The sequence below is a fragment of the Rouxiella silvae genome (assembly GCF_002093625.1).
Classification (GTDB): domain Bacteria; phylum Pseudomonadota; class Gammaproteobacteria; order Enterobacterales; family Enterobacteriaceae; genus Rouxiella; species Rouxiella silvae.
This window is the reverse complement of the sequence record NZ_MRWD01000012.1, coordinates 1-98,374: the sequence shown is the minus strand read 5'-3', so window position 1 is coordinate 98,374 and position 98,374 is coordinate 1. Positions and strand designations below refer to the sequence as shown.

The following is a 98,374-nucleotide window of genomic DNA, read 5'->3' as shown; positions in this document are numbered from 1 at the left end:
TTTAATTCTTCCCGACTCGTTCACACCGCGTTGCTGCTGCGTTGTTCCCTGTCGTTGGAGCGGCATTATAGGGAGTTTCTGAGGAGCCGCAAGTCTTTATTTGAAATAAATTATCAACCGCTCATTAATTCAGCAAACCTTCCTATTTTGGATGATAAATCAACAAAAAAGGGGCCGAATTGTGATTCAGCCCCTTTTTATCATGACTTACTCAGGTAATTTTAACTGAGTTCGCCTGACCATTGCGTTACTGTTTAGCCACTATATGGTCGTTCTCTACATCTATAGTAATAGGTTTACCTGGTATCAGCTTGCCTGAAAGGATTTGCTGAGCCAGCGGATTTTCGATTTCCTGCTGAATGGCGCGTTTAAGAGGACGCGCACCGTATACGGGATCAAATCCGGTATTACCAAGCAGCTCCAATGCAGCGTCAGTAAGATGCGCACTGTAGCCCCGCTCTTCCAAACGTTTATACAAACGCTGTAGCTGGATTTCAGCAATATGCTTGATATGCGCATGACCCAGCGGATGGAAGACCACCACCTCATCTATACGGTTGATGAATTCAGGACGGAAGTTCTGGGTAACCACTTCCATTACTGATTCCTTCATCTGCGCATAGGTCGCTTCACCGAAATGCTGCTGGATAACGTCAGACCCCAAGTTAGAAGTCATGATCACCACAGTGTTGCGGAAATCAACGGTACGGCCCTGCCCATCGGTTAAACGTCCGTCGTCCAAAACCTGAAGAAGAATGTTAAACACATCAGGATGTGCCTTCTCAACTTCATCAAGCAGAATGACAGAGTAAGGACGACGACGAACTGCCTCAGTCAAATAGCCGCCCTCTTCATAACCCACATAGCCAGGAGGTGCACCCACCAGCCGAGATACAGAGTGTTTCTCCATAAACTCCGACATGTCGATTCTCACCATCGCGTCGTCGCTGTTAAACAGGAACGTCGCCAGCGCTTTACACAATTCCGTTTTACCGACGCCCGTTGGCCCAAGGAACAGGAATGAACCAATCGGACGGTTAGGATCGGATAATCCTGCACGACTGCGGCGGATTGCATTCGATACAGCTTCAACCGCTTCATTCTGGCCAATGACACGCTTATGGAGATCGTCTTCCATGCGTAGCAGCTTTTCACGCTCACTTTCCAGCATTCTCGCCACTGGAATACCGGTCCAGCGCGCGAGTACGTCGGCAATTTCAACGTCGGTGACGCGGTTGCGCAGCAGCTTGATCGATTTACCTTCAGCCTGCGTTGCCGCAGCGAGCTGTTTCTCAAGCTCCGGTATCTTGCCGTACTGCAGCTCAGACATACGTCCAAGGTCACCGACGCGACGTGCCTGCTCAAGCGTAATTTTAGCCTGCTCAAGCTCGGCTTTAATGTTCTGCGTGCCGGTCAAAGAGGCTTTTTCAGCTTTCCACTCTTCATCAAGCCCGGAATATTCCCGCTCTTTCTGATCGAGTTCGGTAGTGATCATTTCAAGACGCTTGATGCTGGCGTCATCCGACTCTTTCTTTAATGCCTGCTGCTCAAGCTTCAACTGAATGATACGACGGTCCAGGCGATCCAGAGATTCTGGCTTGGAATCCATCTGCATACGAATGCTCGATGCCGCTTCATCTATAAGGTCGATAGCCTTGTCAGGCAATTGACGATCGGATATGTACCGGTGCGAGAGCGTCGCCGCCGCCACAATAGCCGGGTCAGTTATTTGAACGTGGTGATGTAGCTCATAGCGCTCTTTCAAGCCGCGCAGAATCGCAATGGTGTCTTCAACAGAAGGCTCGGCCACAAATACTTTCTGGAAACGACGTTCTAACGCAGCATCCTTTTCAATAAACTGGCGATACTCGTTCAGCGTCGTTGCGCCGACGCAGTGCAGTTCACCGCGAGCAAGCGCAGGCTTGAGCATGTTGCCCGCATCCATTGCGCCGTCGGCTTTACCGGCACCCACCATGGTATGCAGTTCATCGATAAACAGAATGACGTTACCTTCCTGCTTGGCGAGGTCGTTGAGCACGCCTTTCAGACGCTCTTCAAACTCACCACGGTATTTGGCACCCGCCACCAGCGCACCCATGTCTAAGGACAGCACGCGCTTGTTTTTCAGACCTTCAGGCACTTCACCATTAATAATGCGCTGAGCCAAACCTTCGGCAATGGCCGTTTTACCCACGCCGGGTTCACCGATTAATACCGGATTGTTTTTAGTACGGCGCTGCAGAACCTGAATGGTGCGACGAATTTCTTCATCACGCCCAATTACCGGATCAAGCTTGCCCTGCTCGGCACGCTCGGTCAGATCAATAGTGAATTTTTTCAAAGCCTGACGTGAATCTTCGGCTCCCTGGTCATCCACTTTGTCACCACCTCGCATTTGATCGATAGCCGCGTTGATTTTATCGACGGTCGCGCCGCTGGCCTTCAACAGGTCAGTCAATACGCCCCGGTCTTTTAATGCCGCCAGAATAAAGAGCTCTGACGAGATAAATTTATCAGCGCGCTGCTGGGATAATTTGTCACAGAGATTTAAAACACGAACCAGTTCACTTGATGGTTGAACATCACCCCCGGTTCCTTCAACTTGCGGTAAACGCCCCAAAGCCTGTTCGACATCCGTACGAACTCGCTGAGCGTCAACGCCCGCAGAGGTCAATAAAGGACGAACAGTTCCCCCTTCCTGCGTGAGCAAAGCGCTCATCAGGTGGACAGGTTCGATAAATTGGTTGTCGCGCCCGAGTGCGAGTGACTGGGCATCGGCGAGGGCAAGCTGGAATTTGCTGGTAAGACGATCCAGACGCATAACACCTCCAATACTGAACAAAATTGCTACTGGAGATTAAATGAGGTCATCCCTCACGATTTCAAGGTTACTTTGTCAGTATATTATGAGTACAACGTTATGCGTTGTTGGATCGTCTTGATTTAGTAGGTTATCTCAGCCAAATCAAAGTTGCCAGCCGTCCGGTGATTCCATCGCGTCGATAGGAGAAAAAAAGTTCGGGGCAACTCACCGTGCAGCAGTCACCGCCATATATTTGTGTGACGCCAGCGGCCTGTAGTCGAAGCCGGGCCAATTGATAAATATCGGCGAGGAATTTTTCATTTAAAGGGGTAAAAGCTGAGGCGGCCTGAGGATCGCTGGCCACAAAAGCCTCTTTCACTTCGCCGCCGACCTCAAACTGCCGTGGTCCAATCGCCGGGCCGAACCACGCCATAATCTCCTGCGGTTTGGCACGAAACGCCGAAAGCGTATTTTCGAGCACGCCTGCATTCAATCCACGCCATCCGGCATGCGCCGCCGCCACTTCGTCCCCTGCTTTACTGCAAAACAGCACAGGCAGACAGTCTGCGCTCATGGCGGCGCAAACCACGCCAGGTTGGTCGGTATAGGCCGCATCAGCACGGATTGTATGATGGGAAGTTTCGCGGGTCAGACGAGCCACGTCGGTGCCGTGTACCTGATCCAGCCAATGTGGCGCAGCAGGCAGTGAGGCAAGTTCAATTAAACGTTGGCGATTGGTTTCTACGTGCTGTGGGAAATCTGAAACGTGGGTTCCAAGATTCAACGACGCGTAGGGTGGCAAACTCACCCCGCCCAAACGCGTTGTTGAACAGGACCGCACCGATTCAGGCTGCGGCCACTGTGGAAGGATTAATGCCGGCATTACCAATGCATCTGATCCTTGAACTCTTCGGTATCGGCTTTCAGCGCGTTGATCAGATCAACCATATCCTGCGGCAATGGCGCATGCCATTCCATCTGAATACCCGTCACCGGATGGAACAGACGCAGCATGGTGGCGTGCAGTGCCTGACGGTCGAAGGTACGCAGCTGCTGGATAAATGCATCGGAAGCGCCTTTTGGCGGACGGGGACGGCCCCCATAAAGCTGATCGCCTACCAGAGGATGATCAATGTGCGCCATATGCACACGGATCTGGTGAGTACGACCCGTTTCCAGGCGCAGACGCAGACGCGTATGGGCGCGGAAATGCTCCATGATGCGGTAGTGTGTGGTCGCCGGTTTACCCATTGGGTGAACCGCCATGTGAGTACGCTTGGTGCTGTGACGAGAGATCGGCTGATTTACCGTTCCGCCGGCAGTCATCGTGCCGATAGCTACAGCTTCATACTCACGGGTGATTTCGCGACGCTGAAGGGCATCAACCAAATGGGTCTGCGCGGGAACGGTTTTGGCGACCACCATCAGACCGGTTGTGTCTTTGTCCAAACGATGAACAATACCGCAACGGGGTACGTCAATTATCTCAGGATAGTAGTGCAGTAAGGCATTAAGCACGGTACCATCTGGATTACCGGCACCGGGATGCACGACCAGATCACGCGGCTTGTTAATGACTAAAATATCGCTATCTTCGTAAACGATTTCAAGCGCAATGTCCTGAGGGAGCCAACGCGCTTCTTCTTCAATTTGTGCATTGATTGCGATAGCTTCGCCACCCAACACTTTTTCTTTAGGTTTGGTGGATTTTTTGCCATTAACCGTGACCCTTTCATCAAGAATCCAATCTTTTATGCGAGATCTTGAATAATCAGGGAACAATTCGGCCAAAGCCTGATCTAATCGTTGACCGAGTTGTGTTTCGGCAACCGTCGCCGTGAGTTCTACTTGTTGTGCCATATGGTGCTCTTGGGTAACCTTGGGTTTTCACGGCGATGCCGTTTAAAATAATGTGCTATTGTAGCTGGTCTTTGTCGGGAGCTTCACGGACAGTCTCCCAGAATAACACCTGAGGATAATCAAAACGTCATGACGCGTGTGAAATATCTGGTGGCAGCAGCCACGTTGAGTCTGGCGCTGGTGGGTTGCTCCAGTTCCAAAGAAGTGGTGCCCGATAACCCGCCAAACGTACTTTATGCGACCGCCCAGCAAAAACTGCAGGACGGGAACTTTAAAGGTGCGATTGCGCAACTGGAAGCGTTAGATAACCGCTATCCGTTTGGGCCGTACTCACAGCAAGTGCAGTTGGATCTGATTTATGCCTATTACAAGTCGGCAGATTTGCCACTTGCCCAGGCATCTATCGATCGCTTCATGCGTTTGAATCCAACTCATCCAAACATCGACTACGTCATGTACATGCGTGGTCTGACCGATATGGCGTTGGATGATAGTGCACTGCAAGGATTCTTTGGTGTCGACCGCTCAGACCGTGATCCACAGCATGCACGCGCTGCGTTTCGCGATTTCAGCCAGCTGATTCATTCTTATCCAAACAGTCAGTATGCGGCCGATGCCAACAAGCGTCTGGTCTTCCTGAAAGACCGTTTGTCTAAATATGAACTGTCAGTGGTGCAATACTACACTAAACGCGGGGCTTACGTCGCCGTTGTTAATCGTGTTGAGCAAATGATGAAGGATTATCCTGATACTAAAGCAACGCGTGACGCGCTGCCGATGATGGAAAATGCTTACAAAGAACTGCAATTGAATAACGAAGCAGACAAGGTTGCTAAAATTATTGCGCAGAATCCTGCCTGATAATACAACATCTGTGTGTTTAAAACGGTGGCCTTGGCTGCCGTTTTTTTTGCGTTAAAAATGAGCTAATTAGCTGATGGTCGCTCAAAATATCTCTCTGATAATGCGGCATTCGTCAGCAAGACTCAACCCCCTTTGGTCACTAAATCCACCCAAATCACAAATTACGTTTACTTGACAAAAAGTGACAAAAAAATGTGATTTTGATCACACATTTTGTCTCAAAGGGAGGTATGCTGGACCTACCTAGACGGAAAGAGAGAGAGGTAAGTTAATATGATCGTAAACATTACCAGCAAGCACATGGACATCACCACCGCGATTCGGGACCACGTCGAAGACCGTCTAAAAAAACTGGAAAAATGGCAGACTCAGTTAATTACTCCACACATTGTTCTTTCTAAGGAGCCTCAAGGATTCGTCGCCGATGCCACAATTGGCACCGCCAATGGCCCGCTAGTTGCCAGCGCTTCACACGACGACATGTACGCCGCAGTGAATGAGTTGATCGCAAAACTTGAACGCCAGTTGAACAAAGCTCAACATAAAGGCGAAGCGCGAAGGGCTGAAAGTTGCGTTAAAGATATAAATCTACAGCCGCTTGAAGAGGAGTAATCGTCTCCCGCACGGCTCGGTCAGGGTTCAAATGAACTAAAATGACCTTAACAAACGCGCTCATTGGGGCGCGTTTGTTTTTTGTGAGCTCCCGCTTTTTGATCAATCGCGGTGCGAAAGGCAAATCTTATTGACAGGGGGAAAAGCCAAAGGTTACCTTAAAGGCTGGAAACCCAATGAGCAAAAAAATACGCATGAGTATCAAACCGTTTTTCTTCGCATTCTTTTTTACCTTCCCCTGACTGGGAGGCGTTTCGTCGTATAAGAAAGAATGCGAAGACGAACAGAAAGCCTCCCACCGGGAGGCTTTTTTTTTGGATGTTTTGAGACAGGAATACCTGAAGCGCCATCCGCCTTCAGGACAGACAATTAAAAAGGCATAACCGATGAGTGAAAACCCGTTACTGGACCTGCGTGAGCGAATTAGCGCATTAGACATTAAATTATTAGCCTTGCTGTCCGAAAGACGCGGCCTGGCCATTGAAGTCGCCCAAGCTAAAATGCATACCCACCGCCCCATCCGTGATATCGAACGCGAGCGCGAACTCCTCAATCGCCTTATTGTTGAAGGTAAGAAGCATAACCTCGACGGCCATTACATCACCCGCGTATATCAACTGATTATTGAAGATTCTGTTTTAACGCAGCAGGCGCTGTTGCAACAGCATTTGAATAAAACAGCTTCCGGCTCGGCACGTGTGGCTTTCCTCGGTCCAAAAGGGTCTTACTCGCACCTTGCTGCCCGCCAGTACGCAGCGCGTCATTTTGACCAGTTTATTGAGTGTGGATGCCTAAAATTCCAAGATATCTTATCGCAGGTTGAAACCGGTCAGGCAGACTATGCAGTGTTACCGATTGAAAATACCAGCTCAGGTTCAATAAACGACGTTTATGACCTGCTTCAGCACACCAGTCTGTCTATCGTGAGTGAACTGACCAATGTTATCGATCACTGCGTGCTGGTTGCGACTGATACCGATCTGTCAAAAATCGAAACGGTTTACAGCCATCCGCAGCCATTCCAGCAGTGCAGCCAATTTATCAACCGTTTCCCGCACTGGAAAATTGAATACTGTGAAAGCACAGCCGCCGCGATGGAAAAAGTTGCCGCATCAAAATCACCTAACGTTGCCGCATTAGGCAGCGAGGCCGGCGGTGCACTTTATGGACTTCAGGTGCTTGAACACAATCTCGCAAACCAGAAGCAGAACATCACCCGCTTTATCGTGCTGGCTAGAAAGGCTATCGACGTAACCGAGCAGGTTCCGGCAAAAACGACGCTAATTATGGCCACCGGTCAGCAGGCCGGTGCGCTGGTTGATGCACTGATGGTCTTCCGTGAACAGGGCGTGATTATGACTAAGCTGGAATCTCGCCCTATCAACGGTAATCCGTGGGAGGAAATGTTCTACGTGGACGTACAGGCTAACCTGCGCTCTGAGGCAATGCAGAATGCGCTGCTTAATTTGAGTCCAATAACCCGCTCACTCAAGGTTCTGGGTTGTTACCCGAGTGAAAACGTGGTCGCCGTTAACCCCGAATAACCCCCGCTCGTCGACATTAAAAAAGGCCAGCTCGGGTAACCGGCTGGCCTTTGTCTTTTTAGGACGCTTTACATTAATCTGAACTAGCGACGGTTGTCGTTCGCCTGACGCAGCAATGAACCGCTTTCTTTAAGGAAACGAGGTGCATAATCGCCGAACCAGTCTTCAACCTGTCTGAACTTGGTGATGAATGCCTGCTTATCACCGGTTTCGAGCAGCGCCAGCGCGTCACCGAATCGCTGATAGTAGCGTTTTATCAGAGAGAGATTGTTCTCTGACGACATAATAATGTCAGCATAAAGCTGTGGATCCTGCGCAAACAGGCGGCCCACCATGGCCAATTCAAGTCGATATATCGGCGAAGACAGCGCCAAAAGCTGTTCAATTTCAACGTTTTCTTCCGACAAATGCATTCCATAGGCAAAGGTTGCAAAGTGGCGCAGTGCCTGTACGAAAGCCATATTCTGGTCATGTTCAACGGCGCTGATTTTATGTAAACGTGCGCCCCACACCTGCAGTTGCTCAAGCAACCATTGATAGGCTTCCGGCTCACGGCCGTCGCAGTAAACCACGACCTGTTTAGCCAAGCTGGCAACGTCAGGACCAAACATTGGATGTAATCCAACAACGGGACCGTCGTGCGCGGCAAGCATTGCCTGCAGCGGTTTGTTTTTAACCGACGCCAGGTCAACCAAAATGCAGTCATCTGGCAGCTTCGGCAGGCGAGCAATCACTTCTTCTGTTAAGTGGATTGGCACGCTGACAATTACCATGCCCGCATCGGCAAGCAAAGTCTCGGCTTCAAGCCAATCTTCCTGCTCCAACGATTTTACCTGATAACCGGAGAGCTCCAGCATGCGGGTAAAGAGACGCCCCATTTGGCCTTTGCCACCCACAATCACTACCGGACGCAGCGCAGGATGAAGCGTTTTAAAACCTTTATCGTTTTCGCTGGAGTAAGACTCACGCATCACACGACGCAGCACGTCTTCAATCAAATCGGCAGGCACGCCCAGATTTTCGGCTTCCTGACGGCGCGAAGCCAGCATCGCAGCTTCGCGCTCGGGCACATAAATCGGCAAGCCATAGCGGCTTTTGACTTCGCCCACTTCTGCCACCAAATGCAATCGCCTGGCGAGAAGGTCTAATAATGCCTTATCAACTTCATCAATCTGATCGCGCAGTGCATTAAGTTCAGCCACCATAAAACGTTTACTCTCCTGAAATTCTTGCTGCCAGCGAGTCACCCAGTTCTTGATGCATATTACGCAGCAGAGCCTCAGTGGTTTCCCAATTAATGCAGGCATCGGTCACGGAAACGCCATAACGCATCTCTGAACGCGGTTGCTCTGACGATTGGTTGCCTTCTTGCAGATGGCTCTCAAGCATCAAACCGGTAATTGAGCGATTTCCGGCTTTAATCTGGCTGATGGCCGATTCGGCAACCAATGGCTGGCGGCGATAGTCTTTGTTTGAATTGCCATGGCTGCAATCTATCATCAAGGAAGGACGGAGTCCCGCGTCCTGCATCTGTTTTTCACAGTCGCGAACGTCTTCTGCGCTGTAGTTCGGGGTTTTTCCGCCGCGAAGGATAACGTGCCCGTCTGGATTACCCTGAGTTTGCAACAAACAAACTTGACCCGCCTGATTAATGCCGACAAATCGGTGCGGCATTGCGGCAGCGCGCATGGCGTTAATGGCGGTGCTCAGGCTGCCATCGGTGCCGTTTTTAAAGCCAACTGGCATAGAGAGGCCGGAGGCCATTTCGCGGTGAGTTTGTGATTCGGTAGTACGCGCACCAATCGCCGACCAGCTGAACAGGTCGCCAAGGTACTGCGGGCTATTTGGATCCAACGCTTCGGTGGCAATGGGCAAGCCCATGCTGACCAGTTGCAGCAAAAGATTACGCGCGATGTGCAAACCGCCTTCTACGTCAAAGGTGCCGTCCATGTGCGGATCGTTAATAAGCCCTTTCCAACCCACGGTGGTGCGCGGTTTTTCAAAGTAAACGCGCATCACGATGTAAAGACGATCGCTCAGCTCTTCAGACAGGGTTTTCAAGTGACGTGCATAATCTATTGCGGCATCAAGGTCGTGAACAGAACATGGACCACACACAATCAGCAAACGCGGGTCGCGACCGTGAATGATATCGGCGATGGTCTGACGTGACTGTTCGATGCTAGTTTGATTATCTGCGCTTAAAGGGAACTTGTTTTTCAATTCCTCAGGCGTAATGAGGATTTCTTCGGCACTGATGTGCACGTTGTTCAGAGCGTCTTTTTGCATAATGGTTATCCACAATAAATTTGAATTTTTTGCTGTTATAGCAGCACTGCGGACAACGATAACACAGGCTGTAAACTTTTCAAACAACATGTGTAAACTTTAAATTACCAAAGGCGCATTAAAGGCCATTAAGTGTAAATATAAAATTACACCTTGAAGTTAGCACACGGGAGGACCCGGTTTCTCCAGGCAAAAAAAAACGGCCCGCAAGCGGGCCGTTTATATAACACTTGAGAATGTTATCGTGCGTTAACGCGGTTAAGACGCTCTTTGATACGAGCAGACTTACCGGTACGTTCACGCAGGTAGTACAGTTTCGCTTGACGAACGGCACCACGACGTTTAACAGCGATGCTGTCAATTACAGGTGAGTGAGTCTGGAATACACGCTCAACACCTTCGCCGTTAGAAATTTTACGAACAGTGAATGCAGAGTGCAGACCGCGGTTACGGATAGCGATAACCACGCCCTCGAATGCCTGCAGACGTTTCTTGCTTCCTTCAACGACCCATACTTTCACTTCGACCGAGTCACCCGGACGGAATGAAGGTACGTCTTGCTTCATCTGCTCTTGTTCGATTTGCTTAATGATATTGCTCATAATATATCTCTTACCCTAGGTAAACTGATAGTTCGGAAAAGCTTGGCGTTATGCTCAAACATTCCCTTCATAGTCATTGTTGACTGATTCGATGTTCCCGTTGGAACTCTTTCAGCAACACCTCTTGCTCGTCAGTCAGAGCTAGGTTTTCCAGAAGTTCAGGTCTTCTAAGCCAGGTACGACCCAGCGACTGCTTCAAACGCCAGCGACGTATTTCTGCATGGTTTCCCGACAGTAGAACCGGGGGAACTTCCATGCCTTCCAACACTTCAGGGCGGGTATAATGAGGACAATCCAGTAGACCATCGGCAAAAGAATCTTCCTCTGCCGAAGCATGATGACCCAGAACGCCCGGTATAAAGCGGGATACTGAATCAATCAACGTCATAGCGGGTAACTCCCCACCGCTGAGTACGTAATCGCCTATTGACCATTCTTCGTCAATTTCGGTTTTGATCACGCGCTCGTCGATCCCCTCGTAGCGACCACACACCAGTATAATTTTCTGGTAAGCCGCCAGTTCGCAAACGCCTTGCTGGTCAAGTTTGCGCCCCTGTGGTGAAAGATAAATCACTTTCACGCCTTCGCCTGCCGCTGCTTTAGCTGTATGAATCGCTTCCCGTAAGGGTTGCACCATCATCAGCATTCCCGGGCCGCCGCCGTAAGGGCGTTCGTCCACGGTACGATGCCGATCGTAGGCGAAGTCACGAGGACTCCAGCACGCTACGCTCAGCAGGCCATTCTTTACTGCCCGGCCAGTTACCCCGTAATCGGTGATTGCGCGGAACATTTCAGGGAAAAGGCTAACTATACCAATCCACATAGCCTAATCCTTATAACCACGTTCCGCTCAGCCTACAGTTATCTACACGAGTAGACATTACGGAGGTCAAAAACCAGGATCCCAATCTATCTCGATGACTCGAGTAGTGAGATCGACTTTCTTGATAACCTGCCCATCGAGGAACGGAATTAACCGCTCCTTGATGCCAAATGCATCTTTCAGGTTTGCTTTAACTACCATGACATCGTTCGAACCGGTTTCCATCATATCGATGACTTTACCGAATTCGTAACCAGTGGTTGATACTACCTGGCAACCGAAAAGGTCTTTCCAGTAGTAATCGCCGTCGGTCAGGTCTGGCAGTTGGCGCGAATCCACAACAATCTCGCGATTTGTCAGCAGATTGGCCGCGTCCCGATCGTCAACGCCTTTGACTTTGATGATCAGGTCCTGATTGTGGCGCTTCCAGCTTTCCAGCTCTACAGCTTGCCACTTACCTGCCTGCTGGATGAACCACGGCTGGTATTCGAAAATGCTTTCAGCGTCTTCGGTGGATGAAAACACTCTGAGCCAACCGCGAATACCGTAAGTTGAGCCCATTTTACCGAGAACAATCGGTTCTTCAGGCGCCACTGGATTGAGTTGCTTGCTCATTGTCACCACCGCGACGGATTAAGCTGCTTTCTTAGCGTCTTTGATCAGCGAAGCTACGCGATCAGAAACGGTTGCACCCAGATCTTGCCAATGAGCAATACGATCCAGGTCCAGACGCAGTGCTTCAGCCTGGCCAGAAGCCAATGGGTTGAAGAAGCCTACGCGCTCGATGAAGCGACCATCACGAGCATTGCGGCTGTCGGTCACTACTACTTGATAGAACGGACGCTTTTTTGCGCCGCCACGTGCCAAACGAATTGTTACCATAACATCCTCTTTAGTGAATAAAACAACCAGACCCCATCGGGGAACGGGGTCTGGTTGCAATATAAAAAGCCCGAAAATTTTACTCATTTTGGAGCAAAAAGCAATCGAAAGCGTCTATAACCCAAAACTACTTTTGACCAATGGCTAATTTTCGGTACTTATTATCATGTTGAACAGCGTCTTAACGGCCTGGGAAACCAGGTGGCATCATACCTTTCATGCCACGCATCATCTTGGCCATGCCGCCGTTCTTCATTTTCTTCATCATGCGCTGCATGTCGTCAAACTGCTTGAGCAGTCTGTTAACGTCCTGCACCTGCATACCGGCACCCAGCGCGATACGGCGCTTGCGGGAACCTTTGATGATTTCTGGCTTAGCGCGCTCTTTCAGCGTCATCGAGTTGATGATAGCTTCCATGCGCACCAACACTTTATCGTCCATCTGCGACTTGACGTTGTCTGGCAATTGACCCACACCCGGCAGTTTGCTCATCATGCTGGCCATGCCACCCATGTTGCGCATTTGCTTCAGCTGGTCGAGGAAATCGGTCAGGTCGAAACCATTGCCCTTTTTCATCTTGTTGGCCAGCTTCTCGGCCTGTGCACGGTCTACCTTGCTTTCGATATCTTCGATAAGGGAAAGCACGTCACCCATGCCCAGAATACGTGATGCCACGCGGTCTGGGTGGAAGGGTTCAAGGGCTTCAATTTTCTCGCCCATACCCAAGAATTTAATCGGTTTGCCCGTAATATGACGAATAGAGAGCGCCGCACCGCCGCGGGCATCACCGTCTACTTTCGTCAGAATTACACCGGTAAGCGGCAGTGCTTCGTTGAAGGCTTTAGCCGTGTTGGCGGCATCCTGACCGGTCATAGCATCGACCACAAACAGCGTTTCTACCGGCTTGATAGCGGCGTGAACCTGTTTGATTTCGTCCATCATCGCTTCATCAACGTGCAAACGACCGGCGGTATCCACCAGCAATACGTCGAAGAATTTCAATTTTGCATGTTGCAAAGCGGCGTTAACGATGTCGATAGGCTTCTGGCTGGCATCAGAGGAGAAGAAATCTACCCCTACCTGCTCCGCCAGAGTTTCTAGCTGTTTAATCGCCGCAGGGCGATAAACGTCGGCAGAAACCACTAACACTTTTTTCTTACGCTTTTCTTTCAAGAATTTAGCAAGTTTCGCGACGCTGGTGGTTTTACCCGCCCCCTGCAGACCCGCCATCAGCACAACGGCCGGTGGCTGAGCAGCGAGGTTTAGCTCGGAATTTGCTTCGCCCATTGCTGTAACCAGCTCTTTCTGGACGATTTTTATAAACTCTTGACCCGGTGTCAGGCTTTTGTTGACTTCGGTGCCAACGGCCGCCTCTTTCACGCGGTTAATGAAGTCGCGCACTACCGGTAGCGCAACGTCCGCCTCCAGCAATGCCATGCGTACTTCACGCAGAGTTTCCTTAACATTTTCTTCGGTCAGCCGCCCACGGCCGCTGATATTGCGCAGTGTGCGCGACAATCGATCGGTTAAATTATCAAACATCGTCTCTTGCTCAACGTAATGACAGGCCGCCTTTGCGACACAATTGCGGGATTATAACACGAGATGTCCGCACAATCTCTGCCCGATATATAAAGGTAAAAACTGGAGAGTAGTTGGAGCACGACGCCGGTAACGTTATACTGGCTTTCTCATTCATTTTAAGACGCAAATGACACAATATGCCCGTTTTCGCTCTTGTCGCCATGATCGCCTATTTGCTAAGCCTTTCTCTGATCATTCCCAGCCTGATCCGCAAGAATGGCACCTATCGGCGCATCGCGTTACTTTCGGCCGTTGTCGCTCTGATTTGTCACGCCGTTACGCTTGAACAGCGCGTGTTTGACGTCAGCACCGGTCAAAATCTGAGCCTGGTCAACATCGGCTCGATAGTCAGCCTGATCATCTGTACGGTGATGACTATCGTGGCGTCGAGAAGCCGCGGCTGGTTTATATTACCCATTGTTTACTGCTTTGCGTTGATAAACCTCGCGCTGGTTGCGTTCCTGCCCGGCGAATTTATAACGCACCTTGAGGCAAGCAAAGGTTTATTAGTCCATATAGGATTAGCGCTCTTTTCTTACGCAACGCTGATTATTGCTGCACTGTATGCTCTGCAACTGGCCTGGCTCGATTATCAGTTGAAAAATAAAAAACTGACTTTTTCTTCCGACATGCCGCCTTTAATGAGCATTGAGCGCAAGCTTTTCCACATCACACAGGGTGGCGTGATTCTGTTAACGCTGACGCTTTGCACCGGCCTGCTGTATATGGAAAATCTGTTCAGCCGTGAGAACATTGATAAAGCGGTACTGTCTATTCTGGCGTGGCTGGTTTATATCGTACTGCTTTGGGGTCACTATCATGAAGGCTGGCGCGGCCGCCGCGTGGTATGGTTCAGCATGGCGGGCGCCATTTTACTGACGCTGGCCTATTTTGGCAGTCGCCTCATTCAGCAAGTGATGGTTCACTGAGCATTGCGTAAACGTTGTTCATAGTTTTTAGTTTTTAACTCAATAAGGAATTACCCGTTGGAGCACGTCTCTACAACTACCCTCATTATCATATTGGCTATCATGGTGGTAGTTTCCGGCTATTTTTCAGCTTCCGAAACAGGAATGATGACGCTGAACCGCTATCGGTTACGTCATCTTGCCAAGCAAGGAAACCGCGCCGCACGACGTGTTGAAAAGCTGCTTAAACGTCCAGATCAGTTGATCAGCTTGGTGTTGATCGGCAATAACCTGGTCAATATTCTCGCCTCAGCGCTGGCAACTATTGTCGGCATGCGCCTTTATGGCGATGCGGGCGTGGCCGTTGCGACTGGCGTTCTGACCTTTGTGGTTCTGCTGTTTGCAGAAGTGCTGCCAAAAACCTATGCGGCGCTGCATCCCGAGCGTGTCGCCTTCCCGAGCAGTATTTTGCTGCGTCCCCTGCAAACTATTATGATGCCGCTGGTGTGGTTGCTCAACAGCCTCTCCAAGATATTGATGCGCATGTTTGGTATTAACACTAGCGTGGGAATAAGCGACGCGGTGAGTAAAGAAGAGCTGCGCACCATCGTGAACGAGTCACGTTCGCAGATTTCACGCCGCAATCAGGACATGCTGCTCTCTGTACTGGATTTGGAAAAGGTCTCTGTGGATGACATCATGGTGCCGCGAAATGAAATCGTGGGTATTGATATCAACGACGACTGGAAGTCTATAATTCGTCAGCTAACGCATTCGCCGCACGGCCGCATTGTGCTCTACCGCGATTCTCTGGACGACGCTATCGGCATGCTGCGGCTGCGCGAAGCCTATCGCCTGATGACCGAGAAGAAAGAGTTTACCAAAGAGAATCTGCTGCGTGCTGCTGATGAAATCTACTACATCCCTGAAGGCACGCCGCTGAATATTCAGCTGGTAAAATTTCAGCGGAACAAGAAGAAAGTCGGCATCGTAGTCGATGAATACGGTGATATTCAGGGACTGGTCACGGTTGAAGACATTTTAGAAGAGATTGTCGGTGACTTTACGACCTCAATGTCGCCTACGCTGGCGGAGGAAGTCACTCCGCAAAGCGATGGCACAGTGTTGATTGAAGGCAGCGCCAACGTGCGCGAGCTGAACAAGGCCTTTAACTGGAATCTGCCGACCGACGGTCCGCGAACGATCAACGGCATGCTGCTGGAAGTGCTGGAAGATATTCCCAAGGCCGGTGCTAGCCTGCGTATTGAAAGCTATGAGGTCGAGATCCTCGACGTGCAAGACAACATGATTAAACAGGTAAAAGTTCGCCCGTTGAAAACGTTGCGCAGCGCCAACGACCATCATTAAACTTTCGCCGCTGCGCCGCAGCCAATAAAAAAGACGCGATTATCGCGTCTTTTTTTATGCCCAAATCAGTCGATCCGGAGCCACTGCAATCACCGACTAGATGTGCAGTTCGGTCAGTTTTTCTGGCGGCAGTGCCAGTTCATCGTTGTGATTAACACCAATTTCACTATCAACGATGTGCTGAGCGATTTCCTGTGCTTCTTTCAAGGAGTGCATGTTGCACGTACCACATTGATAGATATTCAGCTCAGGGATCTGATTCTGATCTTTAACTTTCAGAATGTCGGCCATGGCCGCTTTCCAGGAAGCAGCAACAAACTTCTCGTCTGGCACACCAATCAGGCTCATGTAGAAACCTGTACGGCAACCCATCGGAGAAATATCGATAATTTCAACGCCGTTACCATTAAGGTGATTACGCATAAAACCAGCGAACAAGTGCTCAAGAGTGTGAGTACCGCGCTCAGTCATCACTTCAATATTCGGGCGGCAGAAGCGCAGATCGAATACGGTGATGGTGTCCCCGTTTGGGGTTTTCATGGTTTTAGCGACACGAACGGCCGGTGCTGCCATTCGGGTGTGGTCTACGGTAAAGCTATCCAACAGTGGCATGTCGTCACCTCTCCTAAAAATAAATAATTTTTTTTTCGAACTCAGGAAACCTTTTCCCATAACGTGAGTCTGAATATATGAAAGACGCGCATTTGTTATCATCATCCCTGTAAACAGAGATGTTTGTTTTGGCCACATTGATTGTGGCCATTTTCTTTTCTGGCTCCCTGCCCTACTTCGCGGCGAGAGCAGCCAGGTACTCTTCAAAGCTTAGCTTATCATTAGCTTCCAGGTTGCGCTGACGCAGCCGGGATTCTTCGTACTCATTAGCCAACTGCTGCTCGGTAAGGATTTCCAGCGGCTCATCAATCAGCATTTGACGATACTTCTCTGCCAACTTCAGGCCCAGATTACCCTCACCCTCGGCTTTCATCGCCTTGAGGATGCGCGCGGAATAGGTCAGTTCAGGATTATCGAAGGCGGCAACCAGTTCACTGCAAACGTCCTGATACTCGCTGTTGCCATTTTGGCTATCCAATACTTGAGCTACGCGACTCAAATCGGCAAACAGTGACTTGCCGACTTTATTTAACGGCTGTCTGGCGTCTTCACATCCGATGCCAATGGTCTGCCCCGGTTTACGTCCTTCCAAAATCACGCGATTCCAGTTCTGGCGCGTACACAGGATTTCGTCGCTGTTCATTTCCGGCGCGTCGGCCAATGCACACCATATCAAAAATAAATCGAGGAAACGTGCCTGAGAAGCATCAACGCCAATCGGCGAGAAAGGATTGACGTCGAGAGAACGCACCTCGATGTATTCAATTCCACTGCGCATCAACGCTTCCGAAGGCGTTTCACCCGGTTTGGTGACGCGCTTAGGACGGATAGGAGCATAAAGCTCGTTCTCAATCTGTAACACATTGGTGTTTAACTGGACGTATTTACCGTCTTTCTTGACGCCCATGTCGGCATATTCAGCCGAAGGAGTGCGAATAGCGCGTTTCACGCCAGTCACATAAGTCTCAAGATCGTTAAAGGTAATGCCCAGATTAGTTTGCGATTTACTGGTATATCCCAGATCACTCAGGCGCAACGCAGTGGCGTAAGGCAGATAGCAAAGTCCGTTATCAGTATGTTCAAACGGCAGATTCGTTTCGCGCCCTTTAAGGAACGAGGAGCAAATTGCAGGAGATGCGCCAAACAGGTAAGGAATAACCCAGCCAAAGCGGTAATAGTTGCGGATCAGCTTAAAATAGCCAGCAGAGATCTCGTCTTTACCGCTCTGCGCATCCTCGATGCCCAGACGCGCCTGCCAAAATTCTATCGGGAGGGAGAAGTTATAGTGGATCCCCGAAATTATCTGCATCAATGCGCCGTAGCGGCTTTTAAGCCCCTGACGATACAGTGTTTTCAGCTGACCAATATTGGAGCTGCCGTACTGAGCCAGAACGATGTCATCTTCGGAGTCGATAAAGCACGGCATACTCAGTGGCCACATCATGTCGTCGCCCAGCTCTTTCGCTACGTGACGATGAATATCGCGCAAAAAACTCAGAGTATGCTCAATACTTTTTTCGGCAGGCGTAATGAACTCGAGCAGCTGTTCGGCAAAATCGGTTGTTATCCAATGATGCGTCAACGCCGCGCCCAGAGCCTCAGGGTGGCCCGTCTTTGCCAATGAGCCGTTGGCGTTAACGCGCAGCGTTTCACGCTCAATACCCCGACGAATACCCTTTAATGACTGCGGGTGAGCTTCTAGCCAGGAAAGCGCCTGTGATACATCCGGGATCAAATTGACCTCCCGCTTTTTGAATAAGTTAACGCGTACGTTTTCTGAATCTGCATAGATGTGACCATCATAGATAATCGATACCAATCTAACCCCACCATGAGCCCACCTTCAATGTAATAACGGCCAATGCCGTATAACGCAGCGTTTTTCCAATACACAGAAATAACACTACCAAGGCCCAAGGCATGCGTAACCAACCAGCCAAAACGCATAACAAATCACCCACTACCGGCAACCAACTGAGCAACAGCGCAGCGGGTCCAAATCGTTTTAACCCTCCGAGGGCTAATTTGAGCCCGCGCTGTGGTGTTAACTCAGGTAGAAAGCGCCCGATAATGACGTTTGTTACACCACCGAGGGTATTCCCCAATGATGCCGTAATGACCAACGCTGCGGGCGTGGCGCTGCCCGCAGATAATAAAGCAACTAATACAACTTCGGAATTTCCCGGCAACAGCGTTGCGCTGAGAAAACTGCTACCCAATAATGATGCTAATGCTACGCTCGCACTCACAGCGTGCGCACATCAACATAGGCCATATTTGCACGTTTGGCCGCTTCAATACCAAAATCAGCGTCCTCAAACACCACGCACTTTTCAGGTGGAACCCCAATAAGCTCGGCACAGCGGAGAAAAGTATCCGGTGCTGGCTTGTGATTTTCAACATCATTGGCACCCACAATGGCATCAAAGCAATCGCGTAGCCCCAAATGACGCAGTAAAGCATCCGCCATGCCGTGTTCGCTGCCGGTGCCTACCGCCATGGGGCGGCGACCGTGGAAAGCTTTCACCACGTCTATAAGCGGCAAAGGTTTAACTGTATCAAATAACATCACCTGCAACGCTGACGTCTTTTCGGCGGCCAGCAGATGGGGATCGAGATCCGCCTTGTTACTTTCAATAATAAATTTTGCAATTCGCCAGGTCGGCGAGCCGTTAAGAGCAACCATCGCAGCGACGTCAAATTGCAAACTGTATTTAGACAGCACCTGGTCCCAGGCTTTACGGTGCGTTGGCTCAGTGTCCAATATGGTGCCGTCCATATCAAAGATCAATCCTTCGAAGCCCTCGTACAGCTTGTACTCCATAACCACCGCCTGCTCTTAACAAATCTGGGGAAAACTACTTTATCGTAAAGATGTAGGATTGTCGCTTTTTGTCAGGTCAGACAGCACATTGGGAATAGGAGAAAAGAGTTAAATATCAAACGAGGACATTTTAGATGAAGAGATTTCAGGAAGACCGAAAGCAAAAAACCCGCCAAAGCGGGTTTTTCTAAATAGAGTGCACAGGAGGATTATTCGCTTTACGCCTTACCCTTGCTGGCCGTTGCTGAGGCAACGTTATCGTCCTTCGTGTTTCCATTTAACATTGCATCACCCTTCAAGATCCCTTTGATGGTGGCAAGTCGTTAAATGGTGCACCCAGGAAGATTATTTGGCTTACGCCTCACCCTTACGGGCCGCTGCTAAAGCAACGTTATCATCCTTCGTGCTTCCACTTTGCATTGCATGTCCATTTCAAGTTTCCTTGAAGGGTAGCAATTCGTTAAGTGGTGCACCCAGGAAGATTCGAACTTCCGACCGCTCGGTTCGTAGCCGAGTACTCTATCCAGCTGAGCTATGGGTGCATTTTGAACTATTTTACTAACGATTGTTGCGAAGAAAAAGCAGAGACTAGAATGGTGCATTTAGGAAGATTATTCGGCTTACGCCTTACCCTTATGGGTCGTTGCTAAAGCAACATTATCATCCTTTATGCTCCCATTTAACATTGCATCACCATTTCAAGTTTCCTTTGATGGCGGCGAGTCGTTAAATGGTGCACCCAGGAAGATTCGAACTTCCGACCGCTCGGTTCGTAGCCGAGTACTCTATCCAGCTGAGCTATGGGTGCATATCAATTCTTTAACGCAGTTCTTTACAGCAGAGTTACTTCACCACTTTCACATTCTACCGTTACGGCCTCGGATGCTCACTTGATTGCAAATCAATATACATCAAAGAAAGAATGGTGCACCCAGGAAGATTATTTGGCTTACGCCTCACCCTTACGGGCCGCTGCTAAAGCAACGTTATCATCCTTCGTGCTTCCACTTTGCATTGCATGTCCATTTCAAGTTTCCTTGAAGGGTAGCAATTCGTTAAGTGGTGCACCCAGGAAGATTCGAACTTCCGACCGCTCGGTTCGTAGCCGAGTACTCTATCCAGCTGAGCTATGGGTGCATCTTAAATGGCGGTGAGGCGGGGATTCGAACCCCGGATGCAGCTTTTGACCGCATACTCCCTTAGCAGGGGAGCGCCTTCAGCCTCTCGGCCACCTCACCATACGCTTCTTTCGAATTGTGCTGACTTACTTTGTTTAAGCTCATCGGCACTGCGTGGCGCACATATTACTTTCCCGCACTTATAAGTCAAACCCTTTTTTCCCAAGAATCGTTTGTTTGCACAATTCGCATCCAACCTGCGCAGTTTAACGGCAAAATAATGGCTTTGATTGGTAAAAACCAATGTTTAATCAGTAAAAAGTCATGAGGGGGGGTGCAATTGCAGGAAAAGAAATTTGGAGAAATTGAGATAAAACGGGAGGTAAACACCAAAAACAGTGCTGAGGATTCATCAGCGCCTCGCCATCGACGAGACGCCTGACAAATTAATAACTCGTCTGTTGAGATTTTTCAGCCTGAATGCGCTGGTAGATCTCTTCGCGGTGCACTGAGACCTCTTTGGGCGCATTCACACCAATACGCACCTGATTACCTTTAACACCTAACACGGTAACCGTAACCTCATCGCCAATCATGAGGGTTTCACCAACTCGGCGAGTCAGAATAAGCATTCTTTGCTCCTTGGATAATTAAAAGAGTCGGGTCTCTCAGTTTCACAGGCATTATCTATCATAAGCTGTAAAAACGTAAGCCATGACCCTCACATAAAATGTACGTCAGCCTTATACATTAGCTGTGAGTGATTTTAAGTTTAGCCGAAATCGGCGAAGTCGTGACTTATTAAATGAGAGTTAACCGGTCGTTAAGACTAAAAACGCCATAATGAACAAGAGATTATGGCGTTGACACTTTTACTGATTTTATGACTACAGCTTGTTAGCAACCCAAGCTTCGACGCCCGCTAGCGCCGCTGGCAAGGCCTGTACATCAGTACCGCCCGCCTGAGCCATATCAGGACGACCGCCGCCTTTTCCGCCTACCTGAGAGGCGATCGCGCCGATTAACTCCCCGGCTTTAATACGATCGGTCAGGTCTTTTGTCACGCCCGCAATCAAGCTCACCTTATCATCTGCGACCGTGGCCAGCACAATTATCACCGAGCCGAGCTGATTTTTAAGGTCATCGACCATAGTGCGCAACATCTTAGGTTCAACGTTATCAAGCTGTTTAACCAGCAGTTTAACGCCGTTTACTTCTTTCGTTTGACCCGACAGTGACGCACTTTCCTGCGCTGCCTGCTGGTCTTTCACCTGCTGAAGCTCTTTTTCCAACAGACGTGAACGCTCAATCAGCGTACGAATTTTGTCGGTGACGCTGTTAACATCGCCTTTGACCAAGTGCGCAACGTCCTGTAGCAGATCGTTTTGCTGGTGCAACGCAGCAATCGCGTTCTCGCCCGTGATAGCCTCAATACGGCGTACACCTGCGGCGGTACCGGATTCACTTTGAATACGGAACAGGCCGATATCACCCGTGCGGCTTGCGTGAATCCCCCCACACAGCTCGGTGGAGAAGTCGCCCATCGAGAGTACACGAACGTGGTCATCGTACTTCTCACCGAACAGCGCCATAGCGCCTTGCTCTTTCGCGTCGTCCAATGCCATGATTTTGGTTTCAATTGGCAGATTACGACGAATTTGCGCATTAACCAAATCTTCAACCCGACGGATCTCTTCCGCCTTCATCGCTTCAAAATGCGAGAAGTCAAAACGCAGGTAGTTGTCATTAACCAAAGAGCCTTTCTGTGCCACGTGCTTGCCTAGAACCTGACGCAGCGCCGCATGAAGCAAATGGGTAGCCGAGTGGTTAAGACGAATACGATCACGACGAGCGGCATCTACATCGGCTTCTACGCCGTCGTTAATGCTCAGCTTGCCTGCGCTCAGCACGCCCTGATGTCCAATAGCCTTACCGTATTTTTGCGTATCGCTTACGACAAACTCACCGTTAGTCGTTTTCAGTACGCCTTTATCGCCAACCTGTCCGCCAGATTCGCCATAGAAAGGCGTATCGTCCAGAACAACAATTGCGCTCTCGCCGGCCTGAATTTCTTCAACCGGTTGGCCATTAACAAACAGGGCAACGACTTTAGACTGTCGCTGCACGTGTTCATAGCCTGAGAACTGGGTGACGCCGTCAACGCGAACCATGCTGTTATAGTCAGCGCTGAAACCGCTGGACTCACGCGCGCGGTTACGCTGGATCTCCATCGCCTTTTCGAATCCTTCCTCGTCCACCTTGAGATTGCGCTCACGGCAAACGTCCGCAGTTAAATCAACGGGGAAACCAAAGGTATCGTACAGACGGAAAACAATATCGCCAGGCAGGGTATCGCCTTTAAGCGCAGCCAGCTCTTCGTCGAGCAGCGTCAGTCCACGCTCTAGAGTACGAGCAAACTGCTCTTCTTCAGTTTTCAGCAACTGCTCAACGGTAGACTGCTGTTTAGCCAGCTCCAGACCCGCAGAACCCATGACCTCAACCAAAGGCGCGACCAGCTTATAAAAGAAGGTCTCTTTCGCGCCCAGCATGTTGCCATGACGAACTGCACGACGAATGATACGACGCAGCACGTAGCCACGTCCCTCATTGGAAGGAATAACGCCGTCGGAAATCAGGAAAGCACAAGAACGAATGTGGTCAGCAATAACGCGCAGCGACTTGTTGTTCAGGTCCGTAGCACCCGTTAGCGCAGCGACGGCAGCAATCAGCTTCTGGAACAAGTCGATATCGTAGTTCGAGTTCACGTGCTGCAGCACCGCTGTAATACGCTCCAGTCCCATACCGGTATCTACGGAAGGTTTCGGCAGCGCAAGCATAGTGCCGTCGGCCTGACGGTTGAACTGCATGAAGACCAGGTTCCAGATTTCGATATAACGGTCGCCGTCTTCTTCTGCGCTGCCAGGAGGGCCGCCCCAGATATGCTCACCGTGATCGTAGAAAATCTCAGAACATGGACCGCAAGGGCCGGTATCGCCCATCTGCCAGAAGTTGTCTGACGCGTACTGGCCCCCTTTGTTGTCACCGATACGGATAATGCGCTCAGCCGGGACGCCAATCTTGTTTTCCCAAATGCCGTAAGCTTCGTCATCGGTGGCGTAGACGGTAACCCACAGTTTTTCTTTTGGTAGATTAAACCAGTTCTCACCGGTCAACAGTTCCCAGGCAAATTTGATGGCATCTTCTTTGAAGTAATCACCAAAGCTGAAGTTGCCCAGCATTTCGAAGAAGGTGTGGTGACGTGCGGTGTAACCCACGTTTTCTAAATCGTTGTGTTTACCACCGGCGCGTACACAGCGCTGAGACGTGGTCGCGCGATGGTAGTCACGGTTGTCCAGGCCTAGAAAAACGTCTTTGAATTGGTTCATACCGGCATTGGTAAACATCAATGTCGGATCATTAGTAGGGATCAGCGAGCTGCTGTCGACAACAGTGTGTCCCTTACTATGGAAGAAATCGAGAAACGCTTGACGGATCTCAGCGGTGCTCTTGCTCATAAATGTCCCGGAATAAGGCTAAAAAAGGTCGGCCCGTGAGCAAGATTAGCGAGAAAACGTTCAGCTTACATTTTCGCTCACGAACAAAAAGTGGGGATAAGATAAAATTTCTTCGCAGGGAAGTAAAATACCGTATGCGTTCAATCTTCAAAATCGCGATAAATAGACTGAATTTCTTCCTGTAAAAAGCCGCGATAGAGCAAATAACGCAAAACTTTGGACTTCTCTTTCCAATCCGTTGGCAAAGGCTGGCCAAATTTGTGCGTTGCTAAATCGTACGCCTTGCTGCACCAATCTACCTCACAATTTTCCAACGCCTCGTTTATCGTCTCTTTATCGACGCCCTTTTGCATCAGCTCCGAGCGTATGCGCTGTGCCCCCAGCCCTCTGTTGCTCCGCCCAGAAATATAGCGATTGGCAAACTTGGCATCGTCGAGCCAACCATGTTGGTAGCAATAGGCAATAACCTGCTCAACCTGTTCAGGGCAGATTTCCTCCACCTCTTTGGGTTTAGGTGTGCTTTCAGCCTCTTTGTTTTGGCGAGCTTTATAGGAGGACGGTCGTGTGAAAGGCTGCGGCGGTGTCATTAATTTACGACGAAGCTCGGCTTCACCGTGGTCACGCTGGCCCAACAGGCGCATTGCACGCGCAATAAGCGTATTCAGCTTTTTCGTTTGGTCATCCTGCGTGGTTGAAAACAGTGATGACGGCTCTTGGTTCGTTTCCATTTCCTGAGTCATACATTGTTCCTTATAAAGCAAAAAAACAGCCTGTTTTGCAGGCTGTTTTTTGTAGGGAGACAATCTTTAACCTGCCAATAGCGTTCCGACAGGCTCAGCGCAGAGGATTAAAACTCTTCGCTAGTTTCAACATTGTCATCCAGGCTTTCGGCAGTGGCTGCTGCGCTCAGCTCACCGTTGCCACCCAGCAGCATCTCTCTGAGTTTTTTATCAATCTCGGAAGCGATTTTCGGGTTTTCTTTCAGGAAGTTGCTGGCGTTTGCTTTACCCTGACCGATTTTGTCACCATTGTAGCTGTACCATGCACCGGCTTTCTCAATCAGCTTGTGCTTAACGCCCAAATCGACCAGCTCGCCGTTGATGTTGATACCTTCGCCGTACATGATCTGGAACTCGGCCTGCTTGAACGGTGCAGCAATTTTGTTTTTAACCACTTTAACGCGCGTTTCGCTACCCACCACGACGTCACCATCTTTGATGGCACCGATACGACGAATATCAAGACGTACAGAAGCGTAGAACTTCAGTGCGTTACCCCCGGTAGTGGTTTCCGGGTTACCGAACATCACACCGATTTTCATACGGATCTGGTTGATGAAGATCAGCAGAGTGTTGGCATTTTTCAGGTTACCGGCCAACTTACGCATCGCTTGGCTCATCATACGTGCCGCAAGGCCCATATGAGAATCACCGATTTCGCCTTCGATTTCAGCTTTTGGCGTCAGTGCTGCAACGGAGTCAACGATAATAACGTCAACGGCACCCGAACGGGTCAGAGCATCACAGATTTCTAAAGCCTGCTCACCGGTGTCCGGCTGGGAACACAGCAGATTGTCGATGTCTACGCCCAATTTCTTAGCATAGATTGGGTCAAGCGCATGCTCGGCATCGATAAACGCACAGGTTTTACCTTCGCGCTGTGCCGAGGCAATAACCTGAAGGGTAAGGGTCGTTTTACCTGAAGACTCTGGTCCGTAAATCTCAACGATACGACCCATTGGCAAACCACCTGCGCCCAGAGCGATATCCAGAGACAGAGAGCCGGTAGAGATCGTTTCAACATCCATGGAGCGATCTTCGCCAAGACGCATGATGGAGCCTTTACCGAATTGCTTTTCAATCTGGCCCAGTGCCGCAGCTAACGCCTTTTGCTTGTTCTCATCAATAGCCATTTTCACTCCTTCGCGTGACGAGTTGTGTGAAGCCACACGCCGTTGTCACTGAATGTTGTTGTTTGGATGCAAAGTACACATGCAGGTAATTAACGCTAATTATACTGTATGCTCATACAGTATCAAGCCTATTTTTTCAAAAACTCGTTATAGAGAGTTTGTAGCGAAAAAACAGCAGCTTGCAAACGCACTGCATCGCGGTCACCGGCAAAAACCTCTTTACAGGCATAAATTCGGCCATTTTCATCAGCAAATCCGAACCATACGGTACCCACTGGTTTTTCTTCACTGCCACCGTCAGGACCGGCAATTCCGCTGATCGACAGCGCCAAATCAGCGCCGGCCGCATAGCGTGCCCCTCTGGCCATTTCGCGCACCACCTGTTCGCTAACCGCGCCATGTTGGCTCAGGGTAGATTCTGCAACGTCGAGCAATTCACGCTTGGCGGTGTTGCTGTAAGTGACAAATCCGCGGTCAAACCAGGCCGAACTCCCGGCAATATCGGTAATCGCTTTGGCGACCCAGCCGCCAGTGCAGGATTCTGCACAAGTTAGCCACAGGCCTTTGGATTTCAAGGCTGCACCGACGTCGATACTCAGTTGACGTAAATCATTTTCAGTCATAACACGTCCTGCCAAATGGGGTTAACTCAAGCAATGTTAGCACTTTCGTGCAGAGAAGATCTGCCAAAACCCACCGATTACGGGCAGTTGTCGACAGCGTGCGGGATGTATTCAGAATGCGCTGAACTTGATTCATCCGCTAAGCATAATTTCTCGATACCCGTCTCAAATGGTGGCTAACACCGCCAATTTCAATAGCTCGCCGCCGCTTGCACCACGCCTCAATGCATTATGCACTTTCGCAGTGAAATGTGATTTTGAAAAAGCACTGCTGGTCAAGGGGCATTGACGCGTTCAGCGCGCCGCTAACTGGAATACCAAGCTGTATACAAGATGTTAGCCAAGCAGCGGCGATTATTTATTAAACGCGCGGAAATATGGCCCGAAACGTGCATTGCTAGCAATATTGCCATCACTGCGCCGTTTATCGGCTATCTGAGGAACGCGTTTGAAAATGCAGGAAATCCTTGAACTAGATGCCGTCACCCTGGCAGCCCGCATCCGCGATAAAAGCCTTTCGCCGGTAGAAGTCATTTCTGCTTCAATAGAAAGGATGGACACGCTCGAACCCAAGTTGCATGCGTTTTGCACCCCCACCACCGACGCGGCTTTGACGCAGGCCAAAATAATTGAACGCCGTATTTTGCGTGGAGAGGAAGTGGGCGCCTTGGCGGGAGTACCGGTAGCCATTAAAGATTTGATAAGCACGCAGGGCATCAAAACCGTTTCCGGATCATATATATATGAAAACTTTATTCCGGATGAAGACGACATCACCGTAGAGCGCCTGAAGAATGCGGGCGCCATTATTCTCGGTAAAACCAACGCACCCGAGTTTGGCTACAGCGGTACTGGGCATAATCCGGTATTTCCAACCACCCGCAATCCGTGGAACACCGACCTGACGCCAGGCGGCTCAAGCGCAGGTTCGGCTGCTGCCTTGGCGGCTCGCATGTGCCCACTGGCGCTGGGCAGCGACGGCGGCGGGTCAGTGCGTATTCCGGCGGCCCACAGCGGCGTCTTTGGCATGAAAGCCTCAATGGGCCGCGTGCCGCTGTATCCCGGCTGCCGTGATGAGCGCTATCCAGGAATTTCCAGTTGGGAATCTCTGGAACACATCGGTCCGATGACCCGCAGCGTAGCCGATGCCGCGCTGATGCTCTCGGTGATTGCCGGTCCGGACGCGCGCGACAGACATTCGATTCCCACCAGCGACATCGACTGGATGGGTTCCCTGCGCGGCAGCCTTAAAGGATTACGTGTAGCTTACAGCCCCGATTGGGGATACGCCGCGGTTGACCCCCGCGTCAGAGAAATTGTGGGCAACGCCGTCAAGGTTTTCGCGCGCGACTTAGGCTGTATTGTTGAAGAAGCGCACCCAGGGTTTGCGGACCCCAAGCAGACGTTTGCCGCATTAGTGGCGCAGGAAACAGATTTAACCGGCATGCGCAGGCTGATGGAAACCTTTGGTGACCGCATGTCGCCACATCTGGTCGAAATGCTCAACACTCATTGGACCGCCGAAATGTTTACCGACGCCAACATGAAGCGCAAGGAAGTGGTCAATAAAATGTGGCGCTTTATGCAGAACTACGACCTGTTGCTAACACCTACGCTCGCCACACCGCCCTTCCCTATCAATATAGAAAGCCCAGAGACCATCGACGGGCGCAGCGTTACGCCAAGCGAATGGCTGGCTTTTGTTTTCCCAATCAACCTGACGGGTCAGCCAGCGGCTTCGGTACCGGCAGGGTTTACTGACGATGGATTGCCCGTTGGATTGCAAATTATTGGCCGCCATCTCGACGACGCTCTGGTGTTACGCGCCAGCGCTGCCTTTGAAAAAGTCTGCGGATGGAACCATCGGTTACCGCCGATCCTCAACCGCTAAAAACGTTGTTTACGCCTTGTCGCCACACTTTTGAGGAACAACACCATGAGCAAAAAAATAACACCTAAGCACGACGCCACGCTGGGTCTTGAAGAAGAATTTGAGAACGAAGCCGTGCCGCTTTCCCACCGCCACTCGACCCGCTCCGTGTCGGCAGTGTGGTTCGGTTTTCCGATGATCCTCACCAATGCCGTATTTGGCGGCATCATGGCCTATAACCTCGGTTTTTGGCGCGCGATCCTGGCTATTCTGCTCGGCAATCTGGTGCTGTTTGCTTATGTCGGTACACTAAGCTATCTGGCTGGCAAAACTGGCCTTAATTTTGCGATGCAGGCACGTAAAACCTTTGGTCATCGTGGCTACATTATTACCTCGGCTTTCCTGTCTACGGTGGTCATTGGCTGGTACGCTTTTCAAACCGGTCTGACCGGCACCATCGTCAGCTCGACCTTTGGCTGGAACACCTCATGGGTCATTGTGCTCGCTACGGTGCTTTATACCGGCGTAACGTTTCTTGGCGTACGCGCGCTGTCGATTATCGGCATGATTGCTGCACCGATGTTCGTCATTATGGGCATCGCCGCGCTGTTTTTTGTTTCTCAACACACCGATCTCAGCCAGATTACCGCCTATAAAGGTACCGCGGGCGGCATTACCATGGGGATTGCCATGACCATGGTTATTGCCGGTTTCGCCGATTCGGGCACCATGACCGCCGACTTTACCCGCTGGTCTCAAACCGGCAAATCAGCGGTGGTAGCAACGTTCTCGGCGTTTCCGGTGGCTAACTTCGTTTCGCTGCTTTCGGGCGTCGTGATTGTTTCTGCCGGTGCAGGCATCGACCCCGCCCACAACGGCGGTGATTTCCTGCATCTGCTGGTAGGTCACAATGCGCTGCTCAACCTGCTCGCCCTGCTGTTTGTATTTATCAATCTCGGATCTGTCTGCACCCACTGCCTTTATAATGGCGCAGTCGGCTATAGCCACCTGCTGAAAAGCAAAATGCGCATTTGGACCATTATTCTCGGCGTGATCGGCGGCGTGTTGGCAATTATTGGCGTGTGGAGCTACTTCCTTAACTGGCTGAGCCTGCTGGGCGTGGCCGTCCCGCCTATCGGCGCCGTCATGATTGTTGACCTGCTGTTTTTGGGTCACATCAGCAGCAGCCGTGCTGAAAGCGCCTATCGCGGCAGCGCATTTTTATCTTGGGCCATCGGCACGCTGTGTGCCACCGCCGCACACCTGTGGTTCCCTGATTTTGGCGAAGCGCTGATCGGCATGATTATCGGCGGTGCTGCTTACGCCGTTATCCAGTCAATGACCGCCAAAAAATGGGTAACGGCCTAACAGGAGGAGCCTGAGCATGAACACACGTTATATTGAGGCCGCACCTTACCGCTGGCCCTACAACGGACAGCTCACGCCGGCGAATACCGCGCTGGTTATCATTGATATGCAGACAGATTTTTGTGGCGTAGGCGGCTATGTAGACACAATGGGGTATGACATCACCCTCACGCGTGCACCGATAGCGCCTATTCGCGACCTGTTGGGCGTGATGCGTGGCGCGGGTTTCACCATTATCCACACCCGAGAAGGCCACCGACCCGACCTAGCCGATTTGCCAGCCAATAAACGTTGGCGTTCACAACAGATTGGTGCGGGCATTGGCGATGAAGGGCCGTGCGGCAAGATCCTCATCCGTGGCGAGCCGGGCTGGCAGCTCATTCCCGAACTTCAGCCGATCGAAGGCGAAGTGATCATTGATAAACCCGGTAAAGGCTCGTTTTATGCCACCGATCTTGAGCTGATATTGCACACGCGCGGCATCACCAATCTGTTGCTGACCGGGATCACCACCGACGTGTGCGTGCATACTACGATGCGAGAAGCCAATGACCGGGGATTTGAGTGTTTACTGGTCGCAGACTGCTGTGCTGCAACCGATCCGGCGAACCATTTGGCAGCACTATCAATGGTAAAAATGCAGGGCGGAGTGTTTGGCGCAGTCGCCGATTCTTCAGCGGTGTTGAAAACGTTGACCTATTGCAACCATAAAGCATAGAGAGGACATAGACAGAAACAGACAGCAGCGGTACACGATGACCGCTGCTGTTTAATACCTGACTATTCGTTGCCCAATCAGTTGCCCATTCTGGCCTGTGCTACGGCTTGGCCCAACTGCCAGACTGCCATGGCGTACTGGGTGCTGTGGTTGTAGCGCGTAATAGCATAGAAGTTTGGCAAACCGTACCAGTACTGATAGCTGTTGCCCATATCCAGACGCAGTAAACTGGCCTGCTGGTAGCCACCGAGCGATCCCAGTGGGGTGAGTCCCGCTGATGCCAGTGTCGAAACCGAGTATTTGGTTTGATAGCCGTTTTCAAGTCCCGGCGCCTGCCCGCTTGCCTGCACAGCGACCGGCTGTCCACTCACCCAGCCGTTGCCTTTGAAGTAGTTAGCTACGCTGCCGATAGCATCAATGGGATCCCAGAGATTGACGTGACCGTCGCCATCAAAATCAATGGCGTACTGCTTATAAGCAGACGGCATAAACTGACCGTAGCCCATGGCACCGGCAAAGGATCCGCGCAGCGCCAGCGGATCGTCACTTTCAGAACGCGACATCAGCAGGAAGGTTTCCAGCTCACCGGCGAAATAGTCCGCACGACGCGGATAGTCGAACGCCAGCGTTGAGAGAGCATCGATAATGCGTGTTTTGCCCATCACTCTGCCCCAGCGGGTTTCTACACCGATGATGCCGACGATAATTTCAGGCGGCACGCCGTACTGCTGATAGGCGCGCTGCAGCGCATCCTGATACTGGTTCCAGAAAGCCACGCCGTTCTGCACGTTATCTGGAGTAATGAACTTGGCGCGATAACGTATCCACGCGCCGTAAGGGCCTGAAGGCGGTTGCGTCGTTGGCGCTTGACGCTCCATTAAATTCAATACCCAGTCTAGGCGCTTTGCCTGCCCGAGAGTGTCATGCAGCTGCTGACGGTCAAATCCGTGCTCACGAACCATTTTGTCAATGAATGCGTTCGCCGCAGCATTGTTAGCAAAATCCCCGCTCGGCAAGAAACCGCTCTGAGGAGGAGGAAGCAAAAATCCACCGCTCGGGGCTGCGCCCTGCTGGGTTGACGTATTTTTAGGTGTACTGCTACAGGCAGAGAGCAGCACGACCATTGGAAGAAGGGTGGCCAGATAACGCATCAGATATCCGTATGGCGATACAAGAAAAGTAGAACATCATGTTAATGCATTGTTTAACGCGAACAAACAGGAAAGTTTAAAGGAATTTATCCAAATAGCAGAGAAACACTCCGCCAGCCGCCCGCGTAGAGAAAAAAGGGACCACGACCTGACAGAGTATTTGGCAGGAAAAGACTAGTTTTTCTTAACAAACTCCGATTTCAGCTTCATCGGGCCAAAACCGTCAATTTTGCAGTCGATGTTATGGTCACCTTCAACTAAGCGAATACTTTTCACTTTAGTACCAATTTTGAGAGGCGTTGAGCTGCCTTTTACCTTCAGGTCTTTCACCACCGTGACGGAATCCCCGTCAGCAAGCAGATTCCCATTGGCGTCGCGCACTACCAGCCCCTCCTCCTCTGCGGTAGCGTTAGCACTCGCTGGCCATTCGTGTCCGCACTCGGGGCAGTTCAGCTGCTCGCCTTCCTGCCAGGTAAATTCGGAACTGCATTTTGGACAATGTGGTAATGGTTGCACGCTAACCTCTTAAAAAGATGTGTGAAAATAATGAAAACACTGATAAATAAAAGACCTTAATCTTTGTCAGTGTACATTTTAGCTTTTTATGAGGTTTAAAAACACCCCGCCACATCATGTCGGGGTGCATTGTGTTTACTCTCCTACCAGCAATGTTTTCGGCTCCAGATAGGCCATTAGCCCCCATTTGCCCATTTCACGCCCCAGCCCAGACTGTTTAACGCCACCAAACGGGGCATGAGGTTCGTGGGCCAAGGTATTGACCAACACACGGCCTGTTTCAATCTGTTGCGCGACGTCAATACCGCGCTGTAGGTCGCCGCTGAGCACCATCGCGTTCAGGCCATAGTCCGTATCATTAGCAATACTCACTGCCTCGGCTTCATCGCGATAAGGAATAATAACCAGCACCGGACCAAAAATTTCTTCGCGGGCAATGCGCATCTGGTTGTTAACTTGAGTAAATACCGTCGGCTTTACGCACCAGCCTTTTTCCATTCCCTGTGGACGCCCTTCCCCCCCAACCACCAGCCTGGCACCTTCTTCCAGTCCAAGACGAATGTAGCCCTGAACCCGCTCCCACTGCCTACGGCTGACCATAGGGCCAATTTCGGTCTTCTGATCACGTGGGTCACCCGATTGTACGTTGGCCACTGCTTGTCCAATAGCCTGCTCAAACTCCGCCAGACGGCTTTGCGGCACGAGAATGCGCGTGCCAGCGATGCACGCCTGTCCGCTGTTCATGAATCCAGCCATCAGCGCCATCGGTATCACTTTCGCGGCATCGGCATCATCGAGGATAATCGTCGGTGATTTGCCACCCAGCTCCAGCGTCACTCTCTTAAGCGTGGCCGCGCTGCTTTCGACGATGCCTTTGCCCACCGCCGTCGAGCCGGTGAATGAAATCTTGGCAATGTCAGGGTGACGGCTTATCTCAGCACCCACGACGTCGCCACGACCGGTAACAATGTTAAACACGCCAGCAGGGATCTCAGCTTTATGCAGGGCTTCTGTGATGATTTGAGTCTGGATGGCGCTCATCTCGCTCGGCTTGATCACCGCCGTACAGCCTGCCGCCAGCGCAGTCGCTAACTTGTTGCAGATGAATCCCGCATCGCTGTTCCACGGTGTAATCAGGCCTGTAACCCCAACAGGAGAAAGGATCACCCTGGCAATTCCCACCTGCTCTTCAAACTCGAAGGACTCGAGCGTCTGCATGGCCTGTAGAATAACGTCCGCAGGATAGCTCGCCATCCATCGTGAACGCGCAGCCGGAGCGCCGTACTCAGTGATAATGGCCTCCAGCAGCTCATCTTCACACGCCACCACGGCAGCATGCATACGTTTAAGCACCGTAATGCGCTGCGCTTTAGTGGTACGCGACCAGGTGGGGAAAGCCGCTTTAGCCGCGGCGATCGCCCGCTGCGTATCTTCAACGTCAGCAAGCCGAACAGTGCCAATCACCTCTTCGGTCGCCGGGTTAAACAGCTCGAACAGCTCTGTGCCGTGAGGCGTGACGAATTCACCGTTAATATAGATTTTGTCGATAAGTTGCATGTTTTTCTCCCCGCGACGCCGACGTTAGCGCGCTTTCAATGGGGAGAGTATAAGAAGGCTAGGCTGCTCTGATAAGCGGGGTTATGCTGTACGGGGTATACCGAAAATCGGGACAATTTTATTATGCATCGCACCGGACTCACAGAACTTGAAGTCACCCTTGCCGTCGCCAGCCGCAGCAGCTTTCGCGCTGCCGCCCGAGAACTCGGCATGTCGGCCACTGCGGTCAGCAATGCCATCGCCGGTCTCGAAGCACGCCTTAACGTTAGACTGTTTAACCGTTCAACTCGTAGCGTGTCCCTCACCGACGCGGGCAGACGCTACGTTGAGCGCATCGCACCCGCACTGGCCGAAATCCAACGCGCCTCGGAAGAAATAAGCACGCAGCCCGAAACACCCACTGGTACCCTGCGCATCAACGCACCACCCGAGTCCGCGCTGTTAATTTTTGAGCCACTGCTGCGGGAATATTTACATCGTTATCCGCAAATGCGTATTGATCTGACGACCGAGGCGCGCATGGTTGATATTGTCGCCGAGGGGTATGACGCCGGAATACGGCTGGCAGAATCGGTACCCCAGGATATGATTGCGGTGCCGGTCACGCCACCGGTAAGGATGCTGATCGTGGGCAGTCCGGAATATTTCGCCGCCCACGGCACACCTGCAACGCCAGACGACCTGCCTAATCATCAGGCAATCGGCATGCGTATGTCTCATGGCGGAATTTATCACTGGGAGCTTGAGCGGCATCAGCAAAAGTTTACGGTCAATGTTCCTCCACGCATCGTGCTTAACGAAATGCGGGTGATACGTCAGGCCGCACGCAGCGGTATCGGACTGGCTTTTATTTCAAGCTGGTTTATTGAACAGGATTTGGCAAACGGCAGCCTGGTCAGCGTGCTTGAACAGTGGTGCCCATCGTTTGAAGGGCTAAGACTTTACTACCCCGGCAGACGCCACGTCCCCGCAGGTTTAAAGGCGCTGATAGAATTGGTGCATGAGATAAGAGACAGAAAGTCTCCGGCAACGGACATGAGCTTCTTTAGCCAACAATAATGGCTTCGGTCTGATTCTCCCGCGTCTTTAACTCACTTTCGGGGAAGAAGGGAAAGCGTCTGCAGAAACGAATATTACGCAGACAACCGGCGCACTCTCGCCGTTCAGCGGCATGCTTGCAGCCCAGCGCGAGCAAACAAAGAAGGAGATGCTGCCTTTAAGTTTGCAATTCTTCGAGATGCATTCCAGTTTACGGGTGTCAGTTTCTTGTCGCTTGGGCTACTATAACCGCACAAAATTTTTGGGGCGGTAACTTCATTAGCTCTATGAATTCACGAGACAAATTGATTTTTATGATCTTCCTATGAGCCCTAATTTGCGCACCGACGCGAGGTCTGCCGGTTATAGTGAAAATCATAAAAACGTTAAATTTAAACAACTAAGAAACTAAGCGCATGAGTAATAGCGATAATTTAGACGGCCACACCCCGATGATGCAGCAGTATCTGCGTCTTAAGGCACAGAATCCTGAAATTCTGATGTTCTATCGCATGGGCGACTTTTATGAGTTGTTCTACGACGACGCCAGGAAGGCCTCACAGCTATTAGACATCTCACTGACCAAGCGCGGTGCCTCTGCCGGCGAACCTATCCCGATGGCGGGCGTGCCCTACCATGCAGTTGAAGGCTATTTGGCCAAGCTGGTACACCTCGGTGAATCGGTGGCTATCTGCGAACAGATAGGTGATCCGGCGTTGAGCAAAGGTCCGGTAGAGCGCAAAGTGGTCCGCATCGTCACGCCGGGAACGGTCAGTGATGAAGCACTGCTCAGCGAACGTCAGGACAACTTACTGGCGGCTATCTGGCAGGACGGCCGAGGCTTTGGCTATGCCACGCTGGATATCAGCTCCGGCCGTTTCCGCGTAGCGCAGCCGACGGATCTCGAAACCATGGCCGCTGAAATTCAGCGCACCAATCCGGCAGAGTTGCTGTATCCGGAAAGCTTCGAGTCAATGTCACTTATTGATAAACGCCGGGGGTTACGTCGCAGGCCAATGTGGGAGTTTGAGCTTGAAACGGCGCGTCAGCAGTTGAATCTACAGTTTGGCACCCGTGACCTCAGCGGTTTCGGCGTTGAACAGGCCACGCAGGCGCTGCGTGCGGCTGGCTGCCTGTTGCAATACGTGAAAGATACCCAGCGCACCTCTCTGCCGCACATTCGTGGCGTGACAATGGAGCGTCAGCAGGACGGCATCATCATGGATGCGGCAACCCGCCGTAACCTTGAGCTGACGCAGAACCTCTCCGGCGGCGTCGAAAATACGCTGGCGGCAATCCTCGATCAGAGCGTCACGCCCATGGGCAGCCGCATGCTCAAGCGCTGGATCCACATGCCCACCCGCGATATTAACGTTCTAAACAGTCGCCAACAGGCAGTAGGTGCGCTGCAGGATTTAACCGCCGAGCTGCAACCGGTGCTGCGTCAGGTCGGCGATCTTGAGCGCATTCTTGCTCGCCTCGCCCTGCGCAGCGCCCGTCCGCGTGACCTGGCGCGGATGCGCCACGCGCTGCAACAGCTGCCGGAAATTCGGTCACTGCTGCAATCCGTCGAGGTGCCGGCTATACGCTCGCTGGTTGAAAAGGCCGGTGAGTTTGATGAACTGATCGCTCTGCTTGAGCACGCTATTATTGAAGCGCCGCCGGTATTAGTGCGCGATGGCGGCGTGATTGCACCGGGTTATAACGCCGAGCTCGACGAATGGCGCGCCTTGGCTGACGGTGCAACGGACTATCTCGACCGGCTTGAGATCCGCGAACGTGAAAAACTGGGTCTCGATACCCTAAAGGTCGGTTTTAACGGCGTTCATGGTTATTACATCCAGATAAGCCGCGGTCAGAGCCATCTAGCACCCATCCACTACGTGCGTCGCCAAACGTTGAAAAACGCCGAACGCTACATCATCCCAGAGCTGAAAGAGTACGAAGACAAAGTGCTTACCTCAAAAGGGAAGGCGTTGTCGCTCGAAAAAGCGCTGTATGAAGAGCTGTTTGACCTGCTGATGCCACACCTTTCGGCCCTGCAGCAAAGTGCTGCCGCGCTGGCAGAAATCGACGTGCTGAATAACCTGGCCGAGCGCGCTTATACCCTCAATTATTGCTGCCCAACGCTGAGTGAAAAACCGGGGATCAATATCATCGGTGGCCGCCATCCAGTCGTCGAGCAGGTGCTGAGTGAGCCGTTCATCTCTAACCCGCTGGCTATGTCGCCGCAGCGCAGAATGCTCATTATTACTGGGCCAAATATGGGCGGTAAAAGTACTTACATGCGTCAGGCTGCACTGATTACGCTGATGGCGCATATCGGCAGCTATGTTCCTGCCGACCAGGCCACGCTGGGTCCAATAGACCGCATTTTCACCCGTGTGGGTGCGGCCGACGACCTAGCTTCGGGGCGTTCCACCTTTATGGTTGAAATGACCGAAACCGCCAATATTCTGCACAATGCAACAGAAAACAGTCTGGTGTTAATGGATGAAATTGGTCGTGGAACATCGACCTACGACGGCCTTTCATTGGCATGGGCCTGTGCTGAAAATCTGGCGAGCCGTATTAAAGCCATGACCCTGTTTGCTACCCACTACTTTGAACTCACCACCCTGCCCGAGAAAATGGAAGGCGCGGTAAACGTTCACCTTGATGCCATAGAGCACGGCGATACTATCGCCTTTATGCACAGCGTTCAGGAAGGGGCCGCGAACAAGAGCTATGGGTTGGCCGTCGCGGCGCTGGCAGGTGTGCCGCGTGAAGTCATTAAACGGGCACGTCAGAAGCTGAAAGAGTTAGAAACGTTGTCGAATCATGCGGCTGCCAGCAAGGTGGATGGTCCACAGTTGCCGTTGCTGAGTGAAGAGGTTTCTCCAGCAGTAGAAGCGCTCGAGGCCCTGGACGCCGATTCACTGTCGCCACGCCAGGCGCTTGAATGGATCTATCGTTTAAAGTCTCTGGTCTAGTTCGTAAAAATTCTGCGAAGAAATTTAGCCATAAAAAAAGGTGGGCCATTGCCCACCTTTTTACTTGTTAAATCATAAAGAATTTACATAAAGCGCTTTATTCACACACAAACTATTCGCGGAACAATGCTTCAATGCTCAGACCTTGTCCCTGCAGAATTTCACGCAGGCGACGCAGACCTTCAACCTGAATTTGGCGAACGCGCTCACGCGTAAGACCGATCTCACGACCCACATCTTCGAGAGTTGCCGCTTCATAGCCCAACAGGCCAAAACGACGCGCCAACACTTCACGCTGCTTAGCATTCAGCTCGAACAACCATTTAACGATGCTTTGTTTCATATCATCGTCTTGCGTGGTGTCTTCCGGACCGTTTTCTTTCTCATCGGCCAGAATGTCTAACAGCGCTTTCTCCGAATCGCCACCCAACGGGGTATCAACAGAAGTAATACGCTCGTTCAGGCGCAACATACGACTTACGTCGTGGACCGGCTTATCGAGCTGTTCAGCAATCTCTTCAGCACTTGGCTCGTGATCGAGTTTGTGAGCCAATTCGCGTGCGGTACGCAGATAAACGTTAAGTTCTTTAACGATGTGAATAGGCAAACGAATGGTACGGGTTTGATTCATTATCGCCCGTTCAATCGTCTGACGGATCCACCAGGTTGCATAAGTGGAAAATCTAAAACCGCGCTCGGGGTCAAATTTTTCCACTGCACGGATCAGACCAAGGTTACCCTCTTCAATAAGATCCAGCAGTGCGAGGCCGCGGTTGCTATAGCGGCGGGCAATTTTGACCACCAAACGAAGGTTACTTTCGATCATACGTCGGCGCGATGGAACATCACCACGCAGCGCACGTCGTGCAAAATAAACCTCTTCTTCTGCGGTAAGCAGAGGAGAGTAACCAATTTCACCAAGGTACAGTTGAGTTGCATCCAGCACTCTTTGGCTTACAGCCTGAGACAATAACTCTTCTTCTGCTTCAGAAGCGTCAGTATCAACAGACTCCTCGACGGTTAGTTTCTCTTCGTCAAAGGCTTCAGCGCTGTTCTCGTCGAAATCTACATCATCATGTAACTCGTTAACTTTCAGCGTATTCTGACTCATAAGCTGCTGCTCCTACCCGTGGTCCAAGGGCAGAATCGTAACTCTGCCCGGCTTATCGCTGCGGAAGATAACGCAGCGGGTTTACGGATTTCCCCTTGTAACGAATTTCAAAATGTAATCTTACTGAGCTGGTTCCGGTGCTGCCCATAGTCGCTATTTTTTGACCCGCCTGCACTTCTTGTTGTTCCCGGACCAGCATTGAATCATTGTGTGCATAGGCGCTCAGGTAATCATCATTATGTTTGATGATGATTAGATTACCGTAACCACGTAGCGCATTACCTGCGTAAACCACTCGCCCACTGGCGGTTGCTAACACAGCCTGTCCACGTGAACCGGCGATATCAATCCCTTTATTCCCTCCCTCGGAGGCAGAAAAGTTATCGATGATCTTCCCGTCGGTCGGCCATCTCCAAGAGGAAACTGGACCGCCATTGTTTGTAGTACTTTCAACGGGAGTAGTCGGTGCGGTAACAGGTGCCGTCGTCGTAGCGACAACGCCTGCTGTAGGCAACATCTTACCTACATTCTGTTTACTCGAAGATTCAGAATACGTGGTAGTTGGTTGAGATGCAACCACTGTACCCTGCATCATTCCACTTGAAGGCGCTTTCGGAACACCGCCATTCGTGGCATCGGTAGCAGCCAACATGCCACCGGTACTGGCCGCAGAAGAAACATTATTGATTTGAATCTTTTGGCCAACTTCAAGCCCGTAAGGTTCCGCAATATTATTGCGCGCCGCCAAGTCTCGGAAGTCGTTACCCGTTATCCAGGCAATATAAAACAGGGTATCGCCGCGCTTCACTGTGTAGGTGCTGCCGTTATAACTGCCTTTAGGAATACTGTTATAACTGCGGTTATAAACGATGTGTCCCTGGGAGTTAATCATTGGCGCGTTATCAACAGAATTCGGAGTAGTCTGAACCCCAGGATTGCTGCGAAGCATGCCTCCACCGCCGTTTACGCTGCTAATTGGCGCAGATGTCGAGGCATTATTGGAACATCCCGCGAGCCAGGCGCCAACAAATGTACATACCGCAATGCGGCTAAAGGTTTTAATTGGGCTTCCTGTGCTCATAACTCCCCCATGACGGCAATATCAGAATCTATCGCGGCCTAAGCCATACGCAGCCTGGCTCCGTCAGGAACCTTATGGCAACGTAAGGCATGCCTTTATCATCCTGGTTAAGTGCAACTTAACCTGATGGCGATAGTTAAAAAAACTGTGGTAATAAAAAACTGTAGTGAATGCTATCAACAACGCGACTTTATCACCATAAAACAGTTGTATTTAAATTTTAAGGGCTTAGTCGCCGACAGGTTGAAAAACAGCCTTTAGGCTAGCTCACCTTTGACTAAAGGAACAAAACGAACGGCTTCGATAGTTTCAATAGTAAAGTCATTTGCACGTCGCTGAATACGTTGCAAAGTCTGATTTTGTTCACCGACCGGCAAAACCATAATCCCGCCTTCTGCGAGCTGGGCCAGTAGGTCCTGAGGAATTTCGGGAGGCGCAGCAGTAACAATAATCGCGTCAAAAGGGCCACGCGATGGCCACCCTTCCCAACCATCACCGTGGCGAGTTGAAATATTGTGCAGATCGAGCTGCTTCAGGCGACGTTTTGCCTGCCACTGAAGCCCTTTAATTCTTTCAACCGAGAAAACGTGCTCCACAAGATGCGCCAAAATAGCAGTTTGATAACCCGAACCTGTGCCTATTTCGAGCACTTTTGACTGTGGAGTAAGGCGAAGGAGTTCGGTCATGCGGGCAACGGTATAAGGCTGGGAAATAGTTTGCCCCAGACCAATAGGCAAGGCCGTGTTCTCATAAGCTTTGTGCTGAAAGGCCTCGTCGACAAAGCGCTCTCGAGGCACGGTTTCCATCGCGTGCAGCAACTTCTCATCCGAGATGCCCTGTTTTCGCAGCTGTTCGAGCAAGTTGTACATCGGCTTAATCACCATTCCCGCTCACCTCGGCTTTGGCTAACCATGTTCTGACAATGTCCTGCGCCGCATAGGAGGTCAAATCGACGTGCAGAGGCGTGATAGAAACGTAACCCTGCGCGACGGCGGCAAAGTCAGTGTCCGGTGCTACGTCAAACTTTTCACCGGGTGGACCAATCCAGTACATATCCTGACCGCGCGGGTCCTGCTGACAAAATACCTGTTCTGCGGGATGGCGGCTACCGCAGCGTGTTATCCGCATGCCTTTAATTTCACTTAAAGGCAAATCCGGGACGTTAATGTTGAGAATTCGCCCCGTGCGCAGCGGTTCTTTCGCCAACATACGCAGAATACGGCAGGTAATTGCCGCCGCAGTGTCGTAGTGTTGATAACCATCGAGAGAAACGGCAAGAGCAGGATAGCCCAAATGACGCCCCTCCATCGCCGCCGCGACGGTGCCGGAATAAATAACGTCATCGCCCAGATTGGGCCCGGCGTTGATGCCGGAAACGACGATATCAGGCCGTGGTCGCATCAGAGTATTAACCCCGAGATAAACACAGTCGGTGGGCGTGCCGTTAATGACCGCCGTATCGCCGTTGGGATAGGTTTGAATACGTAAAGGTGAGTCCAGCGTCAGGGAGTTTGAAGCGCCGCTGCGATTTCTGTCAGGCGCCACCAGCTTAACATCGGCAAATTCTCGAAGCGCTGAAGCCAGCGCCTGGATGCCGGGAGCCGAAACGCCATCATCATTACTCAACAATATCCGTATCAAAGATGTCATGCTTTGTTCTCTGTAGATTGCAAAAAAAACCTCTGGTTATCACTAAATTGCACAACGTTTGCGCAATAGCGCTGCGACGCAATCCCATCGCCGTCTAACCAGAGGTTGATTATAACCGTTGTCCGCAGGGTTTCTACAAAGAAAAGTCTGGCTTGTGATTGAAGTGCTGGAAGATTTAAGTCAGCTATTGTCAAAAAATGAATACGTTATTAATTTCTCGCTGCGTTATTACACCTATTTATTAAAAATAGAATTTTCTTTATCAAAAGACTAAAGCACTTCTTAAACGTAAGAAATTTCCTCGCATTAAGCCACTGAAACACTTAAAAACATCATGTAATATTTACGCATAGAAAACGGAATACCTGAGAGCATTGGCTATTAGGTGCGATAATTAACAAATTGAGATCAAATGAAAAAAATAATGCGTAAATCCAAACTTGCCGCCAGTATCGCACTCTGTGGTTTGATAAGTTTCTCCAGCGTAGCGTTTGCAACCACTGATTATGCGGATACCATGCCCTCGATTGAAGGCAAGAAGTTGATGGTTGGATATTGGCATAATTGGGATCAGGGTTTCTCTGGTGATTTCGCTCGGGGTTATCCTAAAAAGATGAACCTGAAAGAGACGCCAAAAGAATTCAATGTTGTCATGGTTTCATTTATGAAGTCTGCCGACGGTAAAAGCATGCCGACTTTCGTTCCTTTCTATGGAACTGCACAAAGTTTTCGTGCTGAAGTCTCCGAGCTTAACCAACGCGGTCAAGCCGTTTTACTTTCCCTTGGTGGCGCAGAGGCTCACATTGAGATGCATGCCGCAAATGGCGATACACAAAAATTTGCAGACCAGATTATTGATCTCGTCGATACCTATGGTTTTGACGGCTTAGATATCGATCTTGAGCAAACTGCAATTAAGAAAGCAGATAATGAAACCGTTATTCCTGCCGCTTTGAAAATAGTCCGCAAGCATTACGAACAGCAGAACAAACACTTTATTATTAGTATGGCACCGGAAATCCCCTATCTAACCACCGCTAACCCACAGTATGCGGGTTATATTAATAGCCTTGAGGGTTTTTACGATTTTATTGCTCCACAATATTATAATCAGGGTGCGTTCGGTATTGGTTTCCAACCTGAAGATCCCCAAAAGGACGGTTGGTGGATCATTTACACCCAAGATAACGACAGTAAGAAATATGAATTTCTCTATCATTTCAGTAAAGAGTTAATAGCCAATACCCACGGCCTTTCCGCAGTAAAAATTCCGTCGAATAAATTGGTTATCGGATTACCAAGCAATACTTCGGCGGCAGGTTCCGGTTTTGTAAAAACGCCTGAAGACGTTTACCGCGTATTTAAAGATCTAGAAAAAGAAGGTATGCCTTTGCGTGGCCTGATGACCTGGTCAGTAAACTGGGACGAAGGCAAAAATGTCACGCATGTTCCCTTCAATGGACAGTTCCGCAAGGCTTATGAAAAGCTTATTTACGGTGATAATTCCATTGTTACGCCAGATAAAGACACCACCGCACCGAGTATCCCGACTCATCTACAAGGCTTGGCAACGGCAAGCAGCATCAATTTAAGCTGGTCTGCCTCCATCGACGATAGCGCTGCAGGCGTGCATCATTATGAAGTTTATCGTAATAATATAAAAATTACCGACGTTGCCCATAATCAATATAGTGATAAAAACTTAAAGGAAAACGTTGAGTATCACTACACCATCACGGCTGTTGATGCGGCAAATAATAAGTCGGCTGCCAGCGATGAATTAATGATCAAAACGGAAAAAGCTCCCGCTAATGACACACTGGCTCCGTCGATTCCTACTCACTTAGTAGGAACGCAGATAACGGACCGTTCATTGGTACTGAAATGGAATGCGTCAACCGATAATGTCAAAGTGACAGGCTATGAGATTTTTCGTGATGGCAAGAAGATAAACAAGTCAACGGCGACCAGCTTTGAGGACAGTAATCTTGCGCCAGATACCCGCTACCGTTATCAGGTCGGCGCGACGGATGCATCAGGCAATAAGTCTGCCCTCTCTGATGCTCTGCAAATAGTCACTAAAGACAAAAGTGAAGACATCGGCGGGTCACATCCGGCCTATAAAGCAGGCAGTGATTACAAAGATGGCGATATCGTGACTGCAACTGACGGCAACGCCTATCAGTGCAAACCTTGGCCTTACACTCCGTGGTGTAAAGGGGCGGCCACAGCTTATGCTCCAGCCACCGGCAGTGCGTGGGAGCAAGCATGGACCAAAGTCACTAAATAATCACTTTTCGCGACAAAATATAAAAAGCCGGTAACCCGGCTTTTTATACGTTTTCAGTGGCTAAAGGCAACGTTATTCGCCGATATCGGCTTCCGCTTCACCCTGACCCATTAATTCTCGCACCAGACTGGTCGCGAAACTTCCGGCAGGAAGCCAGAACTTAAGCTCTAGCGTCGCCTCATCCAGCGGTTTCCAACTGATATTCTGCGGATGCAGCATAATTGCTCTGCGTGCAGGCTCAACGCGCTCGCGTTTGAGCAGCGAAAGTAATGCCGTTTGGTCTTCAATGCAGCTCAGTTCAAAAGCTTCAGCTTCATGCTGCGTCCCCAAAGGACCGTCGCCAGGCAGCGGCGCTGTAATTAACAATTCGCCGCTGGCAACGCGAGATTGCACAGACTCCAGTTCGTCTTCTTTCGCCACAAACCAGCTACCGCGACCGCTAAGTTGCAGTGCATCGCCCAGCATCGCAGTTTTCATTAAATCTTGGCCAAGGCGTTGGCTGGCAATAATATTAAACATTGCACTGCGGCTGGCAGAAAGATAAAAGCTGCGCTTCGGCCGCTCTTTAACGTGAATTTCATCTTTGGCCCAGCGCGTGGCCTGAACCAGATTATTACCACCGCGGCCAAATCGCTGAACGCCAAAATAATTTGGCACACCGTGAACGGTAATCTTTTCAAGACGCTGCTGTATATCGGCAAGATCAGTCAGATTACGCAGCACCAGCGTGAAGGCGTTGCCCTTCAAAGTGCCGATACGCATCTTTTTCAGATGACGCGCATGGCGCACCACTTCACAGCCCTCAAGCACAAAGGTGCTCATATCAGGACTGGCTTTACCCGGAAGATGAACGCAAAACCACTGTTCGGTAACGGCGTGACGGTCTTTAAGACCGGCATAACTGACCGAGCGCGGATGAACACCAGCAAAACGTGCCAGCTGTTCGGCCACGAACTGCGTATTGCAGCCCGTTTTACGGATGCGAACCAGCAGATGCTCGCCCTCACCGTCCGGCTCAAAGCCAAGATCTTCCTCAACGATGAAATCTTGCGGATGAGCCTTCAGCGTGCCGTTTGACAGCGGCTTGCCGTAAAGCCAGGTCAGATTATTCATATCCATGGCATCAGGCCTTGATCAATAGCGCAACCGCTTCGCAGGCGATGCCTTCACCGCGGCCGGTAAAGCCCAGCTTTTCGGTGGTAGTGGCCTTCACATTGATATCGTCCATGTGGCAACCCAAATCTTCGGCGATGAAAATACGCATCTGCGGCACATGTGGCAGCATTTTTGGTGCCTGAGCAATAATTGTGATGTCGAGATTGCCCAAACGATAGCCTTTGGCCTGAATCTGGCGATACGCTTCACGCAGCAGTTCGCGACTGTCTGCGCCTTTATAAGCGGGGTCGGTGTCTGGGAACAGTTTGCCGATATCGCCGAGCGCAGCCGCGCCCAACAGTGCATCAGTCGCGGCGTGCAGTGCAACGTCACCGTCGGAGTGTGCCAGCAGTCCCTTTTCAAACGGGATACGCACGCCGCCAATCACCAAAGGGCCTTCGCCACCAAATTTATGAACATCAAAACCGTGACCGATACGCATTATGCGCTCTCCTCTTGGTGCAACTGAGTTAAATAGAATGCTGCCAGTGCCAGATCTTCTGGACGGGTAACTTTAATATTATCTGACCTGCCTGCCACTAACTGCGGATGATAACCGCAGTATTCCAGCGCAGAGGCCTCATCCGTAACGGTGGCGCCTTCATCAAGCGCGCGCGCAAGGCAGGCTTTTAGCAGATCCAATGGAAAAAATTGCGGCGTTAGGGCGTGCCAGAGATCTTCACGATCAACCGTGTGGGCGATTTTTTCAATGCCGGGCTCGCCTCGCTTCATCGTGTCGCGCACCGGGGCGGCCAAAATCCCCCCCACTTTGCTGGTCTCACTGATGGCCAACAAACGATGCAAATCATCAATGTGTAAACAAGGCCGAGCAGCGTCGTGCACCAGTACCCAGTCGGCATCACCCGCGTGCTGCAACCCTGCCAAAACGGAGTCGGCACGCTGAGCACCACCGATCACAGCCTTGACCCGCGCATCGCAGGCAATGGGCAGTTCGGCAAAGAAGGTGTCCTGCGGGCTAATAGCAACAATGACTTTTTGTACACGAGGACTGCGCAGCAGCGCGCTAATGGCGTGCTCAAGCAGGGTTTTACCCTCGATAGTCAGGTATTGTTTTGGGCGTTCGCTTTGCATGCGGCTGCCAATACCGGCGGCAGGCAATACCGCCACGATATCGGCCAAGGAGACGGCTGAGTGACTCATGGATTATTGTTAATTCTTACTTGCGTAGCGTTGGAAGCCTGATTGTGCTTATTTTGGTCTGGCACAAGGCGATAGAAGCTCTCACCGGGCTTGATCATGCCCAGCTCGTTGCGTGCGCGTTCCTCAATCGCCTCCTGACCCCCGTTAAGGTCGTCGATCTCTGCGAAGAGTTGGTCATTGCGTGATTTAAGTTTGCTGTTGCTGGCCTGTTGGACCTCAACATCATCGTTAACCCGCACGTAATCGTGAATACCGTTCTTACCCAACCACAGTGAATACTGAAGCCAGCCAAGAATAATCAATAATAGCAGCGTTAATTTGCCCATTCCGCCCCCTGAAAAAGCCGCTCAATCATCCCACAACTTTCACTCTGACTCCACAGTGAAGGGGAAATTGGCGTGCAGATTAGGCGTTAACTTAAGAATAAGTGCAGAAAAGACGCCTAAAACGGTGATTGAATAGGCAAAACACGTCGAGGAAGACCACTAGGGCGACGCTACCAGCCGCTGAGAAAGGAGAATACAGTCCAGAACATACCGATAACCACCAATCCGGTCAGCGGCACTGTCTTCCAAACGCTGCCGCTAAACAGCATGCTGAAGGCTATACCGATAAGAACGGATATCGGCATCAGCGCGATAAAGAACGGCCAGGTATAAAGAAGAAAAAACAGTGTATTAGAGCCATAGACGAGAAAGGGGATTGCGAGCGCCAGCCAAAAAAAGACGAAACCTGAGCAGCCGCCCAGCATCGAGTAAGAAGGTTCTTCCTTTTCCTCTTCCGTCTGTTTCTTACGTGTAATGTCGGTGAATAACTGACTTAACGTTTGCATATTCCAACCCCTGTTTTATCACTGTAAACCGGCACGCTCTTCGACGTTTTGCCAGCAACATTCAGGAATTGATAATACCTCGGCGACGCAGTACATCTAATAATTGCGGGACCAAATGTGTTACTAATTGTTCACCGTCAAGATGAACATCTGCCTCTAACGGCGCCTCGTAAACAGAGTCGATTCCCGTGAAATTTTTCAGATCTCCGGCGCGGGCTTTCTTGTACAAACCCTTCGGGTCACGCGCCTCACAGATAGCCAGCGGCGTATCGACAAAAACTTCGATAAACTGCCCGTTATCCAATAACTCACGCACCATTTCGCGCTCAGCGCGATGGGGAGAAATAAACGCAGTAAGCACCACCTGACCGGCATCCACCATCAGCCTAGCGACCTCGCCGACGCGGCGAATATTTTCACGGCGATCGTTATCCGAAAAACCCAAATCACGGCACAGTCCGTGTCTTACATTGTCACCATCCAGCAGATAAGTACTGACGCCCAGGCTGAAAAGTGCCTGTTCCAGCGCACCGGCCACTGTGGATTTTCCCGATCCCGAGAGACCGGTAAACCACAGTACTACGCCCTGGTGTCCGTGCTGTTTTTCGCGATCCGCACGCGTTACCGCGTGCGGATGCCAGACGATATTTTCGTCCTGTAAGGCCATACTTTTATTCTCCAGCCAATTACTTGCCACCCAACAGATCGCGGGCGCCCCAGTGCGGGAAGTGGCGGCGAACCAGCGCGTTAAGTTCCAGTTCAAAGGCGCTAAAGGCATCCTTCTCCTGATAAACCTCTTCCAACGGCTCGCGCACTAAACCTGCGCCCACAGTGACGTTGGTCAGGCGGTCGATAAAGATCAGCCCGCCGGTAACCGCATTTTGCTGGTAGTTGTCGAGAAGCAGAGGTTCATCAAAGGCCAGTTCCACCAAACCAATGCCGTTTAACGGCAGGTTGTCGACCACGCGCTGAGTCAGCGAGTTTATCTCAACCTGATATTCAATGTTTTCAACGCGGGCACGCGCTTTCTTGCCACCCACCTTAATGTCGTAACTCTGACCGACGCTCAACGGCTGTTCTGCCATCCATACCACGTCCACTTTGGCATTCTGCACCGGCTTAACCGTTTCGTTGGCATCAACCAGCGTATCGCCGCGGCTAATATCAACCTCGGTATCAAGCACCAGCGTCACAGCATCGCCGGCCCAGGCCTGCTGCAAGTCGCCGTCGAAGGTCACAATGCGCGCGACGCTAGACTCAACGCCAGAAGGCAATACTTTCACCTTTTGACCCACACGCACCGATCCCGAGGCCAGCGTACCGGCATATCCTCTGAAATCGAGATTAGGACGGTTAACGTACTGCACAGGGAAACGCATTGGCTGCTGTTCACGCACGTTAATCACGTTAACGGTTTCCAGCACATCAAGCAGCGTCGGGCCGCTGTACCACGGCATCTTCTGGCTTTCGGTGGCCACATTGTCGCCTTCAAGGGCAGACAGCGGCACAAATTTAATGTCCAGATCGGTGGGCAACTGCTCGGCAAAGGTCAGGTAGTCTTGCTTAAACTGCTCGAAAACCGCTTCGCTGTAGTCAACTAGATCCATTTTATTGACCGCTACCACCAGATGACGAATGCCCAGCAGCGTCGCAATAAAGCTGTGGCGTCGGGTTTGGTCCAGCACGCCTTTGCGCGCGTCGATCAAAAGAATAGCCAGGTCACAGGTTGAGGCGCCGGTTGCCATATTGCGGGTGTATTGCTCGTGCCCCGGCGTATCGGCGATGATAAATTTACGCTTCTCGGTGGAGAAATAGCGATAGGCCACGTCGATGGTAATGCCCTGCTCACGCTCGGCCTGCAGGCCGTCCACCAGCAGCGCGAGGTCAATTTTCTCGCCCTGAGTGCCGTGACGCTTGCTGTCATTATGCAGCGAAGAGAGCTGATCTTCATAAATCTGACGCGTGTCGTGCAACAGGCGGCCTATCAGCGTACTTTTGCCGTCATCCACACTGCCACAGGTCAGGAAGCGAAGCAGACTTTTGTGCTGTTGCGCGTGCAGGTAAGCTTCAACACCACCCTGCTCAGCGATTTGTTGTGCAATTGCGTTATTCATAGTCCGTGCTCCTTAGAAATACCCTTGACGCTTTTTAAGCTCCATCGAACCCGACTGATCGCGGTCGATGGCACGCCCCTGACGCTCGCTGGTAGTTGAAACCAGCATCTCCTCGATGATTTCCGGCAGCGTTTGCGCTTCGGACTCTACCGCACCGGTCAGCGGCCAGCATCCCAAGGTACGGAAACGGACCATTTTCTCTTCAATCTGTTCGCCCGGCTGCAAAGCGATGCGATCGTCGTCAATCATCAGCAACATGCCGTCGCGCTCAAGTACCGGACGCGGCGCGGCCAGATACAGCGGAACAATTTCGATGTTTTCCAAGTAGATGTACTGCCAAATATCCAACTCGGTCCAGTTGGAGAGCGGGAACACGCGAATACTTTCGCCCTTGTTAATCTGGCCGTTATAGTTGTGCCACAGCTCAGGACGCTGATTTTTTGGATCCCAACGATGGAAACGGTCGCGGAACGAATAAATTCGCTCTTTGGCACGAGATTTCTCTTCATCGCGACGTGCGCCACCGAAGGCAGCATCAAAACCGTATTTGTTTAATGCCTGCTTCAGGCCTTCCGTTTTCATGATGTCCGTGTGCTTGGCACTGCCGTGAACAAACGGGTTGATGCCCATCGCCACGCCTTCTGGATTTTTATGCACCAGCAGCTCGAAGCCATAGTTTTTAGCGGTGCGATCGCGGAACTCGTACATCTCTTTGAACTTCCAGCCGGTATCAACGTGCAGCAGCGGGAACGGCAGCGTGCCGGGGAAAAACGCCTTGCGCGCCAAATGCAGCATCACGGAAGAGTCTTTGCCGATGGAGTACATCATTACCGGATTGGCAAATTCAGCCGCTACTTCGCGGATAATATGGATGCTTTCCGCCTCCAGCTGCCGTAAATGGGTGAGTCGTTTTTCGTCCATATCAGATCCTTAAGCCAAATTCACGACCGTCGGGCGCTGTGCGCCGGCAGTCTCTGGATGATGCCCAAACCAGGCGAGTTGGTGATGAAGCTCTACCACTTCACCAATAACCAGCAGGGCCGGTGAAGGCGCCTGTTGGGCTAATTGTTCGAGATGTTGCAGTGTGCCGGTGAGCACCAGCTGGTCAGGACGGGTACCACGCGATATCACCGCCACCGGCGTCTCGGCGCCACGGCCGTGAGCAATCAGTTGCTGACTTATTTCCGCGGCCTTCATCGCGCCCATATAAATTGCCAGCGTCTGTTGCCCTTTTGCCAGTTCGGACCACTGCAGACCGTCACCGTCGGTGCGGATCTGGCCAGTAATAAACATCACGCTCTGTGCGCGTTCACGATGGGTCAGCGGAATGCCGGCATAGGCCGTTGCGCCTGCTGCTGCGGTAATGCCTGGCACCACTTGGAATGGAATACCGGCGGCCGCGACCACTTCAAGCTCTTCGCCACCGCGGCCAAAAATAAACGGGTCACCGCCTTTTAGCCTGACCACTTTCTTGCCCTGTTTTGCCAATTCAACCAATAAGCGATTGGTCTCTTCCTGCACGACCAGATGATTACCGGCCTGCTTGCCGACACAGATTTTTTCAGCATCACGCCGGACGAGATCCAGCACTTCCGGGCTGACCAGAAAATCATAAAGCACCACGTCGGCCTGTTGCATAACCTGTAAACCACGCAGGGTTAGCAATCCAGGGTCACCCGGCCCCGCGCCCACTAGCGTCACCAAGCCTTTATGCGTGGCGTCGTCGGGCGCGTCTAGCAGGTCTTGCAACGCCTGCTCCGCCTCGGCGAACTGACCGCCGGCACTCAATGACGCGAAGTTGCCGTCAAAAGCCTGTTCCCAGAAACGACGGCGCGCAGACATCATGCTAAAGCGTTGTTTAACACGTTCACGCCAGTTGCCTGCAATCTCTGCCATTTTGCCAATGCTAGCAGGGAGTAGCGTTTCAAGTTTCTCGCGCAGCATTCTTGCCAGCACGGGCGCCTGACCGCTGGAAGAAATAGCCACCACGATTGGCGAGCGATCGACAATAGAAGGAAAGATAAACGAGCACTTAGGCTGATCGTCCACCACGTTGGCCAGTACGCGCCGTTGATTGGCTTCTTCATACACTTGCGCATTTAGCACAGCGTCATCGGTTGCGGCAATCACCAAAAAAACGTCGTCAAGCTGGTCGGCAGTAAATGACTCTGCCAGCCACTGAATGGCCGACTGAAGTCGAAGATGTTCAACTTCAGAAGAAAGTGATTGCGCCACTACCCGCACCTGCGCACCTGCGCGCAGAAGAAGATCAATTTTACGCGCCGCCACTTCGCCCCCACCCACGACCAACACAGGGCGTTGTTTAAGGTCAGCAAATATAGGGAGATAGTCCACAGCAACCTTTTAGCATAAGTAAATCCATAATATGACTATACGGCTAGGCCGTTATCCAGATGAAATGATGAAATGGAATGATTAGTTCCAGAATGGAATATAGCCCTGAAAAAGCTCATTTTGAGAAAACTGTAAATTGTTAAATTTGCCACACAATCGCATACTAACTGTCTCACCACTAAAGGACGCCTGACTAAGGATTTTCAGTATGTTTTCTTTTCACCACGTAGCGCGTTCGGCACTGATATTAACGCTGAGCGGCTTATACGCAGCTTCTGCCGTGGGCCAATCATTAAAAAATCCAGCACTAGGCCAGATAGCAGGCCAGCAAACGCGACATATCGCGACCTATTTCCCCGGCAGAATGGCCGGCAGTCCTGCCGAGATTATCGCTGCTGACTACCTCAATCAAACCCTGAACAAGATGGGTTACCAAAGCCGCCTGCACGCCTTTGACGCAAAATACCTTTACACCAGTCAGGACGGGCGTCAGAACTGGCACACTGTTCACGCCACTTCGGTCATTGCCGACCGCGTAGGAATAGTCCCTCAGCAAATCGTAATCGTGGCGCATTTTGATACTTATCTGCCGCAAAGCGATGAAGACAGTGACCGCAATCTCGGCGGCCTGACTCTGCAGGGCGTTGATGACAACGCCTCTGGCGTCGGCGTAATGCTTGAGCTTGCCGATCGGATGAGCAAACTGCCTACGCATTACAGTCTACGCTTCGTGGCGTTAAGCGCCCAAGAAAGCGGCGAGCAAGGTGCTAGCGACTATCTTGCCAATCTTAATCCGCAGGAGAAAAAGCGCACGCTGCTGGTTATTCATATCAATTCGCTGATTGTCGGTGACCAGCTCTATTTCAGCAGCGGCGTCAACACTTCGGCGGCCGTCGCTAAACTGACCCGCGACAAGGCGCTAAGCATCGCGCGTGGATTACGAATTGCGGCCACTACCAGCCCAACGGGCACCAGTTGCTGTGAAGGGATGAAAGCCTTAGACGGTGAACACATTCCGCTGCTGTTGGTGTCAGCCAGCGACTGGCGACTGGGGAAAAAAGACGGGCTTCAACAGCGGGCAATCAGTCCGCATTTCCCTACCGGCACCAGCCGTTATCAGGGGCAGATTGATAATCTGCAGTATCTCGACCGCTATCTGCCAGGGCGTATCGAAAAACGTGAAAAAGACAGCGTCAGAATTCTGCTGCCGCTGTTAAAAGCGTTGGCAAACCCACCTGCGCAGGAGTAATGCACTAACCCATGATGTCCCTTCGCTCATGGCAGGCATTACGCCAATTTCCCCCTTCCCCGAAAGGGGAGGGGATCAACATAAGGGCTAGAGGATCTCCCCTCACGTCGGCATTAACCTTCGTGCAACCCACACTCGCGTTTGAGACCAAAGAAGCGAGTTTCTTCCTCTGACATGCCCTCTTCCCACTTTTTGGTGGTGTGAGTATCGCCCACAGAAAGATATCCCTCGTCCCAAAGCGGGTGATAGCTCAGGCCGTGCTGCTTCAAATACTGGAAGATCTGGCGGTTGTCCCAGTCAATGATCGGCAGGATTTTGAACACGCCGCGCTGTACAGCCAGCACCGGCAAATTGGCGCGGCTGCCCGACTGTTCGCGACGTAGACCCGCGAACCATGTCTGGGCACCCAGCGTGTCGAGTGCGCGGTTCATTGGCTCAACCTTATTAATCAGATTGTACTTTTCAATGCCCTCAACGCCCTGCTCCCACAGTTTTCCATAGCGCGCTTCCTGCCAGGCAGGAGAATGCTCGGCGCGGAAAACCTTTAGGTTAAGGTTCAACTGTTCGGTCAATGCGTCAATGAACTGATAAGTCTCAGGAAACAGGTAGCCGGTATCGGTAAGAATAACGGGAATATCCGGACGCTGACGGGTGACCAGATGCAGGCACACTGCGGCCTGGATCCCGAAGCTGGACGATAGACTAAACTCGCCCGGTAAATTTTCCAACGCCCAACTCACGCGCTGTTCGGCGGAAAGTTTTTCCAGCTGGCCATTAACCTCGGCCAGTGCCAATGCCTGTCCGGACTTAGGCAGTGCATTCAGTTCGGTTAGGGAGAGTAGTGTCATATCGCCTCCTGTCAGTCGTAAAAATCGCGGGCGGGATCGAGTACCGGCTTGATGATACCGGCACGGATCACATAGTCACCGAAGCCTTCATCAGCCTCACGCTCTTTTGACCAGCGGCCAACCAGCTCATCGATGATAGCCAGAATCTCTACATCCGTAATGTTCTCGCGATACATGCGAGGGATGCGCGTCCCCGCACGATTACCGCCGAGATGCAGGTTATAGCGATTCATTGCTTTGCCTACCAGGCCAATTTCTGCCAGCAGCGCACGGCCGCAGCCATTCGGACAACCGGTGACGCGCAGAACGATATGCTCTTTGCCGACACCGTGCTGATGCATGATGTCTTCAACTTGAGTCACAAACTCTGGCAGAAAGCGCTCAGCCTCGGCCATCGCCAGTGGACACGTAGGATAGGACACGCAGGCCATTGAGTTTTTACGCTGTTCGCTGAGACCATCGTCAATCAGGCCGTGATTGCGTGCCAGCGCTTCTATGCGATCTTTGTCTTTTTCATCGACGCCGGCCACGATCAAGTTTTGGTTCGCCGTCAGGCGGAAGTCGCCTTTGTGTACACGAGCAATTTCAGCCAAACCGGTTTTCAACGGGCGGCCCGGGTAGTCCAGAATACGGCCATTCTCGATAAACAGCGTCAAATGCCATTGTTTATCAATGCCCTTCACCCAGCCGATGCGATCGCCGCGACCCGTGAATTCATAAGGACGAACCTCGGTAAAGGCGATACCCGCACGTTTTTCAACTTCAGCTTTGAAGGTCTCAACGCCGACGCGCTCAAGGGTGTATTTGGTTTTCGCGTTTTTACGGTTGGTACGATTCCCCCAGTCGCGCTGGGTTGTCACCACGGCTTCTGCCACCGCTAGCGTATTTTCCAGTGGGATAAAGCCCAGCTCGCTGGCGGTGCGCGCATAGGTCGTTTTGTCGCCGTGGGCGATAGAAAGGCCACCGCCAACCAGCACGTTAAATCCAACCAGCTTGCCGTTATCGGCGATTGCCACAAAGTTCAAGTCGTTGGCGTGCAAGTCAACGTCGTTCTGCGGTGGAATAACTACCGTCGTTTTAAATTTACGCGGCAGATAAGTGGAGCCAAGGATCGGCTCTTCGTCGGTCGTTTCGACTTTTTCCTGATCCAACCACACCTCGGCATAGGCGCGAGTGCGCGGCAGCAAGTGTTCAGAAATCTTCTTCGCCCACTGCCAGGCTTCATAGTGCAACTCTGACTCAACCGGATTAGAGGTACAAAGTACGTTACGGTTAACGTCGTTAGCCGTGGCCAGCGCGTCGAGGCCCAGCTTGTTCAGCAACTGATGCACCGGCTTTACGTTAGGCTTCAAAATGCCATGGAACTGGAAAGTCTGACGGTTGGTGATGCGAATGCTGCCATAAATTGTGCTGTCTTCCGCAAACTTGTCGATACCCAGCCACTGTTCAGGGGTCATCACACCGCCCGGTAAGCGGCAGCGCAGCATCATGGCGTGACGCGGTTCAAGTTTTTGCTCGGCGCGTTCGGCGCGAATATCACGGTCATCCTGCTGATACATGCCGTGGAAACGGATGAGCAGGAAGTTATCACCGTTGAAACCACCGGTCAGGCCGTCGGTCAGGTCTTCGGTGATGGTGCCGCGCAGAAAATTGCTCTCTTTTTTAAGACGTTCTGCGTCGGTCAACTTGCCTTCGACCACCAAAGGTCCGGGATGTTTGTCATTCATAATTTCAGTGCTCATTAATAGACATCTCGCTGGTAACGACGCTCAAAACGTAGGTCACTCAAAAATTCATCGGCGGTTTCGATATCCATTGAACCGTGCTCGGCAATCAGCTCAAGCAGCGTCTGTTCAACATCTTTCGCCATTCGATTTGCGTCACCGCAGACATAAATGTGCGCGCCTTCCTGTAGCCATTGCCAAACTTCGGCACCTTTGGCGCGCAGCTTGTCCTGCACATAAACTTTCTCGGACTGGTCGCGAGACCAAGCCAGACTGATATGGGTTAATAGACCGTCTTTGACATAACGCTGCCATTCAACCTGATAGAGGAAATCATCGGTGAAGTGCGGATTACCGAAAAACAGCCAGTTCTTGCCACCCGCACCGTCGTTGTCGCGCTGTTGCATAAAGGCGCGAAAAGGTGCGATACCGGTGCCAGGGCCAATCATGATGACCGGGGTCTGCGGGTCAGCCGGCAGGCGGAAGTTATCGTTATGCTCGATGAACACGCGAACCTCTGCGTCCTCCTCAAGGCGATCGGCCAGATAACCCGAAGCGCCGCCGCTGCGAGCGCGGCCGTCAATGTCATAACGTACTGCGCCGACGGTAATATGAACTTCAGTTTCCGCTTCTGCCTGAGACGATGCAATCGAGTACAGGCGCGGCGTCAGCGGGCGCAACAGGTCCACAAGTTGCTGCGGCAGCAGTTCGGTTGGCGCGCGACGCACCATGTCAACGAACGGCGTGGTTTGCGCATACTGCTGGAGCGCACTTTTATCGGTCAACAACGCCAGCAGGTCGGTGTCACGACAGACGGCGGCGTATTTATCAACGATCACCGTGGTGTTTTGCGTCAGTTCTATGTAGTGCTGTAGCGCATCATTTAGCGGCAGCGTTTTGCCGTTAACCTCAACCGGCTCATCGCCCTTGAGCCACAGCAGTTCAACCAGTTCTTTCACCAGCTGCGGGTCATTTTCAAACCATACGCCCAGCGCATCGCCCGGCTGATAACGCAGGCCAGAATCACCCAAATCAATTTCAATGTGGCGAACGTCTTTGTCGGAGTCGCGACCGGTAATCTTCTGATTCACCGACAGCAAGGCGGTCAGTGGCTGTTCTTTACTGTAAGGGCTGCTGTCGAGCAGGTTAACGTTACCCGATATCGAGGCGGCTTGAGCAGCCGGCGATTCGACCGGAACGCGCTTTTTCAGCACCTCAACGACTCGCGAGATCCAGTCGGCAGCCTGCTCCTGATACTCAACGTCGGCGTCTACTCTGTCGAGCAGGCGTTCTGCACCCAGTTCGCCCAGACGCGTATCAAAATCTTTCCCCGCCTGACAGAAGAATTCGTAAGAGGTATCGCCCAGTCCAAACACAGCAAACGCCGTATCTGGCATGTTCGGCGCCTTTTTAGACATCAGGAATTTGTGCAACGCCACGGCTTCCTCGGCGGGTTCACCTTCACCCTGCGTTGAGGCCACGATCGCTAACAGTTTCTCCTGACCAATCTGCTTAAACTTGTAATCAGCGGCGTTCACCAGATTAACGTTAAGCTTAGCCGTCACCAGCGCATCGCGCAGTTGCTCGGCCAACCGGCGCGCGTTGCCGGTCTGAGAGGCAGATATCAGCGTAATCGACGCCGCAGCCGCTGCCGGAGCAGGTGCCGCAACTGCACCCGGCTGCGCATGGGTCATTCCCCAAAAATAGCCGGATAACCAGGCCAATTGGGTTGGCGAATAGTCACCAATCGCCGATTGCAGCCGTGCCATCTGCTCCGGGGTGAGAGGGAGCAAAGAAGTAGGAGGTGCCTGAGTCGTCATCGCGGTACGAATTCCCTTATTGCTTTAGCTAGTATCAACGAGCTGTTTTATGCGGAAAGTGTTGTTAGCGTGTAGGTTAACCAGCGAGATCATAACAATTAAATAAGTGATGGGAATATTAAATAACCATAATGACTAAGTGTTTTTTCAGGTAAAAACTATCGATAAAAGTGGTAAAGGGCCGGTTATAGGCTACTGAAATAACTAATAAAAAAATCAGGGTCTTTCAGAGCGATTAAATCGTGGCCCATAAATGAGAAAACCCCGCATTTGCGGGGTTGTAAATATCTTTATGTTCACAGGGTTGCCGCAGAGAAAAGGCTTCTCAACGGCGATTAATCACGGATTAAACTCATGCTGCTGTTCAAAGCGCGAAAATTGCCCTGCGGCATAAATCGACATATTGCTGCCGCCGTGGGCCACGTCCGGCAGCGCCACAAAGTGCCAGTTAAACGGCATGTAGTTTTGTTCGGCCTGCTGCTGCGAGGTAGTAAAGAAGTTCTCGGCCCGCTCGAGGCGATTAGTGCCCTGCGCCATCGCCCCTTTGGAGTGGCGCAGCACGCGGTTTTCTGGGTCATCGTCATTCGCACCGACGGCAATAAGCACCGGTTTGGCAAAGTATTCCGCCAACTGGCTCTGGCTGACTTTTATCGGCGATGCGCGTAACCCGTAAGGCCAGCGCTGGTCGGTATCGGGCAGCGTCCACCATCCTGCGGCGGCACAAATCGCGGCCTTTACTTCGGGCTGAGGCAGTAGCGTTAACATGCGATGCACAAACTGACAACCGGCGCTGTTGCCAAACAGATAGTACTGCGACTGGGTCGTAATGCCTTGCTGACGTAAGGTATTAAAAATATCGTTGACCAGCGTAAAGCCCCACTGTGATTTCGGCACCCGATGATGGGTCTTAGGGTCTTGTATATTACCCAAATTGTAACCGTAAACGCCTGGGAAATCCTGATCCGTGAAACGCGGCACAACAATACGGAAATGGTACTGATCGGCCACTTTGATCCAATCATTGCGGTAGGTCGAGGCATTACGATCGGCACCGCTCATCACCATGATAATCGGCGTGCTGGCATCGGTGCCCGCAGGCTGATAGGTATAAACTTCAAGCGGCTTTTTATTGGCCCCGGCCGGATAGAAAAAACTGCCCGTGCCGTCTGCCAGCGTTTTTAAAACAATCGCGGGTGGTTTGACAGCAGCTTTAGGCGATACGGCTTTAGTCACCGCAGGCGACGTTTTGGCAACGACAGCAGGAGACGACGGCGCCGCAGCTGCAACAGGTGCACTGCTGTTGACCCCCGGTGCCGCGCCCGTGGCAGATTTATTATTATTCGATAGGTCATCGGCTTTAGCTGTTGCAGAAAATATCAGCAAGAGTACAGCCCAACGTAGCACTTTAATCATTCACTATCTCAATAGGTTAGTATCTTACGCCACCACTGTAAGTCATGGGGTCACCATGAGTAAATACACCAAAGCTCAATATCTGTCTATTCACAGAGCAGATAACTCATGGCGCAACAGGCTGGATTCCGTTAATATGCCGCGTTTTTTGCAGTCAACGAGACAGTGTTATGACCACTACATTATTTAAAGATTTTATGTTCGAAGCCGCTCATCACCTGCCTCACGTTCCAGCAGGACATAAATGCGGTCGCCTTCACGGGCACTCTTTTGCCGTACGTTTGGAGATCACTGGGGAAGTGGATCCACACACTGGTTGGGTGATGGATTTTGCTGAATTAAAAGTTGCCTTTGGGCCGATACTCGACAGCTTGGATCACTATTATCTCAATGATATCCCTGGCCTTGAGAACCCAACCAGCGAAGTGCTGGCCGAGTGGATCTGGAACAAGATGAAACCTCTGCTCCCACTGTTGAGCGCGGTGCGCATTAAAGAAACTTGCACCGCCGGCTGCGTTTATCGCGGTTAATCGGCCCTGTCAGTCATTTCTTTAAACAGTATCAATAATCAACGCTAGTATTAGGCGATATTGAGATACTTGTGAGTTTGCATCGAAAGCCGCCAATTTTTCGCGATACACGTCGCGATACATAATTTGGTGGCTTCTTCTTTCTGGCTGATCGGCTGCAGGGCAATAATGCGCGCCTTATCGTCACTCAACGTGGCAAGCAGCTGTTCCAGCGCATCAATATCACGCTGACGAGCCACCGGGTGCTTAATCTCATCGGCGCGCTGTAGCGCCTGTGGCAGAATGTCGTAACCGCCACGCATGTTCACTTTTGGTGAAACGGTGACCCAGGTTTTGGCCGAGCAGCGCACTTCATGCGTGCCGCTGGTTTCAATCTGGCAGCTGTAACCTTCCTGTTCCAACAGTTCAGTCAACGGCTCGAGATTGTAAATACACGGCTCGCCACCGGTTATCACGATGTGTTTTGCCGTCCAACCTTGATTCTGGATAACCTGATGGAGTTTTTCGGCGCTGGCATTGCCCCATGCGTCACTCTCCTGCGTTTTCACCAGGATACGCTGCATATCGACTTCACGATCGGCAAATTTTTCCCAAGTGTGTTTCGTGTCGCACCAGCTGCAACCTACCGGGCAGCCTTGCAAACGAATAAAAATAGCCGGCACGCCGGTAAAATAGCCTTCCCCTTGCAGGGTTTCGAACATCTCGTTAATCGGGTACTGCATGCGTATCTCAGAGTTTAAGGAGCCAATCGATATTATCGCAGACATCTTACCCTGAGCCAAATCTGACGCAGGGCAATTCTCACGCCGCCCTACCTTTTGTCTGACATCTCGCTGTCTTCCGATTCATCCGAATCTGCCCAAGGCAGTCTTTCGTCTGGTTTTGGTAAACTGCCGCCGTTAGGAAGATGTGGGCTTATTAGCTCTTTTTCAGCCGCCAGTAGAAATTGATAGTAAGTAATACTGTCGGCATTGTTCATAACAATGGCAATCCGCGCCTCCTTGTCGTTGGCGATACGCTGAAAAAACCGCCTCATCGCTTCATAAGCATTCGGATCAATTTCCAGTTTTTGACTCCCGTCGTTCCTACGGCGAGTCAAAGTCTTCAGGCCAAGCTTTATTTCAGATAACCCAGATTTTTTCATAGCCTCGTTGAAGCGTTCAGTAAACTCCAATAGATATCTTTCCTCGAGCTGCACATCGGAATAAAGCCCCTCACCCGCATTATAAGTACCAATCAACTTATTCAGCTCGGCAATTTTTTTGTTAAACCCTGTGTCAATATTTCCTTTGAAAACCACTCGATCATCGACGTTTTTGAAATCAACACTCTCCTCATGCTCGCTAGTCAAATATTCATCATAAGACTTAAGCACTAAATGTGACTCAGTATCTTTTGAAAACACCACGTCGTTGTGTTCAAGCGAATAAGAGCTGATTCGATTGGGATAAGGTTGGAAGAAAGTTCCGTGCCCCGCCAAATTGTTATAGAAGAAATCATACGTTTTCAATCGAGTGTTGTCGGTCAAAAAACTTGGCTCGGGAACATGGCTCATTTCGTGGCAAATTAAATGCATCTGACTGGCGTAAGTGAATAAATTCATATAGCCCCACTGTTCTTTGTGAATAATACTGAAAAATGGGTCAGGATCATTTTTATCATTCGTCACAAACCCAAGGACTTCCGATGATGATGTGGGCAGCCGAGATTTAAGCAACACTAGCCGGTTCACTCGTCCACCGCCGGGGCGATAACTATTTAGGTTATTTAAAGTCTGGACAATCGACCTTCTGAACAGATCGGTTTTTTTATCCAGCCGTTCTTCGCCGAATTTCTCTTTGATAAATGCACGCAGCTGACTGTCGTCGAGTACTGCCAACTGACTGAAAATCTGGTTTATGCTGTCAAAACGCGCCCCAAGGGATGATGGCCTACCCTTCATCGTGCCCATAGGCTCATTGAGTACGGCTTCTCCACGGGCAAGGATGCCATAATTCTCCCGTATCGTTTCTCTGAATGTAGCCTCTCCGGGATTAAGCAAACAGTAAGAATCACGGACGGGATCCTGTGCCACAAGCTCGACATCCTCAAGCCTTAGCGTTCCACGATATTTGGGTACGCCCCCCTGACCAGGAATATAATCGTCATTAATCTCTATGCCGGACTCTTTCAGGATTTTCACCATATCCCTTTTTATTGAATCACGGCTCGCACCTGCCTTGTAGACAACATGTTTATTTTTATCTGACCATGGGTTTAATATTTCAAAACCGTTTACTAACGACTGACTGGCCTTATACAACTGTTCAACCGAAACCTTCTGCGGCTCAAATACGGAAGTCGTCGGACCTAATATTCTTTCAATACCGCCGTGAGAGGAAAAAAAGAGAGCAGTATGTTTCACTTCTCCTTGCAGTAAAAAATTAACCACTAAAAGATTGTCGTTGCTTATCCCGCCTTTAATTAACTTATCAAATAAAATATAACTGTATTCTGCCGAGGTAGCTGGAGCTTTTCCGTGGGTTATCTTGTTATAACGAGTGGTTATCGCTTCAGCCATTACTTTCTGGGATTCAAATACCGTAAGGACTCGGGTTATTGGGATTTCAGCAATGATCATACTGCGGTAGCCATTTTGTATATCCTCAATACTTACGGCAGTGCGAACCGAGGGTAGATTGGGACGTTGTATCGGCACCATTTCTAGCGTATTGAGCCTCATCTCATGGATTTTATCCGCAATTATTTTTGAATTTTGTTCCACCGTTTTTTTATATAACAAGGAGGGATTATTTTGTGATGCTTGCCCCGAGGTTCCAGGCTGGCAAAGATTGTCTTCAGCGCGTTTGACACGATGGCAGGAAATCACATTATCGAGTGTAAACTCACCGTTTTCTTGATAGCGGTAATAACGAATTTCGCGAAGATCCTTTGCGCGGTCAAAAACGTTAAGCCTAAAAATTTTAGGATGACTTTTACTCTGTTCAACCTTGATGTATTGGGCCACCCCACGACGCGTTGTGCCCGTACGAATGAAAATCTCACCCGTATTGTCAAGGCGATAGGTATGGGCAAAACCGGGCAGTGATAATGCCGGATCCAATGTAACCAGGGGAACGACCTGTACACTGGATGGCAAGCCTCGAAAGATTGGAGAAGTTACGCTGTTGGTCACTACGCTGTTAATGTTTGCCACGACTTCCCATTTACCGATGCCGGATTTCCACTCCAGTAAAGGGTGTTTATCTGCCTGCTGACTTGGGTTCTTAATGCTAAAAAAACGCCCCTCAAGGTGGCCTTCAACATAGTGACTAACCACACTATTCTGATTTGCTGGGTCAAGCTTGAGGACTTCAAGGTAGTATTTACCAGTATCCGGCTGTGTCCAGACTTTGCTCTCGGGGCTAATCTCTCCCCTGAACGCCAATACTGAATGATCTCCCGGCGAGAGGCGGAGTAATTCATCAGGAATGGCAGAAAGCGATTTGGCATTGAGATGTGAGTTACCCGAACAAAATCTTCTCCACTCACCGACTAGCGGGTTAAGATAAATTTCACGCCCGTTATTTAGGCGATAAACGCCCTCAGTGGTGTGAGGAGTCAAGGCGTAACTCTTGTCTTGTACGTTGATATAAAGCTTTGATTCGCCAGCCGCCGGCGAGAGTGTGCGCATTAATCCGCTGGCCTTATGACTCACCCTCAGACCACTGGGGCTAGAGGGGGTAACGCGATTTATGATAGTCGGATTAACTTTAAACGCACGTGCAGCCGCCGCCTCCGGGGGGATGATAATATTGCTGCTCAATCTGAGCAGCCATTCCGCATGAGTCTCACCCGGCTCACGGTCCAACAGCGTACCGTCCATTATTGCGCCCAGGGTTTGGGCAAACGCGCCAAGCGTCGATGCCAAACCCGCGCCAAGATAGGCCGCAATGCCTCCCGCACCCTCGTCCCAGGCAAGGGTAAACAGTATTCTGCTAGCCTGCATTTGCCTATCTGCCCAGCGAATCACTTCGGCTGCGCTGGAATTACCGTTAACGGCAGGATTAATCACGCTTAACGTTTTAAAACCGCGGGTAGGCAAGCGGTTAAAACCGTCACGCGAACGTCCATCATCCAGCTCCCGTCTGATGCGCTCTAGCGGCGGTTGAACGTCGTCCTCTCTGAAGAAAAGGACATATTTATTGACCAGATAATTTATAAGCACAGTGTTTTGAAAGGTGTCTGACGTGAGCTGAAACGCCTGTAACTGCGTTTTGAGCACATTAAAACTGTCAGAGGGTTTATGCATATTGGGGTTTTGCAACGTTAACGGATTGGCGCTCGCACCTGAAGGCCATTGAGGGAGTGCTGGAATAATTTGCCAGGCACTGGATACCGTCGCGCACAGATTTTCTAGACTAAGGAGAGACGGTATAATATTTGAGTAAGCATTTTCTGGTGAATTAATTGAAGGAATGTGATGAGCTAATGACATGAAAATATTGGGTGACAACCCTAATAATGTTGGGGCATGACTAATAATTACTTCTCGAAAATTTTTAGGTAAGCTAATTTCACGCTGTGGCTCTCCTTTAGTCAGCATTATATGTTCGTCTATCACTTTCCAATCATTTTTATTTATTTTAGAAAGATTTTTATTACTGGATGGACATGAGTGACTGTTAATTACTTTTAAAAATGGATTGGCTATACGTGGTGAAATACTGGCTGGCAAGGGTATTGAGCCGTTAATAGAGGAGGTTCTACTCGTTCGGTTATTGGGCATATTATTATCTCGGAGAGGAAAGAGAATATAATAAGCATAGGCTACAGATAGACCCATCAGTTAACGTTGATGGTTATACTTTGGTTTATAAATAAAAAAACCCGCCGAAGCGGGTTTTGTAAAGCTAGGGCTCAGAAATTACTGACCTTTAACTTCTTTCAGACCGTTAAACGGAGCAGGTGTACCCGCAGCCGCCAACGCTTCTTCGATACGAATCAGCTGGTTGTATTTAGCAACACGGTCAGAACGGCTCATAGAACCGGTTTTGATTTGGCCCGCAGCGGTACCTACTGCCAGGTCGGCAATAGTAGCATCTTCGGTTTCGCCGGAACGGTGAGAGATAACGGCAGTGTAGCCAGCATCTTTCGCCATTTTGATCGCAGCCAGAGTTTCGGTCAGTGAACCGATCTGGTTGAATTTGATCAAGATGGAGTTAACGATACCTTTGTCGATACCTTCTTTCAGGATCTTGGTATTGGTAACGAACAGGTCATCGCCCACCAGCTGAATTTTGTCGCCCAGAACTTTAGTCTGGTATGCGAAGCCAGCCCAATCAGATTCGTCCAAACCGTCTTCGATAGAAACGATTGGGTACTGTTTAGTCAGGTCTTCCAGGAAGTGAGTGAACTCTTCAGAAGTGAAAGCTTTGTTGCCTTCGCCAGCCAGAACATATTTACCGTCTTTGTAGAATTCTGAAGCCGCACAGTCCATCGCCAGAGTAATGTCTTTGCCCAGCTCGTAGCCTGCTGCTTTAACCGCTTCAGCGATTACAGCCAGTGCTTCGGCGTTAGAACCCAGGTTTGGCGCGTAGCCACCTTCATCACCTACTGCAGTCCCCATGCCTTTAGATTTCAGAACTTTAGCCAAGGTGTGGAAAACTTCAGAGCCCATACGTACGGCTTCTTTCAGCGTTTTCGCGCCCACAGGCTGGATCATGAACTCTTGGATGTCGACGTTGTTGTCGGCGTGCTCACCACCGTTGATGATGTTCATCATAGGCAGTGGCATTGAATATTTGCCAGGAGTGCCGTTCAGTTCCGCAATGTGTGCGTACAGTGGCAAACCTTTTGAAGCGGCAGCAGCTTTAGCAGCAGCCAGGGAAACAGCCAGAATCGCGTTAGCACCGAAGTTAGATTTGTTTTCGGTACCGTCAAGCTCAATCATAATCTTGTCGATGTTAGCCTGGTCTTTTGCGTCTTTGCCGAGCAGTGCCTGAGCGATTGGGCCATTTACAGCGCCAACAGCTTTAGTTACGCCTTTACCCAGAAAACGTGATTTATCACCGTCACGCAATTCCAGAGCTTCGCGAGAACCCGTTGATGCACCTGATGGCGCAGCAGCAAGACCTACGAAACCGCCTTCCAGATGAACTTCAGCTTCTACGGTCGGGTTACCACGGGAGTCGATGATTTCACGACCGAGCACTTTAACGATTTTGGACATTAGGATTTCCTCAGTACAAGTTAACTAAAGCTTCAGACTCAGAGACACGCCGCCTTGGGCAAGCGTGTCACCGGCCTTATATTTTATTTTACCTGACGCTTCTGATACTCACCGGCAGCCTTCACAAAGCCTGCAAACAACGGATGACCATCACGCGGCGTTGACGTAAATTCTGGGTGGAATTGGCAAGCAACAAACCACGGATGGTTTGGCAACTCAATAATTTCCACCAGCTGCTTATCGCCAGAGCGACCGGCTACGCGTAAACCTGCTGCTTCAATCGGTTTCAACAGCATATTGTTGACTTCGTAACGGTGACGATGACGTTCAACTATCGTCGGTTCGCCGTACATCTGACGAACCAGGCTGCCTTCGGTCAGGTGGCAAAGTTGACCACCCACGCGCATAGTGCCGCCTAAATCACTCTCTTCGGAACGTACTTCGACGTTGCCGTTTTCATCACGCCATTCAGTAATCAGTGCCACGACAGGGAACTTACAGTCTGGCACAAATTCTGTGGAGTTCGCATTTTCCATACCGACTACGTTACGGGCAAACTCCATCAGCGCAACCTGCATACCCAGGCAAATACCTAAGTAAGGAATGTTGTTTTCACGCGCATAACGCGCGGTCATCAACTTGCCTTCTACGCCGCGATAACCGAAACCACCGGGGATCAAAATCGCATCCAGGTCTTTCAGCATGTCTACGCCGCGCGTTTCTACATCCTGAGAATCGATAAGCTTGATGTTCACCGTCAGGCGGTTTTTCAGGCCTGCGTGCTTCAGTGCTTCGATAACCGATTTGTAGGCATCTGGCAGTTCGGTGTATTTACCCACCATGCCGATGTTCACTTCGCCGCCTGGGTTGGCTTCTTCGTAGACAACCTGTTCCCACTCGGCCAGATCCGCTTCTTTGCACGTTAAGCTGAATCGTTTACAAATATAATCGTCCAGGCCCTGTGATTTCAATAGCGCCGGGATTTTATAAATGGAATCAACGTCTTTTAATGAGATAACGGCTTTCTCTGGAACGTTACAGAACAGGGCAATTTTTGCACGTTCGTTTGCAGGAACTGAACGGTCTGAGCGGCAGATCAGCACGTCTGGCTGAATACCGATAGACAGCAGTTCTTTCACAGAGTGCTGGGTTGGTTTGGTTTTAACTTCACCCGCCGCCGCCATGTATGGCACCAGAGTCAGGTGCATGTACAGGGTGTGCTCACGGCCGACGTCAACCGCCATCTGGCGAATCGCTTCAAGGAACGGCAAGGATTCGATGTCACCTACCGTGCCGCCGATTTCAACCAGCACCACGTCATGACCTTCGCCGCCTTCAATGATGCGCTCTTTGATTGCGTTGGTGATGTGCGGGATAACCTGAATGGTCGCGCCGAGATAATCGCCACGGCGCTCTTTGCGCAGGACGTCGGAGTAAATACGACCGGTTGTAAAGTTGTTACGGCGGGTCATTTTAGTGCGAATGAAACGTTCGTAGTGACCCAGATCGAGATCTGTTTCAGCGCCATCTTCGGTCACGAAGACTTCACCGTGCTGAGTTGGGCTCATGGTACCTGGATCCACGTTGATGTAGGGATCGAGTTTCATGATGGTAACGTTCAAACCACGGGCTTCGAGAATAGCCGCCAGAGAGGCTGCGGCAATGCCTTTACCCAGAGAGGATACAACCCCGCCGGTCACAAAAATATAATTAGTTGTCATGCTGAACCTGAGAGGTTAGGTTTAAAGACGATGGAAGAACCAAGACGGGAAAATAGTATACCCGAACCTTCCTTGGGTCACAAACGATCGTTTTACTCTCTTCACCCGCCAACCCTGCGGCAAGCTCTCTCACGAACACATTGGGGCAGAGCATCATAAAAACCTTATAGAACAGACAAGTAACTACTATATCTTGCTAAAAAAGCCCGTAAAACCGTAAAAAAACGCGTTGAAATTCAATTTATTAAATTTTTGATATTTCACCGCGGGAACATCAATAAACGCTATGTTAGCAGCGGTGTGTTACCGAGTTTTGATATTGATCACGGCAAGGTAATTTTTATACCAGACCTGATTTTTCCTGCTGTTTTATCTGCTGCCATGCTTCTTCCATCTGCTCTAGACTGGCGTCTTCCATCGTCAGCCCCGCGTCACGAATAATGTGTTCAACCTGACGGAAACGACGTTCAAATTTAATATTGGCAGCCTGAAGTGCACCCTCAGCTTTGTGACCAAGATGCCTGGAAAGATTCACGGTCGCGAACAGCAAATCGCCAATTTCCTCGCCGAGTTTCTCCTGATCCACTACCGCCTGTTTGGCTTCAAACATCACCTCGTCGATCTCTTCGTAAACTTTATCAACCACCGGACCAAGGGTTGTCCAGTCGAAGCCGACGTTGGCGCAGCGCTTCTGAATTTTATGCGCCTTCATCAATGCAGGAAGCGTGGCAGGGATATCGTCTAGTGCAGAGAAAAGTGCCTTATCAGCCCGCTCCTGGGTTTTCCCCTTTTCCCAATCCAGCAGTACCTGCGCCTTGTCTTTAGTGTCTGCATTTTCATCCGCGTTGAAAATATGCGGATGGCGACGCTCCAATTTCTCGGAAATCGCCGCGCAGATATCATCAAAATCAAAAAGCCCCTGTTCACTGCCCATCTGAGCGTAAAACACCACCTGAAACAGCAGGTCGCCCAGCTCGTCACGCAGATCGGCAAAGTCCTTGCGCTGAATAGCATCCAGCACTTCATAGGTCTCTTCCAGCGTATAGGGAGCAATGGTCTCGAAACTTTGCGCTTTGTCCCACGGGCAACCCGCAGTCGGATCGCGCAGGGTTTTCATAATCGAAAGAAGACGTTGCAGGGGAAATGAAGAAGTCATTGAGTATTCCAAAATTTAAAATTTAATCCTCTAAATCATTGAAATTTCAACATGGCAGCAAGCGACCAAGTCCCGAATCACTGACATGAATCAGTGATTCGGGGGAACGCGCGCCGCTAACGCTGCTGCTGCTTCAATGACGACGAGGATTAGCTTCCGTGGAGGCGCTTGGCCTCAATAACATCCGGTAGCTGATTCAGCTTGGCGATAACCCGGCTTAACACCTGCGGATTATAAATCTCGATATCCATATCGATGGTCGCCAGCATGTTCTTGGTGTCGCTGCGGCTGGCCACCCCAAGCACGTTAACTTTTTCGTTAGCGAGAATGGTGGTGATATCGCGCAGTAGTCCGCTTCTGTCATTAGCCACCACGCGCAGCACCAGCGAATATCCGCTGGAATAGCTTTCGCCCCACACGGCGTCCACAATTCTTTCCGGCGCGTGGGACTTGAGATCTTCAAGCTGATCGCAGTCGGCGCGGTGAATCGAAATTCCGCGGCCCTGAGTAATGAAACCGATAATTTCATCGCCCGGTATCGGCTGGCAGCAGCGAGCAATGTGATGCATCAGGTTGCCCACGCCCTCAACCACGACGCGCCCGTTCTCTTTAGAACCATTACGCACCGGCGCACGCGTCGACTTTTGCGTTAGCTGACGCAGTGCTTCTTCATCAAGCTCTTCGGCACTTGGCTTTTTCAACTGTGACTGTAAATAGTTCGCCATCTGATTCAGGCGAATATCACCATTGCCAATCGCCGCCAACAGCTCGTCGAGCGAGTTAAAGTTGTAACGCGGCAGCAGCAGTTTCTCGGCGTCTTTCAGCGTGATATCAATGCGGTCAAGCTCGTCGTCAAGGATCTGCTTGCCGGCAATAATATTCTTGTCGCGATCCTGCTTGCGGAACCAGTTCTGGATCTTTGAACGTCCACGACTGGTTGTGATATATCCCAGACTCGGATTTAGCCAGTCGCGGCTCGGGTTCGGATGTTTCTGGGTAATAACCTCAATCTGATCGCCCATCTGCAACTGATAGGTAAACGGCACAATGCGCCCACCGATTTTTGCTCCGATACAGCGGTGACCGACATCGCTGTGGATATGATAGGCAAAATCGAGCGGCGTTGAGCCGGTTGGCAAGTCGACCACGTCACCTTTCGGCGTAAAGACATAAACTCGGTCGTCGAATACCTGACTGCGCACTTCGTCGAGCATTTCGCCCGAATCGGCCATCTCTTCCTGCCAGGCAATCAGCTTACGAAGCCAAGCAATGCGCCCTTCGTAGCCACCGCTGCGTCCGCCAACGACTGCGGTACCTTCTTTGTATTTCCAATGCGCGGCCACGCCCAGCTCGGCGTCTTCATGCATCTGCCGGGTGCGGATCTGCACTTCAAGTGTTTTACCCCGTGGGCCCAATACGACGGTGTGAATTGACTGATAACCGTTGGGCTTAGGGTTGGCCACATAGTCGTCAAATTCGTCGGGCAAATGGCGGAAATGGGTGTGTACAATCCCCAGCGCGGCATAGCAGTCCTGCAGACGTTCAACAACGACGCGAACGGCGCGCACGTCAAACAGCTCGTCAAAGGAGAGGGATTTTTTCTGCATCTTGCGCCAGATGCTGTAGATATGTTTCGGGCGGCCATACACATCAACCTTGATACCCTCTTCCGCCATCGCGTTGCGCACGGTGCTCACAAAGTCATCAATATACTGGGCGCGGTCAATACGGCGCTCGTGCAGCAATTTAGCGATGTGCTTATATTCGTCGGGATGCAGATAGCGGAAGCAGAAGTCTTCAAGCTCCCACTTTAATTGGCCGATGCCCAACCGGTTAGCCAGCGGGGCATAAATATTGGTACATTCCTTGGCCGCCAGCACGCGCTCTTCTTCCGGTGCGTCTTTTACCTCACGCAGGTGGGCAATTCGCTCGGCGAGCTTAAGCACCACACAGCGGAAGTCTTCGACCATTGCCAGCAGCATGCGGCGCACGTTGTCGACCTGCTCTGAGCCCATCGAGTCATTCTGGGTGGCCTTGAGCTGGCGAATAGCGTCCATGTCACGCACGCCGTGCACCAGATAGGTTATCTCTTTGCCAAACGCCTTGGTGAGGGTGTCTTCATCAATCACGCCTTCATCAACCAGCGGAAACAGCAGCGCGGCGCGCATACTGTCATTGTCCATGCTCAACGTGGAAAGGATTTCAACCATTTCCAGGCCGCGCCAAAGCAGCAGCGAGGCATCAGGATGCCCTTGAGTTTGTTGTTCGCAGTAGCGCCAGGTTGCGGCTAAACGCTCACATGATTCTTGGCTGGAGATGCCTAAAGTCGTGATCCACTCGTCAAGCGCAAATTCGCCAGCCGTATTCAAATGCGCACTACGTACCGCAACCATAACCTCTCCCTACGTTACCAATATTAACGCTTAGCGTTATCTTGCCCATTCGTTACCAACGTGGCAACTTCTTCTATCCTTAATAACCGGCTTTAACCTTGCGACACACGTCGCCTTGCCGCAATATCTAGATATCTACGACAAAAGAGATAGGTCAGCAGCCAATTCTCCCACATTGGAACCCCATGACCAAACATAGCCTGCGGGCAAGGATGATGATTTTAATTCTGGCACCGACTTTAATGATCGGTTTGCTGCTCAGCACCTTTTTTGTGGTGCACCGTTATAACGAGCTGCAGAACCAATTGATCGATTCAGGTGCGAGTATTATAGAACCGTTAGCGGTCGCCAGTGAGTATGGCATGACATTTCGCGAACGGGCTCCCATAACTCGACTCATCAATCGGCTGCATAGAACCCACTCGGATATCGTTCGGGCGATCAGCGTTTTTGACAACCACAATACCCTTTTTACCGCCTCGAACGCCCTGCGCGACACGGGATTACTGCAGGTTGAGCCCGGCGAACCGCTGCCTCAGGAGCTCACGCTAATCCGGGCGGGCGACTCACTTATCCTGCGTTTACCGATTATTGCTGAAAACCATACCGACGCGGGCGACGGCGCTTTCAGCGAGTCGGCGGAGCACTTTCTCGGATATATCGCCATCGAACTGGACCTCAGCTCGGTGCGTTTGCAGCAATACCAAGAGGTGTTTGTTTCAACCCTTTTGCTACTTTTGTGCCTTGGCATCGCAACGCTTTTTGCTTACCGCCTGATGCGCGATGTTACCGGGCCTATCCGCAATATGGTCAACACCGTCGACCGAATTCGCCGCGGTCAGCTCGATAGCCGCGTTGAGGGCAATATGCCCGGTGAATTGAGCATGCTGAAAAATGGCATCAATTCAATGGCGATGTCTCTGACCGCCTATCACGAAGAAGTTCAGCAAAATATCGATCAGGCCACCTCAGACCTGCGCGAAACGCTGGAGCAAATGGAGATCCAAAACGTTGAGCTTGATCTGGCTAAAAAGCGTGCTCAGGAAGCTGCACGAATAAAATCCGAGTTTCTGGCCAATATGTCGCACGAGCTGCGCACCCCGCTCAACGGCGTGATTGGCTTCACCCGCCAGACGTTAAAAACACAGCTTTCACCGACCCAGACTGATTATCTGCAAACGATAGAGCGCTCGGCGAATAATCTGTTAACCATTATTAACGACGTGCTTGATTTCTCGAAGCTTGAAGCAGGCAAACTGGTGCTGGAGCATATTCCCTTCTCACTGCGCGAAATGATCGATGAAGTGGTCATTTTGCTGGCCCACAGCGCCCACGAAAAAGGCCTTGAACTGACCATTAACGTGCAGAATAACGTGCCGGAATATGTGCTGGGCGACCCGATGCGTTTACAGCAGGTTGTCACCAACTTACTGGGTAATGCCATTAAATTCACAGAAAATGGCAACATTGATATTAATGTGGAATTGCGCTCGCAGAACAATTTGCAAGTCGAGCTTGAGATGCAGATTCATGATACCGGTATTGGTATTTCCGAGCGTCAGCAGTCGCAGCTGTTTCAGGCATTTCGCCAGGCGGATGCCAGCATTACCCGACGTCACGGCGGAACGGGGTTAGGCCTGGTTATCACGCAGCGGCTAGTGAAAGAGATGGGCGGAGATATCAGTTTTTACAGTCAGCTTAATCGAGGCTCCACTTTCTGGTTCCATATCACCCTTGAGCTTAATGAAAACCGCTCTCATCAGCCACTGCCGATGGCCTGCCTCAAGGGTAAAAAGTTGGCCTACATTGAGGCTAATCCAACGGCAACCCAGGCTGTTATAGAGATGCTGGCGAGCACGCCGGCCGAGGTGATTCATCGCACCAGCCAGGCACTGCTGCCAGACGAGCACTATGATTTCATTCTTTATGGCATCCCCATCCGGCTCAATCACCATCTGAACGACTATGAGGAGCGGCTGCAACAGTTGCTTGATCACTGCGATAAACTGATTTTGGCACTGCCAAGCCAGTTCCAAATCTCGGCGGAACAGCTTAAAAATAAAGGCGTTTATGCCTGTCTTAACAAACCTGTTTCGAGCGTGCGCCTGCTGCCTTATTTGCTTGAAGACCCGAGCACCTCGCACGCTGAAAATATCGCCCAACGCGGCCAGCGCTTGCCCATGACGGTGATGGCGGTAGATGATAATCCGGCAAATCTTAAGCTTATTGGCGCACTGCTTGAAGAGCTGGTTGAGACTACTCTGCTGTGTAACAGCGGTGAAGAGGCGATTGAGCTGGCAAAAAACGTCAGTATGGATGTGATACTGATGGACATACAAATGCCTAATATTGACGGCATCCGCACCAGCGAACTGATTCATCTCCTGCCACACCACAGTGCGACACCGATTGTTGCCGTCACAGCGCACACGTTGAGTGGAGAAAGAGAACAGTTTATCAAGGCCGGCATGGAGGACTATCTGTCAAAACCGATTGATGAAGCGATGTTGAAAGTCGTGCTCGGACGCTACCACACCTCGCAAATGCCCGAGCCACACGTCGCCAACCTTAGTCCTAAATCATCGACAGAGTCGGACTCACCAAAAACGCTCTACTGGGCGTTGGCACTGCGCCAGTCGGCCAATAAAGAGGCACTGGCCAACGATTTGCTTCAGATGCTGCTCGACTTCTTACCGCAGGTGAGCAAACGCGTGACGGCCATTATCCAGGGTGAAAAAGATAACGACATTCTAGCGCTTATCCATAAGCTGCACGGCAGTTGCAGCTACAGCGGCGTCCCACGTTTAAAACAGCTGTGTTTCTACATTGAGCAACAGCTGAGAAAAAATGTTTCCGACGACGAGCTGGAACCCGAGTGGCTGGAGCTGCTGGATGAAATCGGCAACGTCACCCGCGAAGCGAAAGCCCATTTGCACCGCAATCATAACGCTGGTTAACGAATCCCCCGGAGCTTACATCAGTAAGTGACGGGGGTGAGTGAAGGCGGCCAACGCGCAGTCAATACGCGAAAGATTTCGTGTTGCAGGAAGACGGCAACTGAACGAATCCCCCGGAGCTTACACCAGTAAGTGACGGGGGTGAGTGAAGGCGGTCAACGCGCAGTCAATACGCGAAAGATTTCGTGTTGCAGGAAGACGGCAACTGAACGAATCCCCCGGAGCTTACACCAGTAAGTGACGGGGGTGAGTGAAGGCGGTCAACGCGCAGTCAATACGCGAAAGATTTCGTGTTGCAGGAAGACGGCAACTGAACGAATCCCCCGGAGCTTACACCAGTAAGTGACGGGGGTGAGTGAAGGCGGCCAACGCGCCTGCAGCACGAAAGATAGTACGTATTCAGAACCAAGTGCTGACGGCACCCGTCACATCATACTGCTCATTGATCAGCAAAAGCTGGCGCCATTTGTCGAAGGTCAGGCACGGGTGTGAGATATCAAATGACAGCATGTCGCCAATTTTAATATCGGCTCCCTCCGGAATCGACATAAACGCATGCTGGTCCATCATGGCAAAGATTTTCCACGCCTCTGGGGCTGGAACCACCGCGGCGTAGGCCTGATTCTGAGCACTTTGCGGGCGATAATGTCCGCTGACAACCGGAAATCCGGCATCCGACGACGTGTCGCGCTTGCCCAAACCCACGATTGCACGACCCGGTTCAGGCAGTGATTGCACATAGGCCCAAACCTGCAGCGCGGGAAGCAGGCTAAAATTCATCTCGCGCGCAATGGGATTATTTTGCTTAATGCGGTCACTGGCGCGATGATAGGCTCCCACGTCGTGAGTGAGGTAACACCCCGGACGCAGCACCACGTCGAGCGCATAATGCCCTGCGGCGTCGAGATGGCTCCCCACTTTGCTAAACTCCTCCGCCACCACGTCGTACCAGGCCGAACCAGCACCCGATAAAATTACCGCCGACTCTTTAAAAATACCCGACTCCGCCAGAATTTGGGTTCTCTCCACCACGTGCTGCAAAAAGGCGCGGATCGGTGCCTCTTCGTTTAAAACACCTTCGTATAACTCAACGCCGACCAGCGAGAGCGACTGCGGCCAACGCGCCACAGCGGCCAGCACAGCCTGTTCCTGCTGCGTGTTACGGATACCGGTTCTGCCTCCGGCGATGCCAAACTCAAGCAGGATACGCAGCGTTTGCCCACGTTCAGCGAAGTCATGGCCCAGCGCGTCGACGTTATCGGCAGAATCAACAATGCAGCAAAATTCAAAGGACTCGTCCTGACGCATCAGGTTGGCAATAATCGCCATATTGCCTTTACCCACTAATTGGTTAGCCATCAACACGTTACGCACACCAAAAGCGAAGGCAGCATCAATTTGTGCCGCGGTAGCGAGCGTAATTCCCCACGCACCAGCATCAATCTGCATCCTGAACAGCTCAGGGCTCATGGTGGTTTTACCGTGAGGGGCAAGTTTTACCTTATAGCGGTCGATAAACTCCTGCATCCACGCCAAATTGTGTTGGATCTTTTCTTCTGACAACACCGCCACTGGCAGGCTGACCTGCTCCTGCAAAATATTCCAGCCCTGACTGGTGATATCGCCCATTCGAGCCTTTGCATCTAACGGGCCTAGTCCCTTGGTGTGAGTATTAGCCGGCAGGCTGGCAAAAAAAGTCTCTGACATGTTGGGTTCTCTTTAACGAATAGGCTTCAAAGCTATCGTAAAAATTGGGCAGATGAAACTGCTTTAGAAAGGCTGGCAGAGGACAAAATAAAAAACCGATACCTTCTTTAAGATATCGGTTTCACCTCACAATGCCTGACGAGCAGGGTCATTACATTTTTTGCGCCAGCCGGATCGTAGCGGCAATATTCCGCGCCGATTTACGCAAATTATCGGCGGCGTTCTCCAGCGCTTCATCCAGAGTACAAACACTGTAAAGCACGCTAAATACCGCATCCAGCCCGTGTTCGTAAACCACATCGACGTCTTTAGTCAGACTGCCACCGATAGCAATCACCGGCTTGTTGTAACGTTTGGCAACCCGCGCTACGCCGATCGGCACTTTTCCGTTGATGCTCTGGCTGTCGATGCGGCCTTCTCCGGTAATCACCAACGTCGCGTCGCGCACCAGGGCGTCAAGGCCCAACGCCTCGGTGACAATTTCAATTCCTTGACGCAGTTCGGCATTGCAAAAACCATACAACGCCGCCCCCATTCCACCCGCGGCACCCGCTCCGGGAACCTCTTCAACGTCAATGCCCAAATCCCGTTTGATGACCCCGGCATAGTGTTTGAGATAACCGTCCAGTTGCTTAATCATTTCAGGCGTGGCGCCCTTTTGCGGCCCGAAAATCGCCGTCGCACCTTTATCACCGGTGAGCGGATTCGTTACGTCGCAGGCCACTTCGAAGCGGCATTTTTTAATTCTTTTGTCCAAGCCGCTGATATCAATCTTATCGAGTTTAATCAGCTCGCCACCGCCGTGGCCAATCTCCCTGCCGTCCTGGGACAGCAGTTTTGCGCCCAAAGCCTGCACCATGCCGGAACCGCCGTCGTTGGTCGCACTGCCACCAATGCCGATAATGCAGTGCTGAACGCCGTGATCGAGCGCGCTTTTAATCAGCTCTCCGGTTCCATAGGACGTTGTTTTTAGTGGGTTACGTCTGGCCTGTGGCACGCTTTCCAAACCGCTTGCCGCCGCCATTTCGATAAAGGCAATTTTTTCGTCCCCGGAAAGCCCGAAGAATGCCTTAATCGGCTCGCCGAGGGGGCCAGTCACCTCAACCTCAACCACGCGGCCACCGGTCGCGGCCACCATCGCCTCCACGGTGCCTTCGCCGCCGTCCGCCACCGGCAGTTTTACATACTCGGCCTGTGGAAAGATTTCGCGAAAGCCGCTCTCAATGGCCTTTGCCACCTCCAGAGCCGACAAACTTTCTTTGAATGAGTCCGGTGCGATTACTATTTTCATAAGCTATCCACTCCCAGAGGACTACCGTGTCACTTCAACCTTCGCCAAGCTTTCATAATAGCGTGCAATCGCGCTGTGGTCAGACTGTCCGTGACCGTCAGCCTTCAAAGCCTGCATGATTTCCATCACTGACGCAGTGAGCGGCAGTTGCGCGCCAATCTCGTGTGAGGTGTCCAGAGCATTAGCCAGGTCTTTGATATGTAAATCAATACGGAAACCGGGTTTAAAATTGCGGTCCATCACCATTGGGGCTTTTGCCTCTAAAACGGTACTTCCCGCCAGGCCGCCGCGAATAGCCTGAAACACCAGGTCTGGGTTGACGCCGGCCTTGGTTGCCAGCACCAGCGCCTCGGACATGGCGGCAATATTTACCGCGACGATCACCTGATTAGCCAACTTGGTGACGTTTCCCGCGCCAATATCGCCGGTGTGCACCACCGAACCGGCCATCGATTTCATCACCTCATAGCATTTATCGAACACGGCTTTATCGCCGCCCACCATCACCGACAGGGTGCCTTCAATGGCTTTCGGCTCACCGCCGCTGACCGGCGCATCCAACATCAGCACCTTTTTTTCCGCCAGCGCCTGGCTGATTTCTCGGCTCGCCAGCGGGGCAATTGAGCTCATATCAATCACAATAGTGCCTTCGCGCGCGCCTTCAATAATGCCGTTCTCGCCTAAAACCACCGCCTTCACCTGAGGAGAATTTGGCAGCATGGTAATAATAATATCGCTCTTCTCGGCCACTGCTTTCGGGGTAGCGGCCTTTTCTGCACCGGCGGCGACCAGTTCTTCGGTGGTCTCTTGGTGACGGTCTAGAAAAACCACCGAGTAACCTGCCTTGAGCAGGTTTTTACTCATCGGTTTGCCCATAATCCCAAGACCAATAAATCCGATTTTCATGCTTTATTCCCCTGATTATTTGGTAAAGCGGTCGCAGAGTGCCTGCGTAGCGGTGCGGAACACACCTAAATCGCTGCCTACCGCGACGAAGGTGGCACCCCACTCGATATAGCGCCGCGCATCGGATTCCACCGGTGCCAGAATGCCGCTGGTTTTACCGTGCGCCTTGGCTCGGTCGAGAATGTGCTTGATAGCTGCCTGCACCTCGGGATGCCCAGCGTTGCCCAAATGCCCCAGCCCCGCAGCCAAATCACTGGGTCCCACAAAGAGATTATCAACGCCGTCGACGGCGGCAATGGCATCGATATTATCAATACCCTGCTGGCTTTCGATTTGTACCATCACGCTGATGTTGTCGTTGGCCTGAGCCAAATAGTCCGGGACGGTGCCAAACATATTGCCGCGATGAGAAACCGATACCCCACGAATTCCCGCCGGAGGATAGCGAGTGGATGCCACCGCCAGCTCGGCCTGCGCCTGCGTTTCAACAAACGGGATCAGGAAGTTGGCAAAACCAATGTCCAACAGGCGTTTGATAATCACCGGCTCATTGGTTGGCGGCCTGACAACTGGCGCACTTTTACTGCCTTTAAGCGCCATCAGTTGAACAACAAAGCTCGAAATGTCGTTGGGCGCGTGTTCACCATCGAGTAATAACCAGTCAAAACCGGCCAGCCCCAAGACTTCGGTCGAAATCGGATTAGACAGTGCCGACCAGCAGCCGATTAAGGTCTTGCCTGCCAGCAAGTCTTGGCGAAAACGGTTTAGGATCACTTGATTACTCATACGGAACCTCTGTTAAGGGGTGAAGATTTGGGAAATGCGGGTGGGCGGTCTGCGTCGTTAATCGGCGAAGCCTGCGGTAATAATTCACTGAATTCAGTATAGAAAGAGAGGATAAAAATGGCACTGTGCAAACGCCCAGTAATCCCGCCCACCTCAGCACAATTTTCTTTGCAATGTCACATCATAATGGGACAACAATCACATTATTTTTTAGCCACTGAAAACCACACAATAAACGGTGATAAGCGTCACGTTCACTCCCTCATTTGCCATAGAAAATAAGTTAATCAGCACTAAAAGCTAGTCACTTGCACAATGAGCAATGGTCACGTCTGCCTTATAATTTTGCTCAATCATTGTGGATAAAAGTATTTTCTAAACGGAGACGTTTATGTCACAGGCCATTTTTTCACGTAATAAAGAGCAAGCGACCCACGCTTTATATATAAAAGTGCACGAGACAGATAACGTCGCCATCATTGTTAATGACAATGGACTGAAAGCCGGAACCCGCTTCACCAGCGGGCTTGAACTGATCGAGCATATTCCTCAAGGTCATAAAGTGGCGCTAAGCGCCATTCGTCAGGGGGAAGATATTCTGCGTTACGGCGAAGTGATTGGTTATGCGCTGCGTGACATTCCTCAGGGCAGCTGGATTGACGAATCGGTGGTTGCGCTTCCAGAAGCTCCTGCATTGGAGACCTTACCGCTGGCAACCCGGGTTCCTACCGCGCTTGCCCCGCTTGAAGGCTATACCTTTGAGGGCTATCGAAACAAAGACGGCAGCGTCGGCACTAAAAATCTGCTCGGTATCACCACCAGCGTGCACTGTGTGGCAGGCGTGGTGGATTATGTCGTGAAAATTATTGAGCGCGATCTGCTGCCCAAATATCCCAACGTCGACGGCGTGGTGGGACTAAATCATCTTTACGGCTGCGGCGTGGCAATTAATGCACCGGCGGCGGTGGTGCCTATCCGCACCCTCCATAATCTGGCCTTGAACCCAAATTTTGGCGGCGAAGTGATGATCGTGGGCTTGGGCTGCGAAAAGCTGCAACCTGAAAAACTGCTGATCGGAACCGATGACGTGCAGGCGATTTCTCTTGATGATGTGAACGTGATACGCCTACAGGACGAGCGGCACGTCGGCTTTCAGTCGATGGTTGACGATATTCTTGCCGTGGCAGATTTTCATCTTCAACGGTTAAATCAGCGTCAGCGTGAAACCTGTCCTGCTGCCGATTTAGTGGTGGGTACACAGTGCGGTGGTAGTGATGCCTTCTCGGGCGTGACCGCCAATCCTGCGGTGGGTTTCGCCTCTGACCTGCTGGTGCGCTGTGGAGCAACGGTCATGTTTTCGGAAGTCACAGAGGTGCGCGACGCCATTCATCTGCTGACGCCACGCGCCGTTAACGAGCAGGTTGGCAAGCGGCTGCTGGAAGAAATGGCCTGGTACGACAACTATTTGGCAAGCGGCATGACTGACCGTAGCGCTAACCCCTCACCGGGCAACAAGAAAGGCGGATTGGCCAACGTGGTTGAAAAAGCACTGGGTTCCATTGCCAAGTCTGGCACCAGCGCCATTGTTGAGGTTCTTTCTCCGGGCCAGCGACCGACCAAACGCGGACTGATTTATGCCGCCACGCCCGCCAGTGACTTTGTCTGCGGCACTCAGCAGGTAGCATCGGGTATCACGGTGCAGGTATTTACCACCGGCCGCGGCACGCCTTACGGGTTAACGGCGGTGCCGGTCATTAAAATGGCCACTCGCACTACGCTGGCCAATCGTTGGTTTGACCTGATGGACATTAACGCAGGTACTATTGCCACCGGCGATGCCACTATTGAAGACGTCGGCTGGGAGCTGTTTCATTTTATTCTTGATATTGCCAGCGGGCGCAAGAAAACCTGGTCAGATCAATGGGGGATCCATAATGCCTTGGCGGTGTTTAACCCGGCGCCGGTAACCTAATCTCAATGATTTTCAAAGATCTGAAATTCTAAGGGCATGCGCTGCGCTTACTCGGTTTCACCCAAACGGACCAAAAGGCCGCGACCAACGCCACGCACAAACGTCACTGGAAAGAACTAAAAACGTGAGGATCGATATTTGTAAACGAGGACAACGCGCAGGATCCACAAGGAGGGGCGCTTACCCCGCCTTGTGGCGGTCTGGGACGCCCCCCTAACCCCTTTATCTCACCAAACAAGGCTTTTTCGGATCAAACGCCCAGTTTGGGATCAAGAACTGCATGCCCGCTGCGTCATCCCTTGCGCCAAGCCCCCTACTTTTATAAAGCTCGTGCGCCTTCATAAGCTGGTCCTCGTCGATTTCAACGCCCAGCCCTGGCCGTTCAGGCACACTCACTCTTCCCCCTTTGATTTGCAACGGATCTTTAGTCAGTCGCTGATTGCCCTCCTGCCAGATCCAGTGGGTATCTATCGCCGTAATTTTGCCAGGTGCCGCGGCGGCCACGTGGGTAAACATCGCCAGAGAAATATCAAAATGATTATTGGAGTGCGAACCCCAGGTCAGCCCCCATTCGTGACACATCTGCGCAACGCGTACCGATCCCTGCATCGTCCAGAAATGCGGATCTGCTAGCGGAATATCCACCGATTTAAGCTGAATAGTGTGGCCCATCTGCCGCCAGTCGGTGGCGATCATGTTGGTAGCGGTTGGCAGTCCGGTCGCTTGGCGAAACTCGGCCATAATTTCGCGTCCGGAAAAGCCCTGCTCGGCGCCACACGGGTCTTCGGCATAGGCCAGCACGTTGCGCAGCTGCTTGCCCAGACCAATGGCTTCGTCCAACGACCAGGCACCGTTGGGGTCAAGCGTAATACGCGCCTGCGGGAAACGCTGAGACAGCGCCGTTACTGCTTCGGCCTCTTCACTGCCGCGCAGCACGCCGCCCTTTAATTTAAAATCATTAAAGCCGTATTGGTCGTAGGCCGCCTCGGCCAGCCGCACTACCGCCTCCGGTGTCAGTGCTTCTTCATGACGCAGGCGATACCAGTCATTGCGATGGTCTTTTTCACGCTGATAAGGCAGAGCCGTTTCATCCGGATTGCCGACATAAAACAAATATCCCAGCATTTCAACCGAGTCGCGCTGCTGCCCGTCTCCCAACAGTGAGGCAACGCTGACGTCAAGATGCTGGCCCAGCAGGTCGAGCATGGCGGCCTCAATCGCAGTCACCACGTGAATGGTCGTGCGCAGGTCAAAGGTTTGCAGGCCACGCCCCGAAGCGTCACGGTCAGCAAACTGCTGGCGCACCGCATTCATCACATTCTTATATTCACCCAACGTTTTACCCACGACCAGCGGTTCGGCATCAATCAATGTCTGGCGGATTTTTTCGCCGCCGGGCACCTCCCCAACGCCGGTATGGCCGTCGTTATCTTTCAGAATCAGAATATTGCGGGTGAAAAAAGGCGAGTGCGCACCACTCAGGTTTAACAGCATGCTGTCGTGCCCAGCAACGGGCACAACCTGCATTGATACAATTTTGGGGGTAGAGAACGAGGCTGACATAACGACTCCTTTTAGCGACCAAATGCCGGACGTTTGCGATCAAATTTCCAATTCGGAACCAGATACTGCATAGCCGCTGCGTCGTTACGCGAGCCACTCGGCAGTTTTTTATGCAGTTCATGCGCCTGGTGGATTCTATCCATGTCGATTTCGACGCCGAGACCCGGTTTTTCTGGCACTCTGATTTTTCCGTTAACGATTTGCAAAGGCTCTTTGGTCAGACGCTGATTGCCTTCCTGCCAAATCCAGTGGGTATCGATAGCCGTCGGTTTGCCCGGCGCGGCGGCGGCAACGTGGGTAAACATCGCCAGCGAAATATCAAAATGGTTATTCGAGTGACAACCCCAGGTGAGACCCCAGTCGTCGCAAAGCTGGGCGACACGCACCGCGCCCTGCATGGTCCAGAAATGCGGGTCAGCCAGTGGAATATCCACCGACTGTAGCATCACGGCATGCTGCATTTCACGCCAGTTTGTGGCAATCATATTGGTCGCGACCGGCAGGCCGGTCGCGCGCCTGAACTCGGCCATCACCTCACGCCCCGAGAATCCTTGTTCCGCACCGCAGGGGTCTTCGGCATAGGTCAAAATGCCCTGCATGTTTTTACACAAGCTAATGGCTTCATCCAGCAGCCACGCACCGTTCGGGTCAACGGTGATGCGCGCATCAGGGAAACGTTTATGCAGTGCCGTTACGGCTTCAATCTCCTCTTCACCGCGCAAAACGCCGCCCTTAAGTTTGAAATCCTTGAATCCATAGCGGTCCTGCGCCGCTTCGCCGAGCTGCACAATCGCGTCGCTGTCCATCGCCTTCTGATGACGCAGGTGATACCAGTCGTCTTTGCGCCCTTCCCCCGTCTGATAAGGCAGGTCGGTTTGCTCGCGATCTCCCACATAAAACAGATAACCGAGCACCGTCACTTCATCACGCTGTTTGCCCGGTCCCAGCAGTTCAACTACCGGTACGCCGAGAAACTGCCCCATTAAATCGAGCAAGGCGGCTTCCAGCGCGGCTACGGCGTTAACCCGCAGCTCAAAAGTCCAAGCGCCTTTGCCAAAGGAATCAAAATCCGAAGACTGATTACCGACGTGAATTTCATGCACTAGGCTGTTCATCCGCGCCAATTCTTTGCCTTTAATCTGCGGCACGACGTCGATTAAAGTTTTATAAATCACTTCCCCACCCGGTGCCTCTCCCACGCCGGTATTGCCCGCGCTGTCTTTGAGGATGACGATATTACGGGTGAAATAGGCGCCGTGTGCGCCGCCAATGTTCAACAGCATGCTGTCGTGCCCTGCAACCGGGATCACCTGCATGTCGGTAATAATGGGAGAACCTTGTGTACTCATCATTTTTCCTTGCACATTAAGTCGGTAAATTGAGTCTCAGAGGCACAATTAATAGGCGCGCAATTCGATACGCTCTATTTTCTGCACAATAAACAGGAAGCTGACCACTGCTAACAGAGCATGAATCGCTACGTAGAGCAGCGCGCCGTTAAACGAGCCAGTGGCCGCAATGATGTAACCGATCGCGATAGGGGTAACGATGCCGGAGGCGTTGCCACACATGTTGAACAAACCGCCGCTCAGCCCACTGATTTCCTTCGGTGCCGTGTCGGCCAATACCGCCCAACCCAGCGCGCCCAACCCTTTGCCAAAGAAGGCCATAGCCATTACCGCCACCACTACCCATTCGGTTGTGACGTAGTTGCATACGACCATCGACATCGATAACAGCATGCCGACCACGATAGGGCACTTGCGGGCAAAGGTCAGTGAGTGGGTACGGCGCATGAGATAGTCAGAAATGACGCCGCCCAGAATTCCCCCGAGGAAGCCACAAATCGCCGGAATTGAAGCCACCATGCCGGCTTTAAGGATCGACATGCCCTTTTCCTGCACCAGGTAAATCGGAAACCAAGTGATAAAGAAGTAGGTCAACGCGTTGATGCAGTACTGCCCGAGGTAGATGCCCACCATCATGCGGGTTGAAAGCAGCTGTTTGATCTGCTGCCAGCGGCTGCCTTTGCCAACCACTTGGCCGCCTTTGTTGCTCTTCTGATCCATGTTGATCAGCCCGCCACCGGCTTCGATATAGTCGAGCTCGGCCTGATTGGCCCGTGGGTGATCTTTAGGATCGTAAATTACTTTTAACCATACAAAGCTCAGCACGATCCCCAGTCCGCCCATAAAGAAGAATACGTGGGACCAGCCAACTTCCGACGTTAACCAGCCCATGATCGGTGCAAAAATTACCGTGGCGAAGTACTGTGCAGAGTTAAAAATTGAGACCGCCGTACCGCGTTCCTGTGCCGGAAACCAGGCAGCAACAATACGACTGTTGCCTGGAAACGACGGCGCTTCGGCCAGGCCAACCAGAAAACGCAGGGCAAAAAGTGCAATCACAATGCCGAAGCCGTGGAATATATCCACAAAGCCCTGCAGCAAGGTAAACAGTGACCAGATGAAAATACTGTAGAAATAAACTTTTTTGGAGCCAAATTTATCCAGTAACCAACCGCCCGGGATTTGCCCTATAACATAGGCCCACGAAAAAGCGGAGAAGATATAACCCATGCCGACCGAATCGAGGCCTATATCTTTGGCCATCGCAGAACCGGCAATAGAAAGCGTTGCCCTGTCGCCATAATTAAAAGAGGTAACAATAAACAACATTACAACTATCCAGTAGCGAGCATTGGTTCTTTTTTTAGTAATACTCGCCGCCGAGCTGAATGTATCCATGGTGTACTCCATAAAGAGAGGGATCATGCCAAGCTTATTCTGTGAAAATTGTAGGGTACAGAATAAAGCCCATAGGAAATATGGCGTCATGGTGCTTATGAAACGTCATTCTTGTAGGAAAATTCATTGGTGCCAATGCACATGACGATAATCAGTATAGGGGTAAGCCGATAGCCTCTCACTAGGCAAAAACACAAGCTTGAGGGGAAGAATTGAATTAGATTATTGCAACTGCACAGCAGGATGCGAATCACGTCACGAAAAGTTTTATTCACTTAGCGTGATAAATTTACCCGCACAAGGTTTACCGAAATTGAGAATAAAGACTCGGAACCGTATGTATTATTATTTGTGAGTTAAATCACAAAAAGCGACAATGAATAACGGCAACTCATCACAAATAGTCTTTTAGGTTTTATAGGTAACATTAAATAAATAAACACTGAATCCTTCAGATAAGATAATTTTTATTGATTAACTCATTAATTTTCGTCATCAAGCTGTAATGCCACATAGAGCAACAGGCGATCGTCAAAATTCCCCAGGTCCAGTCCGGTCAGTTCTGAAATACGATTCAAGCGATATTCAAGGGTATTACGGTGAATATACAGCGCCTTCGCCGTCGCACTCGGCTGCACGTTGTGCCTAAACCACGCAGCCAGCGTTCTTCTTAATAAGCCATTACCGTCGGTGGCTTTTAAACGCGCGAGTGGGCGCACCAGCTCATCGGCCTGCCACCCGCCGCGCAGGCTGTCGAGCAGTACAGGCAGGGTAAGATCCTGATAATAGTAGCTACGTTGGTCCGGCATGCGCTGCTTGCCCACCGACATTGTCGTTTTTGCCGTTCGATAAGAGCGCGCGATGCTGCCCGGGCCGGTGAAAAAGTTCCCCAGGGAGATACGCACCCGCAGGCGACCGGTTTCGGTCATGCGTGACATCAAATGATCGACCCGTTGACGGTGCGACTCCGGATCCCAGCGATCGTAATGATTCAGTGCCGGTTTCAATACCACCATTTCCGTCAGCGACACAATGGCAATCAGATTGTCGCGCTCTGGCGTGATCAATAACTGCTGCAACTGCTGCAGTTCGGCCATGGCACTGTCAACGCCGAGCTGACCGCTGTCGACTTCAACTACGGCCACCACGCGCGGCTTGTTAATGTCTATCCCCAGGCGCTGCGCCCACTCCATCAGCGCCGGAGAAAGTTCGTCCATGCGGATCAGGTTAAGCACCAGCTCTTCGCGCAGACGGCTGTCCTGCGCCAGCATATGCAGGAGACGCGCCTGCTCAAGCATCATTTCGGCAGTCATACACACCAGCTCGCCATATTGCCTGAGCTGGGCAGGATTCCCGGTTAAACCAATAACGCCGACGATCTGTCCATCGATGCGCAGCGGAAGATTGATCCCCGGTCTGACGCCGTGCAAATGCCGCGCGACGCCTTCATCAATATCGACGATGCGTTCCTGCGAAATGCACAATAGCGCGCCTTCATGCAGCTCGCCCAAGCGCTGATCGTCTCCGCTGCCGATAATTTTTCCACGGGAATCCATAACATTGACATTACTATCAATGATTTGCATCGTACGGGCGACTATCTGCTGAGCCAATTTTGCATCAAGGTGATACGCGGCCATAAATTGACTGCCTCTAATAAATACAATTATTTAAAAACAGAATACGCAGCCGCCGCGCGGCATACATTGTGCAAATGCACAAAGCTTGGAAGATTGGCGTAAAGTTGCGCGTATCGTCACAGTTTGAACAGATTTATTTGGCAACGGCTTTTCTTAAAAATGAAAAAGGCAGACCGAAGTCTGCCTTTGGGGCGGGTCGCGCAAGCGTGAAAGCACCCGCGCGTGAAAGATGATTACATTGTGTGGCGATTATTGAGCCAGCAGATAGATCTGGGTATCACCACGCTGGATATCCAACGCCAGTACGCCCGGCTTGCTGTCGAGGATCTTGCGCAAATCGCCAAGATTGCTGACCGGCTGCTGGTTAACACCGTGGATGATGTCACCTTTCTTCAATCCGACGCGCGCGGCAGTACTGCCCGGCTTCACGCTGTCAATCTTAACGCCTTTCTGACCATTGACATCGCTGTTGCTCAGCTCGGCACCTTCAATACCGTTATAAACCGTGGCGGTTGCAACCTGCGATGGCTGAGTGCTTTGTTGCAGAACCACATCAACGTTTATAGGCTTGCCGTCGCGCAGCAGGCCCACGCTGATTTTACTGCCGATGGCCATGGTGCCTACGTCGGCACGGAAAGACGCAAAGCTGCTGATCGGTTTTCCATTCATGCTGACAATCACGTCGCCCGCTTTGATGCCGGCTTTTTCAGCCGCAGACTTCGGCAGAACCTGGCTGATAAACGCGCCGCGCTGTGCGTCCACTTTCATGGCTTTCGCCAGCTCAGAGTTCAGCTCGGTGCCCATGATGCCCAGCTCACCGCGCTTAACTTGGCCGAATTCGATCATCTGTTTTGCCAGGTTTTGCACCATGTTGCTCGGGATAGCAAAACCGATACCGATGTTGCCGCCGTCCGGTGCGAGAATGGCGGTATTGAGGCCGATCAGCTCACCGTTGAGATTAACCAGCGCGCCGCCGGAATTACCGCGGTTAATGGCGGCATCGGTCTGGATAAAGTTTTCATAATTTTCAATGTTTAAGCCAGAACGTCCCAGCGCAGAGACAATCCCTGAGGTGGCCGTTTGACCCAGACCATACGGGTTACCGATGGCGACAGTATAATCGCCCACACGTAGCTGCTCTGAATCGGCGAATTTAATGGCGGTCAGATTTTTTGCATCGATCAATTGAATAACGGCGATATCAGACTGCGGATCCTTACCGATCACTTTTGCGGTATAACGGCGTCCATCGTTAAGCTGTACGGTAATTTTATTGGCGTTTTCAACTACGTGGTTGTTGGTAACAACATAGCCTTTTGCTGCATCAATAATGACGCCGGAGCCCAGCGCCTGGAAGGCCTGTTTTGCCGGAGCCTGCTGTTGCTGCTGTTGTCCGTCGTCGTCGTCGTCACCGCCCGCGCCGCCCTGCTGACAGACTGGGGAATTCTGGAATGGCGAACCATCCTGACAAAGCGGTGAGTTTTCACCAAAGAACTGCTGGAACTGCTGCCCCATGCGTGGCGTTTTCACCGGTGCACTGCCGTCGATATTGATGCTCACAACCGAAGGCATCACTTTCTCCAACATCGGTGCCAGGCTTGGCACCTGCGTGGTACTGGAAGAAGCCGTCTCTGCAGCCAATGCCGATGAAACAGGCGCGACAGCCATCCCAACACTTAACGCCAAAGCGCTCAAGAATAGAGTAGTTTTTTTCATCAGAAGAAATCTCTTTAAATTATGTGGTGGCGACAAGTGTTTGCCACCTTGCCAGGTAGTCATGTACTGAGATTTAATTAATAACCCGAAGTTCATCTACGTCGATCTGACAATAGTAAAAAAGTATTGTCGATATTTACAAAAGGAGGTTTTTTAACCTCCCCTTTGCTGCAAATAATTTCAGTTAAGGACATTTAATCTGCAAATTATTCGGCGGCCATCAGTCTGCGATATTCGTCATAAGCATAAAGATCCGTCATGCCGCTGATATAATCTTGGATCATTCGCGCTCGAAAATAGTATTCACTTACCTGCTTTTCAACCTCCCCCTGCTCTTTGAGTTTGGCGATAGCCTCACTGTACGCCAATCGGTGTTTGGAGGACAGCTTATGAAACAGCCTGGTTTCAATAGGATAGCGTCTGTGTGTGTCCTCTTCTACCAGCTGGGTAAAGTCATCAAGCGGCATATCCAACAGCGGACTATAAATATCCAATAGTCCGCTAATAATTCGATATCCCTGCAACTCTAATTCTTCAACCTCGTGATGATTAAAGACGTGTTTAAACGCCACACTTTTATATATTTTCAATAGACGATTGGCCTGGCTGACATCCTCCAGTAAAGCCTGATTGAAGGTTCCTGAATATATTGACGATAAATTACTTATAAAACGCTTAGCGGCGTGGGGAACCAGCTGTTTAACCGTTTGCACCCGCAGTTCCATAAAGAAGTAATCAACCGGATTACGGAAAGTTTTGGCGCGATCCATTTTCTGATAGGCGGTATCAACCACTTTCTCAAACCAGTCGCCCGGTGCCGCCTCTCCCCACTCGCGCTTAAGATGCTCGTACAGCTGTTTGACGGTAAAGATATCTTTCTCAACCGCGTCTTCAAGGTCGGCGATGCAGTAAGAGATATCGTCGGCCGCTTCCATAATATACGTCAGTGGAAAACGGCTAAATTCACCCAGGTCCAACTCGCTGCGCAGATGGCGTATAAAAGGTTCTTCCGAGAGGTAAAAACCGGGCTTTTTCATCAGGTAACTGAACGCTGAGGGCGTTTCTTCAGACCAATAGGCCGGACGGGTATATTTGAGAATACAGGCGGTTTGGGTGAAAGTCAGATTCAGTTTGAGCAGTGTAAAGACCAGACGGATCGCCTGCGCATTGCCATCGAAATGGCAGAGATCGTAGCGCACTTTTTTGCGCAAAAGATCCAGCGCCTCGTCATGCCCGTCGAGGCGTAAAAAACTCAGATAACAGTTCTCAAAAGCCGTACTGCCGCTTTCAAGACTGGCGATATCCATACGTTTGGCGAACCAGTTATTGATCGCCGATTCACCGAAATGACCAAACGGGGGATTGCCGATGTCATGCATCAGGCAGGCCATTTCCACAACGCTTTCAAAAGGATCGGTTGATTCACTTAGCCCGAGCTTTTCAAGCTGGTCCTCTTTTCTCAGGCGATGGAGGATCTCTTTCGCGATGTGCCGTCCTACCTGCTGCACTTCCATCGAATGGGTCAGTCGACTGCGCACTGCCGCGTTTTTTTCCAGCGGAAATACCTGCGTTTTTTGCTGCAAACGGCGGATGGCGGCAGAGTTGATAATACGTCCACGATCGCTTTCAAAGTGGCGTATGACGTCGTATTCATCACCGGCTTCAATCGGTGGACTAAAGGGACGTTGGAAATTGAATTTCTTTTTAAAATCTATCCCAGACATAATTTCCTACCTCATCAGTCACTTCATCCGTTAATTCTGCATCCTGTTGCCCGCAGCAAACGCATTATTTCTTGCCTTTAGCCATGATAGACTATGCAGCATTGGTCGAGGGTGTGTCCAACTGTCTGCGTTTTGCGGCAGTTGCCCGACAACCCCTGTATCTGACAGGATAAAGGGGATCTTTTCATCATCTGCGAGTACTTATCATGAAAGTAGGCATTATTGGCGCCATGGAACAAGAAGTTACCCTGCTGCGCGACAAAATCGAAAACCGTCAGACTCTGCAACGCGCTGGCTGTGAAATCTACACCGGCAAGCTGCACGGCGTGGACGTGGCGCTGCTGAAATCAGGCATTGGCAAGGTTTCTGCCGCTATGGGCACCACCCTGCTGCTGGAACACTGTAAACCGGACGTGGTTATCAACACCGGCTCTGCGGGTGGTCTGGCAAAAACGCTGAAAGTGGGTGACATCGTTGTTTCAGAAGAAGTGCGCTATCACGATGCTGACGTGACCGCTTTTGGCTATGAGCCAGGTCAGATGGCCGGTTGCCCGCCTGCATTTGTAGCAGACGCCGAGCTGGTTAAGCTGGCTGAATCCTGTATTAGTGGACTCAATCTGAACGCCGTCCGTGGTCTGATTTGCAGCGGCGACGCCTTTATCAATGGTGCAGAACCGCTGGCACGCATTCGCAATAGTTTCCCAACGGTTGCCGCCGTTGAGATGGAAGCCGCCGCCGTAGGCCACGTTTGCCACCTGTTCGGCACGCCTTTCGTGGTAGTACGCGCGATTTCCGACGTTGCTGATACCGAATCACACCTGAGCTTTGAAGAGTTTTTGGTGGTCGCTGCCGAACAGTCAACGCTGATGGTCGATGCGATGCTAAAAGCGCTGGCCATTAACCCGATTAAATAGGTGAAAGTGGCCCTGCGATATTGCCTGTATGCTGCGCTGTGTCTGCCATTAACGGCGATGGCACAGGTCGCCGAGCGGGTCATTAGCCTGGCGCCAAACCTGACTGAACTGGCGTATGCCGCCGGTCTGGGTGACAAGCTGGTGGGTGTTAGTGCCTATTCTGACTATCCGCCACAGGCCAAAAAAATTGAGCAGGTCGCCAGTTGGCAGGGTATCAACGTTGAACGCATTCTGGCGCTAAAGCCTGATTTGGTGCTGGCGTGGCGGGGTGGCAACCCGCAGCGTCCGCTTAGCCAATTGGCATCATTGGGCGTGCAGGTCATTTATCTGGACCCTCAAAACGTCAATCAGGTTGCTTCGGCGCTTGATCAGTTGGCTGATTACAGCAGCACACCGCAAATCGGTCATCAGGCGGCGGAGAAAATTAGACAGCAGCTGAGTCAACTGCGCGCGCAGTACGGACATAAACCGTCGTTGCCGGTGTTTATACAGTTCTCGACCCAGCCGCTGTTTACCAGCGCAGGCAGTACGTTGCAGAGCCAAATTGTTAACTTATGTGGCGCTAAAAACATTTTTGCCGACAGCGCCGCACCTTGGCCGCAAGTCAGCCGCGAACAGGTTTTGAGCCGACAGCCGCAGGCCATTGTTTTCCCCGGCACGACGCAGCAACAGGGTGACATTACCGCCTTTTGGCGCGATCAGCTCAATGTTCCGATGCTGGCGGTAAACTCTGACTGGTTCAATCGCGCGGGTCCACGCATCATGCTGGCAGCCCAGCAGCTTTGCGCAGAAATAGACGCAATTAAACGCTAAAACATCTGGTTAAGCCCATAAAAAAGCCCCGTGCATATGCACGAGGCTTTTTAAATTCTATCAAAAAAAGCCGAATCAGATACTGAAAGACGAACCGCAGCCACAGGTAGTTTTTGCGTTCGGATTAGTCACCACGAAGCGCGAACCTTCCAGTCCTTCGGTATAGTCAACCGAACCGCCCACCAAATATTGCAGGCTCATAGGGTCAACCACCAACGCAACGCCCGATTTCTCTATCGTCATGTCACCGTCGTTGATTTTGTCGTCAAAGGTGAAGCCGTATTGGAATCCGCTGCAACCGCCGCCGGTAATGTACACACGCAGTTTCATGTCAGGATTTTCTTCATCCGCGACCAAGTTTTTAACTTTACGGGCCGCAGCGTCAGTAAATTGCAACGGCAGCGCGACAGTCTCGTCTACGGTTGGCTCACTTAAAATAGGTTCACTCATAGTATCTACTCCCAATCCGAATTCTGTTCAGGCCGCCGGATTGACTGTCTGAATAATGAACTGATTATCTAATACATGCATCTCAGATTCAAGTATGAGCCGTTTTTGCTACGCCGTCCCGCTAATTCTTGCGGTTATTTTTGCGTAACCGTGCTGTTATTCTGCTCGGCCTGCTCTCGTTCCTGCTTCTGTAAAGTGCGGGTTAATAGGGCAGAATACAAGGGTTTGCCTCCAAGAAACTGCGCTAATAGCGTCGCACCCAGGCAAGTAATGATCATCGGTAGGATCAACTGATAATTTTCTGTCATCTCCAGCACCAGAACAATACCGGTCAGCGGCGCACGCACCGTAGCGGCAAACAGCGCCCCCATACCGGCAATGGCAAAGGTGCCCGGCTGAATGCCGTACTGCGGAAACATTGCCGCCGCCGCCATGCCAAACGCGGTGCCGAGCAAGGTGCCTAATGCTAGCATCGGGGCAAAAATGCCACCCGGTGCGCCGGAAGAGAAGCACAGTAAGGTCGTTGCCACGCGGGTAATAAAAATAAATAGCAGCGTGCCCAATGAGTAAGAACCCACGGCAGCCAAGGGTATCAACGCAAAGCCGCCACCTGCTGCCTCGGGTTTAATCAGCCCCAATAGGCCGCACATGCCGCCGAGCAGTCCACCCATCAGCAGAATTTTTTGCAAATTGCCGCCGTGCAGGCGGGCGAACATATCTTGGGTGCGAAAAATTAGCGCATTGAAACAAACGCCAACAATGCCAAACACCATGCCCAGCACCAGATACAGCCAGAAGGTTTGCAATGACACGTTTGCCAGTACGCCAACGTTAATCACCGCGCGTTCGCCATTAAACAGGCGGTAAACGATGCTCGACATAATCACGCCGATAAAGACCGCTTTTACTGAAATCAGGCTGTAGCGAAACTGCAGCCGCATCTCTTCAATAATAAACAGGATCCCTGCCAGCGGCGCGTTGAATGCCGCAGAAAGCCCCGCCGCCGCGCCGGTAGCCAGCAGCGTGTGACGTGCTTCGGCGCTGCGCATACGGAAGATATCGGCCAGCATTTTACCCAGATTAGCGCCCATCTGCACCGTCGGGCCTTCGCGCCCCAACACCATGCCAGCACCGAGGGTGCCCATTCCGCCCACAAACTTTACCGGAATAACCCGCCACCAGCGCACCGGACGCAGTTCCTCCAGCGCACCTTCAATTTCAGGAATACCCGAACCACTGGCCTCGGGGGCAAATCGCCGCACCAGATAATAGCCCACCATCGCCAGCAGCGCGGAAACGATAAAAGTCAGCGGCCACAGCAGCCAGAAATGGCCACTAACATTATCGAGCCCGGAGAGTCTGAGATGCTGCACCCAGTCCACGGCCTTCTCGAACGCCACGCCAAGCAGTCCGGCAAAAATACCCACCAGCGCGGCAACAACAAGTATCGCCACTGGGGTTTTATCACGACGTAAAAATTGACGCAGAATTTCGCTCGGGCGCCTGCGCAGAGGAATACCTGACGCAGCGGGCGCCTGTTTTATGGAATCTGTCATGGTGTACTTTCAATGAATAGGCGAATAAATCAGACTAATGAGTTAATCATATAAATCGCATAGACAACACGCATAATATATTTCTTAACCTTTCGCTAGCCTGCAAACATTTCATAACGACGCTATGTTCTCTAGAATAGGGCAAATCGTAAGGTTGTCGGTAAAGACCGCCCTTTTCAGTCCGCTTTTTCTGCCTGTGAGCTTACCAAGCTTGCATGAAAAAAAACCAGGAGCAAGTCAATGAGTAAGTCAGAAAGTCTATTCACCCAAGCGCAAACGCTGATCCCCGGGGGTGTGAACTCACCGGTGCGTGCATTCAACGGCGTCGGCGGTGTGCCGCTATTCATTGAGCGCGCCGATGGCGCATTTTTGTATGATGCAGACGGCAAGGCCTATATCGACTACGTCGGCTCATGGGGTCCAATGGTTCTGGGCCACAATAACGCGACCATCCGCAATGCAGTTATCGAAGCTGCCCAGCGCGGCCTGAGCTTCGGCGCCCCGACCGAGATGGAAGTCAAAATGGCGAGCTTGGTCACCGGACTGGTGCCAAGCATGGACATGGTTCGCATGGTTAACTCCGGCACCGAAGCCACCATGAGCGCCATCCGCTTGGCGCGTGGCTTCACCCATCGCGATAAAATCATTAAATTTGAAGGCTGCTATCACGGCCACGCTGACTGCCTGCTGGTGAAAGCCGGTTCCGGCGCGCTGACCATGGGCCAGCCAAATTCACCGGGCGTGCCGGCTGATTTTGCCAAACATACCCTGACCTGCACCTACAACAGTCTGGATTCTGTACGCGAAGTGTTTGAACAATACCCTGAAGATGTCGCCTGTATTATCGTGGAACCGGTTGCCGGTAACATGAACTGCGTACCGCCGCTGCCGGAGTTCCTGCCTGGTCTGCGCACACTGTGCGACGAGTTTGGTGCGCTGCTGATTATTGACGAAGTGATGACCGGTTTCCGCGTTGCGCTGGGCGGTGCTCAGGAATATTACGACGTGAAACCAGACTTGACTTGCCTGGGCAAAATTATTGGTGGCGGAATGCCAGTGGGCGCATTTGGCGGCCGTCGTGATGTGATGCAAGCATTGGCCCCGACCGGTCCGGTCTATCAGGCAGGCACACTTTCGGGTAACCCAATTGCCATGGCGGCGGGCATTGCCTGTCTGACGCAGGTTGCGGAACCGGGCGTTCATCAGAAATTGACCGACCTGACCACCCAACTGGCCGAAGGCCTGAAAGCAGCGGCAGCGGCGGAAAATATTCCGTTTGTGGTGAACCACGTAGGCGGCATGTTCGGGCTGTTCTTTACCGAATCAGCGTCTGTCACAAGCTACGCCGAAGTCATGAATTGCAACGTTGATCGCTTCAAGAAATTCTTCCATTTGATGCTGGAAGAAGGGATTTATCTGGCGCCTTCGGCGTTTGAAGCCGGCTTTATGTCCATCGCTCACAGCACTAAAGATATTCAACGCACTGTTGATGCCGCACGCCGCAGCTTCGCAAAACTTTAGTCTACAAAAAGTTGCCCCAGGTTATCCGGACATAGGAACGAAAATAGTCTGGAAGACTGGGGCAATTTGGTTTATTGACTATTTTCAGGAGCGGCGTCCCTTCGCCTAACCTGCATTTCACCTGCCTGAGACTGAGGTGCGGTTGCCTTAGGTACTCGCGATAAAATCGGTATTTTACCCGATCCTCTGAACACCAATCCTCCCCCGAACCCCGTTTGCACAGGCACCCCCAGAGCCACTCCCGCGTTATTGACTTCCATACTTTGTGTTATTTGTTTATTAGGAGCAATCTTCGGTATTTTGGCCGCCAGGTATCCCCCCACCACTTGCCCTGCCACAGCAGTCCCCGCAGTTGTGGCTACATCAGGGGGAAGAAGAAAATACGCCAGCAGGCCTAATGATGCGGCACTTACCCCCGTCACCCCTAAATTTGCAAATATTTTCAGCTTTTCGTCGTCAGTGGAGTAGACTGCCTTACTCACACTAATACTTGCGTAGACCGAGCCTTGCACTCCTGCGCGAACTTCACTGCCTAATAAAGAGAGATTAACTCGCCCTCTCGCTAATTGCTCATGAACAAGTTTAAAGCCTTGCTGAGTGTCAAATTCATATTTTTTAATTATAGGATTATATTCGAGAGTGCATCCGATGCCTATTCTGTCTCTTATCATCGCCCCCGTCCCAATACTGAAATTAACTTTTTTTTCATCAATATTGGCAAGTGTTCCCAATATCGGAAAACTGGTTTTTATTCCGACCTCAGTATTTAGATAGATATCCGGGGAAAGTTTCTTTGGCTTTTCATGGTGGGATATCATACTCACAAGGTCTTCATAAGGGATCACAAGCCTACTCTGCACTGCGCCTCTTGTATAAGCAGAGGTGAAGGTATTAAACTCTCGACCATAGGAAATATAACCTAATGCGACAGTGGACTTGAAGGTAATCACATCAAAAAAAAAGGCCTTAGTCACTTTATAAGCATCAAGATTATCTGAAAACGAACTTTCTTTTTTCAACATACTCAAGACCTTACTCTGTTCATCGAACTGCGCCTCAAAAGAATGCAGTTTACCTTTCATCTCTGACAATCTAGTTTTATTCACCTCCATTTGAATAGTTAACCTTTCTTTTTCATTTTCACTGACACTTCCTTCAAAATGGGTCACCTCCGAACCTAATACCTCTTGAAGACTGCTTATCTCCTCCTTTAAGAATTCAACAATAAAATCAAGCCTTGCTTTTTCTATTGCTATAGAAACATATTTTTTTGTTGTTTCTTCATCCGTTGCGAGAAATTTCATTAAATTGTTTACCAGACAATCATGCTCACTCACTATGCTATCAGTGAGCTTATTTATTTCCCCAGTAACTTTTCTCTCTAATTGTTTTACGCATTCATTTTTAGCCGAAGTCCATAGATTACCAATTGTGTGCGGAATATTCGTTAGCACATTATTTGTTAAAAATGATAAACAGCCAACGTTATCTTTTTTAGCCTCATTAATCATATCAATCGCCGTAAATTCCAGTGAGCGATTAGGTGATGAGATGTGTTGATGTACAACAGCGTTAGGAGGAAAAGAAGCGGGAGATACTGTACTTTGTTTAACCTCTCTCACATGGCTTACCCGGTTCAGCGGTGCCGAATGCGGTGTTATATGGGATAGTTCAATAGAATGAAGGGTGCAAATAGAGTCAACTCTACGCATATATTTTGTCCTGGATAGTTAAAAATTAAAGACGAGTGATGTCTAAAACCGGTATACATTGACATACCAAGCAGAATTTATCCGTCCCCCTCCTCCCTTAGGAGAGAGGGCCGAATAATTCATTATTACTTTTATTATTTATTTTTATATTTTTATACTCAACGTAAAGCGGCCGCTTTCCTCTCTAATTCCAATGCTCCTCTGTGTGACAAGATGCAGAATATAATGCAACAAACCGCACCGCCCATTAATAGATAAAACCCAGCATGCCAGCCAAATTTATCGACCATGACACCAAAAAAAATGGTCCCCAGCGAGCTGCCTAATATGTAACTTAAAAAGCCTCTGAGACCCACAGCAGAACCTACGGCAAAGCGGGGAACTATCTCCATCGTTTGCACAGAAGCTAAAAATTGTGGCACGTAAATAAGACAACCTACCGTAGCGGCAAAAAAAGAAATCATCATGACAGATTCACTTTTCCAATAGCCAAATAAGCAAAAGAAAATAATGGTCATGCAAATAATTGCTAGCGGCATGCGTCTGCCTTTGAATACCTTATCCGTTAACCATCCGGCAAGCAAAGTAGAAGGGATCGCTGCCCATTCAAAGAACAGGAAAGCAATGCTCATTTCTTCTTTTGAAAAGTGCTTAACGGTCAATAGATAGATAGGTAACCAGCTGATGACCCCAAAGCGCACCATATACACAAACACATCGACAAAAGAGACATACCAAGCATTTTTATTCTTTAAAACAAAGGTGTAAAAAATTTGATAAGCCGTCATATCTTCGGGCGCTAGTGCGTAGTGTGAATGATCAATGACATTTTTCTCTTCCGGGATCATTTCATCCAGGGAAGGTAATCCTTCCTGTTGAGGCGTTCCCTTGCCCAGTATCAAAATAACCACGGTAAAAAGAACAGCGATACCGGCAGGGAAAATATAGCTTGCAAGCTGCCAGTGCTCTGTACCAACGAGAGCAAAAGCGACACCCACAATAGGGGCAACGATTCCTCCGCCTACATTATGGGATACGTTCCAAAAAGCCGTCACTCGACCACGAATAGTCTTGGGAAACCAGTTTGCGATAGTAATGAAAGAAGGCCCCACGCCCATTCCCTGAAAAATGCCATTGCAAATAATCAACACGACAAAAACCCAAAACATACTACTAAAACCCAGTCCGACATTGACAACTGCACACATAAACAGCCCACAAGCCATGAATACCTTGGGACTCATTTTGTCAGAAAGGCTGCTCATTATCCCTTTGCTTATTCCATACGCAATAAGCATACCACTGCTTAAAAAACCAATTTGAGTCGCGCTAAGTTCGAGATGTTCTTTCAAATAGGGGGTTGAGAGTATGAAGTTACTACGAACAATATAATAGGCTAAATAACCCAAAAATACGCTCATTAAGGCTTGTATTCGATAACGCTTATATGTTGCCGGAATATCACCCGGTAAAACCTTGGCGACAGTTGCTTTTCGTATATTAAGCATAATAATACTTTCCTTGTAATAGTTAAAAAATCACACATCTAAGAAAAGGATAGATATTTTAAATTATTAATAATTTTCGATAAAAATTATCCAAAGTTATTTCTTTCTATTCCTTAGGGGTATATTAAAAATAAATTTGATAC

General features: G+C 51.0%; 79 protein-coding genes, 4 tRNA genes and 1 other annotated feature. Of the genes, 20 read left to right on the top strand and 63 right to left on the bottom strand.

Features of this window, described 5'->3' with window-relative positions; translation table 11 throughout:
• Window positions 1-219: hypothetical protein (locus tag BS639_RS25055; protein ID WP_206601150.1), on the top strand; the 219-nt coding region annotated here is incomplete at its 5' end.
• A gap of 28 nt (window positions 220-247) precedes the next feature.
• On the opposite strand, the gene clpB is transcribed toward BS639_RS25055, so the two are convergent.
• The 3 genes from clpB to rluD all read right to left on the bottom strand — a co-directional run bounded on the left by clpB (window position 248) and on the right by rluD (window position 4,663).
• Window positions 248-2,821, bottom strand: coding sequence for an ATP-dependent chaperone ClpB (gene clpB, locus BS639_RS07045; protein ID WP_055775239.1), 2,574 nt, complete (start codon window positions 2,819-2,821; stop codon window positions 248-250).
• 130 nt (window positions 2,822-2,951) lie between these two features.
• Window positions 2,952-3,686, bottom strand: a complete 735-nt coding sequence (gene yfiH, locus BS639_RS07040; protein WP_084982666.1) for a purine nucleoside phosphorylase YfiH — start codon at window positions 3,684-3,686, stop codon at window positions 2,952-2,954.
• On the bottom strand, window positions 3,686-4,663 hold the full coding sequence (gene rluD / locus BS639_RS07035) for a 23S rRNA pseudouridine(1911/1915/1917) synthase RluD (RefSeq protein ID WP_055775232.1): 978 nt from the start codon (window positions 4,661-4,663) through the stop codon (window positions 3,686-3,688). The genes yfiH and rluD overlap by 1 nt, the downstream gene beginning before the upstream one ends.
• Before the next feature lie 129 nt (window positions 4,664-4,792).
• Between rluD and bamD the strand changes: the two genes are divergently transcribed.
• The 4 genes from bamD to pheA all read left to right on the top strand — a co-directional run bounded on the left by bamD (window position 4,793) and on the right by pheA (window position 7,683).
• Window positions 4,793-5,524, top strand: coding sequence for an outer membrane protein assembly factor BamD (gene bamD, locus BS639_RS07025; protein WP_055775229.1), 732 nt, complete (start codon window positions 4,793-4,795; stop codon window positions 5,522-5,524).
• Window positions 5,525-5,800: 276 nt separating this feature from the next.
• Entirely contained in the window at window positions 5,801-6,139 is a 339-nt protein-coding gene (raiA, locus tag BS639_RS07020; protein ID WP_055775226.1) for a ribosome-associated translation inhibitor RaiA, read from the top strand.
• A 193-nt stretch (window positions 6,140-6,332) separates the two neighbouring features.
• Window positions 6,333-6,455 (top strand) — a sequence feature (Phe leader region).
• Window positions 6,334-6,381: a hypothetical protein gene (locus BS639_RS25035; protein ID WP_193791627.1), complete on the top strand. Its 48-nt coding sequence runs from the start codon at window positions 6,334-6,336 to the stop codon at window positions 6,379-6,381. (Overlaps the previous feature by 48 nt.)
• A 70-nt stretch (window positions 6,456-6,525) precedes the next feature.
• Window positions 6,526-7,683, top strand: a complete 1,158-nt coding sequence (gene pheA / locus BS639_RS07010; protein WP_084982665.1) for a bifunctional chorismate mutase/prephenate dehydratase — start codon at window positions 6,526-6,528, stop codon at window positions 7,681-7,683.
• An 83-nt stretch (window positions 7,684-7,766) separates the two neighbouring features.
• On the opposite strand, the gene tyrA is transcribed toward pheA, so the two are convergent.
• The 7 genes from tyrA to ffh all read right to left on the bottom strand — a co-directional run bounded on the left by tyrA (window position 7,767) and on the right by ffh (window position 13,822).
• Window positions 7,767-8,888: a bifunctional chorismate mutase/prephenate dehydrogenase gene (tyrA, locus tag BS639_RS07005; protein WP_055775218.1), complete on the bottom strand. Its 1,122-nt coding sequence runs from the start codon at window positions 8,886-8,888 to the stop codon at window positions 7,767-7,769.
• Between the two features lie 7 nt (window positions 8,889-8,895).
• Window positions 8,896-9,972: a 3-deoxy-7-phosphoheptulonate synthase gene (locus BS639_RS07000; RefSeq protein ID WP_055775315.1), complete on the bottom strand. Its 1,077-nt coding sequence runs from the start codon at window positions 9,970-9,972 to the stop codon at window positions 8,896-8,898.
• Window positions 9,973-10,211: 239 nt separating this feature from the next.
• Window positions 10,212-10,574, bottom strand: coding sequence for a 50S ribosomal protein L19 (gene rplS / locus BS639_RS06995; RefSeq protein WP_045048586.1), 363 nt, complete (start codon window positions 10,572-10,574; stop codon window positions 10,212-10,214).
• A gap of 73 nt (window positions 10,575-10,647) precedes the next feature.
• The gene (gene trmD / locus BS639_RS06990) at window positions 10,648-11,397 is read right to left on the bottom strand and encodes a tRNA (guanosine(37)-N1)-methyltransferase TrmD (RefSeq protein WP_055775215.1); all 750 of its coding nucleotides are present in this window, start codon (window positions 11,395-11,397) and stop codon (window positions 10,648-10,650) included.
• A gap of 66 nt (window positions 11,398-11,463) precedes the next feature.
• The gene (gene rimM / locus BS639_RS06985) at window positions 11,464-12,012 is read right to left on the bottom strand and encodes a ribosome maturation factor RimM (protein WP_055775212.1); all 549 of its coding nucleotides are present in this window, start codon (window positions 12,010-12,012) and stop codon (window positions 11,464-11,466) included.
• A gap of 18 nt (window positions 12,013-12,030) precedes the next feature.
• Entirely contained in the window at window positions 12,031-12,279 is a 249-nt protein-coding gene (rpsP, locus tag BS639_RS06980; RefSeq protein ID WP_017493592.1) for a 30S ribosomal protein S16, read from the bottom strand.
• A gap of 181 nt (window positions 12,280-12,460) precedes the next feature.
• Complete coding sequence (ffh, locus tag BS639_RS06975; protein WP_055775210.1) at window positions 12,461-13,822, bottom strand: signal recognition particle protein; 1,362 nt, start codon at window positions 13,820-13,822, stop codon at window positions 12,461-12,463.
• A gap of 179 nt (window positions 13,823-14,001) precedes the next feature.
• Here ffh and BS639_RS06970 point away from each other — a divergent pair, with 179 nt between their 5' ends.
• Complete coding sequence (locus BS639_RS06970; RefSeq protein WP_055775206.1) at window positions 14,002-14,793, top strand: cytochrome C assembly family protein; 792 nt, start codon at window positions 14,002-14,004, stop codon at window positions 14,791-14,793.
• A gap of 57 nt (window positions 14,794-14,850) precedes the next feature.
• Entirely contained in the window at window positions 14,851-16,140 is a 1,290-nt protein-coding gene (locus BS639_RS06965) for an HlyC/CorC family transporter (RefSeq protein WP_055775204.1), read from the top strand.
• Window positions 16,141-16,236: 96 nt separating this feature from the next.
• Here BS639_RS06965 and luxS read toward each other — a convergent pair whose 3' ends face one another.
• The 13 genes from luxS to pncC form a co-directional block, all read right to left on the bottom strand.
• Window positions 16,237-16,752, bottom strand: coding sequence for an S-ribosylhomocysteine lyase (gene luxS, locus BS639_RS06960; RefSeq protein WP_055775201.1), 516 nt, complete (start codon window positions 16,750-16,752; stop codon window positions 16,237-16,239).
• 172 nt (window positions 16,753-16,924) lie between these two features.
• A complete protein-coding gene (gene gshA / locus BS639_RS06955; protein WP_055775311.1) occupies window positions 16,925-18,487 on the bottom strand; it encodes a glutamate--cysteine ligase in 1,563 nt (520 codons plus the stop codon).
• Window positions 18,488-18,572: 85 nt separating this feature from the next.
• The gene (locus tag BS639_RS06950; RefSeq protein ID WP_084982664.1) at window positions 18,573-19,001 is read right to left on the bottom strand and encodes a YqaA family protein; all 429 of its coding nucleotides are present in this window, start codon (window positions 18,999-19,001) and stop codon (window positions 18,573-18,575) included.
• Window positions 18,998-19,576 carry a fructose-1-phosphate/6-phosphogluconate phosphatase gene (yqaB, locus tag BS639_RS06945; RefSeq protein WP_407690303.1) on the bottom strand — a complete coding sequence of 193 codons (579 nt, stop codon included), beginning with the start codon at window positions 19,574-19,576 and terminating at the stop codon, window positions 18,998-19,000. Before yqaB ends, BS639_RS06950 begins: the two co-directional genes overlap by 4 nt.
• A 465-nt stretch (window positions 19,577-20,041) precedes the next feature.
• Window positions 20,042-20,118: transfer RNA gene (locus BS639_RS06940), tRNA-Arg, on the bottom strand.
• Between the two features lie 189 nt (window positions 20,119-20,307).
• A tRNA-Arg gene (locus BS639_RS06935) sits at window positions 20,308-20,384 on the bottom strand.
• Window positions 20,385-20,636: 252 nt separating this feature from the next.
• Window positions 20,637-20,713, bottom strand: a tRNA-Arg gene (locus tag BS639_RS06930).
• Between the two features lie 8 nt (window positions 20,714-20,721).
• A tRNA-Ser gene (locus BS639_RS06925) sits at window positions 20,722-20,814 on the bottom strand.
• A 326-nt stretch (window positions 20,815-21,140) separates the two neighbouring features.
• Window positions 21,141-21,326, bottom strand: a complete 186-nt coding sequence (gene csrA, locus BS639_RS06920) for a carbon storage regulator CsrA (RefSeq protein WP_013574027.1) — start codon at window positions 21,324-21,326, stop codon at window positions 21,141-21,143.
• A 255-nt stretch (window positions 21,327-21,581) separates the two neighbouring features.
• Window positions 21,582-24,209 carry an alanine--tRNA ligase gene (gene alaS / locus BS639_RS06915; protein WP_084982663.1) on the bottom strand — a complete coding sequence of 876 codons (2,628 nt, stop codon included), beginning with the start codon at window positions 24,207-24,209 and terminating at the stop codon, window positions 21,582-21,584.
• Between the two features lie 140 nt (window positions 24,210-24,349).
• On the bottom strand, window positions 24,350-24,874 hold the full coding sequence (gene recX / locus BS639_RS06910) for a recombination regulator RecX (protein WP_055775306.1): 525 nt from the start codon (window positions 24,872-24,874) through the stop codon (window positions 24,350-24,352).
• A 182-nt stretch (window positions 24,875-25,056) separates the two neighbouring features.
• Window positions 25,057-26,121: a recombinase RecA gene (recA, locus tag BS639_RS06905; RefSeq protein WP_055775192.1), complete on the bottom strand. Its 1,065-nt coding sequence runs from the start codon at window positions 26,119-26,121 to the stop codon at window positions 25,057-25,059.
• 128 nt (window positions 26,122-26,249) lie between these two features.
• Entirely contained in the window at window positions 26,250-26,744 is a 495-nt protein-coding gene (gene pncC / locus BS639_RS06900) for a nicotinamide-nucleotide amidase (RefSeq protein ID WP_084982662.1), read from the bottom strand.
• A 454-nt stretch (window positions 26,745-27,198) separates the two neighbouring features.
• Between pncC and BS639_RS06895 the strand changes: the two genes are divergently transcribed.
• The 3 genes from BS639_RS06895 to biuH are packed head-to-tail and all read left to right on the top strand — an operon-like array spanning window position 27,199 to window position 30,700.
• Window positions 27,199-28,635 (top strand): amidase, encoded by a 1,437-nt coding sequence (locus tag BS639_RS06895; protein ID WP_084982661.1) that lies wholly within the window; start codon window positions 27,199-27,201, stop codon window positions 28,633-28,635.
• Between the two features lie 45 nt (window positions 28,636-28,680).
• Window positions 28,681-29,982 carry a purine-cytosine permease family protein gene (locus tag BS639_RS06890; protein WP_055775183.1) on the top strand — a complete coding sequence of 434 codons (1,302 nt, stop codon included), beginning with the start codon at window positions 28,681-28,683 and terminating at the stop codon, window positions 29,980-29,982.
• A gap of 16 nt (window positions 29,983-29,998) precedes the next feature.
• A complete protein-coding gene (gene biuH, locus BS639_RS06885) occupies window positions 29,999-30,700 on the top strand; it encodes a biuret amidohydrolase (RefSeq protein WP_084982660.1) in 702 nt (233 codons plus the stop codon).
• 77 nt (window positions 30,701-30,777) lie between these two features.
• Here biuH and mltB read toward each other — a convergent pair whose 3' ends face one another.
• The 3 genes from mltB to BS639_RS06870 form a co-directional block, all read right to left on the bottom strand.
• Window positions 30,778-31,851, bottom strand: coding sequence for a lytic murein transglycosylase B (gene mltB / locus BS639_RS06880; RefSeq protein WP_055775177.1), 1,074 nt, complete (start codon window positions 31,849-31,851; stop codon window positions 30,778-30,780).
• A 174-nt stretch (window positions 31,852-32,025) separates the two neighbouring features.
• Window positions 32,026-32,367 (bottom strand): zinc ribbon domain-containing protein YjdM, encoded by a 342-nt coding sequence (locus tag BS639_RS06875; RefSeq protein WP_084982659.1) that lies wholly within the window; start codon window positions 32,365-32,367, stop codon window positions 32,026-32,028.
• A 135-nt stretch (window positions 32,368-32,502) separates the two neighbouring features.
• On the bottom strand, window positions 32,503-33,924 hold the full coding sequence (locus BS639_RS06870; protein WP_084982658.1) for an aldehyde dehydrogenase family protein: 1,422 nt from the start codon (window positions 33,922-33,924) through the stop codon (window positions 32,503-32,505).
• 123 nt (window positions 33,925-34,047) lie between these two features.
• On the opposite strand from BS639_RS06870, the gene BS639_RS06865 reads away from it, so the two are divergent.
• Both BS639_RS06865 and mutS read left to right on the top strand, forming a co-directional pair.
• Window positions 34,048-34,983, top strand: a complete 936-nt coding sequence (locus BS639_RS06865) for a LysR family transcriptional regulator (protein ID WP_055775167.1) — start codon at window positions 34,048-34,050, stop codon at window positions 34,981-34,983.
• Window positions 34,984-35,378: 395 nt separating this feature from the next.
• On the top strand, window positions 35,379-37,934 hold the full coding sequence (gene mutS / locus BS639_RS06860) for a DNA mismatch repair protein MutS (RefSeq protein WP_055775164.1): 2,556 nt from the start codon (window positions 35,379-35,381) through the stop codon (window positions 37,932-37,934).
• Between the two features lie 112 nt (window positions 37,935-38,046).
• On the opposite strand, the gene rpoS is transcribed toward mutS, so the two are convergent.
• The 4 genes from rpoS to surE form a co-directional block, all read right to left on the bottom strand.
• Window positions 38,047-39,045, bottom strand: a complete 999-nt coding sequence (rpoS, locus tag BS639_RS06855; RefSeq protein WP_055775161.1) for an RNA polymerase sigma factor RpoS — start codon at window positions 39,043-39,045, stop codon at window positions 38,047-38,049.
• A 52-nt stretch (window positions 39,046-39,097) separates the two neighbouring features.
• On the bottom strand, window positions 39,098-40,126 hold the full coding sequence (gene nlpD / locus BS639_RS06850; RefSeq protein ID WP_072156430.1) for a murein hydrolase activator NlpD: 1,029 nt from the start codon (window positions 40,124-40,126) through the stop codon (window positions 39,098-39,100).
• A 257-nt stretch (window positions 40,127-40,383) separates the two neighbouring features.
• Window positions 40,384-41,010 (bottom strand): protein-L-isoaspartate(D-aspartate) O-methyltransferase, encoded by a 627-nt coding sequence (locus BS639_RS06845; protein ID WP_055775159.1) that lies wholly within the window; start codon window positions 41,008-41,010, stop codon window positions 40,384-40,386.
• Window positions 41,000-41,767 carry a 5'/3'-nucleotidase SurE gene (gene surE, locus BS639_RS06840; RefSeq protein ID WP_139804056.1) on the bottom strand — a complete coding sequence of 256 codons (768 nt, stop codon included), beginning with the start codon at window positions 41,765-41,767 and terminating at the stop codon, window positions 41,000-41,002. Before surE ends, BS639_RS06845 begins: the two co-directional genes overlap by 11 nt.
• A 421-nt stretch (window positions 41,768-42,188) precedes the next feature.
• Between surE and BS639_RS06835 the strand changes: the two genes are divergently transcribed.
• The gene (locus BS639_RS06835) at window positions 42,189-44,066 is read left to right on the top strand and encodes a fibronectin type III domain-containing protein (RefSeq protein WP_084982657.1); all 1,878 of its coding nucleotides are present in this window, start codon (window positions 42,189-42,191) and stop codon (window positions 44,064-44,066) included.
• Between the two features lie 72 nt (window positions 44,067-44,138).
• Here BS639_RS06835 and truD read toward each other — a convergent pair whose 3' ends face one another.
• The 9 genes from truD to cysG form a co-directional block, all read right to left on the bottom strand.
• Window positions 44,139-45,185: a tRNA pseudouridine(13) synthase TruD gene (gene truD / locus BS639_RS06830; RefSeq protein WP_084982655.1), complete on the bottom strand. Its 1,047-nt coding sequence runs from the start codon at window positions 45,183-45,185 to the stop codon at window positions 44,139-44,141.
• Between the two features lie 4 nt (window positions 45,186-45,189).
• On the bottom strand, window positions 45,190-45,663 hold the full coding sequence (gene ispF, locus BS639_RS06825; protein ID WP_055775149.1) for a 2-C-methyl-D-erythritol 2,4-cyclodiphosphate synthase: 474 nt from the start codon (window positions 45,661-45,663) through the stop codon (window positions 45,190-45,192).
• On the bottom strand, window positions 45,663-46,382 hold the full coding sequence (gene ispD / locus BS639_RS06820) for a 2-C-methyl-D-erythritol 4-phosphate cytidylyltransferase (RefSeq protein WP_055775146.1): 720 nt from the start codon (window positions 46,380-46,382) through the stop codon (window positions 45,663-45,665). The genes ispF and ispD overlap by 1 nt, the downstream gene beginning before the upstream one ends.
• Window positions 46,379-46,708: a cell division protein FtsB gene (gene ftsB / locus BS639_RS06815; RefSeq protein WP_055775143.1), complete on the bottom strand. Its 330-nt coding sequence runs from the start codon at window positions 46,706-46,708 to the stop codon at window positions 46,379-46,381. The genes ispD and ftsB overlap by 4 nt, the downstream gene beginning before the upstream one ends.
• Before the next feature lie 170 nt (window positions 46,709-46,878).
• Complete coding sequence (locus tag BS639_RS06810) at window positions 46,879-47,214, bottom strand: DUF3561 family protein (RefSeq protein ID WP_055775140.1); 336 nt, start codon at window positions 47,212-47,214, stop codon at window positions 46,879-46,881.
• A gap of 61 nt (window positions 47,215-47,275) precedes the next feature.
• Window positions 47,276-47,992 (bottom strand): adenylyl-sulfate kinase, encoded by a 717-nt coding sequence (cysC, locus tag BS639_RS06805; RefSeq protein WP_173882072.1) that lies wholly within the window; start codon window positions 47,990-47,992, stop codon window positions 47,276-47,278.
• A complete protein-coding gene (cysN, locus tag BS639_RS06800) occupies window positions 47,901-49,328 on the bottom strand; it encodes a sulfate adenylyltransferase subunit CysN (RefSeq protein ID WP_055775136.1) in 1,428 nt (475 codons plus the stop codon). The genes cysC and cysN overlap by 92 nt, the downstream gene beginning before the upstream one ends.
• A gap of 12 nt (window positions 49,329-49,340) precedes the next feature.
• On the bottom strand, window positions 49,341-50,249 hold the full coding sequence (gene cysD, locus BS639_RS06795; RefSeq protein WP_084982652.1) for a sulfate adenylyltransferase subunit CysD: 909 nt from the start codon (window positions 50,247-50,249) through the stop codon (window positions 49,341-49,343).
• A 9-nt stretch (window positions 50,250-50,258) separates the two neighbouring features.
• Window positions 50,259-51,683, bottom strand: coding sequence for a siroheme synthase CysG (gene cysG / locus BS639_RS06790; protein WP_055775130.1), 1,425 nt, complete (start codon window positions 51,681-51,683; stop codon window positions 50,259-50,261).
• Window positions 51,684-51,891: 208 nt separating this feature from the next.
• Between cysG and BS639_RS06785 the strand changes: the two genes are divergently transcribed.
• On the top strand, window positions 51,892-52,932 hold the full coding sequence (locus BS639_RS06785; RefSeq protein WP_084982651.1) for an aminopeptidase: 1,041 nt from the start codon (window positions 51,892-51,894) through the stop codon (window positions 52,930-52,932).
• Window positions 52,933-53,045: 113 nt separating this feature from the next.
• On the opposite strand, the gene BS639_RS06780 is transcribed toward BS639_RS06785, so the two are convergent.
• The 4 genes from BS639_RS06780 to BS639_RS06765 all read right to left on the bottom strand — a co-directional run bounded on the left by BS639_RS06780 (window position 53,046) and on the right by BS639_RS06765 (window position 58,737).
• Window positions 53,046-53,780, bottom strand: a complete 735-nt coding sequence (locus BS639_RS06780; protein WP_055775124.1) for a phosphoadenylyl-sulfate reductase — start codon at window positions 53,778-53,780, stop codon at window positions 53,046-53,048.
• Window positions 53,781-53,791: 11 nt separating this feature from the next.
• The gene (cysI, locus tag BS639_RS06775) at window positions 53,792-55,507 is read right to left on the bottom strand and encodes an assimilatory sulfite reductase (NADPH) hemoprotein subunit (RefSeq protein ID WP_084982668.1); all 1,716 of its coding nucleotides are present in this window, start codon (window positions 55,505-55,507) and stop codon (window positions 53,792-53,794) included.
• A 14-nt stretch (window positions 55,508-55,521) separates the two neighbouring features.
• Window positions 55,522-57,324, bottom strand: a complete 1,803-nt coding sequence (gene cysJ, locus BS639_RS06770; protein ID WP_084982649.1) for an NADPH-dependent assimilatory sulfite reductase flavoprotein subunit — start codon at window positions 57,322-57,324, stop codon at window positions 55,522-55,524.
• 339 nt (window positions 57,325-57,663) lie between these two features.
• The gene (locus BS639_RS06765) at window positions 57,664-58,737 is read right to left on the bottom strand and encodes a hypothetical protein (protein ID WP_084982648.1); all 1,074 of its coding nucleotides are present in this window, start codon (window positions 58,735-58,737) and stop codon (window positions 57,664-57,666) included.
• A 170-nt stretch (window positions 58,738-58,907) separates the two neighbouring features.
• Here BS639_RS06765 and queD point away from each other — a divergent pair, with 170 nt between their 5' ends.
• Entirely contained in the window at window positions 58,908-59,267 is a 360-nt protein-coding gene (queD, locus tag BS639_RS06760) for a 6-carboxytetrahydropterin synthase QueD (protein WP_084982646.1), read from the top strand.
• A gap of 50 nt (window positions 59,268-59,317) precedes the next feature.
• Here the strand turns inward: queD and queE are convergent, their stop codons facing one another.
• From queE to relA, 6 genes are all read right to left on the bottom strand, one after another.
• Complete coding sequence (gene queE / locus BS639_RS06755) at window positions 59,318-59,989, bottom strand: 7-carboxy-7-deazaguanine synthase QueE (protein WP_055775112.1); 672 nt, start codon at window positions 59,987-59,989, stop codon at window positions 59,318-59,320.
• A gap of 89 nt (window positions 59,990-60,078) precedes the next feature.
• Window positions 60,079-63,984 (bottom strand): hypothetical protein, encoded by a 3,906-nt coding sequence (locus BS639_RS06750; protein ID WP_139804055.1) that lies wholly within the window; start codon window positions 63,982-63,984, stop codon window positions 60,079-60,081.
• 189 nt (window positions 63,985-64,173) lie between these two features.
• Complete coding sequence (gene eno / locus BS639_RS06745; RefSeq protein WP_055775106.1) at window positions 64,174-65,478, bottom strand: phosphopyruvate hydratase; 1,305 nt, start codon at window positions 65,476-65,478, stop codon at window positions 64,174-64,176.
• A gap of 83 nt (window positions 65,479-65,561) precedes the next feature.
• Window positions 65,562-67,199 carry a glutamine hydrolyzing CTP synthase gene (gene pyrG / locus BS639_RS06740; RefSeq protein ID WP_055775102.1) on the bottom strand — a complete coding sequence of 546 codons (1,638 nt, stop codon included), beginning with the start codon at window positions 67,197-67,199 and terminating at the stop codon, window positions 65,562-65,564.
• Window positions 67,200-67,539: 340 nt separating this feature from the next.
• Window positions 67,540-68,355, bottom strand: a complete 816-nt coding sequence (gene mazG, locus BS639_RS06735) for a nucleoside triphosphate pyrophosphohydrolase (protein ID WP_084982643.1) — start codon at window positions 68,353-68,355, stop codon at window positions 67,540-67,542.
• Window positions 68,356-68,504: 149 nt separating this feature from the next.
• Window positions 68,505-70,748, bottom strand: a complete 2,244-nt coding sequence (gene relA / locus BS639_RS06730; RefSeq protein ID WP_055775096.1) for a GTP diphosphokinase — start codon at window positions 70,746-70,748, stop codon at window positions 68,505-68,507.
• A gap of 185 nt (window positions 70,749-70,933) precedes the next feature.
• On the opposite strand from relA, the gene barA reads away from it, so the two are divergent.
• Window positions 70,934-73,705 carry a two-component sensor histidine kinase BarA gene (gene barA, locus BS639_RS06725; protein WP_084982642.1) on the top strand — a complete coding sequence of 924 codons (2,772 nt, stop codon included), beginning with the start codon at window positions 70,934-70,936 and terminating at the stop codon, window positions 73,703-73,705.
• 399 nt (window positions 73,706-74,104) lie between these two features.
• On the opposite strand, the gene BS639_RS06720 is transcribed toward barA, so the two are convergent.
• The 4 genes from BS639_RS06720 to garL all read right to left on the bottom strand — a co-directional run bounded on the left by BS639_RS06720 (window position 74,105) and on the right by garL (window position 78,395).
• A complete protein-coding gene (locus tag BS639_RS06720) occupies window positions 74,105-75,412 on the bottom strand; it encodes an amino acid deaminase (protein ID WP_084982641.1) in 1,308 nt (435 codons plus the stop codon).
• A 151-nt stretch (window positions 75,413-75,563) separates the two neighbouring features.
• Window positions 75,564-76,703 (bottom strand): glycerate kinase, encoded by a 1,140-nt coding sequence (locus tag BS639_RS06715; protein WP_055775088.1) that lies wholly within the window; start codon window positions 76,701-76,703, stop codon window positions 75,564-75,566.
• 21 nt (window positions 76,704-76,724) lie between these two features.
• Window positions 76,725-77,609: a 2-hydroxy-3-oxopropionate reductase gene (garR, locus tag BS639_RS06710; RefSeq protein ID WP_084982640.1), complete on the bottom strand. Its 885-nt coding sequence runs from the start codon at window positions 77,607-77,609 to the stop codon at window positions 76,725-76,727.
• 15 nt (window positions 77,610-77,624) lie between these two features.
• On the bottom strand, window positions 77,625-78,395 hold the full coding sequence (gene garL / locus BS639_RS06705; protein WP_055775082.1) for a 2-dehydro-3-deoxyglucarate aldolase: 771 nt from the start codon (window positions 78,393-78,395) through the stop codon (window positions 77,625-77,627).
• A 391-nt stretch (window positions 78,396-78,786) separates the two neighbouring features.
• On the opposite strand from garL, the gene garD reads away from it, so the two are divergent.
• Complete coding sequence (gene garD / locus BS639_RS06700) at window positions 78,787-80,367, top strand: galactarate dehydratase (protein ID WP_084982639.1); 1,581 nt, start codon at window positions 78,787-78,789, stop codon at window positions 80,365-80,367.
• 222 nt (window positions 80,368-80,589) lie between these two features.
• Here garD and gudD read toward each other — a convergent pair whose 3' ends face one another.
• From gudD to dgt, 6 genes are all read right to left on the bottom strand, one after another.
• Window positions 80,590-81,930 (bottom strand): glucarate dehydratase, encoded by a 1,341-nt coding sequence (gudD, locus tag BS639_RS06695; RefSeq protein ID WP_084982637.1) that lies wholly within the window; start codon window positions 81,928-81,930, stop codon window positions 80,590-80,592.
• Between the two features lie 11 nt (window positions 81,931-81,941).
• Window positions 81,942-83,279 carry an enolase C-terminal domain-like protein gene (locus BS639_RS06690; RefSeq protein ID WP_084982636.1) on the bottom strand — a complete coding sequence of 446 codons (1,338 nt, stop codon included), beginning with the start codon at window positions 83,277-83,279 and terminating at the stop codon, window positions 81,942-81,944.
• A 48-nt stretch (window positions 83,280-83,327) separates the two neighbouring features.
• Window positions 83,328-84,677, bottom strand: a complete 1,350-nt coding sequence (locus BS639_RS06685; RefSeq protein WP_055775072.1) for an MFS transporter — start codon at window positions 84,675-84,677, stop codon at window positions 83,328-83,330.
• Between the two features lie 482 nt (window positions 84,678-85,159).
• On the bottom strand, window positions 85,160-86,317 hold the full coding sequence (locus tag BS639_RS06680) for a CdaR family transcriptional regulator (RefSeq protein WP_055775070.1): 1,158 nt from the start codon (window positions 86,315-86,317) through the stop codon (window positions 85,160-85,162).
• Between the two features lie 249 nt (window positions 86,318-86,566).
• Window positions 86,567-88,033 carry a serine endoprotease DegP gene (gene degP, locus BS639_RS06675; protein ID WP_055775067.1) on the bottom strand — a complete coding sequence of 489 codons (1,467 nt, stop codon included), beginning with the start codon at window positions 88,031-88,033 and terminating at the stop codon, window positions 86,567-86,569.
• A 206-nt stretch (window positions 88,034-88,239) separates the two neighbouring features.
• Entirely contained in the window at window positions 88,240-89,757 is a 1,518-nt protein-coding gene (gene dgt, locus BS639_RS06670) for a dGTPase (RefSeq protein WP_084982635.1), read from the bottom strand.
• A 206-nt stretch (window positions 89,758-89,963) separates the two neighbouring features.
• Between dgt and mtnN the strand changes: the two genes are divergently transcribed.
• Both mtnN and btuF read left to right on the top strand, forming a co-directional pair.
• Entirely contained in the window at window positions 89,964-90,671 is a 708-nt protein-coding gene (mtnN, locus tag BS639_RS06665; RefSeq protein ID WP_084982633.1) for a 5'-methylthioadenosine/S-adenosylhomocysteine nucleosidase, read from the top strand.
• A gap of 6 nt (window positions 90,672-90,677) precedes the next feature.
• Complete coding sequence (btuF, locus tag BS639_RS06660) at window positions 90,678-91,484, top strand: vitamin B12 ABC transporter substrate-binding protein BtuF (protein ID WP_407690302.1); 807 nt, start codon at window positions 90,678-90,680, stop codon at window positions 91,482-91,484.
• 75 nt (window positions 91,485-91,559) lie between these two features.
• Here btuF and erpA read toward each other — a convergent pair whose 3' ends face one another.
• The gene (gene erpA, locus BS639_RS06655) at window positions 91,560-91,934 is read right to left on the bottom strand and encodes an iron-sulfur cluster insertion protein ErpA (RefSeq protein WP_055775056.1); all 375 of its coding nucleotides are present in this window, start codon (window positions 91,932-91,934) and stop codon (window positions 91,560-91,562) included.
• Window positions 91,935-92,068: 134 nt separating this feature from the next.
• A complete protein-coding gene (clcA, locus tag BS639_RS06650) occupies window positions 92,069-93,490 on the bottom strand; it encodes a H(+)/Cl(-) exchange transporter ClcA (RefSeq protein ID WP_055775053.1) in 1,422 nt (473 codons plus the stop codon).
• Window positions 93,491-93,730: 240 nt separating this feature from the next.
• Between clcA and hemL the strand changes: the two genes are divergently transcribed.
• Entirely contained in the window at window positions 93,731-95,011 is a 1,281-nt protein-coding gene (gene hemL / locus BS639_RS06645; RefSeq protein WP_055775051.1) for a glutamate-1-semialdehyde 2,1-aminomutase, read from the top strand.
• Between the two features lie 71 nt (window positions 95,012-95,082).
• Here the strand turns inward: hemL and BS639_RS06640 are convergent, their stop codons facing one another.
• Window positions 95,083-96,723, bottom strand: a complete 1,641-nt coding sequence (locus BS639_RS06640; protein WP_139804054.1) for a hypothetical protein — start codon at window positions 96,721-96,723, stop codon at window positions 95,083-95,085.
• 158 nt (window positions 96,724-96,881) lie between these two features.
• Window positions 96,882-98,231: a phosphoglycerate transporter PgtP gene (pgtP, locus tag BS639_RS06635; RefSeq protein WP_084982630.1), complete on the bottom strand. Its 1,350-nt coding sequence runs from the start codon at window positions 98,229-98,231 to the stop codon at window positions 96,882-96,884.
• Window positions 98,232-98,374 lie beyond the last annotated feature (143 nt).

Bases quoted from the DNA above. Each gene is read 5' to 3' on its own strand.
- clpB (WP_055775239.1), bottom strand. From the start codon at position 2,821: ATGCGTCTGGATCGTCTTACCAGCAAATTCCAGCTTGCCCTCGCCGAT.
- yfiH (WP_084982666.1), bottom strand. From the start codon at position 3,686: ATGCCGGCATTAATCCTTCCACAGTGGCCGCAGCCTGAATCGGTGCGG.
- rluD (WP_055775232.1), bottom strand. From the start codon at position 4,663: ATGGCACAACAAGTAGAACTCACGGCGACGGTTGCCGAAACACAACTC.
- bamD (WP_055775229.1), top strand. From the start codon at position 4,793: ATGACGCGTGTGAAATATCTGGTGGCAGCAGCCACGTTGAGTCTGGCG.
- raiA (WP_055775226.1), top strand. From the start codon at position 5,801: ATGATCGTAAACATTACCAGCAAGCACATGGACATCACCACCGCGATT.
- pheA (WP_084982665.1), top strand. From the start codon at position 6,526: ATGAGTGAAAACCCGTTACTGGACCTGCGTGAGCGAATTAGCGCATTA.
- tyrA (WP_055775218.1), bottom strand. From the start codon at position 8,888: ATGGTGGCTGAACTTAATGCACTGCGCGATCAGATTGATGAAGTTGAT.
- BS639_RS07000 (WP_055775315.1), bottom strand. From the start codon at position 9,972: ATGCAAAAAGACGCTCTGAACAACGTGCACATCAGTGCCGAAGAAATC.
- rplS (WP_045048586.1), bottom strand. From the start codon at position 10,574: ATGAGCAATATCATTAAGCAAATCGAACAAGAGCAGATGAAGCAAGAC.
- trmD (WP_055775215.1), bottom strand. From the start codon at position 11,397: ATGTGGATTGGTATAGTTAGCCTTTTCCCTGAAATGTTCCGCGCAATC.
- rimM (WP_055775212.1), bottom strand. From the start codon at position 12,012: ATGAGCAAGCAACTCAATCCAGTGGCGCCTGAAGAACCGATTGTTCTC.
- rpsP (WP_017493592.1), bottom strand. From the start codon at position 12,279: ATGGTAACAATTCGTTTGGCACGTGGCGGCGCAAAAAAGCGTCCGTTC.
- ffh (WP_055775210.1), bottom strand. From the start codon at position 13,822: ATGTTTGATAATTTAACCGATCGATTGTCGCGCACACTGCGCAATATC.
- BS639_RS06970 (WP_055775206.1), top strand. From the start codon at position 14,002: ATGCCCGTTTTCGCTCTTGTCGCCATGATCGCCTATTTGCTAAGCCTT.
- luxS (WP_055775201.1), bottom strand. From the start codon at position 16,752: ATGCCACTGTTGGATAGCTTTACCGTAGACCACACCCGAATGGCAGCA.
- yqaB (WP_407690303.1), bottom strand. From the start codon at position 19,576: ATGGAGTACAAGCTGTACGAGGGCTTCGAAGGATTGATCTTTGATATG.
- csrA (WP_013574027.1), bottom strand. From the start codon at position 21,326: ATGCTTATTCTGACTCGCCGAGTTGGTGAAACCCTCATGATTGGCGAT.
- alaS (WP_084982663.1), bottom strand. From the start codon at position 24,209: ATGAGCAAGAGCACCGCTGAGATCCGTCAAGCGTTTCTCGATTTCTTC.
- recA (WP_055775192.1), bottom strand. From the start codon at position 26,121: ATGGCTATTGATGAGAACAAGCAAAAGGCGTTAGCTGCGGCACTGGGC.
- pncC (WP_084982662.1), bottom strand. From the start codon at position 26,744: ATGACTGAAAATGATTTACGTCAACTGAGTATCGACGTCGGTGCAGCC.
- BS639_RS06895 (WP_084982661.1), top strand. From the start codon at position 27,199: ATGCAGGAAATCCTTGAACTAGATGCCGTCACCCTGGCAGCCCGCATC.
- BS639_RS06890 (WP_055775183.1), top strand. From the start codon at position 28,681: ATGAGCAAAAAAATAACACCTAAGCACGACGCCACGCTGGGTCTTGAA.
- biuH (WP_084982660.1), top strand. From the start codon at position 29,999: ATGAACACACGTTATATTGAGGCCGCACCTTACCGCTGGCCCTACAAC.
- mltB (WP_055775177.1), bottom strand. From the start codon at position 31,851: ATGCGTTATCTGGCCACCCTTCTTCCAATGGTCGTGCTGCTCTCTGCC.
- BS639_RS06870 (WP_084982658.1), bottom strand. From the start codon at position 33,924: ATGCAACTTATCGACAAAATCTATATTAACGGTGAATTCGTCACGCCT.
- BS639_RS06865 (WP_055775167.1), top strand. From the start codon at position 34,048: ATGCATCGCACCGGACTCACAGAACTTGAAGTCACCCTTGCCGTCGCC.
- mutS (WP_055775164.1), top strand. From the start codon at position 35,379: ATGAGTAATAGCGATAATTTAGACGGCCACACCCCGATGATGCAGCAG.
- rpoS (WP_055775161.1), bottom strand. From the start codon at position 39,045: ATGAGTCAGAATACGCTGAAAGTTAACGAGTTACATGATGATGTAGAT.
- nlpD (WP_072156430.1), bottom strand. From the start codon at position 40,126: ATGAGCACAGGAAGCCCAATTAAAACCTTTAGCCGCATTGCGGTATGT.
- BS639_RS06845 (WP_055775159.1), bottom strand. From the start codon at position 41,010: ATGGTGATTAAGCCGATGTACAACTTGCTCGAACAGCTGCGAAAACAG.
- BS639_RS06835 (WP_084982657.1), top strand. From the start codon at position 42,189: ATGAAAAAAATAATGCGTAAATCCAAACTTGCCGCCAGTATCGCACTC.
- truD (WP_084982655.1), bottom strand. From the start codon at position 45,185: ATGGATATGAATAATCTGACCTGGCTTTACGGCAAGCCGCTGTCAAAC.
- ispF (WP_055775149.1), bottom strand. From the start codon at position 45,663: ATGCGTATCGGTCACGGTTTTGATGTTCATAAATTTGGTGGCGAAGGC.
- ispD (WP_055775146.1), bottom strand. From the start codon at position 46,382: ATGAGTCACTCAGCCGTCTCCTTGGCCGATATCGTGGCGGTATTGCCT.
- ftsB (WP_055775143.1), bottom strand. From the start codon at position 46,708: ATGGGCAAATTAACGCTGCTATTATTGATTATTCTTGGCTGGCTTCAG.
- BS639_RS06810 (WP_055775140.1), bottom strand. From the start codon at position 47,214: ATGCAAACGTTAAGTCAGTTATTCACCGACATTACACGTAAGAAACAG.
- cysC (WP_173882072.1), bottom strand. From the start codon at position 47,992: ATGCCTTTAGCGCCTTTGAACTGGAACTTAACGCGCTGGTTCGCCGCC.
- cysN (WP_055775136.1), bottom strand. From the start codon at position 49,328: ATGAATAACGCAATTGCACAACAAATCGCTGAGCAGGGTGGTGTTGAA.
- cysD (WP_084982652.1), bottom strand. From the start codon at position 50,249: ATGGACGAAAAACGACTCACCCATTTACGGCAGCTGGAGGCGGAAAGC.
- BS639_RS06785 (WP_084982651.1), top strand. From the start codon at position 51,892: ATGTTTTCTTTTCACCACGTAGCGCGTTCGGCACTGATATTAACGCTG.
- BS639_RS06780 (WP_055775124.1), bottom strand. From the start codon at position 53,780: ATGACACTACTCTCCCTAACCGAACTGAATGCACTGCCTAAGTCCGGA.
- cysI (WP_084982668.1), bottom strand. From the start codon at position 55,507: ATGAATGACAAACATCCCGGACCTTTGGTGGTCGAAGGCAAGTTGACC.
- cysJ (WP_084982649.1), bottom strand. From the start codon at position 57,324: ATGACGACTCAGGCACCTCCTACTTCTTTGCTCCCTCTCACCCCGGAG.
- BS639_RS06765 (WP_084982648.1), bottom strand. From the start codon at position 58,737: ATGATTAAAGTGCTACGTTGGGCTGTACTCTTGCTGATATTTTCTGCA.
- queD (WP_084982646.1), top strand. From the start codon at position 58,908: ATGACCACTACATTATTTAAAGATTTTATGTTCGAAGCCGCTCATCAC.
- queE (WP_055775112.1), bottom strand. From the start codon at position 59,989: ATGCAGTACCCGATTAACGAGATGTTCGAAACCCTGCAAGGGGAAGGC.
- eno (WP_055775106.1), bottom strand. From the start codon at position 65,478: ATGTCCAAAATCGTTAAAGTGCTCGGTCGTGAAATCATCGACTCCCGT.
- pyrG (WP_055775102.1), bottom strand. From the start codon at position 67,199: ATGACAACTAATTATATTTTTGTGACCGGCGGGGTTGTATCCTCTCTG.
- mazG (WP_084982643.1), bottom strand. From the start codon at position 68,355: ATGACTTCTTCATTTCCCCTGCAACGTCTTCTTTCGATTATGAAAACC.
- relA (WP_055775096.1), bottom strand. From the start codon at position 70,748: ATGGTTGCGGTACGTAGTGCGCATTTGAATACGGCTGGCGAATTTGCG.
- barA (WP_084982642.1), top strand. From the start codon at position 70,934: ATGACCAAACATAGCCTGCGGGCAAGGATGATGATTTTAATTCTGGCA.
- BS639_RS06720 (WP_084982641.1), bottom strand. From the start codon at position 75,412: ATGTCAGAGACTTTTTTTGCCAGCCTGCCGGCTAATACTCACACCAAG.
- BS639_RS06715 (WP_055775088.1), bottom strand. From the start codon at position 76,703: ATGAAAATAGTAATCGCACCGGACTCATTCAAAGAAAGTTTGTCGGCT.
- garR (WP_084982640.1), bottom strand. From the start codon at position 77,609: ATGAAAATCGGATTTATTGGTCTTGGGATTATGGGCAAACCGATGAGT.
- garL (WP_055775082.1), bottom strand. From the start codon at position 78,395: ATGAGTAATCAAGTGATCCTAAACCGTTTTCGCCAAGACTTGCTGGCA.
- garD (WP_084982639.1), top strand. From the start codon at position 78,787: ATGTCACAGGCCATTTTTTCACGTAATAAAGAGCAAGCGACCCACGCT.
- gudD (WP_084982637.1), bottom strand. From the start codon at position 81,930: ATGTCAGCCTCGTTCTCTACCCCCAAAATTGTATCAATGCAGGTTGTG.
- BS639_RS06690 (WP_084982636.1), bottom strand. From the start codon at position 83,279: ATGAGTACACAAGGTTCTCCCATTATTACCGACATGCAGGTGATCCCG.
- BS639_RS06685 (WP_055775072.1), bottom strand. From the start codon at position 84,677: ATGGATACATTCAGCTCGGCGGCGAGTATTACTAAAAAAAGAACCAAT.
- BS639_RS06680 (WP_055775070.1), bottom strand. From the start codon at position 86,317: ATGGCCGCGTATCACCTTGATGCAAAATTGGCTCAGCAGATAGTCGCC.
- degP (WP_055775067.1), bottom strand. From the start codon at position 88,033: ATGAAAAAAACTACTCTATTCTTGAGCGCTTTGGCGTTAAGTGTTGGG.
- dgt (WP_084982635.1), bottom strand. From the start codon at position 89,757: ATGTCTGGGATAGATTTTAAAAAGAAATTCAATTTCCAACGTCCCTTT.
- mtnN (WP_084982633.1), top strand. From the start codon at position 89,964: ATGAAAGTAGGCATTATTGGCGCCATGGAACAAGAAGTTACCCTGCTG.
- erpA (WP_055775056.1), bottom strand. From the start codon at position 91,934: ATGAGTGAACCTATTTTAAGTGAGCCAACCGTAGACGAGACTGTCGCG.
- clcA (WP_055775053.1), bottom strand. From the start codon at position 93,490: ATGACAGATTCCATAAAACAGGCGCCCGCTGCGTCAGGTATTCCTCTG.
- hemL (WP_055775051.1), top strand. From the start codon at position 93,731: ATGAGTAAGTCAGAAAGTCTATTCACCCAAGCGCAAACGCTGATCCCC.
- BS639_RS06640 (WP_139804054.1), bottom strand. From the start codon at position 96,723: ATGCGTAGAGTTGACTCTATTTGCACCCTTCATTCTATTGAACTATCC.
- pgtP (WP_084982630.1), bottom strand. From the start codon at position 98,231: ATGCTTAATATACGAAAAGCAACTGTCGCCAAGGTTTTACCGGGTGAT.